The following is a 113820-nucleotide window of genomic DNA, read 5'->3' on the forward strand; positions in this document are numbered from 1 at the left end:
TCGAATGCGATGTTGACCAGAGGGTCGGCCCCGGCGGTGATGGCCAGATCCCCGGTGAGGGTCTGGGCCGCGCTCCAGTCGCTGTCCTCCACCAGGGTGAGGGAGACGGGGTCGACCTGGGGCAGCACGCCGTCGGTGATATGGATATTGAGGGTGCCAAGGTTGCTCTTGTCCCCGTCAAAGTCGGTTCCCTGTACTTGCAGCCCCAGGTTGACGCTGTTGGTGCTGACCGGCTGATCCAGCACGCCGTCGAGCGCCACCTGGTACTTGCCATCCAGCCCCAGGGTCACGGTCAGAATGGTCTTGCCGCCCGCATCCAGCAGGGTGATGACGTTGCCGTTGACCTGATAGTGGGTCGGCTGGCCGCCGCTGGTGAGGCCATTCAGGCCGGGCTGGTTCGCCTCGAAGTTGAGCGACACCAGGCGATCGCTGCCCACGCTCACCGGCAGCTGGCCATCCAGGGTCTGGCCCGAGGCCCCTTCCTGCAAGGTGACCCCGCTGTCGATGCCAAGGCGGGGATCCACACCGTCGCTGATGGAGACAACCAGGTCGGCGCGGGTCTCGTCGCCGTCGATCTCCTTGGCGGAAACGGTGAGCCCGAGGGAGAGCTGGTCGTTGCCCTCATGGTCCAGAGGCCCATTGAGGGAGACGGTGACATTGCCGTCGATATCACTGCCATGTTGGCTGGCAGTCAGCTCGGCCTTCAGCACCTCGACCCGCTTGCCATTGCCATCCAGGTAATAACCCGTCAGCAGGCGATCACCGGTGAATTCGAAGGTCAAGGCGTGGCCGTCGCTGCTGATACCGCTGCCGTTGAGACGGGCCAGGGTTGCACTCTGATCCGCGAAGACGGCACTTGTTGCCACCAAGGGATCGGACTGATGGCCCACCACGAACTGGCTCTGTCCCACCACCGCCGCCGGATTGGTGAAATCATCCTCCGTGAGGCTGATGGGGGCGATGGTGAAGTCCGGCGGTGTGCTGTCCACCAGGTTGACGGTGAGATTGGCGCTCACCCGATCCCCGTCGCTGTCGCGGTACTCCAGGGCAAAGGGCAGGCTCAGGCTATCCTGGCCGTGATCCAGGCTCTGGTTCCAGACGATGCGATAGCTGCCGTCGTTGGCCAGGGTCAGGGTGAAGACGGTCACGCCCCCCGCGCTGGCGGTGAGGGTCTGGCCGCTGACCTGGTAGGCGAGCGCCGTCCCGTGGCTGGTCAGGCCAAGCTGATTGAGGGCACCTTGATCGGCGGCAAAACTCACCTGCAGGTTGCCATCAAGCCCGGCTCCGGTGTGCAGGGATCCAGTGGCACTCACCGACCCCTTGGCGAGATCCGCCTCGGAGAGGGTCAGGGTATCGCTCTGACCGATGAGGGGAGCCCCGTCAATAACCCGGTTGCCCGCCAGATCCGTCACCTCGGCGCGTACCTCGTAGGGGCCCTGGATGCTGGAGAGATCCAGGCCTCCCAGTTGCCAGCGGCCGTCACTGCCCACCAGGGCACTGCCGTTGAAGAGGGTCTGGCCATTCTGGCCAATCAGGGTGATGGTCACCCGCTGCCCCGCCTCCACGTCCGTGGTACTGCCGCTCAGGGTGACCTTGTCATGGCCGAGGATGCTGTCGGTATCGAGATCGTCGATGTCGATGGCGGCACGGGTATCCACCGTCACCGTCAGGGTGTCGCTGGCCCGGTTGCCCGCGATGTCCACCGCATCGACGCGAAAATCATGGGGGCCATCGGCCAGGGTATCGGGGATCTGATATTGCCAGTTGCCGTTGCCATCCACGGTGAGCACGGCCATCACCTTGCCTTCCAGGGTCAGGGTAACGGTAGCGCCAGGCTCCCCCTTCCCTTGCAGTAGCGGTGTGGTGTCGCGGGTCAGATCATCGGTCTGGCTGGTGCCGGTGTCGCTCTCGTCCGCCAAATCCAGGGTAATGGTGGTGATGGTGTCGAGCAGGGTCTGGCCGGTGTCGCTGGCCCGGTTGCCAGCCGCGTCCTGGGTATCGGCCTGGATGGTCAGGGGGCCGTCCACCAGTTTGCCGGTGACGTCGCCGAAGTTTGCCTCCCAGACGAAGCCGGGCAGCACCACTGTGGTGGTGGTCAGGCGGTTGCCATCCTGATCTATCAGGGTGACGGTGACGGTCTGGCCGACTTCCACATCCTCGACAAAGCCGCGGATGATGACGCCGGTCGCCTCGTCGGCATTGATGATGTTGTCGTCGGTCTGGGGCTCTGTGATGGTGATGGCCGCCAGCAGATCCTGATCTTCGGCATAGAGCAGCTCGTCGCCCGGCTGACGCGCCTCATGGCCGGTGTCAAACCCCGCCTCGGCCAGGGTGTACTCACTGTTGAGATCCACCACCACGAAACCGCCGGCGCTGGAGCCGACCACACCGCCAGCGGTGCCCGCGCCCGGATTACCGGCGGCCGTCTCTGCAAACAGCTCGGTTGGGTCGGCCCCCTGGCGGATCGCCTCCTGGAGGCTCGCCAGCTCGGCATCGGCACCGGCGGGCAGTGCCGCCTCGGGCTGGGCGGGCTCGGGACGTTCGCTGCCCGCCTCCGCCAGCTCCACCTGTCCGTCGGATTCGGTGAGCAGGCGCATCCCGGGCTCCAGTTGCATGCCAGGGGTCGCACGGCGCAAAGAGCCGTCCGCATCCATCACAAACACAGCGCCCTCCACCTTGGCAATAAGAGTCGGTTTATCGATTCGCAGCTCGGCCATATATCCTCCAACGGGTAAACACAGACTTCCCAGCACATGAAGCGTAAAGGGAAAGTCTCCGTGACAGGCGGCTATTTTACCGTCAATCACCCCCTATAACCCTTCGTCATTTTCGAAAATATCGAAAGTAAATGCCGCCAACCGTCCTATTAAATTCAATAACACGCTACCATGCCGCAAATATGCTGGAATAAAGCCCTTAATTTCTCTTTTATAAAAATAGATGGCTCTCTTGGCACCCATTTCTACGACAGCTTCTGTCACAGAGCCCCTTGACAGGGGCCATGGGGATGGAAAACCGAAGCATCGCCCCTCCTTTTTCAAGCCAAAAATTGAATTTAAATTCAATAAAATCGGTTCACTCTCTCCCGTCATGCGCTGTATCTGCCCGCAGCCTCTTGCCCTGCTCCCCTCGCCAGCATGATGAACATCGTTTTTACCTATTTTCATCAAAAGAGAACGGGTGGAAATAACCCTCGGATGAGGTTCAATAATTCCACCTGGATCGCACTTTTAGCATCCCTCATCCCCCTCAATTGATCTAGCGCAACTCCCACGGGGATAAATGATTATCCATTTTACCCATTTGGTATTATTCCCCCGAGCAATTGCATAAACACCGATTTATATGCAGCCATAACAATGGATCGGCCTGCCATGCCCGTCGATGATGAGCACAGATGTCCACACCAAGATGGAACGGTCAGGCCCGACATGGACTTTTTATCTGGGAGTGATGACCGTGGGTTCATATGACAAGCTATTTCGACCAGGGCTGGCGGCCCTGCTGCTGACCGTCCTGCTGGGTGCAGGCAGTCTGGCACAGGCAGACGACAGTGCCCCCAAAGGGAAGATCGAGGCGCGCAGCGAGCTGTTCGCCAAGGATCACGCCGATCAGTTCAGCAGTTGGAAAGGCACCAGCGAGAGCCGCGAGCGCACCGACGCCCTGGCGGAAGATCCGCAGATGGTGGTGCTCTGGGCCGGCTACCCCTTCTCCAAGGATTACAACAAGCCACGCGGCCACTTCTATGCGCTGACCGACGTGCGGGAAACCCTGCGTACCGGCGCCCCCAAGACCGCCGAAGACGGTCCGCTGCCCATGGCCTGCTGGAGTTGCAAAGGCCCGGACGTGGCCCGCGTCATCGACGAGAAGGGTGAGGATGGCTACTTCAAGGGCATGTGGGCAAAAGGCGGCCCCGAGATCGTCAACACCATCGGCTGCGCCGACTGCCACGACACCGCCTCGAAAGAGTTCAAGGAGGGCAAACCCGCCCTGCACCTCTCCCGTCCCTATGCTGACCGGGCCATGACCTCCATCGGCAAGCCGTTCAAGGAGCAGGGGCGCTTCGATCAGCAGTCTCAGGTGTGCGGCCAGTGCCACGTGGAGTACTACTTCAGCGGCCCCACCAAGGCGGTGAAATTCCCCTGGGACAAGGGTACGACTGTTGAGCAGATGGAGCAGTATTACGATGAAATAGGCTTTGCCGACTGGACCCATGCCCTCTCCAAGACCCCCATGCTCAAAGCCCAGCACCCCGAGTACGAGACCTGGCGCGCCGGCATTCACGGCCAGAACAACGTCGCCTGCGTCGACTGCCACATGCCCAAGGTGCAAAACGAACAGGGCAAGGTCTACACCGATCACAAGGTAGGCAACCCCTTCGATCGCTTCGATCAGACCTGCCGCAACTGCCACACCCAGAGCAAGGAGATGCTGCAAGGGGTGGTCAAGCAACGCAAGGATGCCGTCACCGAGATCAAACTCAAAGTCGAGAAGCAGCTGGTGCACGCCCACTTTGAAGCCAAGGCCGCCTGGGATGCCGGCGCCACCGAGGCCGAGATGAAGGACATTCTGCAGGACATCCGTCACGCCCAATGGCGCTGGGACTTCTCCATCGCCTCCCACGGGGTGCAGATGCACGCCCCGGAAGTGGCGCTGCGCATGCTGGGAACCGCCCTGGACAAGGCCGCCGACGCCCGCACCAAGCTGACACGCCTGCTGGCCGCCAAGGGGATCAGCCACGAGATCGCCATTCCTGACATCTCCAGCAAGGAGAAGGCCCAGGCCGCTCTTGGCATGGACATGAAGCAGATGAACAGCGACAAGGCCCAGTTCCTCAAGACCACTGTCCCCGCCTGGGATGCCGAGGCCAAAGCGGCCGGACGGCTCGCACAATGACGAGGCATGCGGGCCCGCAGTGTCGGGCCTGCAGCCGGATGGAGGCTTCCTATGGGTGATTTAACAATGGATTTCTTACGACTGATGCTGATGGCAGCCATGCTGCTCACCAGCCTGCAGGGCCAGGCGGCCGATGCGGCAACCGCCCCGGCACCGACTACACATGAAGTGGAATTTCTGCGCAGTGCCGACAAGGCCTGCACCGACTGCCACAAGGAGCAGGTCGAAGGCATGCACGGCAAGCACGGCCAGGCGACCAACCCCAACAACCTGGCGCCGGTCACCTGCACCAACTGCCACGGTCAGCCCTCCCCCCAGCACCGGGAAGGGGTCAAGGACGTGATGCGCTTTAGCGACAGCTTCAAGGACAAACAGAGTACCGAGCGCTACCCCATCGCCGAGCAGAACGGGGTCTGCATGAGCTGCCACGAACCCAAGCCGCTGCGCGAGGCGCTCTGGGCCCACGACGTGCACGCCACCAAGCTCACCTGCACCAGCTGCCACCAGCTGCACCCGGCCAGGGAGCCCATGGTGGCGATTCCGGAGAAGTCCCGCATCAAGCTCTGCGTCGACTGCCACAGCAAGCAGCATCAAGCCAAGGCGGTCGGCCAGCAGGCCAGCGTGAGCAAGGAGGCACCATGAGCTGCTCTCGCCGTCACTTCATGGCGGGGATGAGCGCGGGGGCCCTCATCATGATGACAGGGCCGACTCGCTCCCTTGCCACCCCCCTCGCCCACAGCCAGACCATCGACGGGGTCCGCTTTGGCATGCTCCACGACGAGACGGCCTGTATCGGCTGTACCGCCTGCATGGATGCCTGCCGGGAGGTGAATCAGGTGCCAGAGGGGGTCTCGCGCCTCGAGATCATCCGCTCCGGCCCCATTGGCACCTTCCCCGATGCCGAGTACCACTTCTTTCGCAAGTCCTGCCAGCACTGCGACAACGCCCCCTGCGTGCACGTCTGCCCCACCGGTGCCTCCCATATCCGCAAGGAGGATGGCATCGTCGACGTCAACCCGGATCTCTGCGTCGGCTGCATGTACTGTCTGGCCGCCTGCCCCTATCAGGTGCGCTTTATCAACCCGGTCACCCGAGTGGCGGACAAATGCGACTTTTGCCGCAAGACCAACCTGGCGGCGGGCAAGGAGCCGGCCTGCGTGGAATCCTGCCCCACCAAGGCGCTGGTGTTCGGCAATCTGGATGACCCGGACAGCCCCATCGCCAAACGGCTGGTGAAGGAGACCACCTATCGCTACAAGCAGGCACTCGGCACCTCGCCCAAGATGTACCGCGTGCCCAAAGGGGAGATAAAGTCATGACGATGCAAGCGGCGTTTCACTTCCCTTCCCTCGTGTGGGGATTTGTCCGATCGCCATCTACCGCAGTAACAGAAGGAGGAATGGATCATGTTGCATGACGCATTTCACTTCTCCTCGCTGGTGTGGGACTGGCCCATCGCCATCTATCTCTTTCTGCTCGGCATCTCCGCCGGGGCCACCACCCTCTCGGTGCTGCTGCGCCGCAAGGGGGCCGGCAGCGAGAGCGGCATCATCAAGGCGACCGCCATTCTGGCGCCGGTGAGCGTGGTGCTGGGGTTACTGATCCTCATCTTCCACCTGGCCCGCCCCTGGACCTTCTGGAAGCTGATGTTCCACTACCAGTTCGACTCCGTGATGTCGATGGGGGTCATGCTGTTCCAGGTCTACATGGCGGTGCTGTTCGCCTGGCTGGCGGTGGTGTTTCGCTCCGAGATCGAGACCTTGCGCCGTCACCTGCTGCAAGGGAAGTTCGCCTTTGTGGATGGGCTGATCGCCCTGTTGGCACGCTTTGAGCGGCTGTTGGCGCCGCTCTTGCTGCTGCTCGCCGTGCTCTTGGGGGCCTACACCGGCTTTCTGCTGTCGGCGCTCAAGACCTATCCGCTGTTGAACAACCCGGTGCTGCCGGTGCTGTTCCTTATCTCCGGCGTCAGCTCTGGCATCGCTTCCACCATCTTGCTGGCGGTCACCCTGTTCAAGGAGAACCATCACAGCCAGGGGGTGAGCTTTGTCCACCGCTTCGAGCGGCCGGTGCTGGCGGTGGAGGTGTTGCTGCTGGTCTGCTTCTTTACCGGCCTCTACTTCGGTGGCGGCCAGAAGGAGGCAGCCATGTGGGCCGCCATCGGCAGCGGCTTCTGGGCTCAGGTGTTCTGGCTCGGGGTGGTGGGCATCGGCATGCTGCTGCCCCAGTTGCTGGCCCTGCTGGCCCCCGCGCCGCTGCGGGCCAAAAACGGCTATCTGGTACTGGTCTGCAGCCTGACCCTGGTGGGGATCCTGCTGCTGCGCTACTTCGTGCTCTATGCCGGCCAGATGACGGTAGTTTAACGGTATGCTCACCAGCGCCAGCCACCCTCGGGTGACTGGCGCTTATTTGTTGCGATGAATTGTTGCTAAGAATGTGGATGTTATCCCCCTGCGCCGGTACGGTGCTGACGCTGCGGCATAACATAGACGAATAATTGACTGGAGGTTGTGTGCTGGCGGAGCTCGGCTATCTCTCACTGTTGCTGGCGGTGGCACTCTCCTTGTTGCAGGGCTCCCTGCCCTGGCTGGGATTGCGGCTCGCCTCCCCGACTCTGCTGCGCTGCGCAACGCAGCTGGCGCTGATCAATGCCATCCTGCTGTTGGCCGCCCTGCTGCTGCTCGCCAGCTGCTTTGGCCAGGATGATTTCACCGTCAGCTATGTGGCCCAGCACGCCAACAGCGCCCTGCCGCTGGGCTTCAAACTGGCTGCGGTCTGGGGCGGCCACGAGGGCTCCATGCTGTTCTTCGTCTTTGCGTTGGGGCTGTGGGGCGCGCTGGTGGCCCTTTGCTCCAGGCGGGTCGATCCACTGATCACAGCCCGGGTACTGGCCATCATGGGGCTGATCGTCGGGCTGTTCGGCCTCTATACCCTGATCTTCTCCAGCCCGTTTGACCGCCAGTTCCCGGGACCGCTGGAGGGGCGCGATCTCAACCCCATGCTGCAGGATATCGGCCTCATCCTCCACCCGCCCCTGCTCTATCTCGGTTACGTCGGCTTTGCGGTCAACTTCGCCTTCGCCATGGCGGCGCTGCACTCGGGTCGGCTCGATGGCGCCGTGGCCCACTGGAGCCGCCCCTGGGCGCTCGGCTCCTGGGTCTTTCTCACCGCCGGCATCGTGCTGGGTTCCTGGTGGGCCTATTACGAGCTCGGCTGGGGCGGCTGGTGGTTCTGGGATCCGGTAGAAAACGCCTCCCTCTTGCCCTGGCTGCTCGGCACCGCCCTGCTGCACGCCCTGGTGGTGTGCGAGAAGCGCGGGGCTTACGGCCACGCCGTGCTGCTGCTCTCCATCTTTACCTTTTCGCTCAGCCTGCTCGGCACCTTCGTGGTGCGCTCCGGGGTGCTCACCTCGGTACACGCCTTTGCGGTGGACCCCAGCCGCGGCCTCACCCTCTTGTTGCTGCTCGGTTTGCTATTGACCTGCGCCCTCACCCTGTTTGCTCTGCGGGCGGACATTCGCGCTCCCTATGCCCGCTTTGGCTTGCTGTCAAAAGAGGGGCTGCTCGGCGCCACCATCCTGCTGCTTTGCGTGGCCTGCGCCAGCGTGCTGCTCGGCACCTTCTACCCCATGGTGTTCCAGTCGCTCCATCTGGGTTCACTCTCGGTGGGCGCCCCCTATTTCAATACCATCTTCGTGCCGCTGGCCCTCTGCCTGATGGCGCTGATGACCCAGCTGCCGCGCCTGCGCTGGCAGCATCTGGCAGCACAGCGCCGCATCAAGGTGCTGCTCCCATGCCTGTTTGGCCTGCTGGGAGGAGCCTTGCTGAGCCTCGCCTATCCCGAGCCGCTGCGGGGCGGCTGGCTGGGGCTCGCGGCCAACGTGCTGAGCCTCTGGCTGATGGCCAGCCTGCTGCTCCCGCTCTTGCAACCGACGTCGCTGCGCGAGCTCACCCTCAATCGGTTCGGTAGCCTGCTGGCCCATCTCGGGGTAGCGGTGTGTGCCCTCGGCATCGCGCAGGTGAGTCACCACAGTCAGGAGGGGGGCGCCGTACTCGCCGCAGGCCAGCCCTATCGGCTCGGCGCCTTCGAGTTTCGCTATGAGGGGAGCGAGCCCATCATCGGCCCCAACTACACCGCCGAGCGTATCACCTTGAGCGTGCACCGGGAGGGCCAGGAAGTCGCCAGACTCACCCCAGAGCGGCGTCACTACAGCGTGCGCACTATGAACATGAACGAACCGGGCATCGCGTGGGGAATGCTCGGCGATCTCTACGTGGTGCTGGGTGAGAAAATGGGGCCCGGCGCCTATGCCATGCGGCTGCACTACAAGCCGCTGGTGCGCTGGATCTGGCTCGGTGGCCTGTTGATGATGACGGGCGGCGCCCTGCGTCTGCTCGCCCGCCGGCCGCTGCTGGCTAACCATCCTGCGCCAGCGACCGCCCCCTCCCCTCGGCTTGAACAGGAGTCCTTATGAACGCCCGTTTGCGCCTGTTCGTGCCGCTCGTGCTCACCCTGGGGCTTGGTGCCCTGCTCTGGCTCGGCCTTGGCAACAACCCCTACAGCCAGGATGAGGCCGTCGCAGGGCGCACCCTGCCCGCCTGGCAGAGTGACGATCTGTTTGGTGGCGCCCCCATCCACACCGCGGCACTCAAGGGGGAGCCCTTCGTGCTCAACGTCTGGGCCAGCTGGTGCCCCAACTGCCGCGCCGAGCATCCGCTGCTGGGTGAGCTGGTCAGCGCCGTGCCCCTCTATGGCCTCAACTACCGGGACAAGGTAGATGCCGCCCGCGCCTGGCTTATCCAGGCGGGCAACCCCTATCGCGCCGTGCTGGCCGACCCCGACGGCCGACTCGCACTGGAGCTCGGCGTCTACGGCACACCGGAAACCTATCTCTTTGATGCCAATGGCGCCCTGCTGACCCGTCATACCGGCCTGCTCACCCGGGAGATCTGGCAACGCCAGTTTGCCCCCCTGCTTGCAAAGGCCCGCGGCAACACCGCCAGCCAGCCCGAAGTGGAAAGAGAAGTAGAGAGACAAGTGCGGGAGAGCAAGCCATGAGCCGTCTCTGCTACGCCCTGATCGCGCCACTCTTGCTGGCCTTGAGCCTCGGGGCCCTTGCCAGCGGGGTCGACACCTATGAGTTTCGCCACCCCGAGCAGCAGACCCGCGCTCAGGAGCTGGCCCGCGCCCTGCGCTGCCCCCAGTGTCAGAACCAGAACCTGGTGGAGTCCAACTCCCCCATCGCCCGGGATCTGCGGCTCGAGGTCTACCGCTGGGTGGACGAGGGGCAGTCTGATGAGCAGGTGATCGCCCGCATGACGGAGCGCTTCGGCGATTTCGTGCGCTACGATCCCCCCTTCAAGCGCAGCACGGCGCTGCTGTGGGGCGGCCCCGCCCTCTTGCTGTTGCTGGCCCTCAATCGCCTGCGCAGGAGCCTGCATCGCCGGCAACCGGCGTGGGTGCCGCTTGTCGGCGACAGAGCCGAGGGGGCGCTCGCCCACGACCCCAGGGCCGAGCTGAACCGGCTGATCACGGCCGAGCAGCAGGCGGGGCTTGCCCCCCACTGCCGCCTCTACCGGGAGCTGGAATTGGCCCGCCTCGCCAACGCCACCCCAACCGCCGAGCAGGCCCTGCGCGAGCGGCTGGCCAAGAACCGCACCGCCCGTCCGAAGCCCTGGCTGCGCACCTGGATACTGCTTGGGGCCCTGCTGCTGGCGCTGATGGCCGGCATTTATGCCGGCACCGGCCGCTATCAGGCGTGGCAGGCGTATCAGTCGCGCCCCGATCCGCTGGCAGGATTGAGCCCGCGGGATCTGCAGGACAAGGAGCTGGGCGCCCTGCACCAGCGTCTGCAAGCCAACCCCGCCGATCTCGACGGCTGGGCGGCGCTCGGCCAGCTCTATCTCTATCGGGACGAGTACGACAATGCCCTGCTCGCCTACCAGCGTCTTGCTCTGCTAGAGGGGGGCGCCAGCGCGGCGACCCAGGCCGCCCAGGCCACCGTGCTCTACTACCAGGCAGGCCAGCAGCTGACTCCCGAGGCAACCCGCCTGCTGGAGAGCGCCCTCAAGCAGGACAAAGGCGAGGTGAGCGCCCTGATGCTGCTCGCCTCCGATCACTTCCTGCACGGCCGCTACAGCCAGGCCATTGCGCTGTGGCAGCAACTGCTCGATGAAGAGCGACCCCGTATCAACCGGACCGCGCTGATCGAGGCCATTCAGACCGCGCGGATGATGGGAGGATGACGCGGGGCAAAACGGCGATAATGCAGCGGACCATCTTCCCTGCCGGGCACCGTTTTTATCGCCATGGTCGCCATTAACGACCCCCTTCATCATCCCAAGGCGCCGAAAGGTGCGAAAGGAGTCGTCATCCCGCCCCTCGCCAGCATATAGTGCGCCCCCGTGGTGGCGTGTCTGGCATGGCCTGGCAGGCCTCTATGACTCCCTTTTGCGGGCCCAATAGCCCCGATGCGGGGGATTTCAAGGTGCGCTGGCCCATAAAATGGAAATATCCGGCCACCAGACGTTGTGAAGCGTCAATTACCGTCATATAACTTAGCCAAATGTCCCTGTGAGTCGTAGTAGAGTCAAATCATGAACCTTCGTCCTTTTCTTCCCTTGCTGCTCGGCGCCTTCCTCCTTCCCGCCAGCATGGAAAGCGCCCATGCCAACCCGTTTTCTGCGACCTCTTCTTCCACCAACAGCCTGCTCGAACCCCGCAGCAACCTGCCGCTGAGATCCGATGCCTACGTGGTCGTCAACCCGAAAACCGGCGAGACCCTGGCAGAGCGCAACGCCAACCGGGTGATGTCCATCGCCTCCATCACCAAGCTAATGACAGCGCTGGTGGTACTGGATGGCAATCAGCGCCTCAACGAGACCCTCACCGTCACCATGGATGACGTGGACAGACTCAAGGGCACGGGGTCGCGCCTCGCGGTGGGCTCGCGCCTGAGTCGCGCCGACATGCTGCACATCGCACTGATGTCCTCTGAGAACCGCGCAGCCTCCGCCTTGGGACGGCACTACCCGGGTGGCCGCAAAGCCTTTATCGAGGCAATGAATGCCAAGGCCCGCATGCTCGGCATGTGGAGCACCCATTTCGCCGACAGCACCGGGCTCAACCCCCGCAACGTCTCCACCGCACACGATCTCGCCAAACTGGCTGCTGCCGCATCCACCTACCCGCTGATCCGCCAGTACACCGCCTCCGAGCAGCGTCTGGTACGCAACGGCAAGCGCCAGCTGCACTACCTCAACTCCAACCGCCTGGTACGGGAAGGAAGCTGGCCCATTCTGGTCTCCAAGACCGGTTATATCCGCGAGGCGGGGCGCTGCCTGGTGATGGGAACCCGGGTCAACAACGAGCCCGTGGTCATGGTGCTGCTTCACGCCAACACCACGGATGAACGGGTCGCCGATGCCAGAAAGATCAAGAGCTGGCTGGAAACCTCGGGCCGCATGACCCTGACGGCGCAGTCCACTCCCCAGCCCAGGCTCTTCAGCAGCCAGTAACCGCAACGAGAACAAGGGCCCCCGAACCGGCAGGTGCGGGGGCCTTTTTCATGAGTGGCAATCCCCCCCTATTGCCTCTTTCTGCTCTCCCAGTGATCCCGACCGTATGGTGCTTCGTTAAGGAGGCAGAGAGAAACCAAGGGCATCAACAGGGCCGCCACATGCACCTCAAACCCCATCTTCCCGAGAAGATCTGTCCCGTCTGCCAACGTCCTTTTGCCTGGCGGCGCAAGTGGGCCCGCTGCTGGCAGGAAGTGCGTTATTGCAGCGAACGCTGCCGTCGTCGGAAGGAGCACCCCTGATGGAGCTGCGCCTCATTCTCGGGGATCAACTGAACGCAGGTCACAGCTGGTTTCGCACGCAGGATCCCGCTGTCTGCTACCTGATGGCGGAGCTGCGCCAGGAGACGGACTACTGCCGCCACCATCGCCAGAAGGTGCTCGCCTTCTTTGCCGCCATGCGCGCCTTCGCCGCCGCCCTCACCCAGGCGGGCCACCGGGTCTGCTACCTGACTCTCGATGAGAGCGCCACCTGGCCCGATTTGCCGAGCTTGCTGGCGGCCCAGCTCGAAGCGCATCAGGCCGAGCGCTTCGCCTGGCAGAGCCCGGACGAGTGGCGCCTTGCAAGCCAGCTGACCCAGTGGGCCTCAGGCCTTGCCATCCCGACCGCTGAGGTGGACAGCGAACATTTTCTCACCCCCCGCGATGGCTGGCGACGCTACCCCCACAGCCGGATGGAGTTCTTCTACCGCGCCCTGCGAAAGCAGTACCGGGTGTTGCTCGATGAGCGCGGCCAACCCCTTGGGGGGCGCTGGAACTTCGATACCGAGAATCGCGCCAAATTGCCGGCGACCCGACCCATCCCGGCGCCCCTCACCTTTGCCAACGAGGTGAGCGACATCGATGCCATGCTGACCCGCCACGGCGTCGCCACCATTGGCAGTGCCGATGCCGACGCCCTGCCCTGGCCCGTCACCCGGCGCCAGGGCCGCGCACTGCTTGAACACTTCCTTGCACACTGTCTGCCCCACTTCGGTCGCTATCAGGACGCCCTGAGCGAGCGGGGCTGGAGCCTGTTCCACAGCCGCTTGTCGTTTTCCATGAACAGCAAGATGCTCCATCCCCTCGAGGTGATCCGCGCTGCGCAAGCTCACTGGCAGGCCAATCAGGCCACCATTTCCCTGGCGCAGGTGGAGGGGTTCATCCGCCAGATCCTCGGCTGGCGCGAGTTTGTCCGCGCCCTCTACTGGGAAAAGATGCCCGAGTATCGGCGCACCAACTTTCTCGGGGCCGAACGACCCCTGCCCGGTTTTTTCTGGAATGGAGAAACCAGCATGGCCTGCGTGCGTCACGCCATTCGACAATCTCTGGAGCACGCCTATGCCCACCATATCCAGCGGCTGATGGTGACCGGCAACTTCGCCTTGCTGGCGGGGCTCCACCCTGACGAGGTGGATGCCTGGTATCTGGGCATCTATGTGGACGCCATTGAGTGGGTGGAGCTGCCCAACACCCGCGGCATGAGCCAGTTTGCCGATGGCGGTCTGATGGGCAGCAAGCCCTACGCCAGCAGCGGCGCCTATCTCGAGCGGATGGGCCACTACTGCAAGGGGTGTCACTATCAGGTGAAGGCCCGCAGCGGGCCGGACAGCTGCCCCTTCAACAGCCTCTATTGGCACTTTCTCTGGCGCAACCGGGACAAACTTGGCAACAACCCTCGCCTCGCCCTGCCCTATGCCAACTGGGATGGCCAAACCACAGAACAGCAGCAAGCCATCCTGACAACGGCAGAGCATCATCTGCTCCATCTGGAGCGGCTCTGAATCGACCGGATTTCATGCCAGAAAGTGAGCAAATGACAACATTGAGAGCCAGTTAACAAAATGTGAATAGCGATAACCACCAATGACATCGACACCAGTTGAATATCCTGTGGCGGCTGATTAAGGTGGAGGCCCCAGTCAAGGAGAGACAAGATGGACATAGTGGTACTCGGTGGTGGCGTGGTCGGTGTGACCAGCGCCTGGTATCTGGCCAAGGCCGGTCACAAAGTGACCCTGCTGGAGCGGCGTGACGGGGTGGCCCTTGAAACCAGCCATGCCAACGCGGGTCAGATCTCCCCGGGTTATGCTTCCCCCTGGGCTGCCCCCGGCATTCCCCTCAAGGCCGCCAAATGGCTGCTGCAAAAGCACGCCCCCTTCACGGTGCGACCCACCTCGGACCCCTTCCAGCTGCGCTGGATGCTGAAGATGTTCGCCAACTGCACGCCGGCGGCCTATGCGGTCAACAAGGGGCGCATGGTGCGGCTGGCCGAGTACAGCCGCGACTGCATGAAGCAGTTGCGGGGCGAGCTGGCGCTGGACTACGAAGGGCGCCAGCTCGGCACCCTGCAACTGTTTCGCAGTCAGGCCCAGCTCGATGCCAGCCAGCGCGACATCGCCGTGCTCGAGGAGTACGGCGTCCCCTACCAGTCCCTCGATGCCGACGGCTGCGAGGAGGTCGAGCCCGCCCTGGCAAGGGTGCGTGGCAAGGTGGTGGGGGGCCTGCGCCTGCCGGGGGACGAGACGGGGGATTGCTTCCGCTTCACCCAAGCCCTGGCTGACGAGGCCCGCAAGCTCGGGGTGAGCTTCGTCTTCAACTGCGCCATCGACGAGGTCGAGATCGCGAAGGGACGCGCCGTAGCGGTCCGTGCCGGCGAGCAGCGCTTCCAGGCCGACGCCATCGTCTGTGCCCTCGGCAGTTATGGCACCGGCTTCCTGCGCCCCCTCGGAATTGAGCTCCCCGTCTACCCGGTCAAGGGGTACTCCCTCACCCTGCCGATGACGGATGCCGAGGGTGCCCCGCGCAGCACCGTGCTGGACGAAACCTACAAGGTCGCCATCACCCGCTTCGACGAACGGATCCGGGTGGGCGGCATGGCCGAACTCTCGGGCTTCAACCTGGCGCTCAACCCCAGACGCCACGATACCCTGGCCATGGTGGTGAGGGATCTCTTCCCCCAGGGGGGAAATCTGGAGCAGGCCACCTTCTGGACCGGGCTGCGCCCCATGACGCCGGACGGCACGCCCCTGGTGGGCCCAAGTCCCATTCCCGGGCTCTGGCTCAATACCGGCCACGGCACCCTGGGCTGGACCATGGCGGCAGGATCGGGCCAGTTGCTCAGCGATCTCATCTCGGGCAATCCCCCGGATATCAGCGACGAGGGGCTCACCCTGGCCCGCTACGGCTAGGCATTGGCCACCCGTCTGTGCAAGTCTGCGAAAGAAAGAGGGCGTGCCTGGCACGCCCTCTTTTTTCTTGCCCCCCTGGCTACGACGACACCGGGGTCGCCTCCTCGCTCGTCAGTCCGGGTTTCAGGGCCAGGGTGAAGAGCGCCGCCACCATGTCGGACTGGGTGATGATGCCCACCAGCTGCTCCCCCTCCACCACCGGCATGTGGTGCAGCCCCCCGTCGGAGAAGGCCTCCACCAGGTCGTAGAGAGGCTGGTAGCGCCGCGCCGTCTGTACCTCCCGGGTCATCAGATCCGCCACCTGCTGCTGCTCAAGGGTCTCCTTCGCCCTCGGCTGGCGACCCGCCCGGTCGATCATCAGGTCGTGCAGGGTGATGATGCCGACCAGCCTCTCCCCCTCATCCACCACCGGCAGCGCCTTGATCTGGTGGTGGGAGAGCAGATGCCACGCCTCCATGGCGAGCGCCTGTGGCGTCGTCACGACGAGATCCCGCGACATCACATCCTGGCACCGTACCGTCCCCACTCGCCCCCGCAGGGCGTGAAGCTGGGCCTCCTGCAGCAGCTCCTGCAGATCCTGGCGGCTGATGTCCAGCAGCTCCCCGTGTTTTTCCAGGGCAAAGTCGATGTCCTGGGTGGCGAGCCGGGCGCTCGGCTGGGGATCCGCCGTCTGGTGGCGATTGGGCGCCGCCTTGCCGCCATGGGGATAACGACGCCCCAGGGCGCGGTTGTAGAGCAAGCCCAGACTCAGCAGCAACAGGGAGTTGAGCAGCACCGGCAGCAGCACGTAGCCGACCCCGAGCGCCCGGATCCCCTCGCCGCCGATGACGGCGGTCAGGGCCACGGCGCCGCCGGGCGGGTGCAGGCTGCGGGTGAGGAACATGGCGGCGATGGCCAGCATCACCGCCAGGGCCGAGGCGATCGCCATGTCCGGCACCAGGCTCGCACTCAATACCCCCATCAGGGCCGACACCCCGTTGCCCACAAGGATGGACCAGGGCTGGGCCAGGGGGCTGGCCGGGGCGGCAAACAGCAGCACGGCGGAGGCCCCCATGGGGGCGATGAGCCAGTGCACCTCGAGCCCCAGCCCCCAGCGGCACAGCAAGGCGGTGCCGAGCAAGCCGACGAAGGCGCCAAGGGCGCCGTAACAACTCTCTTTGACGCTGGTATTGGTCGATACCGGCAAAAAATCCCTGAACTGCATGGTGCTCCCGCGGACGATAACATTTATTTCAAATGCGCAATTCTAGCCACTTTCCCCCGTCCCGCACCAGCACCCCGCTCCGCCATGGCCATCATCCGCACGCTTTTTCCCTTCTTAACATTGTCTTAAGAGTCCGCTGGCACCCTCTATGCCATCCCAACACTGGAGCCCAACGGTATGACTCACCTCAACGATGCCCTGCGCCGCTTCGACGGCCAACGCCGGGTCTGGACGGCGGGCCTGGAGCGAACCCTGCTCGGCTGGCTTGCCAGTCGCAGCGCATTGCCGCCCTCTTCGCAGGCACCCCGCCGGATCCTGGTCATTCGCAGCACCAGCCGCATCGGCAACAACCTCTTCCTGCTGCCCTTCCTGCACCAGCTTCATCGCGCCCATCCCCATGCCGAGCTGGAGCTGGTGTGCAGCCCCACCGCCCTGCTCCCCTTCCTGGCCGATCTGCCCCTGCGGCACATTCATCAGATCCGGTTGCAGGGCAGACACCTGCTGGGCGCCCTCTCGGCACTCTCGCGTCTGCGCCGCCAGCACTACGACAGGGTCTACGTCCCCTTCGCCTCCAGTACGGATCACTTCATCGCCGCCTGGGTACAGGCCCGTGAGAAATGCGGCTTCGACGATGGCCACGGGGATCTCATCTTCCCGCGTCCGCAGACTCCGGACAGTGAGTGCCACTACGCCCACCAGCCCCTGCAACTGCTCGGCATACCGGGCAATCCGGTCGACCCCATCCCCCTTGGCAGCCTGTTGCAGGGGCCAAGCCCGGCCTTGAGTGCGCTGCGACGAGCCCATCCTGGCCGTCCCCTGATCGGCTTTTTCACCGGCGCCCGCAAGGGCAAGGGGCTCTCCCAGCCCCAGTGGCAGCGGTTGCTTGGGGATCTGCGCCGTCACAGCCCGGATGCCCTGCTGATCCAGCTCGCGGATCCCGCCGCCCCCCAACACCTGCTCGGGGACGTGCACGTTTCCCTTGGCAACATGGGGGAGCTGGCCCGCTTCACGGGCGGCCTCTCCCTCTTCGTCAGCGCCGACACCGGTCCCCTGCACCTGGCTGCCGCCAGCGGTGTGCCCTGTCTTGGCCTCTTTACCCAGACCGACCCCGCCCGCTACGGGTGCCTGGGCGCCCAACACCTCAATCTGGTGATCGAGGATCGCAATGCCATCCCCCTCGACCGCCAGTGGCTGACCAAGGCGCTCGCAAGCGCCCCTCACCCGGTGACGATGTCGGTTTCCCCCACCCGCTACCTGCCCGCACCCCGGCCCGCCCTGATCCCCCTCTAGGGGGCGGCCATGCAAAAAAGAGGGAAGGCTGTCGCCTTCCCTCTCTCGTCTTGGTGACACTCACCGGGCGCTCGTCCGGGTGAATGGAAGCCCTCAGGCCAGCTCGGCGCGCAGCGCCCGGGTGGCATCGACCATCACCTTCAGGGCAGCGGTGGTCTCTTCCCAGCCGCGGGTTTTGAGGCCGCAGTCCGGGTTCACCCAGAGCCGGTCTGCCGGGATTTGTTGCGCAGCCTTGCGGATGAGGTCTTCAATCCAGCCCTGGCTCGGTACGTTCGGCGAGTGGATGTCGTAGACGCCCGGGCCGATCTCGTTGGGGTAGTTGAAGCGCTCGAACGCTTCGAGCAACTGCATCTGGCTGCGGCTCGTCTCGATGGTGATCACATCCGCGTCCAGCGCCGCCACCGCCTCGATGATGAGGTTGAAGTCGCTGTAACACATGTGGGTGTGGATCTGGGTGCTGTCCACCACCGGGCTTGCGCTCAGGCGGAAGGCGCGCACCGCCCAGTCCAGGTAAGCCTGGTGATCCTGCTTGCGCAGGGGCAGCCCTTCGCGGATCGCCGGCTCGTCGATCTGGATGATCTTGATGCCGGCGGCTTCCAAGTCAGCCACCTCGTCGCGAATGGCCAGGCCAATCTGCAGGGCGGACTGCTCGCGGCTCACGTCTTCCCGCGGGAAGGACCAGCAGAGAATGGTCACGGGGCCGGTCAGCATGCCCTTCACCGGCTTGTCGGTCAGGCTCTGGGCAAACTTCGTCCACTCAAGGGTCATGGGGGTCGGACGGTCGATGTCACGGGTGATCACCGGCGGCTTCACGCAGCGGGAGCCATAGCTCTGTACCCAGCCAAAGCGGGTGATGGCAAAGCCGTCCAGCAGCTCCCCGAAATACTCCACCATGTCGTTGCGCTCGGCCTCGCCGTGCACCAGCACGTCGAGCCCGATGGCCTCCTGGCGCTCAATCGCATCCTTGATCTGGGCCTGGATGCCCGCCTCGTAGGCCTGGTCATCGATGCGCCCGGCACGCCAATCTTGGCGCAGCACCCGGATTTCAGAGGTCTGCGGGAAGGAGCCGATGGTGGTGGTGGGCAGGAGCGGCAGTTTCAGATCCGAGCGCTGCGCGTCGGCACGCACCGGGTAGGCGCTCTGGCGATCGAAGTCACTGTTGGTCAGGCTGGCGAGTCGTGACTGCACCGCCTTCTTGTGAACCCGGCTGTCGGACTCCCGATCCACGATGGGCTGGCTGTAAGCCTCGATTTTGTCCAGGGCGCCACCGTCCAGGTAGTCGGACAGCAGCCCCAGCTCATAGCACTTTTGCAGGGCGAAGGCGAACCAGCTGCGAGTCTGGGGATCCAGCTCGTGCTCCAGGGTCAAATCCACCGGGCTGTGCAGCAAGGAGCAGGAGGAGGCCACCCAGAGGCGCTCGCCAAGCTTTTCTTTCAAAGCCTTGAGGGTCGGCGCCAGCTTGGCCAGGTTGGCACGCCAGACGTTGCGGCCGTTGATGACACCCGCCGAGAGTACCCACTGGGCCGGCAGGTGCGGGACCAGGGTCTCGAGCTGCTCGGGGGCCGCCACCAGATCCAGGTGCAGGCCGTCCACTTTCAGACTGGTGATGATGTCCCGCTGATGGGCCACGGACCCGAAGTAGGTGGTGAGCAGCAGCTTGCAGGGGCCGCTCAGGCGCTCATATGCCTTGAGGTAGGCCAGGCGCCACTCGTCCGGCAGGTCCAGCGCCAGGGCCGGTTCGTCGATTTGCACCCACTCCACCCCCTGGGCCGCCAGTTTGGCCAGGATCTCCTGGTAGACGATCAGCAGGCGATCCAGCAGTTCGAGACGGGAGAAGCCGCTCTCTTTCTCCTTGCCAAGCCAGAGGTAGGAGACGGGGCCCAGCAACACCGCCTTGACCGGCAGCCCCAGGGCCTTCGCCTCTTCCACCTCGTCAAAGAGCTGGCTCCAGCCCAGCTTGAAGCGCTGGTCACGGTAAAATTCCGGCACCAGGTAGTGGTAGTTGGTGTTGAACCACTTGGTCATCTCGGCAGCGGCCGCCGCCGGGCCGGTCGGCGCACGGCCACGGGCCACCCGGAACAGGGTGTCGAGGTCGGTGTCGCCGTGGCGGTGACGGGCAGGCACGGCGTCTACCAGCAGGCTAGTACCCAGCACCTGATCGTACCAGGCAAAATCCCCCACCGGCAGCAGGTTGACCCCGGCGGTACGCTGGGCCTGCCAGTGGCGCTCACGCAGGCTCTTGCCCACGGCGACCAGCTCGGCCTGGGTGGTTTCGCCACGCCAGTAGGATTCGAGGGCAAATTTCAGTTCGCGCTTGGCGCCGATACGGGGAAAGCCCAGGGTGTGTGCGAAGGTCATAGGTTCCATTCCTTATGCTCGTTTATCTGATGAGGATCTGGATTGTTTGGCCATCCAGATGTTTACACATCCAAAATGACAAGATAAGGTGACCTTGGCTATTGAATCCTCTTCAACTGGCTCTCAAGAATTTCTCAACTGACGCACAAAGGAGCAGTGCCATGGTCGCGCCCACCCCATCCAGCCCCCCTCAGAGCAGCAATCTGGGCATCGATCTCAAACACCTGAAGACCATCAGCGCCCTGGCCGAGCAAGGGTCCCTGGCCGGGGCCGCGCTCACCCTCAACCTCACCCAGTCCGCCCTCTCCCACCAGCTCAAGGAGCTGGAGACCCGCCTCAATCTGGAGCTGTTTCTTCGAAAAAGCCGCCCTCTGGTGCTGACGGCGGCAGGCCAGCATCTGCTGGCCCTGGCCCGTCAGGTGCTGCCCGCCCTGGCCCAGACCGAGCGCCAGCTGGTCGCCCTGCACAGCGGCGAGGCGGGCAGGCTGCATCTGGCCCTCGATTGCCACAGCTGCATCCAGTGGCTGCTCCCGCTGTTGCCGGACTTTCGCCGCCAGTGGCCCGGCGTGGATCTGGAGGTGGAGTCGGTGCCGGGTTTCGATGCCATCAGTGCCCTGCTTGGCGGCCAGCTCGACCTGCTGCTCACCTCGGATGTGCAGGCCCGCGGGGATCTTCACTTCGAGCCGCTGTTCGCCTTCGATCTCACCCTGGTGATGGCGCCGGATCACCCCCTCTGCCAGCAGCGGCGCATCGCACCGGACGATCTGCGGCCGGAGGTGCTGCTGGTCTACCCGGTGGAGCGGGCGCGCATGGACGTGTTCAGCCGTTTCCTGCAACCGGCCGGGGTGGAGCCCGCCCGCTGCAAGCCGGTGGACAACACCTCTGTCATGCTGCAGATGGCCGCCGCCGGGCTCGGACTCGCCGCCCTGCCCCGCTGGGCCAGCGAGGAGTTCGTGCGCCAGGGCCTGCTTGAGGCGCGCCCTCTCGGGGAGGGCATTCGCCGCCATATGTATGGCGCCGTGCGCGCCGCCGACAAAGATCAGGCCTGCCTGCAGAGCCTGTTCGAGCGCATTCGCACCCGGATGGCGGCCCAGTAAGCCGGACACAAAAAAGCCGCCAGGATCAGGCGGCTTTCATCACGGGTTGCCCGCGCCGACGAAGAGTCGGGTATCAGCACTCATCACCCCTCGCCCCACCCAGCCTTCGCGGGCAGTTGCCACACAGTTCCCCATCCCGGCGCTTGTAGTGCAGGCAGCAGCGCTGGCGCACATAGCCCGGGAAGGCTTCGTCCCGGGGCAGGCCCGCCTCGCGCCAGCCCGTCAGATGTGCCGACGGCAGGCCACAGGATTCAAGCCAGAGGGGGGCATGGGCCCTCACCTCCTCCCGACTCACCTCCCCGAAGAAATCGGGCACCCGCACCAGGGCCGCCAGCAGATCGTCCGCCAGGAGCGGGCGCACGAAACCGGGGCGCAGCCGCTGCGCCGTCCCAAGGAGGGTGAACAGCCCCTGCCAGTGCGCCTGGAGTCGCTCCCCGGCCGCCTTGATCAACACGCCGGCCTCCCCTCTGATCATGGGCTCGGCCGGCAGGGTAAAGCCCGACACCACGCCGGCCTCATGCCCCTGTCCCAGCCTGTCGAGGGCAGGCACGGCCTGATGGCGATAGACGGCCACCATGGCGAGATAGATGGATTGCCAGCAGAGCATGCCCCAGCTGCGGGTGAGCCAGTAGGCGGGCCCCGCCTCCGGGTGTGCCTGCTGCCAGTGAGCATGGAGGGCTGCGGCCACCTCGGCCGACGCCGCCCCGGTGACATCCGTCAGTGGCGGGCGCACGTCACCGATCGCCACCAGGTTCCCCTTGAGGGACGGGATCAGGCTGGCCGCCGCCGCGAACAGGGCCTGGTGATCCGAGACGAGGGCGCGTTCCGCGTCCGCTTTCTCCCGGCCAAGGCCGCGCGGCACACCGCGCCCCCTCTCCTCGCCCATTCGTTGAAAGGGCCCCGGGCGCGTGCCAGGGCGCAAGGTCAGAATGCGTATTTGAGTCGCGCCTCCACGCTTCGTTCGGCCCCGAACCAGCAGTTGTTCTGGTCGTAGCAGGAGTAGTAGGTCTTGTTGAACAGGTTGCTGGCGCCAAGCGATACACCTACCCCCTTCAGGCTTGCGCTGAGGGCGGCGAGATCGTAGGAGGCGGACATGTCCATCAGGAGGTAGTCCGGTACCTTGTCGGTGTTGGCGGCATCCATCTCGGCCTCCCCCACGTAGCGCAGGCCGGCGCCCACCCGCATCCCCTCGAGGTTGCCGCCGGGGTAGTAGTTGCTCCACAGCGACGCCATCTGTCTGGGGACCCAGACCGGCGTCTTGCCCTGCAGCGTGGTGGTGTCACGCGTGATCTCCATGTCCATCAGGGTGTAGTTGAGGGCCAGATCCAGCTGGCTGGTGAGATCGGCTCTCCCCTCAAGCTCGATGCCCCTGGAGACCGTCTCCCCGGTCTGCAGCTTGGGCCCGTAGACATTGTCCGGATCCGTCACCAGGGCGTTCTTCTTGGTGATGTGGAACGCCGACAGGGTCGCCGTCTTGCTCATGTCGTCGGAGAGGAACTTGACGCCCCCTTCCCACTGATGACCGGTCGCCGGTTTGAACGCCTGACCCTGCTTGTCCGCCCCCGGCACCGGCTCGAAACTCTCGGCATAGCTCGCATAGGGGGAGAAGCCGCCATCCAGCTCATAGAGGGCGCCGACGCGGAAGGAGAGGTTGTCCTGATCGATGCGGGCCAGGGACTGGCTGTCCGCCCCCTGATAGAGGGTCCGGCTGTCGGTGTCCATCCGGTAGCGGTCGTAGCGGGCGCCGCCGATGGCCACCAGCCGATCGAGGCGCACCTGATCCTGCAGATAGACGCCGGTCTGGGACTGACGGATCACCTTTTTATCCTGGTAGTTGAAAGTGAGTGCCTCTGGGACTATCTGGCTATGGTTCGGGTTGAAAATGTCGATGCTGGGCGCCGAGTAGTCGAGGGTATCCCGGTAGAGGACATGGGCATCCAGGTACTGGTAGTCGACCCCGAGCAGCAGGTTGTGCTGGGCAGAGCCCGTCTGTACCTTGCCCGCCAGCTGGTTGTCGATGACAACGCCCCGGGACTCTTCATCGGTGAGATAGGCGTTGCGGGCCAGGGTGCGGTTGTCCGCCGCCAGGGCCGCGTTGTAGGTGTTGCGCTGATAGGCAGACGCATCCATGTAGCGGGCATTTTGCAGCACCTGCCAGCGCTCGTTGAAGTCGTGGCTCAGCTTGTAGCCCAGCAGGGTCACATCCCGGTTGTACTCGTTCCAGTTCTCGTCGCCAAGGAAGGTGTCGCTGCCAAGCTGCCCCAGGGGGTTGGACTTGGCCGAGCCGCTGGCGGGCACAGTGGTGTAGATGCCAGCCTCGGGATCCTTCTGGTAGTAAAGGTTGAGGTTCAGCAGGGTGCGCTCGCCGAGCTGCCAGTCCAGGGACGGCGCAAAGACGTAGCGCTCCTCCTTCGAGGTCACCGCCTGGCCATCCTTCTCCCGGGCCAGTCCCACCAGCCGATAGGCGAGCTGCTCGTTGATGGCACCGGTGCTGTCGAGGGTCATCTCCTTGAGGGTGCCCGTGCCGGTCGCCACGCTCACGTTGTGCTTGCTCTCCCGCTGGGGGCGCTTGGCGATGAGGTTGACCATGCCGCCGGGGGGCATGCTGCCATAGAGCACCGATGTCGGCCCCTTGAACACCTCCAGCTGCTCGATGGCCACCGGATCTATCTGGGGTTGCAGGTTCCAGTCGTTGTACTGAAGCAGCAGGCCGTCATAGAAGTTCTGGTAGTTGTCAAAGCCACGGATGTTGAACAGATCCAGCCGGTTGACCGCCCCGCCCCGCAGCTCGGTGTTGACGCCGGGCACGTAGCGCAGCGCCTCGCTCACCGAGCTGACACCGCGCAGCGACAGGGTCTCCCCATCCACCACCGAGATGGCCTGGGGCGTCTCGATGGGGTCGAGCCGGGTCTTGGTCGCGGTGTTGCGATAGGTCTGGCCGAGCACGGTCAGGGTCTCGTCGGCGGTGGCCGTATCCTGGCTGTCGGACGCGGCGGCCTGTACAGAGCCTGCAAGCAGGGTGGAGATGGTCACGGCGACCAGGGTCAAAGGGGGGTGAACAAGCTGCATCTGATCCTCGATTACTTACTGCATGTGAATAGTAACAAATATCATTTGCATTTTATTGTTCTATTTTGCCCCGATATTAACAATTTGGGGCATGTTGGCGGGGAAGCGGGAAAAGCGAGGGTGGCAGGCACGCCATCTCCTATCAGAAGCAACATGGCAACGCCGTCGAAGCTCTCAGGGAGGGCTCATCATGGCCGCCTGATGAAGGTCACCGCCTTCACTTTCACAGCCAACTAGCAAGTAACCATCACATATTCAGAACATGGCGGCATTTTAACCCCCATATTCACACTCATCAGACAAGTATGGTCGCGTTCTCCCTCCCCTTGTTGATCCTGGTCAATCGCTATTGATAAAGGAGGCGATAGTATGCCCACCCTTTTATCAGCCCTGATTGAGACAATACCAAGCCATCAGCACACGCCTATGAATGAGACCGCCCACCAAAATCTGCACTGCGATACCCAGCTCAACTTCACCTTCGGAGTCATCATCCTGACCCTGCTTATCGCCCTGATGGCCGTCAGTGTCAGCATCCGGACCTCTGCCGAGCGCAAGTACCACAAGGTGGCGGCCATGTTCGTGCACAACATGGCGACCCAGTCCATCGAGCCACAGTTCAAGTCACTGGAGCATGTCCTCAACGAAACGGGCAGTGTCATCGATGAATCAGGCCTGGATGCCTTCCTCAATGAGGATCACACGCCCCTTGGCCTCTCCCTGATGCAAACGTTGGCGCTCACCCCCTATGTGAAGAGCATCCTGCTCGCCGATCCGCAGGGGCGGTTCAACTCAGTCCCTCATCTGCCGGTCGGGGAGCACTTTGATGCCAGGGAGCGCCCCTGGTTTCTCGCGGCCGCCGTACGAACCCTCTTCGTGCACTACACCGACCACTACACCAGCAAGTTCGATGACAAGAGCCGCAGCGTCTCCGTCTCCCGCCCCCTGCTCGACAGGGAGGGGTTCTTCCTCGGTACCCTGGCCATGAACGTGGATCTCGAGCAGATGAGCTATCCCCTGCGTCAGCTCATGAGCCCTCTCAAGGGGGAGTTCTACCTGGTCGATCGGGCGGGCGACATCCTGCTGCACTCGGATGTGGGGAACCTGTTTCGCCATCGCATGGACCGCCGTCTCATCGAGCAGATGACCAACGGCGCCGACCACCTCTTCGATGCAAAGCGCCAGACCCACCTCTACTACCACTCCTTCTCCAACCCGGACTGGTTCGTCATCTATGCCGTCAGCGATGCCAGGTTCAAGGAGGTAAGCAGCAGCGAGTCCCACCAGCTCCAGATCACCCTGGTGGGCTGCATGCTGATCTGCCTGCTCTGCTGGTGGTCCTTGCGTCATGTGCTCAGCAAGATGATTTTCGAGATCATCGCCCTGATGCGCACCGGACGCATCCACGCGGGCAAACCAGGGGATCAGTTGCACCAGGAGATCCAGAACAGCCATCGCCAGATGCTGGAAGCCGTGGAGGCGTCCAACACGGATGCCCTGACGGGTCTGTTCAATCGCCGCTGCTTTGACAAGGCACTCGACGACCAGCTGATCGCCGGCCGCCCTTTCTGCCTGGGGTTGATCGATCTGGACAACTTCAAATCCATCAATGACACCCACGGCCACCCGGTCGGTGACGACGTCCTGCGGGCGGTTGCCCGGGAAGGGCGGCAGATTGCAGGCCAGGAGGCCACCCTCTACCGCTACGGCGGCGAGGAGCTGGCCATCATCATTCCCGGGGATGACAGCACCAGAGCACTGACGATGCTCGAGCAGTGGCGCACCCAGGTGGCACAGCGACCATGGCGCGAACCGGACCTGGTGGTGACCTTCTCTGCCGGGCTGGGACTGTGGCGACAGGAGTCCGCCGAGCAACTGCTGGCGCGGGTCGATCAGGCGCTCTATCAGGCCAAGGATGCCGGCAAGAATCGGGTGCACCATGCCGACTGATCCCCTGGCACAGCGTCTGCGTCTGGCCATCGTGCTCGGGCTCCTCTTGCTGGTCGGCCTCACCGCCCTCAACCTCCTGCAGGCGGCCAGCGGCCTTCGCAAGGACAACGCGCGCAGCCTGAACCATGCCAGGGCCATGATAGAGAGTGCCATCAACGACAGTCAGTCCCTGGTCAAGGCCGCCCACCCCCTCGCCATGGGCCGCTGCCAGGATGAGCAACTGGCCCTGCGCGACCTCATCACCGCCTCCCCCTATGCGCGGGCACTCTATGTGCTGGAGGGCCAGCAACTGCGCTGTACCACCCTGCACAGGCCCATCCTCACCCGGGATATTCCTCGCGGCCCGGCGGGCAACCAGACACTGATCCTCGCCAGACACAGCCCCATCACCGGGCAGACCGCCATCCTCTACCGTCAGCCATCCGGCGATCGCACCCTGCTGGTGGAGCTGGACGGCTTCCACATCTTCGGCGCCTTGCAGGCCGTGATGGGAGAGGACAACCTCTTCTTCCTCCTCGGGGACCAGGCCCTCGATGGCCACGGCAGGACCCTGCCCGCAGCCCGCCTGCTGGAAGGGGGACAACGTCTGCAACAGAGCGAGCCCACCGCTCATCCCTATCGCCTGGTGGCGCTCAACGGTTACAAGGAAGTGCTGGCGTTTGCCTGGGCGTACAACCAGGAGAACCTGCTTGCCGCCCCTGTGCTGGCGCTGTTGCTGGGGCTGCTCACCTTCTATCTGAGGGGGCGCAGCGGCTCCCCCCGCAGCGAGCTTGCCAGAGCCATGGCGGCCCGGGAGTTCATCCCCCATCTGCAACCCGTGATGGACAAACAGGGGCGCCTGCGCGGTTGTGAAGTGCTGATGCGCTGGCGTCATCCCACACAAGGGATGATTGCCCCCAACCACTTCATTCCCCTCGCGGAGGAGAGCGGCTACATAGTGCCGATGACCCGCCAGTTGATGGCCCAGACCCGGGATTATCTGGTCGGGGTGGCCAACAGGCTGCCCCCCGGCTTTCACGTCGCCGTCAATGTCTGCGCCCAGCACTTCAAAAACCGGGACATCGTCGCCGAGTGCCGCGACTTTCTTCGCGCCTTCCCGGGCCAGGATCTGCGCCTGGTGCTCGAGGTGACGGAGCGGGAGATGGTGGATGCGGACGAGCAGACCCGCGCCATCTTCGATGCCCTGGACGAGCTGGGCGTGCTCATCGCCATCGATGACTTTGGCACCGGCCACTCCAGCCTCTGCTATCTGCAGATGTTCCATGTGGACATCATCAAAATCGATCGCAGCTTTATCAAGGGAATGAAAGAGGAAGGCCCCTCCCGCCATATCGTCGAAAACATCCTGGATCTCGCCCATCGCATGGGGCTGGCTCTGGTCGCCGAGGGGGTGGAGACACAGGAGCAGGTCGAGATGGCACGCCACTATGGCATCGATTACCTGCAGGGCTTCTACTTCGCCAAGCCGCTGCCACCGGCCCAGTTCACTGATCTCCTGACCAGCGCCACACGCCCGGAGCCATCCCGGCGCCATGCCGGGATGAGCCTTCTTCCCTAACGGGGGGCGACGGGCAGCCAGTACTCCATGGTGGCGTCGGGCTGCTGGCCGTCAAAGCCGGGGGCATAGCGCTCCAGTTCGAAACCGTCCAGCCCCCGGTATGCCGATTCCGGCAGCCAGTGCAGGATGAACCAGTGCAGGCTCTCCCCCAGCTGGGCAATGGGTCCTTTGTGGGTGAGCACGGCATACTCCTGGGCCGGCACGTTGAGACTCGACAGGCCGGGGGGCGTAGGCGCCGTCGTGGCCACTCCGGCCCAGTAAGGCAGCCGCTCCCCTGCCCCCGACACATCCACCACCCCCAGCCATTCCCTCGACAAGTCCAGCGCCCCCGTCTCGCGCAGCGCTCGCCAGATGGCGGGCACCGTCTGCTGAAAATCCGGTGAGGCATCGAACAACCCCCGGATCGTGCCCCTGACCCCCTGCAAGGTGAACACCGGCAGGCTCTCTATGCGCACCTGCACCAGATTGGGAGAGGCAGAGCGGGGGACCGCCGCCCGCACCAGGGGCGTGCGCAGCCCCAGCCGCAGGCCCCGCTTGCGATACGCCAGCGGCGAGCAGCCAAATTGCTGCTTGAAGGCGCGGCTGAAACTCACTTCCGAGCCAAACCCGTGATCCAGCGCCACATCCAGCACCCGCAGCCGGGTGGAGAGCAGCGCCTCCGCCGCCATGCTCAGCTTCAGCTCGCGCACATAGTGAGCCACCGTCTGGCCCGTCTCATGCAGGAATACCCGTTGCAACTGCCAGCGGGACCAGCAGCTCTGCCGGGCCAGCGCCTCCAGGGAGAGCGGCTGATCCAGATTGGCATGGATGTAGTCGAGCACTCGCTCGATGCGGGTGAGGTGGGCGCGCGCCTCGGGCGCCGGCTCACGGGATGGGAGGGGAGAAGTCGGTGTCATGATGCGCTTGAGACCACGCCAGCAGAGGGCGCTCTGGCCCGGGAGGGCCACATTAAACAGGGGTGTCGCGCCGACCGCAAGGCCGGCGCACCGCCTGGCTATTCATCCCGCCTCGCTCAAGGTAGACGGCTCTGGCCATGCTCGGCAAAGTGGCTGCGAAGGGCGCTGATCACCCGCCGCACCTTCTCCGGGATCTCCCGCTGGGGGGTGATGGCATGGATCTCCATGGGAGGGGCCAAAAAGCCCGGCAGCAGCACGAGCAACCGACCGATGGCGAGATCTTCTTCTATTTCACCTTCCGGTTGCAGCGAAATCCCCTGCCCTGCCAGGGTAAACTGGCGCAGGGGCAAGACGTTGTTGCACAGCACCCTGGGCTTGGGCTTGATCTTGTGGGCCTCCCCCTTTTCGTCCAGCAGCAGTATCCCGCCCCCCAGCATGTCCGAGGCCAGCCAGTCGTGGGCCAGCAGATCCGCCGGGCTGCGCGGCGTGCCCTTGCGTGCCAGATAGGCGGGCGAGGCACACAGCAGCATCCGGGTCTGACCCAGCCTGCGCGCCACCAGGGTGGAATCTTCAAGCGTGCCGACCCGCAGCGCCACGTCGATGCGATCCTTGATGAGATCCCGCTTCTCGTCGTCGGCAATGATCTGGATGCCCAGGCCCGGGTGCGCCTGCAGCAGCGGCGAAAACGCCCGCGCCAGGGGCTGGCCGGCCATCCCCACCGGCGCGGTGATCCGCACTTCTCCGAGCAGGCTGTCGCGCACCTCCGAGAGGCGCAGCTCGGTGTCGTTCAGGGTCTGCTGCAACGACTGGCAGCCCTGCCACACCACCTCCCCCGCTTCGGTCAGGCTGAGGCGGCGGGTGGAGCGGTGCAGCAGGGGCAGGCCGAGCTGGCTCTCCAGTTGACTGATATGCTGGCTGACGGCGGACGGGGTCATGCCGAGGGCCTTGGCGGCACCGGTCATGCTGCCCGCCTCCACCACGGCCGCGAAGATGGCGTAGCGTCTGAGCTGATCCATTATGAAGCCCTGCTTACAAGTGAATGCAATTTTAAGTGGATTATTAAATCACACTCGGGGGCGTAGGATAGCCCCATTCCCACAGTGAAGGAGAATTCCCATGAAGATTGCCCTCATCGGTGCCAGCGGTTTTGTCGGTTCAGCCATCCTCCAGGAGGCCGTCAGCCGCGGTCATCAGGTCACCGCCATCGTGCGTGACGTGAGCAAGGTCGCCGCTCACCCGCAAGTCACCGCCGTGGCGGTGGACGCCCAGGACAGCCAGGCACTGGCCAAGGTGCTCAAGGGGCACGATCGGGTGATCAGTACCTACAACCCGGGCTGGAGTGCCCCGAACATCTACGATCAGTACCTCAAGGGGGCCAGCGCCATCGTGGCCGCCGCCAACGACGCCGGGAGCTGGCTGCTGGTGGTCGGCGGTGCCGGCAGTCTGGAAATCGCCCCGGGCGTGCAGTTGGTGGACACCCCGGAGTTCCCGGCAGAGTGGAAGCAAGGGGCCCTCGCGGCCCGGGACGGTCTCATCGCCCTTCGCCGGGAAACCACCCTCGACTGGCGTTTCGTCTCCCCGCCCGTGTTCCTCGAACCCGGCGAGAAGCGCGGCGGTTACCGCCTTGGCACGGATCAAGTGCTGTTCAGCGGCGAGCAGCCCGCCGGGATCACGGTCGGCGATCTGGCGGACGGGGTGCTGAACGAGGCGCAAGCACCGGCTCACCTGCGCCAGCGTTTCACCCTGGGTTATTGAGGAAAGGCGCGCCAGCAACCCTTCCCATGACAGTCACACGGAGGGAGGCGGATGCCTCCCTCCGTCTATCCCGTCACGCCAATGTCGCTCTCACCCGGTACGGCAGATCGCCGCCTGAGCCGCCCGTTGCTCGTTCCATTCGCTCAAGTCCGAATTCCATTTCGAATTTTGTATATAACTAAGAATATTTTGTTGCTTCCACCTTATAACCTCGAACAGTAGCATCACCCTCAACCCAAACGGCGCCACTCAAGAAGAGTGCGCCCCGGTTTCGCAACACCCCGCACGCCGGGGCACGCAGACCCCGTTCACGGAAAGTGAGGAGATGCCCATGACCACCCCATCATTGCCGATCATCGATCTCGCCGCCCTCAAGGGCACCCCGGCTGCACGCAGCCAGATGCTGACGCAGCTTGGCCAGGCCGCCCGCGAAGTGGGCTTTTTCTATCTGGTGGGCCATGATCTGAGCGAATCGGCGCGCCAGGAGACCCTGGCGCTCGCCGCCCGCTTCTTCGCCCTGCCACTTGAAGAAAAACTGGCGGTGCAGATGGTCCACTCCCCCCACTTTCGCGGTTACAACCAGGTGGGGGCAGAGCTCACCCGGGCACGGCCGGATCTGCGGGAGCAGTTCGATATCATGAACGAGGCCCAGGCCCTGCCTGTGGCGCACATTCGTGAACCCTGGCAGCGCCTCATCGGCCCCAATCAGTGGCCCGCCGCCCTGCCCGAGATGAAGACACGTCTGCTGGCATGGCAGGATCGACTGAGCGACATCACCCTCACCCTGCTGGACGCCTTCGCAGAGGTGCTGGGGCAGCCCGCCTGCGTATTTGACGAGAGCATTCGCGGTGCCCCCTACCAGCACATGAAGCTCATTCACTACCCCGGACAACCGGAAGGCAGCAGTGGTCAGGGGGTAGGTGCCCACAAGGATCCCGGCTACCTGACGCTGGTGATGCAGGACGATCATTCCGGGCTCGAAGTGGAGACGGCGGATGGCTGGATCCCCGCGCCCCCCCTGCCGGGCGCCCTGGTGGTCAACATCGGCGAGCTGCTGGAGCTCGCGTCCGACGGCTACCTCAAGGCCACCCTGCACCGGGTGCAGAGCCCCCCTCCCGGGGTATCGCGCCTCTCCTGCGCCTTCTTCATGGCGGCCAGGCTGGATGCGACTGTGCCACTGCTTAGCCTCTCCCCCGAGCTGGCGGCGCTGGCAGAAGGGCCCCAGAGCGATCCCGCCAACCCGCTCTTTTATCAGGTGGGGGAGAACGTGCTAAAGGGGAGGCTGCGCTCCCACCCGGATGTGGCGGCCCGCCACTATGCAGGCGAGCCGCAGCGCGAGCCAGCGCTAGTCTGACAACCCGCCAATCGACATTAAAAAAGGGGCGCGACGGCGCCCCGGATAACACAAGCAGTCGGGCAACGACCTGACAATGACGGAGTAAAAAAATGAAATTCAAGACCATGAGCGTGCACAGCGGCCAGCGGATCGATCCCCAGACCGGCGCCCTCACCACCCCGCTCTACCAGAGCAGCACCTTCAGCTACTTCAACGCCCAGGCGGGCAAGGAGCGCTTCGCAGGTCAAGCCCCCGGCTTCATCTACAGCCGCTTTGGCAACCCTACCACCGCCGAACTGGAGCAGAAGCTGGCAGCCCTCGAAGGTGCAGATGAGGCACTGGTGGTGGCCAGCGGCATGGCGGCGGTGAGTGCCATCATGTATGCCCTGGCAGACAGCGGTGATGAAGTGGCCTATATCGGCCCCCTCTACGGCGGCACCGATGCCTTCCTCAAGCAGACCTTCAGCCGCGCCGGCATCAAGATCACCGCCTACGAGAGCGATCAGGCGCTGCTGGCCAACATCCGCCCCGCCACCAAGGTGGTACTCTTTGAAACCCTGACCAATCCCACCCTCAAGGTGGTGGATCCGCGGGTGGTGGTGGAGGCGGCCCGCAAGGTGGGTGCCATCACGGTGTGTGACAACACCTTCCTCACCCCCTATCTGCTGCGCCCGCTCGAGCTTGGCATCGACATCGTCATGCACAGCGGCACCAAGTACCTGGGCGGTCACGGCGACATCATCGCCGGGGTGGTGGCGGGCTCTCACGCGCTGATGAAGTCGATTCGCACCGTGGCCCTCAAGCACATCGGCTCTCCCATCGGCCCCCAGGAGGCCTACCTGCTGCAACGGGGGGTCAAGACCCTTCCCCTGCGCATGGATGCCCACCTGCACAACGCCCAGAAGGTGGCCGAGTTCCTGGATGCCCACCCGGCGGTGAAGAAGGTGATCTACCCGGGCCTTGCCAGCCATCCGGGCCACGATGCCCTCGGCGCCTTCGCCAGCGGCTTTGGCGGCATGGTGAGCATCGAGCTGGAAGGCGGGTTTGAGCGCTGCGCCACCCTGCTCGACAACCTGCAACTCTTCGTGCAGGCGGTGAGCCTCGGCGATCTCGAGAGCCTGGCCTGCCATCCGGCCAGCACCACCCACGCCGCCATGGACGAGGCAAGCCGCCTCGCCGCCGGAGTCAATGACGATCTCATCCGCTTCAGCATCGGGGTGGAAGACGCCGACGACCTGATTGCCGATCTGGCCGCCGCCCTGGCCCTCCTCTGATATCCAGTAGCGATCCGGGCGAGTGACGCAATAAAAAAGGGAAGGCAATGCCTTCCCTTTCTCTTTTCTGCCCGGCGCCCTCATCAGGCGTCGTGGTAATCCTGGCAGGCGCTCAGGGTGTTCTCCATCAGGCTGGCGACCGTCATGGGGCCCACGCCACCCGGTACCGGCGTGATGAAGGCGGCGTGATTGCGCGCGGTCTCATACTCCACATCTCCCACCAGGGAGCCGTCCGCAAGGCGGTTGATGCCCACGTCGATCACCAGGGCACCGGGTTTGACCCACTCCCCCGGAATGAAGTTGGGCTTGCCCACCGCCACCACCAGCAAGTCGGCCCGACGCACCTGGGTCTCCAGATCCTGGGTGAAGCGGTGACAGGTGGTGGTGGTGCAACCGGCCAGCAGCAGCTCCAGCGTCATGGGGCGCCCCACGATGTTGGAAGCCCCGACCACCACCGCATGCAGACCATGGGTCTTGACGCCGGTGGTCTCGATCAGGGTCATGATCCCCTTGGGGGTGCAGGGTCGCAGCGCCGGGATGCGCTGGGCCAGACGACCCACGTTGTAGGGATGGAAGCCATCAACGTCCTTGTCGGGACGAATGCGCTCCAGCACCTGGGTGGTATCGCAGTGGGCCGGCAAGGGCAACTGCACCAGGATGCCGTCTACTTCCGGATCCTCGTTGAGCTGGTCGATCAGGGACAGCAGCTCCGCTTGTGTCGCCGTGGCGCTGAGGTCATAGGAGCGGGAGACAAATCCCACCTCTTCACAAGCGCGACGTTTGCTGCCCACATAGACTTGGGAGGCCGGATCCAGCCCCACCAGGATCACAGCCAGACCCGGTGCCCGTTTCCCCTGCGCCAACCGCTGTTGGACTTGCGCGGCGACCTGATTGCGAATCGTTTGCGCAACCTGTTTTCCATCAATGATTTTGGCAGACATCGTTCTTCACTCACCATGTGTTCAACTGCGGCGCATTGTCGCATTTTTTTGGCGCGGGTGTTAGCGGCTCTCGCAGGGAGGGCAATAAGTAGGCACTTGAATTTACTGGTGGAAAAAGTCGTTGACGCTGACTTTGGCGCTTGGGTATGATGCCCGCCCGTTGCCCAGTGGTGCCGCCGAAGGTATGCTGGATGGCGAATTTTCGGTGATTAGCGCAGCCCGGTAGCGCATCTGGTTTGGGACCAGAGGGTCAAAGGTTCGAATCCTTTATCACCGACCAGGTTCATCGGGAAATCCCCGGATTTCTTGATACAACGCGCCCTTAGCTCAGTCGGATAGAGCAACGGCCTTCTAAGCCGTGGGTCGCAGGTTCGAATCCTGCAGGGCGCGCCATCGATACACATGAGTTTGATTACTGTATCGAAGGCAGATTTCAGTGGTGGCTGTAGCTCAGTTGGTAGAGTCCCGGATTGTGATTCCGGTTGTCGTGGGTTCGAGCCCCATCAGCCACCCCATTATTCCCCTCCAGGCTGGGATCAGCCTGATGAGACAGCAGCACGCTGTCTGTTTGGACCGGCCACTGGCCGGTCTTTTTGTTTCTGCGCCGCCCGCTTTTTGGCGCAACACCCCCACCCCATCCTCTGGCGCCGTCGCCCTGCTCAGGATGCAATCCGGACCGCCGTCACAAAAATGGGGTTTTCTACCCCGCTCAAGACAAGCCCTCCCCATGCCATGACCCAGCGCAAGTCCAGGTCTGATCCTTCGTGTTATGGATAAAAAGATTGATAACACGGCTGCCAGGGCGCTCCTTCCTTCTCTTATCCCATGTCAGGAGAGCCAAATTCGATGGCACCGATTCATCTTTTCGTAATACGGTCATCCCATCCTTAATCAATTAGCTGAAATATAAGGAGTTATTGATAACCCCCCGATGCCGGTCCAAGGCCCAACCTGTCACATGCCCCGCCGGTTGCAGGAAAAGTTCCCATACTGAGTTGTCTGCATTGCACATGACTGCCAAGGAGAGACAGAGATGAGTGAAGAAAGCAAATGCCCCTTCAACCACACCGCCGGCGTCGGCAGAACCAATCGAGATTGGTGGCCGAACCAGTTGCGGCTGGATCTGCTGCATCAGCATTCCCCCGGCGCCGATCCCATGGACAAGGACTTTGACTACGCCAAGGCCTTCGCCAGCCTGGATTACAAGGCACTCAAGAAAGATCTGGTCAAGCTGATGACGGATTCCCAGGAGTGGTGGCCGGCGGACTTCGGTCACTACGGCCCCCAGTTCATCCGCATGACCTGGCATGCTGCGGGTACCTATCGCACCACCGACGGTCGCGGTGGCGGCGGCCGTGGCCAACAGCGCTTCGCCCCCCTCAACAGCTGGCCTGACAACGTCAACATCGACAAGTCCCGTCGCCTGCTCTGGCCCATCAAGCAGAAATACGGCAACAAGATCTCCTGGGCCGATCTGCTGATCCTCGCCGGCAACGTCGCCCTGGAGACCATGGGTTTTCGCACCTTCGGCTTTGGCGGTGGGCGGCCCGACGTGTGGGAGCCGGATCAGGACGTCAACTGGGGGGATGAAATTGCCTGGCTCGGGGTCGATCCCGATCGGGTCAAGGGCGATCGCGAGCTTACGGCCCCCTTCGGTGCCACCCACATGGGCCTCATCTACGTCAACCCGGAAGGGCCCAACGCCAGCGGTGACTACATGGAGGCTGCCAAGGACATCCGTTCCACCTTCGGTCGCATGGCCATGAACGATGAAGAGACGGTCGCCCTTATCGCGGGCGGCCACACCTTCGGCAAGGCCCACGGCGCCGCGCCCGAATCCCACAAGGGGCCTGAGCCGGAAGCCGCGCCTCTGGAGGCCCAGGGCCTCGGCTGGATGAGCGACTACGGCAGCGGCCATGGCAAGGACACCGTCTCGAGCGGGCTCGAAGTGACCTGGACCAAGACACCGGCCCTGTGGAGCAACAACTTCTTTGAAAATCTGTTCAACTACGAGTGGGAGCTGACCAAGTCGCCTGCCGGCGCCAAGCAGTGGGTGGCCAAGGATGCACCGGAGATCATTCCCGATGCGCACATCCCGGGCAAGTTCCACAAGCCGACCATGCTCACTACCGACCTGACCCTGCGCTTTGACCCCGAGTTTGGCAAGATCTCCCGCCACTTCTACGAGGATCCGCAGGCCTTCGCCGATGCCTTCGCCCGCGCCTGGTTCAAGCTGACCCACCGTGACATGGGCCCCATCGCCCGCTACCTGGGGCCGGAGGTACCCAAAGAGGAGCTGATCTGGCAAGACCCCATCCCCGCCGTCAATCATCCCCTGATCGATGACAAGGACGTGGCCCTGCTCAAGGAGAAGATCCTGGCAGCCTCCCTGTCCGTGGCCGAGCTGGTGTCGACCGCCTGGGCCTCAGCGTCCACCTTCCGTGGCTCTGACAAACGCGGTGGCGCCAACGGTGCCCGCATCCGGCTCGCCCCGCAAAAGGATTGGGCCGTGAACCAGCCTGCCCAGCTTGCGAAAGTGCTTCAGGCCCTCGACGGGATACAGCAGACCTTCAACGCTTCCGCCACCGGCGGCAAGAAGATATCCCTGGCCGATCTCATCGTCCTAGCGGGCGGCGTGGGGGTCGAGCAGGCCGCGAAGAGAGCCGGTGTCGCCGTGACCGTGCCCTTCACTCCGGGCCGGATGGATGCCTCCCAGGCGCAGACGGACGTCGACTCCTTTGCCGTGCTCGAGCCCCTCGCAGACGGGTTCCGCAACTACGCGGGCGAGTGCGCGGGCTTCGCGGAGACCATGCTGATCGACAAGGCGCAGCTACTCACCCTGAGTGCCCCCGAGATGACGGTACTGGTGGGCGGCATGCGGGTGCTCGGCACCAACGCGGGCAACTGCCACGGGGTCTTTACCGCCACCCCGGGCACCCTCTCCAACGACTTCTTCGTCAACCTGCTCGACATGGGCACGGAGTGGAAGCCGGCGGCGGTCAGCCCGGGAGTCTATGAAGGCCGTGATCGCCAGAGCGGCAAGGTGAAGTGGACCGGAACCCGGGTCGATCTGGTGTTCGGTTCCAACTCCCAGCTTCGCGCCCTGGCAGAGGTCTACGCCAGTGCGGATGCCAAGGAGAAGTTCGTGAAGGACTTTGTGGCGGCCTGGACCAAGGTGATGAACCTGGATCGCTTCGACCTCGCCTGAGGACGCTGGCAGGCGCCCCGTTCCCAACGCCCCGGGAACGGGGCGTTTTTTATGGGCTGCTTCCAGCCCCCGGCCTCCCCCCGCTCTTCTCGCGGCGGCATCAGCCGGCGGTGATCACGGTGCAGCCCTCCCCTTCGAGCGTCTTGACCAGGACCGGATCCTGCCGGGTGCAGATCAGGTAGTCGAGATCCGCAGCGTGCAGGAAGGGGTAGGAGGCCAGGGACTCCAGCTTGTCGTCATTGCACAGCACCGCCAGCGAGCCGCAACGCTCCGCGACCCGGCGCTTGAACTCGCTGTCCTGGTAATGCACGGCGCTGAAGCCAAGATCCGAGGACCAGGCGCAGACCCCCAGAAAGCCGAGGTCGAAGCGGAACTTGTTGATGCCCTCTGCCGCCGTGATGTCGACGGCCCCGCCGACCAGCGGATCCTGCTCGCCACCGAGGAGGATGGTCCTGATGCCGGGTCTCTCCAGCAGCCGGCAGGCGATGGCCGGGCTGTTGGTCACCACCGTCAGGCTCTGGTGCTCCGGCATGAGGGAGGCCAGCAGCAGGTGGGTGCTGCTGGCATCCAGGAAGATCAGCTGGTTCGGTTTGACCAGGCTCAAGGCGGCCACGGCCAGGGCCTGCTTCTGCGCAACATGCTGGGTACTGCGCTCGGTCAGGGTCCCCGTCTGGGGCGACAGGGAGATGGCGCCACCGTGAATGCGCTTGCAGCGCCCCTCATCGGCCAGATAGCGCAGATCCCGCCTGATGGTCGCCTCCGTGGTGCCCAGCGGCTCCGCCAGCTCCGCCGCCATCACTTTGTGGTGCGCGGCCAGCAGATCCAGAATGAGGAGCCGTCGCTCCTCCGGTGAATACTTGTCCATGGTGTTCCCTTGTAATGGCCGGGCGATCATCGCCCGGCCCGCCTCACGCCCCCTGCCTCTGCCTCTGCAGTGCGAGCAGTTGCAAGATGGTATGCATGACGGCATCATCATCGTTCGAGCGGGTGATGAAATGGGCGGCGTCCTTGGTCCGTCGTGGCCATTGCGCATGGCGAAACTGAAGTCGGCGCACGCCATCAGCTCGATGTCATTGAGCCCGTCGCCAAAGACCAGGGTCTCATGACGACCGGCGCCGACCAGCTGCTGCAACCTGGCCACCGTTGTCCCCTTGTGCACGCCGGCATTGGCGATGTCTATCCACTGCTGGTCGGACGCCACTATGTAGGCCTCGTCATCACACTCGCCAAGCTGGCCCCGCAGATCCAGGCAGCGACCCTGCTCGTCATAGACGGTGATCTTCACAACGTCCGCGGTGATGTCACCAAAATCGGCGACCGTCTGCACCTGGGTGTAAGAGCGGCGCACCAGGGCTTTCAGATGATCCGGCACCTCCTCCCGGATCGCCGCGCAGGCCGCCGTGCAGGCGATGACGATATGCTCGCCCGGCAGACGCTCCAACCGACGGATGATGGCCAGGCCCAGGGCGCTACCCAGCAGCGCCTCGACCCGATCGACCTGTTTTCCCGTGCAGGGCGCAAAATGTATCCCCTGCTGCGCCATGGAGGCAACCACCTCGGCAAACAGGGCTCGGTTGTTATCCCCCCTGCTATATGAGGAAGGTGCCGTCCATCTCCGTGATGATGAGCGTGATCATGCTGTTACCTCGGATGTATGCATGCTGATCGCGGTCATCATATCGCCACAACGGACACATACAAACAAATACAAGATCATTTTTGTTCATATGAGCTCGAAATGATCATAGCATGACCTCCTCGCTCGGAGGATCCCAGGCACAGCCCCCTCCTTCGACTGTCATCCAAGGAGACCCCATGTTGTCCACACTCTCCAGTCGGCGGCCCCGGCACGAGCGGCTCGCCACCCGAGCCACCTTCTTCTGCTCGGGCTTTGCCACGGCGGCCTGGGCCTCCATCATCCCCTTAGCCAAACTGAACGCCCAGATAAGCGACGCCACCCTGGGCTATGTCGGGTTGCTCTCCAGCCCCTCCCTGGTCGGCTTTGTCGCCGACGCATTCGGTCTGCCGGCTGCCCTCCACGGCGTCGTTTTGCTGATGGTGCTGGCCCTGCTCCTCAGCAGAGGCGTGGGGCTGGCACCCCGGGCCACCCCTCTTTCTACAACCTGTCAGGAGCTGCCATGAGAAACCCTGTTTTCGGCGACGTGGTATTAAATACCGAGGACATTGCGCTCGGCGTCGAGGTCATCGCCAAACGGCTCAACGAGCGATTCACGGAGGCGGTGGTGATCACCGTGGTGCCGGGCGGCATGCTGTTTACCGCCGATGTCGTCAGGGCGCTGCGCTTTGACATCGCCATGGACTACATCTCCTGCCCCCACACTCCGGGGGAGCGCCACAATGCCTCTCCCATCGTCTTTCGCAACAATGTCGGCATCCAGGGCAGAGACGTCATCCTGATGGACGACGCCATCGAATCGGGGGGTACCATGAGGCGGCTGGTCGCGCACCTGCAGGCGTTTGCGCCACGTTCCCTGTCCATCGCGACCCTGTTTGTCAAACCAGGGCGCGTGGCTATCCCCGCCGAGCAGTTTTATGCCTACGAGATGACGAGCGATGATCTGCTGGTGGGCTACGGCCTGCCCTGGGAGCACAAGTACCGGAATATCCCCTATATCTCCAGGTTGAAGAGATAACGGGACGGGACAAGGTTAGGGAGCGATAAACCGATCAGGATAAACCTGACAGCAAGGGAGGCATTGACCAGACTACATCCCGGTGTCGCCCGGTGTACGGCCTATGCCACTCCAGCAGGGCTAGTCCACCCGCCTGTCGATACCGGGTAGAGACCAGATTGCCGGTTACCGGAAAAACAAAAGGCCCCGTCTTGCGACGGGGCCTTTTGTTTTATTTGGCGGTGAGGGAGGGATTCGAACCCTCGATACGTTGCCGTATACACACTTTCCAGGCGTGCTCCTTCAGCCACTCGGACACCTCACCAAATTTTTACTGTTTGAAGTGGCTTTCGGAGCGCGCTGCGCGTGCATCTTGCCGACTTCGTCGGTGGGCAGCCTCTCGGATACCGCACCAAATTTTGTCTGTGGTTTAACGTGTTCAGCCAACACGGTGTTCGCTGCGCCGTTGCGCTGGAACGGGGCGTAATTTAGGGGAAAGCCCCGCCGCCGTCAACGGCTTTTTAGCCGCAGCGAACCGTTCGCACATTAAACGCACAGTTCAGGTGCTGAGGTCAGTGAACGGATTCCGGTGCGACCTGGATTTCAGGCAGATTGAGGAAGCCAAGGCGTTCACATTCGGAAACCACTTCATGGGTGGCTGCCGTAGTGCTTTCAACGAACAGCAGGAACTGCTCGACGGTGAGACCCGCCTTGGTAAAGACGGTGTGACCCACAACGAGGCGTGGCAGGTTGTCATCGATGATGTCGAGGAACACCTTGAGGGACGGATATTGCATGTTGAGACGACCCAGTTCGGCCACCAGGGGCAGCAGCGATGAGGGGCGCACTTCCAGCTCGGATGAGAACAGCAGCCCTTCCTCTTCCACGAAGATCCGGCTCTCCTGGATGCCCTCGACGGACTGCAGGGAGACCATGTGGATGCCATGACACTGATCGCACACATAGTGCTCGATCCGGGCCTGTTGCAACCAACGCATTATCATTTCAGAGCTGGGGATATTCATCATTTTCACGACACGGTAGAGATCAAGGGGCGCAGTCTAAACCAATTTTCAGACAACCAAAAGCACACAGGCCGGATCCCCGTCGTCTCGCTTCTTTTTGACAGGCCCTGTGCCTATACTCAGCCATTCTCGTAGCGCACTCGCCTCCAAAGAGCCCGATGACCATCCAAGAAAAGTATCGCCTGCACCTCAAATCCCTCTCGGATGAACTGCTCGCCCTGCAAAAACCCATCCGCATCCTGGATGCCATCAAATGGCCCCGTCACCTGCAAAGCGACTTTCTGGCAAGTGGCGGCAAGGCACTGCCCGCCATCGACAGGCACTTCTATGAATCCCTCCCCCTGGGGTTCGATCCCCGCAACAAGTACCTTGAGCTCAAGGAGCTGAGGGACAGGATCCGCCGGCGCCTCGGCCCCCAGGACGATCTCGGCCGGATCCTGCAAGAGACGGTGGATCAGTACATGGTGGTCATCGAGATGCTGCGCCAGCGCGGGCAGCCGGACTTTCAGCGCTACAGCCAGCGCCTCTACGGCTCGGCAAGCGATCACCTGCGCGGGGATCGCAAGACCCTGAAGGAGCTGGGGGCCAGATTGTGCGATATCTTCTCCCTGCCCGGCGCCCGCCACCTGGTGCGCCCCTACCCCAAGGAGTTCGAGGGGGAAGCCGCGGTGGCGAGGTTGCAGGGCAAGCTGTCGAGCTACTTCAGCGACGGCACAGTCCAGGTCAAGCTCAGCGATGGCATCGTCTCCGATGCCGCCGCCGGGGGGGATTACATCAAGCTCAACTCTCATGCCCGTTTCTCGGAGCTCGATCTGCAGGTGCTGGAGGTACACGAAGGCTGGGTTCACGTCGGCACCACCCTCAACGGCCGCCAGCAATCTTACGCCACCTGGCTCGGCGCCGGCTCACCCCGCATCACCGCCTGTCAGGAGGGGCTGGCGGTACTCATCGAGACCCTCACGTTCAGCTCCTTCCCGGACAGGGCCAAGCGCATCTCGGATCGGGTCATGGCCATCGACATGGCGGAGCGTGGCGCCGATTTCATCGAGGTGTTCCGCCACTTCGTGGCCAAGGGGGCCAGCGAGCACGACGCCTACAAGATCACCCAGCGGGTGTTTCGCGGTGGCATGGTCGAGGGGGGCGCCTGCTTTACCAAGGATCTCTCCTATGTGAAGGGCTATGTGGAGACGGTTAACTTCATTCGCAGCGCCGTGCTGGAGGGGGTGCCGGAGATCCTGCCCATGCTGTTCGTCGGCAAGGTGACCCTGGACGACATTCCCGTGCTCTATCAGCACTATCTGGAGGGGCTCATCGACGCCCCCCGCTACCTCCCTCCCATGTTTCGCGACCTCACCGGGCTCTACGTCTGGTTCGGCTTCGCCTCCGGCATGTCCCTGGTGGACATAGGCCGGGTACAGCAGCATTTTCGCCAGCTCTTCCACCGCCTGCCGGCGGCCGACCCCATCATCGCCCCCGTCGACATCGAGATCGACTGACTCCCACAGACAAAGAGGGCGCCAGATGGGCGCCCTCTTTGGTGTCCAGGCTGCACGAGCCAGCCACGGGTTACTTGAAGGCCCGTCCTTCCAGATAGTGCTTGCGGCAGAGCGACACATAGCGATCGTTGCCGCCGATCTCCACCTGCTCACCGTCGCGCATCACCTGCCCCGCCTCGTTGACCCGCGAGTTCATGTGGGCCTTGTTGCCGCACCAGCAGATGCTTTTTAGCTCCTCGAACTTGTCCGCCAGACAGAGCAGGTGGTAGGAGCCGGGAAACAGTTCGCCGCGAAAATCGGTCTTGAGACCATAGGCGATCACCGGAATGTCCTGCTCGTCGACGATGCGGGCGAGCTGGTAGACCTGCTCACGGGTCAGGAACTGCGCCTCGTCAACGATGAAGACATCGATGTGCCGCTTTGCGTGACGCGCCTTGACCATCTCGAAGAGATCGCAGCTGTCGCTGAACACCTCCACTTTCAGCTCAAGGCCGACCCTGGCACTGATGACACCGGCACCGAAGCGATCGTCGATGGCGGGCGTCATGGCCAGCGGATACATGCCACGCTCCAGATAGTTGAAGTGGGCCTGGATGAGCTGGGTCGATTTGCCTGAGTTCATGGTGGCAAATTTGTAGTGCAGTGAAGCCATGATGGGGTTCCGAAACGGGAGTGATGGGGCGCATGCTAACCAAAGCCCCTGCCAAAACCAAGGGGCCCGCAGGCCCCTTGTTCTCTTATGCGACTGCCACGGCGTTATACGCCCGGGCTTTGCGCAAATGGTAACCGGAGAAGATCAGGAACCAGAGCCCGCTCACGGTGAAACCGGCCAGCGCGGAGTGCATCAGCCCCATCACCAGGTAGCCGAGCGCAGCGCCAAAGGCGATGGCCAGGGCATAGGGCAGCTGGGTCATCACGTGATCGATGTGATGGCAACCGGCCCCGGTGGCAGACAGGATGCTGGTGCTGGAGATGGGGGAGCTGTGATCTCCGAACACGGACCCTGCCAGTACGGCGGCCAGCATGGGCAGCATCAGACTGATGTCGCTGGCGGCCGCCATGTCGCCGGCCAGCGGCAGCATGATGCCGAAGGTACCCCAGCTGGTGCCGGTGGCAAACGCCATGGCACAGGAGAGCACGAAGACCACGGCGGGCAGCACTTCCACCGGCAGATTGCCATTGGCCAGGGAGGCCAGGTATTTACCGGTCTCCACATCGCGCACCACGGCGCCGATGGTCCAGGCGAACAGCAGGATGTTGATGGCGGGCAGCATGGCCATGATCCCCTGCGGAGCCGCCTTCATCCAGTTGCTTGCCCCGAGCTTGAGGCGCATGGCCAGACCGATGGAGACCACCAGGCTGCACAGGGCACCATAGACCAGGGAGGAGCCGACGTTGGTGTTCTCGAAGGAGCCGAGCACGCTGAACGGCAGCCCCTTGTCGGCCAGCACCGCAGCCCCGGAGTCAATCATGAAATAGACGGTGGCCAGGGTCAGGGTCAGGATGGGCAGCACCATGTCAATCATGCCGCCATTGCTCTCCTCCGGGCTCTCCATGTCGAGCCCGATAGGGCGCCCCTTGGACTCGTCCCACAGCTTGCCCTCCAGTGCCCACTGCTCATGCTGACGCATGGGGCCGATGTCGAGCTGGAAGGCGATCACCACCAGCACCATGATCAGGGTGAACACCGCATAGAGGTTCATGGGGATCATTTCGACGAAGGCGGAGATGGGACTCTGGTCGGTCAGACCATGAGCCGCCATGATGCCGCCGACGAGGGCGATGATGTAGGCCCCCCAGGAGGAGATCGGCATCAGCACGCAGACCGGCGCGGCGGTGGAGTCCAGCAGATAGGCCAGCTTGGCGCGGGAGATCTGGAAGCGATCGGTCACCGGACGGCAGATGGCCCCCACCGACAGACTATGGAAGAAGTCGTCGATGAAGAAGGCGAACACCATCAGACCGGTCAGGGACTTGGCACCCTTGCGGGTCTTGGCGCGGCGCTCCGCCCACTCGGCAAACGCCCGGGTCGCACCGGAGACGCTCATCAGGCTGATGAGGCCGCCCAGCAGCAACATGAAGAGGATCATGTTGACGTTGTCACGATTGAGCGCACCGTCGACCCAGAAGATCCTGAGCACGGTATCGAGCATGTAATGCAGGGACGCAAGGGGAGAGAACTGGTTGAGCAGCAGGCTGCCTGCGACTATGCCCACCCCCAGCGACACCAGGACGCGGCGAGTGATGATCGCCAGCGCAACGGCCAGCAGGGGGGGAACGACGGACCAACCGGAGTCGGCGTAATGAACGATGTCCATGATCTCTTTGCACCTAAAGACAACAGGTGGAGATCTACCGAGAGGATCAAAGAAACAAAACCCATGGGGAGGGTATACTCCTCAGCCCCTTCAGGTAGCGCTCCATAGTGGATGACTATGGCAGTCCTGCACCTATTAGATGCAGAACCAGCAACCCGGTATGATGGCCTGGTCACTTCGGCGCCGACTCCTTTCATCGAGCATCGCAGGCATCACCCTCCGCTCGGTTACTCATAGGCAGCGCGCCTCTACTTAAAGGTATTCGCGGCACATTTTATCGAGCCGCCGGGTGATAGCAAGTTTTTTGATTAAATTTCAAGGTTTCTGTGGCCCCCATATCTGTAAAGGTAGTCAAATGGTTCATCAAAGACTCCGCTGGCGATATTTTCATCTGACATGAACCCATTCGAAGATGTTGGCCCGTCAAACGGATAAAAATATCCTTCATACCTATTTCAAGACTTAATTTATCAGCCTAATTAATTATTTTGGCAGGCTTGACTTGGTGCCAAACACCCCTATAAATTATCGAAAAACCAGTTCTTCCCTTAATATTTTGCTCGCGTGGTAGCCAATATGAACGAATTTCTGAAAGTGCTGTTGAATATCCGTAGCCTGCGTGCAGTTTGCCGCGATTTGACGCTGGAACAACTGGAAGAAGGCTTGGAAAAGCTCTCCACCATCGTCGATGAACGTCGGCAAGATGAATCCGCCGAACGCCAGGCCCGTGAAGAACATCAAAAGAAAATTGCCGAATATGCCGAAATGCTGAAGGCCGCTGGGATCGATCCCGCCGAATTGGTCAACACCGTGGTTCCCGAGAATACCAAGGTCAGCAAACGTGCGCCCCGCCCCGCCAAATATCGTTATCTGGACAATGGTGTGGAAAAAACCTGGACCGGTCAGGGCCGCATGCCCTCGGTCATTGCCAAGGCCGTTGCTGAAGGCAAATCCGTGGAAGCCTTTGCTATCTGACAGCAATATCAGGCCCCTTTCCACAGCAATAAAAAAACCTCGCAAGGCGAGGTTTTTTTATTGCTGCTTCGTGCGGTGGTCAGCCTCTGTTAGCCGCCTTGACCCAGAGGATCTCCGGGGTGCCTGACGATACCAGCAAGTATCGGGCGATGGTGAAAAACCAGTCGCTCAGCCGGTTGAGATAGGGCAAAACGGCCGGATTCACCCGCTCTACGCGGCTCAACCCAAGCAGCAGGCGCTCGCAGCGACGGGTCAGGGTACGCACCACATGTGCCTGGGCCGCCGCCCGCGAACCGCTCGGCAAAATAAAATTGCGCAGCACCGGCAACCCGGCACTGTAGGCATCGATCTGTTGCTCGAGCCTGTTCGTCCAAGCCTCGTTCACCTGCCACAGCGTATCCGTTTGTGATTCACTGGAAAATGCCAGCTCCCCGCCCAGATCAAACAGCTCCTGCTGCAACAATATGAGATCGGCCAGGAGTGTCGTCTCCTCGGCGGGTATTTCAGCCATCAACAAGCCTATTTGGGAATTCAGCTCGTCGATGGCGCCATAGGTCTCGACACGTTTATCGTCTTTGGCCAGGGAAGTGCCATCGGCCAGTCGCGTGAGCCCTTTGTCCCCTTGCCTTGTATATATTCTCATTCTGACATCCTGTTAATAATGGGAATAATCATGGACTCGAGTCCATTGAGCTTTATCTCGTAGGCCAGTGCCAGAGACTGGCCCAGGGTACCGGCCGGAAAACCGCTTCGCGCCATCCATACCAGATAGGGCTCGGGAATATCGATGATGCGCCGCCCCTTGTATTTCCCGTAAGGCATCTTGCTGGCCAGCGTCAGCAAGATGCGCTCATCACTGAGTCCATCCATATCAATCGATATTCAGGTATTTATGGGTCTGGATGGAGAGTCGCCAGTTACGGGCGATGCAGGTCGCCATGGCCAGCTCCGTGGCCCTGGCTTTCTGGCTGATGGGTTGCAGCGCAATCATCACATCGGGGCGCAGCCGGGCGGTGGCCAGCAGGGCGTCCAGCTCCTCGATATGGTGCTCGGTAGCCACCGGGTGCTTGATCTCGTTGGCCCGCTCGAGGGCAGAGACCAGCACCGGCAACCCACCCTTCATGCCGATCTTGGGGGAAACGGTCACCCAGGTCTGCTCATGGGTCAGCACCTCGCTGGTCCCGCTGGTTTCGATCTGCACCTGATAACCCGATGCCACCAGGGCCGAAGAGAGCTCGCGCAAGTCGTAGAGGCAGGGCTCACCACCGGTCAACACCACGTGACGGGCCCGGTAACCGAGCCGGGTAAAGCTGGCCAGAATATCTTCCGTGCTCATCTTGCTCCAACCGTCGGACTCATTGGAACGATCGAGCACCTCGCCAGGGGCCACCTCACGCTCGGGGTCCACCACCCAGGTGTGGCGGGTATCGCACCAGGGGCAGCCCACCGGGCAGCCCTGAAGGCGAACGAAGATGGCGGGCAGGCCGGTAAATACCCCCTCCCCCTGGATGGTCTGGAAGATCTCGTTGATTGGGTAGTGCATCTTGGTCACGACTTGCTGCAAAAGGGGCGGATTATACCCCAAACCCGGGCTAGGCACAGGCTCAGGATCCGCTTTTCTCGCCCAGTCCGCTCTTCTCGTACAGTCTGGCACGGATGCCGGTCTTGTCAGCCAGATAGTGATCCAGGCCACGGCGACGCAGCTCGCAGGCCGGACAGGCTCCGCAACCATCTCCCTGGATTCCGTTGTAGCAAGTGAGCGTCTGGTAACGCACGGTATCGAGGTGACCGTAATGATCCGCCAGCGCCCAGGTTTCGGCCTTGTCGAGCCACATCAGGGGGGTTTCGAAGCGGATGGGGCGATCCAGCCCCAGGGAGACCGCCTGATTGAGCGCCTTGACGAAGTCGTCGCGGCAATCGGGATAACCCGAAAAGTCAGTCTCGCACACCCCGGTGATCACCGCTTCGGCGCCCACCTGATAGGCATAGATGGCCGCCAGGGTCAGGAACAGGATGTTGCGTCCCGGCACGAAGGTGTTGGGCAGGCCGTTCTCCTGGAGCTCGAAGCTCACCGGTATGTCGTCCCGGGTCAGCGCAGAGATGGCCAGCTCCCCGAGCATGGTCACATCCATTACCTTGTGGGCGGCGATCCCGAGCGCCGTCGCCAGATGGCGGGCGGTGTCAATCTCCGCCCGGTGGCGCTGGCCGTAATCGAAGGTGATGGCATGCACTTCGTCATAGCGGGCCTGCGCCTGCACCAGACAGGTGGTGCTGTCCTGCCCGCCACTGAAGACCACGACGGCTTTTTTCATGTTTTTCACTCCTCTGGGCAACTCAACGGCGGCGGCCTTGTGCAAAGTCATGCCACTGCCGGTTCAAATGGGTAAACAGGGTCATCAGCGGGGCGAAGCGCTCAGGCTCTCCTTCCCACCGGGACAACAGATGGTAGCCCGCTTCCAGGGTGGACAATGCCTCCTCAAAGGGCTTCTTGCGAATGGAATATTGCCCGGCAATGGCGCCGAGGGTGATCCGCGGCAACCCGAGCAGTGCAGGCGAGCTGTGCAACATGCGATAGGCTTTGCGCCAGGTACCATCGAGGAGGATGAAGTGGGCTCGCACGGTGCGCCCACGCCTCAGGAGATGCTCCCTTGCCTCTATCAGGGTCAGGGCCTCCTCATCGGGCCACAGCACATAGCACTGGACAGCGGGGTCGGCAAGCAGGGCATTGAGCCCTTCGTCGTCGGAAAAATCCTCTCCCACATGAATGCGTACATCGGTCAGGGACGCCGCCAGCAACGCAGCCGTCCCCTTGGGGTGACCTACTTCGGCAGGGTGTTGCAGGATATGGAGCGCAGCCAGGTTCGGCACCCGCTGAATATAATCGCACAGGCACGCTTTGAGGGCCCGGGTACAGCGTGTACAGTATCGGCTCTCTTTGTCGATGGGCTGCTTCATGTTGTCAGGAAAATCGGGTCTGCTCTGGGTCATCGCGCTTTCGCTCGTCACTGCCTTGCTCTTTTTCACCGTGCCAAATCATCAGCTCGCCTTCGATCGCGACCTGATCGCCCAGGGCGAAGGGTGGCGCATCATAACAGGCAATCTGGCACACACCAATGGATGGCATCTGCTGCTCAACCTGAGCGGTCTGGCCGTGCTCTACAGCCTGTTTCAGGAGTACCTGACGGGATGGCGCCTGCCCGTGCTGCTGCTGCTGCTGGGGACGGCGGTCGGACTCGGCATCTGGTGGGGCTGCCCGCAAACCCAGTGGTACATGGGACTCTCCGGCCTGCTGCACGGCTTGTTCGTATGGGGTGCCATGCAGGACATCCGCTTTCGCCGTCACTCCGGCTGGCTGATGCTGGCGGGCGTCGCCATCAAGCTCGGTGTGGACTTTTACAGTGCCGGCGAGAGCCCGGTCTCCGCCTTGATCGGTGCCCGGGTACACATCGAGTCACACTTCATCGGTGCACTCGCCGGCCTGCTCCTCGGCCTCTTCCCCATTCGTCTGGACGCCCAGGCCGTCCACTCCTGAGCTCCCCATAGGCAAGGCCAGCCCACGGCCAAAATGCAGCAGGCCGGATCTGGGATCCGGCCTGCGCTCATTCGCCCATGACGCCGTTACCGGCAAAGCTCGGCATTGATCGCCCCAAGCACGGCGGCGGGATCCGAGGACTGGGTGATGGGACGCCCGATCACCAGATAATCCGCACCCGCCTCCACCGCTGCCAGCGGCGTCATGACGCGGCGCTGATCACCGGCAGCCGATCCGCTCGGACGAATGCCCGGCGTCACCAGCTTGAATTCGGCCCCCAGCAGCCCCTTCAGCGCACTCGCCTCTTCCGCGGAGCAGACCACTCCATCCAGCCCGGCCGTCTTGGCAAGGGTGGCCAGGCGGATCACCTGTTCTGCCGGCGTCACATCCAGACCCAGGGGCGCCATGTCGGACTGCTCCATACTGGTCAGCACGGTTACCCCGATGAGCAGGGGCGCCTTGTCGCCGTATGGCAGCAACGCCTCTCTGGCGGCACGCATCATGCGTTCGCCACCGCTGGCATGGACATTCACCATCCAGACGCCCAGCTCCGCACTGGCCGCCACCGCCTTGGCGACGGTGTTGGGAATATCGTGAAATTTCAGATCCAGGAAGACGTCAAACCCCTTGGCCACCAGTTGGCGAACGAACTGGGGACCAAACAGGGTAAACATCTCCTTGCCTACCTTGAGGCGGCACTGGGCCGGTGAGATCTGCTCAATGAAGGCAAAGGCGTCGGCTTCGTGCTGATAATCCAGCGCGACCAGTACTTTGGGGTCTTGCATGTCACTTCCTATGGATTGTTATGCCACAGCCAGGCGCAGCAGAGCCGGGGCCCGGTTGCACGCTGGCATCTGAAATTCTTGGGTATCCGTGCTCGCCCGGGCGTGTTGGCCTCGCTGGCGTTTACTCCCCATCCAGCCCTCGGATCGGCTTGATGGTGCCCCACTGCCGGCAGGAAGGGCATTGCCAGAACAGCGAATGGGTGGCAAAGCCGCACTGACGGCACTTGTGGGTCGACTTGATCTTGATCTGCTCACCGACCAACTGTTGCAGCAGCTCCAGGCTCTCCTTGGCAGGCCCCTCCTCGGCACTGGCCAACTGGAAACCGACCAGCTGATAGAAGCCCTTCATGGAGGGGTGGCGACGCAGTTGGCGCAGCACCAGGGCCCGGGCCTGGCTCAACCCATCGCGGGCCTCCACCAGATTGGCCAGCGCCAGGGTCACGCTGACCCCCGCATGATCCTCTACCGCTTTTTCAAGCAGCGGGATCAGCTCCTGACTGCGACCAAGCTGGCGATAGCAATCAAGCAGTTTTGGCATGGCTTCGGAGGCAAAGTCGATGTCCTGCTCGAACACCCGCAGGAGCTCCTTGGCCGCATCCTCGAACCTGCCCTCCTCCATCGCCAGATCGGCCAGCCGCAAGCTGGCGCGGGCACAGGCCGGGTGGGCACCGAGCGCACGCTTGAGCTTGGCGATGCCCGCAGGCCTGTCACCATCGCGCAAGGCACTCTCCGCCTGTTCGCAATAGAAGTGGGATATGGGCTCGGCCAGCTTCTTGCCCTGGAATTTCTGCAGACGCACCGCCACGGCGATGGCATTGTCCCAGTCACGCAACTGCTGATGAATGATCAGGAGCTGTGCCAGAGCCGTCTCTTCGAAATCGCTGTCATCACACAGCTCTTTCCAGAGTGCTTCGGCCCGATCGAGCAAGCCGGCAGCCAGAAAATCACGGGCCAGCTCCTGCAAGGCAAGCTGACGCTGCTCACGGGTCAGCTGACGGGCAACCAGGTTCTGGTGGATCTTGATGGCGCGATCGACTTCGCCCCGTTGACGGAACAGGTTGCCGAGGGAGAGGTGGGTTTCGATGGTTTCGCTGTCGACTTCCAGCAGCTGGATAAAGAGATCCACCGCCTTATCCGACTCGTCAGAGAGCAAATAGTTGAGGCCCGCCACGTACTGGCGGGAAAACTGGTTACTCTGTTGCTGGGTGTCCTGGCGAACACTCCTGCGGCCCATGTACCAGCCATAACCGGCGGCGATGGGCAACAGCAGGAAAAGCAGTTCAAGCATCGAGGGACATTATTCCTTGGTTGTCGACCGGGCAAGCTCCAACTCGCGAGATTGACGACGCATGGTTCGGTTCAGGGTGCGATTTTGCAGTTTGAGACGCAGGAACAGCAGACCAAATACCAGCCAGCCCAGCAGAAAACCGCCGGCGAAGAAGAACCCCAGCAACATGGAGAGCGAGAACTCCCCCTGGGCAATCAGGTAGTTGAACTGCACCAGCTGACCATTTTGAGAACCAATGGCAAGGGTCAGGACAAACACCAGCACCAGTGGAATGAGGGCCAAGATACGCTTCATGGGAGCTCCCTGTCTGTAGCGAATGAGTGACTGATTATCCTTAAAATCACAGGCAGACTCTAGCGCGAATGGGAAAAGAGTGTGAGAAACCCGACAACGGGCAGACTCCAGGCCATAAAAATGAAAAAGGCATACTCAGGTATGCCGTTTTCTGCATTATTCGATGATGTTGACGCGTTCGCGCAACTCTTTGCCAGGTTTGAAGTGCGGGACATATTTCCCGGTCAGTTCAACCTTGTCCCCGGTCTTGGGGTTGCGACCCACGCGGGGCGCACGATAGTGCAGCGAGAAACTGCCAAATCCTCGGATTTCAATCCGGTCGCCGTTTTGCAAGGTCGATGCCATCTGCTCAAGGATCTCCTTGATTGCGGCTTCGACATCCTTGGCCGGCATATGCATGCGGCTGGCTGCCAGTTGTTCGATGAGATCTGATTTGGTCATAAGGTTAAATCTCCTTCCCCGATCACATGCAATAATCATTTTGCCAAGATAAAAAAGGGCGGCGCAATGCCGCCCTTTTCTTGCATCAAGGATTACTCACCCTTGGCGGCTTTGAACGCTTCCATCATGGCATTGCTGAACACAACTTCTTCTTGTTGGTTCAGGCTGTCGATGGCAACACGCTCGTCAGCCTCGTCCTTGGCACGGACAGACAGGCTCACGGTGCGGTTCTTGCGATCAACGCCCATGAATTTGGCTTCAACTTCGTCACCAACAGACAGCACCAGAGTGGCGTCTTCTACGCGGTCACGAGCAGCGTCGGAGGCACGCAGGTAGCCTTCTACGCCGTCAGCCAGTTCGATCACGGCACCCTTGGCATCAACCTCGGTAACCTTGCCCTTCACAATAGCACCTTTCTTGTTGTCAGACAGGTACTTATTGAACGGGTCTTCTTCGATCTGCTTGACGCCCAGGGAGATGCGCTCACGCTCCGGGTCCACTTGCAGAACAACGGCTTCGATTTCGTCGCCCTTCTTGAATTCACGCACGGCTTCTTCGCCCTGGTTGTTCCAGGAGATGTCAGACAGGTGAACCAGGCCGTCGATGCCGCCATCCAGACCGATGAAGATACCGAAGTCAGTGATGGACTTGATCTTGCCGGAAACACGGTCGCCCTTGGCGTGAGTTTCGGCAAACAGCTGCCACGGGTTGGATTTGCACTGCTTCAGACCCAGGGAGATACGACGACGCTCTTCGTCGATGTCCAGAACCATCACGTCAACCACGTCGCCAACGTTGACAACCTTGGACGGGTGGATGTTCTTGTTGGTCCAATCCATCTCGGATACGTGTACCAGGCCTTCAACGCCTTCTTCGATTTCAACGAAGCAGCCGTAGTCGGTCAGGTTGGTCACGCGGCCAGACAGACGGGTGGTCTCCGGGTAACGCTTGGCGATAGCAACCCAGGGATCTTCGCCCAGCTGCTTCAGGCCCAGGGATACACGGGTACGCTCGCGGTCGAACTTCAGAACCTTGACAGCGATCTCGTCGCCAACGTTGACGATTTCGGAAGGATGCTTAACGCGCTTCCACGCCATGTCAGTGATGTGCAGCAGGCCGTCAACACCGCCCAGATCTACGAATGCACCGTAGTCGGTCAGGTTCTTGACGATACCCTTAACTTCTTGACCTTCTTGCAGGTTGGCCAGCAGGCTTTCACGCTCGGAGGTGTTCTCGGTCTCGATCACGGCACGACGGGAAACCACAACGTTGTTGCGCTTCTGGTCCAGCTTGATGACTTTGAACTCGAGTTCTTTGTTTTCCAGGTGAGCGGTGTCACGGATCGGACGCACGTCAACCAGAGAACCCGGCAGGAAGGCACGGATGCCGTTCAGCTCAACGGTGAAACCACCCTTGACCTTGCCGTTGATGATACCGATAACGGTAGCTTGCTCTTCGTAAGCTTTTTCAAGCTGCAGCCAGGCTTCGTGGCGCTTGGCTTTTTCGCGGGACAGCTTGGTTTCGCCGAAACCATCTTCGATAGAGTCCAGAGCCACGTCAACGGAGTCACCTACGTTGATTTCCAGCTCGCCCATGGCGTTCTTGAATTCTTCAGCCGGGATAGCAGACTCGGATTTCAGACCGGCATCAACCAGTACGAAACCGTTCTCGATAGCAACGACAGTGCCCTTGACGATGGAACCTTGACGGGTTTCAACGGCGTTCAGGGACTCTTCAAAGAGTTGAGCAAAAGATTCGATCATTGTTTATGTCACAAATGAAACATCCACTTGCAATCCGGCACAAGCGGGGTTGTTTTAAATTATCTGCGCCATCCTTGGTGCAGACGACTGACATCAGCTTGCGCTGACATCACCAAGTTGTTGCTCTGCATAGGCAAGCACCGTTGCCAGCACTTCATCTATGGTCATGGACGTTGAGTCTACAACAAGAGCATCTTCCGCGGGTTTCAGGGGAGCGACGGCGCGATTTCTGTCGCGATCGTCACGTTCCCGAATCTCGGTTAAAAGACGCTCAAAGTTAACATCAAAGCCCTTATCTTGCAACTGCTTATAGCGGCGCTGGGCCCGCTCCTCGGCGCTGGCGTCGAGGAAAATCTTCACATCCGCCTCGGGGAAAACCACGGTGCCCATGTCACGACCGTCGGCGATGAGACCGGGGGCTTGGCGAAATGCTCGCTGACGGCGCAGCAGGGCTTCACGTACCCGGGGAAACGCCGCGATTTTGCTGGCCGCGTTGCCCACTTCTTCAGTACGAATGGTGCGGGAAACATCCTCCCCTTCGAGGATCACCTTGACCAGCGCCCCTTCTACCTGGAATTGCACATCCAGATTGGCGGCCAGGGGAACCAATGCGGCTTCGGAATCGAGCTCCACATCGTGATGCAGGGCTGCCAGGGAGAGCACCCGGTAGATGGCACCGGAATCGAGCAGGTGCCAGCCCAGTTTTTCAGCCAGCAACTGGCACAAGGTGCCTTTTCCTGCTCCACTTGGGCCATCAATAGTCATCACGGGGGCCATCTGAGCCATAACGTTTCTCCTGCGCACTCGGCATCTTGACTGGTTGCACACATCCCTGTCGGGATGGGTTAATGGGCGCCGATTATACCCGAATGCGCCGTCGCTGGCAGTTGTCAGGACACACAATTGCGCAAAAGTCGTCGTGATTGCACCTATTCTGACCAATCGGGTTAACCCACTTCTCACGCAAGGTTTTGTTCTTATGGTTGTTCCGGACAATGCGCGCTAAACTGGCCGCCCTTTTTTAAGCAGCTGTAGTCAGGAGCAACCATATGAGCAGCGTTACCCTCGTGGCCAAATCCAAGTTGCCGACCCCCTGGGGCACTTTCACGCTGGTTGGTTTTCAGGAAACCGGCACGGGCAAGGATCATGCCGCGCTGGTGATGGGCGATATCGCAGACGGCGAACCCGTGCTGGGACGCATTCATTCCGAGTGTCTGACCGGGGATGCCCTGTTCAGTCTGCGTTGTGACTGCGGCTTCCAATTGCAGGCCGCGCTGGAAAACATCGCCAAGGCGGGCCGCGGCGTCCTGCTGTATGTCCGTCAGGAAGGGCGAGGCATCGGCTTGCTCAACAAGATCCGGGCCTATCATCTGCAGGATCAGGGGGCCGATACCGTGGAGGCCAACGTGGCGCTTGGCTTTGCCGCCGACATGCGCGACTACACCATCTGCGCCGACATGCTCAAGGCGCTCGAGGTCAGGTCCCTGCGCCTGATGACCAACAACCCGCGCAAGTTGAAGGCGATGGAATCCTTTGGCATCCCGGTGGCGGAGCGCGTGCCCCTTCAGGAAGGTCGCAATCCCCACAACGAGTTTTATCTCTCCACCAAGGCAAACAAGCTGGATCACCTGTTCAAGAAATAAGGTTGCATCCACCTTGTCAGCATACGCCTCCAGATTGGAGGCGTTTTTATTGGTGATACCACTCAATCATTCAGTATCTGTAGCACAATTATGAGATGCATCCCCTTGCGCCAGCAAAAAATCCCGCAACGCCCGGTTCGCCATGGAGAGCGGATCCCCCCGTCGCCAGGCTACGCAGAGATCCAGGAAGATAGGGGGTGAAAAAGGGATGCCGGTGAGGGCCGGCTCCTCTTCCAGCGCCATGCGCAGGAAGGTGGTCACGGCGAATCCCTGACGCACCACCGCCTTGAGCAGCGGGATGAGATTGCTTTCGAACGCGATGTCAGGCTCTACCCCCAGCCCCTGCGCCAACACCTCCATGTGTTCCCTGTGGTAGAAGCCTCGCCGGAACATGGCGAGCTCCTGGCCGAAGAACTGTGGCAGCGAGACCGACTCAGCGCCGCGCAGCGGGTGCTCCTCCCCCACCACCATCAGCATCTCTTCCCGCAGCAGTTGCGCCCCCTCGAGGGCCGGTGGCAGATCGCTGGTGATGAGGATGGCGAGATCCAGACTGCCATCCACCATGCGGCTGAGCAGCTCCCGGGTGCCCGCCTCCTCCACCCGGATCTTCAAGCCGGGGTAGCGATGCTTGAACGCCATCAGGATTGGCGGGAAGTAATAGGATCCCATCATGTAGGGGATGCCGATGCGCACCTCCCCCCGCTCCAGCCCCTTGAGCTCGGCCATCTCGGCCTCGGCCTGGTGCATCTGGCGCAGCAGCCGTTCGGCGTGGCGACAGAGGACCTCTCCCTCCGGGGTGAGGCGCACGCTGCGGTCCTGCCGGTCAAACAGCCGCAGATCGAGCTGCTGCTCCAGCTTGGCGATGGCCATGCTGACGGCAGGCTGGGCCACGTTCAGCCCCTGGGCCGCCCTGGTGAAGGAGCCGGCATCGCGCACCGCCAGCAGGTATCCGAGCTGTTTCAGATCCATATCAATTTCATTTATCAGGGTGATAACTTAAATATATTATATTTATACGTTTCGTCGCACTACCCTGCACAAAAGTCGTCGGGACAACTCCATATGATCGAAGTAGGCAGTCGCGAATGGATACGCGCCACCCTGGCCCTCAGCCTGGGTTCCTTCCTGGTATTCCTCAATCTCTACCAGACCCATCCCCTGCTGCCGCTCCTGGCAGAGGTCTTCTCCGTCAGCGCCCTGTCCGCCAGCTGGACGCTGGCAGGCTGCACCGCAGGGCTTGCAGGCTCCCTGCTCGTCTGTGCCCGTCTGGCTGATCGGTTCGGACGGCGGCGGATCATGCTGTGGACCCTGGCGGCCGCCATCCTGCTCTCCCTGTGCATCCCCTGGGTCACCCACTTTGATGTGCTGGTGAGCCTGCGCATCCTGCAAGGCGTCCTGCTGGCAGGGTTGCCCGCCACCGCCATTGCCTACATGGGGGAAGAGTTCAGCAAACGTGCCCTGATCGTAGCCGTCGGCGTCTATATCGCGGCCAACTCCCTGGGGGGCATCGCGGGCCGGGTGGTCGGCGGTCTGCTGGCTGGCTGGTTTGGTGACTGGCAGCACACCTTCCTCGGTATCGGGATCATCAGCCTCGCCCTGCTGCCACTGGTCATCTGGCTGCTGCCCGCCCAGCGCTGCTTCGTGGCCGTGGAGGCAGTGCCTGGGCAACTGCGCCGCGCCATCCAGAGTCACCTTGGCAACCCCTTGCTGGTGGGGGCCTATCTCATCGGCGGCCTCAACTTCATGGTCTTCCTGAACCAGTACAGCTATCTCACCTTTCTGCTGGCCAAGGCCCCCTTCTCCCTGCCGACCCAGTGGCTCGGCATGCTGTTTCTGACCTACCTCACCGGTACCGTCGCCTCTTCACTGAGCGGCCGCGGGGCCCATCGCTGGGGAGCACAACGCCTGCTGCTGGCGGGAATAACCTTGATGGCACTCGGCAGCCTGGCCCTGTTGCAGGGGAGCCTTGTCGCCATCATCGGGGGATTGCTTGTCTCGAGCTTTGGCTTCTTCCTCGCCCACGCCTGTGCCAGCGCCTGGGTCGGCCAGCACGTGGAGCACAACCGGGCGCTCGCCTCGTCGCTCTATCTGGTGGGGTATTACCTGGGGGCCAGTCTGGGCGGGCTTTATCTGCACCCCTTCTGGGAGCAAGGGGGGCTCTGGGGTCTGGTACTCGGCATCGAGCTGGTGTTGATCATCACCGCGGGGTTGAGCCTCTGGCTCGGTCACTTGAAAGGACGTGTGGCGCCCGCTTGTACGTTGACGCCACAGGGTCAGGCTCCCGTCAACGGGCCCTCCCCTCACAGACCGTCATAATAGTCTGCCGGTACCGGCACCACGGCGCCGGTGCAGAGCTCTTCGTCTATCACCTCGTCAAGCGAGCGCAGATGAAACTTGATCTGCCCAGAGGGCAGCATCAATCCTATATCCGGGTTGCGTCCGTCATCGATGTTGCCGGTCTTGAAGGGGACATCGGGATGCGTCGCCACCAAGGCCGTGAGCGAGGGCACCACCAGCTCGATATGTTCGAGCCCGGCCTGATGGCTTCGGCCCGCCTTGGGGGCGGCCAGTTCGATGCAGGGGACAGTCACCTGCTCCCAGCAGACGGGCTGGTGCAGGCGATAGGTGGCGATGGGACGCCCGCCTATCATCCCCTCCACCAGCAAGACTCCGTGGGCGGCCAGCACCGCTTTCAACTCCAGATATTCCGGCAGGGTGGCGGCGCGGTAGCAGAGGTGATCCACCACGGGGGAGCCATTGACTCCCATGACGGCACGCATTTCCGTGAGCAGTTGGCAAACAAATGGGGCCATGGGCCCCAGTGTGGAATCCAGGGGATGTGACATGATCACCATTTCTTCTTGGGTTGGAACAGGACGTCCAGTTCGTCCGTCTCTTTGTCCTTGATGTTTTGCAGCTCCTTCTCGCTGTGCTGCTGCAGGTGTTCTTCCAGCTGGCGCATCCCCTGACGCATGTCCTCTTCCCGCGCCAGCAGGTAGGGATCCTTGTCGGTGACATTGGCCAGCGCCCCCAGCCCCTTGGTGTAGAGCTGCCGGCAGGTGCCGTACTGCCCCTGGATCTGGGCATCCATGGCCCGCTTGAGCAGGTTGGCGATGTTGATCTTGAGCTGCATCAGCTCGAGGCGGCGATCCTCCTGGGCAAAGCCTTGGGGATCTATCTTGCCCTTGTTGTGCTCGACCCGCAGCACGGCCCGCATCTTCTTGGCCAGTTGCAGCATCTGGATGGCCTGGCGGTCGGACTCCGGCGTCTTGAAATGCCCCTCGTCCTGGCTGCTGTAGTTCTCCTGCACGTTCTTGATCTGGAGCTGGACATCGGCGATGCGCTGCTTGACCTGCGCATTGGGCATCACCAGCGCGATGGCGCGGTAGGCATCCAGGATCCGGTGTTGCAACAGCAGCACCATGTTTTTGGAAAAGGGCACCAGGTTGACGTTCAGCAACACCTCTTCGGTCTCGTCTGCCACCGCCTTGTGACGGGCAATGGCCTGGCGCTTGTCCGATTCGGCCTTCTGCTTGTATTGCTGCACCACGTTATAGGCGATGACCAGAAACAGGAGTGCGCCGATTGACAGCAATATCAGGGTTAAAATCATAGGGTGTTCACACTCCAGTCCCAATCCAATTGCGAGATCCTACAACAGCTTAGCCTCATAGGGTAGCGCCCAGATCCCGTATTGCCTCACAAGAACGCTCGCAGGCGGTGACCGCATCCGGTGCGTCATGCTCCATATCGCCCGCCGCCCCCATTACTTGAGGCAAAAACCCTTCGACTGCAGGAATCCCAGCATGAAGGGCCTCGCCTCCTTGCCCAGGATCCCCCTGATCTGTCCGCTCCAGGTCTGATCCTTGTTGTTGCTGCTGCGGGCCTGGTAGTAGTCGTGGATCTGCCCGTCATACCGGGCCAGCAGGGCGCTATCCAGGGTGGCAGGATAGCGGTTCTCGTGCACCACCAGCGCCCGGGGCAGCCGCGGTTTTTGCTCCGGCCGCTGGGCGGGATGGCCCAGACAGAGGCCAAACAGCGGGATCACCTGATGGGGCAGACCCAGCACCTCGCTCACCTCGGCCGGATTGTTGCGAATGCCGCCGATATAGACCCCCCCCAGCCCAAGTGACTGGGCCGCCAGCAAGGCATTTTGCGCCATCAGGGCGCCGTCGATGGCCCCGATCATGAGCTGCTCCACAAAGCCGGTGCGGGCCTCCGGCACTATCTGGCTGTGACGATGGTAGTCGGCGCAAAACACCAGAAACTCCGCCGCCTCGACCACATAGGCCTGATGGCCGGCCAGCTCCGCCAGGGTGGCCCGCAGCCCCTTGTCGGTGACCCGGATGATGCTGTTGGCCTGGAGGAAGCTGGAGCTTGCGGCGCTCTGGGCGGCGCTCAGGATCTGATCCAGCTGCTCTGCGCTGACGGGCTCTGGGGTGAACTGGCGAATGGAGCGATGGGAAAGAATGAGATCGATGGTCGGGTTCATGGTACCTCCGGGATGAAGGCCACACTCTACCCAAAAAAAGCGGGGGGCCCAAGGCCCCCCGTCACCCTCAAGGGGCAGGATAGACATAGGGGGCCTGCAACCCAAGCGGGAACCCCAGCGCCCAGTAGAGCAGCAGGAAGCCCGTCCAGCTCACCAGGAAGGCCAGGGAGTAAGGCAGCATCATGGAGACCAGGGTGCCGATGCCTGTGCTCTTTACATACTGCTGGCAATAGACCACCACCAGGGGGAAGAAGACCATCAGCGGGGTGATGATATTGGAGGCGGAATCCCCCACTCGATACGCGGCCTGAGTCAGCTCGGGCGAGATCCCCACCGCCATCAGCATGGGCACCAGGATGGGGCTGATGAGGGCCCATTTGGCGGAGGCCGAGCCCACCACCAGGTTGACGGTGGCCGTCAGCAGTATGATGCCGACGATGGTCACCTCTCCCGGCAACGCCAGGGCGTGAAGCACCTCGGCACCGGAGAGCGCCAGCAGGGTACCGAGGTTGGAGTCCCCGAACGCCTTGATGAAGAGGGCGCAGAAGAAGGCCATCACCATGTAGGAGCCCATCTTGTTCATGGTGGCCGACATGGCGTCGATCACATCCTTGCCACTCTTGAAGCTGCCGGCGACAAATCCATAGACGATCCCGGGCAGGATGAAGAGCAGGAAGATGAGGGGCACGATGGACTTCATCACCGGTGCGGCGAAGGTGGTGAGGGAACCGTCCGGTGCCCGCATCGGCGAGTCGCCGGGGGCCAGCGCCAGCCCCAGCAGCACCACGGCCGCCAGCATGGCGAACCCGGCCCAGTTGAAGGCCCGGCTCTCCTGGGCGCTGTAACGACCCATCTCGTCGGCGCTCTCCAGATCCTCGTTGAGGGGCACTTGCTTGAGGCGCGGCTCGACAATCTTCTCGGTGACAAACCAGCCCACGCAGATGATCAGCAAGGAAGAAGCGCCGGTGAAGATGATATTGCACAAGGTGTTGACCATGTAGTCAGGGTCGAACAACTGGGCTGCAGACTGGGTGAACCCCTGAAGCAGCGCATCCCCGCCGGAGGGCAGGAAGTTGGCGGCAAACCCGCCGGAAACCCCGGCAAAGGCTGCGGCAATCCCCGCCAGCGGGTGGCGACCCGCCGCATGGAAGATGATGCCGCCAATGGGGATCACCAGCACATAGCCCGCATCGGCGGCGGTATGGCTGACGATGGCCACCAGGATCAGCATGGGGGTCAGAAAGCGCGCCGGCGTCACCTTGAGCAGCTTCTTGAGCCCGGTGTTGATGAAACCGGACTGTTCAGCCACCCCGACCCCCAGCATGGCCACCAGCACGATGCCAAGGGGAGCAAACCCGGTGAACGTGGTGACCATGCTGGCGAGAAAGTCCGCCAGCCCAGCCCCGGTCAACAGGTTGTTGATGACCACAGCCTCTCCGGTGCGGGGATTGACCAGATCGAAGGAGAACTGGGAGCCTATCCAGGAGCCGACCCAGACGATCAGCAAGGCATAGAGGAAGAGCATGGCGGGATCCGGCAGCTTGTTGCCCGCCTTCTCCACCCCGTTCAGAAAGCGGTTCAACCAGCCGTTGGGAGGGGCCGGACGCTCGTTCACTGCAGCTTGACTCATTATGGTGATACTCCATTACCAAGGAATGAGCGCGCATACTAGCGATAACGTCTAATGGATCCCATGATATGAGACAAAAATTCGATTAATTATGTTTAATTTGGCATCTCGCACTTCATAAATGGGAGATGCCGCACATTTATCGACAACTTGCTCAATGGTTTGCGAGGGGATAGCGGCCCAGCCGGCACTGTACTGCGAACCCCGCCGCCGCCACCTCTTCCGGGGTCATGGGACGGCTGAACAGGAATCCCTGGAAGACGTGGCAACCCTGGGTCTGCAGGGCCGCGAGCTCGTGCTCCTCCTCCACCCCTTCCGCCAGGATCCCGAGCCCCAGACTGGTGGCCATGGCCACCGTCGCCCGGATCACCGGCAGGTTGAGCCCCACCACGAAGGAGCGGTCCAGCTTGATGGTGTCGATCGGCAACCGGTTGAGGTAGGCAAGCGACGAGTAGCCCGTCCCGAAGTCGTCGATGGCGATCTTGATCCCCTGCTCGCTCAGGGCGTCGAGGATCTCGATGCACCCCTTCATGTCGAGCATCAGCACCGTCTCGGTCAGCTCCAGGGTCAGCAGCGCCGCCTCCACCGAGAATGCCTCGAGCAGTTGGGCCACCAGCTCCGGCAAACTGGCAGAGAGCTGGAAGCCCGAGAGATTGACCGACACCGGCACCCTCACCCCGTCCTGTCGCTGCCACTCCCCCATCTGGGCCAATGCGGTGGAAAGCACCCAGCTTCCGATTTCCCGGATGAGCCCCATCTCTTCGGCCAGCGGAATGAACTCCGCCGGCGACACATGGCCGAGCACGGGATTGTACCAGCGTACCAGGGCCTCGAAACCGATGACCCGACCTTGCGCCACATCCACCTGGGGCTGATAGCGCAGGCTGAGCTCTCCCCGACCGACGGCCTTGGCCAGGAACTGCTTGAGGGTCAGCTTGCGATGCAGGCTCTGCTGCATGCTGGGGGTGAAGCGCTGCCAGCGAAGCCGCCCCATCTGCTTGGCCTGGTACATGGCCATGTCGGCACGGGTGATGAGATTGTCGCCATCATCGGCGTCGTCCGGGTAGATGGCGATGCCGATGCTGCCGCCGATGGTGACCTCGGGGACACCGCTCAGCTGCAGTGGCTTGCTCATCTGGGAGAGCATGAGGTCCGCCACCTCCTGGGCCCGATCGCTCGCCTGGTTGAGGGGCACCAGGGCGGTGAACTCGTCCCCGCCAAGGCGCGCCAGCTCCACGTCCCGCGGGCAGATCTGCTTGAGCCGTCCGGCGACCCGCTCCAGCAGGCGATCCCCTGCCTTGTGGCCATAGTTGTCATTGACCAGCTTGAAGTTGTCCAGATCCATGAACACCAGGGCAAAGCGCCCCCCGAGGCCGCAATAGGCTTCCAGGGATTTCATCAGGCCGTAGCGGTTGAGCAGCCCGGTGAGGGAGTCGTGCCAGGCCAGGTGGCGATGCTCCAGCTCTTCGAGCTTGCGATCCGTGATGTCCCGCATGGTCAGCAGGATCCGTGCCCCCTGCTGGATATGGCGAAACTGGTACTGGAACCAGCGCATCCCCTTCTGGGTGCGGCACTCCCCTTCGGCCACCACTTCGTCCAGACGGGAGAGGCGACGATAGAAGGCCTCGTCCGCACCGGAGAAGATCTGGGGCAGCGTCAGAATGCCGGTGCCAAAGCACATGTCGAAGTGATGGTTGCCGCTCTCGAGGCGCCCCTCGTTGTCAAAGAGACAGGCCAGGGTGTCGCCGGTGGCGAGGGAGGACTCCTGATAGAGGGTGTCGGCATCGATGACCGCTTCCGCCATCATCATCTGCCGTCCAGCAAGCTGGATCCCGGAAAGACGCAGATAGACCTGCTTCTTGACCCCCTTGGGCGAGAGGGTCCACCACTCGTTGTAACTGCGCTCCTGCTGGAAATCGCCGAGATAGCGCTGCAGCAGCAGATCGATGGCGGCGGCCATGTCGGCGGAGAAATCCCGGGACTTCAGCTCGGCCAGGGAGCTCGCCTCCCAGAGCCCGAGGGCAGCATCGTTGGCCCAGTAAATATGATGACGCTGGATGTCATAGACCCAGACCGGCGTGTGGAGGACATCCATCACGGTGAGCAGGCGTTCGTCTAGCGTATTCATGTTGAGTGATGATTCATGCTGAAAGCTCATGGTCGAACCAGTCGCTTGCGCCCCCTGACAGGAGCATTCACGCTGGTACAAAATCCGTTCCGGCCCATAATCGGATAACAAACGGATGAAAAAAGGCCGAAATCATATGAAAACGCTACATGTGATCCCCATGGTACGAAGAAATGGACTCACACTGGTATTGTTGGGCATGGTGATAACCATTGCTATGATTTTTATACTTTTTTTTCTTCGTGAACAACTACTAATCCCCGCCATTTCCCTCCTCCTGGCGGGCCTGATGACAATTCTTGTCGGGGTCTGGAAACTGGGTGAGCCTCATTTTAGTCTCTCTTTGTGTCAGGACTGCCTGCAATACCATCACAAGTACGGCGGCTGGATCCTGAAATGGAGAAATATTCAGCGAATTGACCAACCACGTATCCATTTGGGGTGGGATCTGGTGGAGCTGCCCTACATCGGTTTGAAAATAAAGGATTACGACGCTTTTTTGACGCTGATCACACCCCGGCTCGCCGTCCGTCTGCTGACCGAGCAGCGCGCCGTGCTGATGCAGGCCATGCGAAGCGAGCGCTCCGACTGCCCGACCGGAGGGTGCGGCAGTGGGCTCCTGGGAGAGGGACTGCTGGAGGAGAGCCGCTTCTGCTCACCCGCCGGCCAGCGCTATGAGGGGGTGATCGCCATGCTCGGCAACCGCATGGCACGGCTGCGGGATCTGCTGGGGTACGATCTGCTGGTGCCCGACAATAGCCTGGACAGATCCCCGGAAGATTTCGTCCATCTGCTCCAGCGATACCAGCGCGAGTCGAATCTAATCCAGATCAATTAAACGCCGGATTGCGCTTGCCAAGCCCGGTGACTCTTCATAAGGTCACTGGCTTGTTACAGCCAGAACACCCCCTAAAACCGCTATGAAGTACATCGAAGAGTTCTATCTGTTCGTCAAGGTGGTGCAAGAGGGCGGTTTCTCCCACGCCGCCGCTGCGCTGGGCATGCCGACCGGCACCATCAGTCGACGTATCTCCCAACTGGAAGAGCAGCTCGGATGCAGCCTGCTGCACAGATCCACCCGCAAGCTGCGTCTCACCGACGAAGGGCTGCGCTATTACGAGCGCCTATGTACCCCCCTTGCGGAGATAGAGCAGGCCACCGGCGAAATCCGGGGTGAGGAGACGGACATCAGCGGCCTCATCCGCCTCGCGGCCCCCATCGCCCTCTCCAACACCATCCTGGTCGACATGCTGGCGGACTTCGGCCTGCGCTATCCCGGGGTACAGTTCGACATCCGCCAGTCCAACGATCATGCCCTCCAGGCGGATCAGGACAGGGACCTGGTCTTTTTCAACGGCGAGCTTCCCCAGACCCTGCCCAACGCCCTCTGTCTGGGTCACATCCAGTACGGTCTGTTCGCCTCCCCCCTCTATCTGGAGAAGATGGGTGTGCCCTCCCACCCGACCCAGTTGGAAGAGCACGATCTCATCTACTGCTGGCCCCACCAGCACTGGCAACTGAGCGGGCGGGACGAACAGACGGTCTGCATCAAGCGCACACCCCGCCTTTGCATCGACCAGACCCAGGCCGCCGTGCGAGCAGCCCAGCGCCACCTCGGTATCGTCAACGCCCCGCAGCACTATGTGCACCCCTTCCTGCAAGATGGTCAGCTCGTCCCCGTCCTGCCGGACTGGCAGTCGGGAAAACGTCCCTTCTACATGCTCCACTGCCAGCCCCGGTTCACCCCGTTGCGTGTTAAGATGTTCGCCGATTTCGTCGAGAAACATTCCGAGCGCTATCGTACCCGTCAGCAGAACGATCAATTTTCACCGGCGCAGCCGCTGCCCGTTGCATCTGACGGCTGATGACCCACACTTAGCGCAATCCTCGTTGCACTGGTCGGCTAACACTATGAATGTATTGATATGTGATGACTCCGGGTTCGCGCGCAAACAGCTGGTGCGCGCCCTGCCCGCCGATTGGGATGTCACCTTGCACCAGGCCGCGGACGGGCTGGAAGGGGTCGAGCAGATCCTGATGGGGCACGGGGACCTGATCTTTCTCGATCTCACCATGCCGGAGATGGACGGATATGGGGTTCTCGAGACCCTCAAGCGAGAAGGGGTGCGCAGCAAGGTGATCGTGGTTTCCGGCGACATCCAGCCGGAAGCCCATGAGCGTGTCATGGCTCTTGGCGCCCTCGATTTCATCAAGAAGCCGGCCTCCCCGGACACCCTCCTTGCCCTGCTCAAGCGCCACGGTCTGTGGCAATCGACCACCCAGGTGACGGCCATCCAGCCCCAGCCCGTCGCCAGCCACCAGGCTGCCCAGAGCAGCATCCAGTTCACCCCCGAGCTGCGGGATGTCTATCAGGAGCTGGCCAACGTCGCCATGGGCCAGGGGGCGGATCTGCTGGCTCGCCTGCTCGGCGCCTTCGTGCTGCTCCCCATCCCCAACGTCAACGTGCTGGAGGTCTCCGAGCTGCACATGGCGCTCTCGGCCGCCGCCGAGTCGGAGACGCTCTCTGCGGTCTGCCAGGGCTTCATCGGGGCCGGGATCGCCGGGGAGGCCCTGCTGCTGTTTCACGATGCCAGCTTCCAGGACCTGGCCCGCCTGATGAACCATCAGGGGGAGCTGGATCACGGCGCCGAGCTAGAACTGCTGATGGACACCGCCAACGTGCTGATTGGCGCCTTCTTGCGCGGCTACGCCAACCAGCTCGACACCCCTTTTAGCCAGGGTCACCCCGTGGTGCTTGGCCAACACAGGCCCATTCAGGATCTCATTCGGACCAACCAGAGCCGCTGGCGCCGCACTCTGGCCATCGAGATCAACTATCGGGTGCAGGGCTATGCGGTGCAGTGCGATCTCTTGCTGCTGTTTACCGAAGATTCCATCGCCACCATGAACAACAAGATCATGCACATGCTGTGACCGTCCCGCGGCAGCAACCACCAGGAGTGACCATGGACATTCGGGAATTTCATTGGCTGATGAACATCGTCCAGAATCTGGACGTGGGGCTGGTCGTGCTCGACAGGGAGTATCGGATCCAGGTGTGGAACGGCTTCATGGAGAGTCACAGCGGCCGGTTGGCAGGCGAGGTGCGCGATCAAGGGCTGTTCTCGCTCTTCCCCGATGTGGACAAGGCCTGGTTCGAGCGCAAGGCCAACATGGTGTTCAAGCTCAACAACCGTGCCTTCAGCACCTGGGAGCAGCGCCCCTACCTGTTGCGCTTCTCCAACTACCGCCCCATCACGGGATCGGCCCCCTACATGTACCAGAACCTGACCCTGGTGCCGCTGGCCGACTTCGCCGGAGAGGTCACCCACCTGGCCATCATGATCTATGACGCCACCGACGAGGCCATGCTGATCACCGGCCAGCGCCAGGGATGACCGACCCTGCCATGACAACAAGGGCGCCCGATGGCGCCCTTGTTGTTGCGATAGGAAATGGCGTCAGCCACTCAGGTACTCGGTGAAGGCGTCGATCACCTCGTCGATGTCATCGTCGGTGATTTGCAGGTGGGTCACCAACCTGAGCTCCCCGTAGCCGGAGAAGAGAATACCGCGCTCCTTCATGAAACCCAGCAAGGTGGCGGGATCCCCCTGAGTCAGGCGCAGGAATACCATGTTGGTCTGCACCTCACCCATGTTGAGTGTGATGCCTGGCAACGCGGCCAGCCCCTCTGCCAGACGCCTGGCGCGGCGATGATCATCCGCCAGCCGGGCAACATGCTGATCCAGCGCGAACAGGGCGGCCTGGGCCAGGATCCCTCCCTGGCGCATGCCGCCCCCCAGCATCTTGCGCAGCCGTCTGGCGCGGGCGATGAACGCAGCCGATCCCACCAGCAGGGAACCCACCGGTGCTCCCAGTCCCTTGGAGAGGCAGACGGAGATGCTGTCAAAAGGCGCCGCGATGGCGGCCACCGGTTCCCCGCTCGCCACCACCGCATTGAAGAGGCGAGCCCCGTCCAGGTGAAGCTTCAGCCCCTTCTCGTCGACGAATTCGCGCATGGCGCGCAGGTAGGTCAATGGCAACACCTTGCCGTTATGGGTATTTTCCAGGCAGACGAGGCGCGTCTGGACGAAATGGGGATCATCGGGAGCGATGGCCCCCCGCACATCCTCGATGGCCAGGGTGCCGTCCGCCTGCATGGGGACGGATTGCAGGGCTACCGAGCCCAGCACGGCAGAGCCCTGGGCCTCGTAGCGATAGATGTGGGAGGCTGCCCCCAGCACGGCCCCTTCCCCACGCTGGCAGTGACTCATCATGGCCAGCAGGTTGGACATGGTGCCGGAGGGCACGAACAGGGCCGCCTCCTTGCCCAGCATTTCGGCGCCGCGGCGCTCCAGCGCATTGATGCTGGGATCTTCCCCATAGACATCGTCTCCCACCTCGGCATGCAGCATGCTCTGGCGCATGGCTTCCGTGGGTTGGGTCACGGTATCACTTCGTAAATCGATATAGCGCATGTCATCCTCCTGATGCAGGACGATGACATTAACCAGCCGACACCCGGCTGGCAAGAAACGGCAAGCGGGAATGTGAGCCCGGCGGCTCACCAGGGCAGCGACTGACCCTGCAGATCCACGAAACGGCCCGAGTGCGCGGGCGTCAGTGTGGCCATCAGATCCAGCAGGCGGACGGCGACCTCGGCGGGATCCTGCAGCAGGGCGGGATCCATCTCCTGAAGAAAAGGTTGCTGCATGGGGGTATTCATGAGGCCGGGATGCACGGTGATGACACCGGCGCCTGGAAAACGTCCGGCCCACTCACCCGCCAGGATCCGGGATCCCATGTTGAGGGCGGCCTTGCTCATGCGGTAGCTGTAGTGGCACATGGCCTCCTGGCCCCCCTCCTCCAGGCTTCCCGCCCGATCCGAAAGGGTGCAGAGCCAGAGCGTGCTCTGGGGCATCATGCGCCGGCTCAGATTGGCACCAAGGGCCAGGTGGGGCCAGGCATTGGCCAGCAGACTCTCTTCGAGCCATTGGGGTGTCACCTCCTCCACCCGCCGCTCCGGCATGTGGGCAAGATCATGGAGCAGGCCTATGGTGTTGATCACCACCGTCGGCAGGGTGGTGCTGTCATAGAGGGTGAAGAGGGCCTCAAAAGAGAGCGAGTCCACCTCCTGCAGCGGAAAGTAGCAGGCGGGATCCAGTCCCCTGGGCAGTTGCCTGCCCGCCAGCAACCACTCTTCTCCCCGTCTGGCCAGCTCCCGTGCCAGCGCACTGCCCAACCCGCCACTGCCCAGGATCAGATAGCTCATCTGCGTGTCCTTGGATTTGATCACTGCTTAGAGGGTATCAGAAGAATGGCGGACTGCCGGGAGCCACCGTCAGGCTCAGGCCTCGGCCAGATGGCGCCCAAACTCCCGCGCCCGGGCCAGGTCCAGAAAACCGTCCGCCTGCTTGTGGCTGCGCAGGAACTGGTAATAGGCGAGCAGGGTCACCAGTTGCTCCTCGTCCGGCATGGGCTTTCCCGGACGGGTCTCCTGCACCAGCGCCCCCGCCGCCGCCAGCGCGTCCCTGTCCACCACCTCGGCCTGACGATAGAGATACCCGCAACCGGTGGCGAGCCACTCCAGCGAGCAGTTGGCCCCCATGGCAATCTGGTTCGCCTTGCCAAGGCCGGGCTCGGCCCCTTTCAGATACTTGCGGATCAGGGCTTCACTCAATCCCACCTTGCGGGCAAAAGCGCTCACGCTCCCCTCCCCGATCAGACTTTGCAGCCTGGCGGCAAATCCTTCCATCACCCCTTCTCCTCTCACTGACACCGGGATCTTGACCCGTCGGAGTCAGAACCATAGTTCGAATTCGCGAAGGGGGCATTATTGCCTTGTCCGCCGGAAGAGACCAAGATGCTGGCACATGATTTTGCCCCTTTCTTTTCACATTGTTATCTCCAGAGGAGTCACCATGTCCGTATCCCGTCTGGCCCTGCACGAGCAAGGCCCCACCTTCTCCCGCCTCATCATGGGCTACTGGCGCCTGATGGAGTGGCAGCTCTCCCCCGCCGCCCTGCTGGACCTGATGAAATATCACCTTGATCTCGGGGTCACCACCATCGATCACGCCGACATCTACGGTGGCTACCAGTGCGAGGAGGCCTTCGGCCATGCCCTGCGCCTGGAGCCCTCCCTGCGCGATCGCATGGAGATCGTCAGCAAGTGCGGCATCGCCCTCACCGCCAATCCGGCCCACGCCCTGAATCACTACAACACCGGCAAGGGACACATCGTCGCCAGTGCCGAAGCCTCCTTGCAAAAGCTCGGCACCGATTATCTGGATCTGTTGCTGATCCATCGCCCCGACCCCTTGATGAACGCCGACGAGGTGGCCGACGCCTTCATCACCCTCAAGCAGGCAGGCAAGATCAAGCACGCCGGGGTCTCCAACTTCACGCCCCACCAGTTCGCCCTGCTGCAATCCCGCCTGCCCTTCCCCCTGGTCACCAACCAGCTGGAGATCTCCCCGCTCCATCAGGAGGGGACGCTGGATGGTGCCCTGGATCAATGCCAGCAACTGCGCATCAAGCCCATGGCCTGGTCCTGCCTTGGCGGCGGGCGGCTGTTCCATGCCCCCGACTATGCCCCGCTGCGGGCGGAACTCGAGCAGATCCGCCAGGAGGTGGGCGCCGACTGTCTGGAGCAGGTGGTCTACGCCTGGGTGATGATGCTGCCGAGTCAGCCGTTGCCCCTCATCGGCTCCGGCAAACGGGAGCGGATCGCCGCCGCCGTGGCAGCCGAGTCCATTGAGCTCACTCGCCAGCAGTGGTTCCGCATCCGCAAGGCCGCTCTGGGTTATGACGTTCCCTGAGTCTGCACCAGACCCTGAAAACAAAAACGGCATGGAGGATTCCATGCCGTTTTCCGTTATCGAGACGATTCAACGATGGCGCTGGGGGCGACCACGGGGTGCATCCGTCTTCGGTTTGGCCTGATTGACCGTGATGGTGCGGCCGCCGACCTCGGTGCCGTGCAACTCGGCGATGGCCTTCTCAGCCTCACCATTGACCGGCATTTCAATGAAACCAAACCCCTTGGACTGACCGGTATCGCGGTCGATGATGATATCGACCTTGTCTACCTGCCCAAATTGGCTGAACACGGTTGTCAGTTCGTCGGCCGTCATCCGGTACGACAGATTACCTACGTAAATCTTCATGCCATCCACTCTCGATTCAAGGTGCCTTATCTATGCATCCACCGACCTGGGAGTAAGGGCACAACCCCCCTGCCGGACCAGCCACGGCATCATGCCATGGCACTTCCAGCTTCGTATCCCAAGTCCTTGATCTCTTGGGTTATCAGAGCAGGAAAGATCAAATCGAATCAGAGGCAGTATCTGAGCATTGGAATGAATTGTCGAGAAAATAGTCAGAGCGGGTGCAGTTCGGCCAGCAATGTGCCGAGGGCACGACGCCCATGCCAGGCACGTTTGAACCCGAATCGATAGACCCCGGGGGCCACTTCGTGAGTCCCTTCCCGGGACAACCCGAGCAGGCTGGTGGCCGTCGCCAGGGTCACCTCATCCAGCCCGAGATCCAGGCTGAAATCGAGCCACTGGCCATCGTGTCCCACCTTGCGATCCCGCTCCATGCCCACCAGCACGGCTCTGGGCAGCGCCAAGGCCCGGTCTTCGCCACCATTGAGCAGATAGAGATGGCGTTCATCCCAGGCAAGCTCCGCCAGACGCCAGCGCTGCCAGTTGCGCGGCAACACCATCATCACCAGCACGATGCCGCCAAAGACCACCCCGACCCAGGGCAGCAGGCCCATGTCGGGATATCCCAGCCAGAGGGCGGCCACCACAGTGGCGAGACTCGCCAGCAACAGGCAGATCATGACCCCGTAAAACCGCCGGGCCGGGGGCATCAGCCAGCGCACGTTCTCTTGCGCTGCCAGCTCACTGACTCTCATCTTCTCTTCTCCTTCTGTGATGCGAACGGCCTTGCCGTCGCTGCGTTGCCGCGCATTGTGCGCGAGCGACGCGCCGCGATGCAACCGCCACCGCGACACGGATGACGGCCAGCGGCCACTCTTGGTATGCTTGGGGCTGTCTGAGCCCGCACTGGGCGCCATCCCGGGAGTCCCATGTTCGCCACCGCCCTGCTCTTGTCCGCGAGCACACTCTATGCCGAGGCCATCGGCGGCTACTCCGCCGGCTGCCTGAAAAATGCCGTGGCCCTGCCCCTCGAAGGTCCTGGTTATCAGGTGATCCGCACCAAACGGCTGCGCTATTACGGTCACCCCGACCTCATCCATTACCTGCAGCATCTGGCCAACCAGACCAGACTGGCCGGCATGCCGGATCTCTATATCGCCGACCTCGCCATGATGCACGGGGGGCCCTTTACCTCAGGTCATCGCAGCCACCAGACCGGCCTGGATGCCGACATCTGGTTCAGGATGGCTGACAGACCCATCAGCCGCTGGGAACAGGATGCCCCCAGGGAGTGGGCGCTAATCGACGAACCCAGCTACCGGATGCTGCCCGGCCGATTCGGCCCCAGGCAGCTCAATCTGCTGCGCCTTGCGGCCGATCGCCCCGAGGTGGCGCGTATCTTCGTCAACCCCGTCATCAAGGCCGAGGTGTGCAAACAGGCACCCGGTGAAGCCTGGGTCGGCAAGCTGCGCCCCTGGGTCGGCCACTTCAGCCACTTTCACGTGCGCCTGCGCTGCCCGGCAAACAGTCCGGACTGCCAGCCCCAGGCTCCCATTCCCCCCGGCAATGGCTGTGGGGAGGAGCTGACCTCCTGGCTCAAGGACAAACCCCAGCTGCCCAAAGTGTCGATGAGCTACCGCGCCCCCCTGTTACCCAGGCGTTGTGAGGGCTGACCACAAGCTGTTATGGTGAACCTATTTCCGAGAGAAATATCAATGGAGAACAACAAGATGGCCACTTCACTCTGGCAGCGTGGTACCCGTGCCCTGCTGACCCTGACCCTGCTGCTGGGTTTGACCGGCTGCGGCATGAACACCATTCCGACCCTGGATGAGCAGGTCAAGGCGAGCTGGGGACAGGTCGAGAACCAGTACCAGCGCAGAGCCGATCTCATTCCCAACCTGGTGGCCACCGTCAAGGGGTACGCCAGCCACGAGCAGGAGACCCTCAAGGCGGTCACCGATGCCCGTGCCCGAGTCGGCAGCGTGCAGGTGAGTGACCCCTCCCAGCTCAAGGCGTTCGAGGCGGCTCAGGAGCAGCTCTCCAGCGCCCTCTCCCGGCTGATGGTAGTGGTCGAGCGCTACCCGGATCTGAAGGCCGATCAGCAGTTCCTGACCCTGCAGGCCCAGCTGGAAGGCACCGAGAATCGCATCGCGGTGGCCAGACGGGATTACATCGAGGCAGTACGCCAGTTCAATACCGAGATCCGTACCTTCCCCGGGGTCATCTGGTCCAAGCTGCTCTACTCCGATCTGGAAGCCAAACCCACCTTCAGCGCCAAACCCGGTGCCGATGAGGCGCCCAAGGTCAGCTTCCAATGAACGTGATGAGACGCTGGCTGGCGCTCTGTCTGCTGCTCTGTGCCACGGCGCTGCATGCCGCCCCCGATTTCCCGGCCCTGACCGGGCGGGTGGTGGACGAGGCCAATCTGATGTCCCGCAAGCAGGCCCACCAACTCGCACAGCAACTGGCCGTCTTCGAGAAGCGCAGCGGCGTCCAGCTGGTGGTGGTCTCCATCGACACGCTGGCGGGGGATACCATCGAAGAGTACGGCTACCAGCTCGGTCGCCACTGGGGCATCGGCCAAAAAGGCAAGAACAACGGCGTGCTGCTGATCATCGCCCAGGACGAGCGCAAGGTGCGCATCGAGGTGGGTTATGGCCTGGAAGGTGCCCTGCCCGACGCCATCGCCGCCAATATCATCCAGACCCGGATCCTGCCCGCCTTCAAGCGCGGTGACATGGTGGCCGGCATCCTCGCCGGCAGCCAGGGCATCATGCAGGCCCTGGCCGGGGAGTATCAGCCCGTGGACCACGCCAGCAAGGCCGACAAGCAGGGAGGTCCCTGGCTCTTCATCCTGGTGGTGATTGCGATGATCGTGCTGCACAACCTGCGCGGCGGCGGCGGTGGGCCGGGAGGACGTCGCCGGGTCGCCTACATGGCCGGTGGATTCGGTGCCGGCTCCTTTGGCGGCCGCACTGGCGGTGGTGGTGGCGGTTTCAGTGGTGGCGGCGGCAGCTTTGGCGGCGGCGGTGCATCTGGCGGTTGGTAATCAGGGAAAAAGAGACAACAAGATGATTTCGAAACAGTTTTTCCACACCTTGCAGGCCAGGGTTCGACAGGCCGAGCAGGCCACGGATGCCGAACTGGTCACCGTGCTGGCCCCGGCCAGCGATGGCTATCGCTATATTCCGACCCTGTGGGCCGCCCTGCTCGCCATGCTCACCCCCCTGCTGGTCTTCCAGCTCGGCTTCTGGCTTGGCTGGTACGAGATCCTGCTGGTGCAGTGGTCGGTCTGGTTGCTGCTGAGCCTGCTGTTCCACTGGACACCCATCAAGATGCGGCTCATCCCCCACAAGGTACGCCGTCACCGGGCCGCCCTGATGGCCCGCCTGCAGTTTGTCGAGCAGGGACTTCACCGCACCCGGGACCGGCTCGGGGTGCTCATCTTCGTCTCGGTGGCGGAGCACTATGTGGAAATCCTGGTAGACGACGGGATCGCCCAGCACATCGACAACACCCAGTGGCAGCAGATCATCGACGACTTCGTGGTTCGGGTACGCAACAAGGAGGTCGAGCAGGGGTTCCTGGAGTGCGTGGAGCGCACCAGCGCCATTCTGACCGACGCCTTCCCCGCCACCCGGGATCAGAACGAGCTGCCTGACAGCCTGATCATTCTCGACAAGCCTTGAACGGGATTAAAAAACCGGCATTCTGTTCAAGGGATAGGCACTCGATAAAGATTATGAAAAATAAGGGGAAAAGTGGTTGACCCAGGCAGCCCTTTCCCCTAAATTACGCCCCGTTCCAGCGCAACGGCGCAGCGAACACCGTGTTGGCTGAACACGTTAAATCACAGAGCAGAATTTGGTGAGGTATCCGAGAGGCTGCCCACCGACGAAGTCGGCAAGATGCACGCGCAGCGTGCTCCGAAAGCCACTTCAAGCAGTAAAAATTTGGTGAGGTGTCCGAGTGGCTGAAGGAGCACGCCTGGAAAGTGTGTATACGGCAACGTATCGAGGGTTCGAATCCCTCCCTCACCGCCAAATTGTAAAAACCGACCTCAGGGTCGGTTTTTTGCATCTGGTGACATGGCAACATCCGATGTCGATGGAGAGAAGGTGAGAAGCCTCGTCGGGTTCGAGCAGAGCAGCTTGCTGCGATGAACGGCCGCAGGCCGCCCCGAAGGGGTAAGCCATGCAGTGGTGAATCATCCCTCCCTCACCGCCAGATAAAGTAAAAGGCCCCGTCGCAAGACGGGGCCTTTTACTTTTTCCGATGATGGGCGGCTCGGTTCGACCCCTGTCGACAGGCGGGCAGGATAGCCCGACTGGACGGCCAGAGGCCGCCCGCAGGGCGAGCGCCAGGGATGGTGCGAGTCAATCCCGATCCAGCGTACAGCTTGAAGTACCGACCTCAGGGTCGGTTTTTTTGCTTCAAGGTGTCTGCCAACCCCCTGGCAGGAGAAACCCGTCATCGGCGGGGCCAGAAAAAACGGCTTGCCGCGATACCTGGCCAAGTGCCGCCCAGCCAATCCCACCCCTTCCGCCTCTCTGCTCTCTGCTCTCTGCCGACAAGGGATATGCCCCGAGGGCAGCCAGCCCTTTCTCGTTGACAGCGCATTACGCCAAGCGAACAGAAAGTGACGATATAAATAACCAATATCCTCTCACAGATAGCACAGTATATTGTGATATCACTTGGATAACCGCCTCGTCCTGCCATGCCGGCACCGTCAACCTGCTCTACAGATCAAGCGGTACAGGCCGATGCCACCGGACACTACCGGGTCTGCGCAACCTCTCGGATATTGCTCACCGATTGGATATCGTTTTGAAAAACTGATAGTTAAATGGCTACACTAGCCTCACACATCGCATAGGGATATGGACAAATGAGTCTTATTGGCTTGCTGCTGGCCCTGGCAGCCATTCTGGGTGGCAACATGATAGAAGGGGGGCACCCCAGCGCCCTGCTCGATCTGCCCGCCTTTCTCATCGTGATCGGCGGTACCGTCGGTGCCGCACTGACCCAGTTTCCTTTCTCCGTGGTTGGTAAAACCCTCAAGCGCTTCAAGTGGCTCATCACTCCCCTGCGCCTCGACATGCTGGAGCAGGCCCAACTGCTTGAAACCCTGGCGGGCAATGCACGGCGCAGTGGCATGCTGGCACTGGAGGGCATGATCGACGACATCAAGGATCCCTTCCTGCAAAAAGGGGTACAGATGATGGTCGATGGCTACGAGAAGACCAAAATCCACGAGGTACTGGAAAACGAGATCGAGTTCGAGCAGGAAGATATCGAACAGACCGTCAAATTCTACGAGGCCATGGGGGGCTACTGCCCGACCATGGGGATCGTCGGGGCCGTATTTGGCCTCATTCACGCCATGGGCCTGCTGGATGCCCCCGACAAGCTGGGGGGCGCCATCGCGGTGGCCTTTATCGCCACCATCTACGGGGTGTCGGCCGCCAACCTCATCTTCCTGCCCTTCGGCAACCGCTACAAGTCGTTTGCCCACCAGATCCGCCACTACAAGGAGATGACCCTCACCGGCATCCTCTGCATCGTGGACGGCGAGTCACAGCAACGGCTGCAAGTGACCCTTGAGCCTTACCTCGGAGGCCACAGTGGCGAAAAAGAAAAAGGCTGAGGCGCCGGAGAACCACGAACGCTGGCTGGTCTCCTACGCCGACTTCATGACACTGCTGTTCGCCCTGTTCGTGGTGCTCTACTCCTTCGCCATGGCCAAGCAGTCGGAGACTCGCGTCCTCATTCAGGGCTTTATCGAATCTCTTGGCAAGATAGGGCTGGTCTCCCTTCCCGCCGGCTCCCCCGTGATGCAGGGGGGCACAGGCATACTGGAACCCGAGTCCAAGACCACCCCCAATACCTCCCAGAAAGAGCAGGTGTTGGATACCCAGACGCCCGCAGCGGCGGCCGACCCTTTCAACGAGACCATCGGCTCCTCGGAGAAACCTACGGCCACGGAGTCCTGGCCCCACAAGACCAAGGAGCAGGATTGGGTCACGGTCACCAAACAGAAGTTGGATCAGCAGCTCAAGAGCCAAATCGAGTCCAAAGAGATCGAGGTGGAGCAGCTTGGCAGCCAACTGGTCATCCGCATCGGCGAAAAGACCTTGTTCCCCGCCGACTCCGCCTTCTTGCAGCCCCAGTTCATTCCCCTGGTCAACAAGGTCTCGGACGTGCTGGCAGACATCCCCGGCATGGTGGTGGTCACCGGTCACACCGACAACTCCCAGGCGCCGGTGGAGCTCTATCGCAACAACTGGGAGCTGTCGGTGCTGCGGGCGGCCACCATCACCCACACCCTGCTGACCAACCCCAAGCTGGATTCACGACGGCTGATCGCCCAGGGGGTGGCGGATACCCAACCCCGTTATCCAAACGATACCCCGGCTCACCGCCAGGCCAACCGCCGGGTGGAGATCGTGCTCTCCCAGGGCAAGGCGGCAGAGCAGAGCCTCCCCGTTCTCCAACCCTGAAACAGACCCCGCCATGCGGGGTCTTTTGTTTCCTGCCATCCACCGGATTTTCAAACTATCCGGTTTTTTTCTGCTAAATAAAAACGATTGAAAACAATTCTCAAACGAGAAAGTTGACCCCGCTAGCAAAACACAATTTTCATCCCGTTGATTAATAATTAATCCTTTGAAATGACATGTAAATCAGTACGAAAGTGGCATACTACGTAACGTCATTGTTAAGTCACATGATTAATTTGGTTAGGGAAAAACCTATATGTTTGCTGATATTGCCGTCCAGCACTGGGCTTTTGCTGTCTATGTCATTGGCGCCATCTGTATCTGCTTGACCATGATAGGCCTGGCGGCCTTGCTGGGGGGACGCGCCTATGGCCGTGCCAAGAACAAACCCTTCGAATCCGGGGTGGATTCCGTCGGCAACGCCCGCCTGCGCTTCTCCGCCAAGTTCTACCTGGTCGCCATGTTCTTCGTCATCTTCGATGTCGAAGCCCTCTATCTCTTTGCCTGGTCCGTCTCCGTTCGGGAGAGCGGCTGGGTCGGCTTCATCGAAGCCACCATCTTCATCACCCTGCTGCTGGTAGGCCTCCTCTACCTGTGGCGCATTGGTGCCCTCGACTGGGCCCCGAAAAAGCGTGTCCTGACTGACAAGAAACCAGACTGAACTACCGATTATCTCTTTGAGGTTGCACCATGAAGTACACCCTGACCCGGATTGACCCGGATGCGCCCGTTGAGCGCTACCCCCAGGAACAGCGCCAGACCGTCGATGATCCACTGGCGCAGCAAGCGACCCGCGGCATCATGATCGGGCGCCTCGAAGAGGTGCTGCAAGACACCGTCAACTGGGGCCGCAAGAACTCCCTCTGGCCCTACAACTTCGGCATCTCCTGCTGCTACGTGGAGATGTGTACCGCCTTCACCTCTCCCCACGACGTGGCTCGCTTCGGTGCTGAGGTCATACGAGCCTCCCCCCGTCAGGCCGACTTCATGGTGATTGCCGGCACCCCCTTCATCAAGATGGCCCCTGTCATCCAGCGGCTCTATGAGCAGTTGCTCGAGCCCAAGTGGGTCATCTCCATGGGGGCCTGCGCCAACTCCGGCGGTATGTATGACATCTACTCCGTGGTTCAGGGGGTGGACAAGTTCCTGCCGGTCGATGTCTACATTCCGGGCTGCCCGCCCCGCCCCGAGGCCTTCCTGCAAGCCCTGATGCTGCTGCAGGAGTCCATCGGCAAGGAACGCCGCCCCCTCTCCTGGGTGGTGGGGGATCAGGGGATCTACCGTCCCCAGATGCAATCCGAGAAGGAACGCAAGCGCGGCGAGCGGATCAACGTGACCAACCTGCGCACGCCGGATGAGATCTGATCATGAAACTGACTCGAGAATTCCCAAGCAATTACACCATGGCCCAGTGGCAAACCGCCGATCACGCCGATGCCCAGGTGGTCGGCGAGCTGTTCGCCCACTTCGGTGCCGAGCGCTTCACCGTGCAGAGCACCCGTACCGGCGTGCCGGTCATCTGGCTCTCCCGGGATCTGCTGCTAGACGTGATGGGCTTCTTGCAAAAGCTGCCCTCCCCCTTCGTGATGCTGTTCGATCTCAGCGCCACCGACGAACGGATGCGCAGCCATCGCCACGGCCTGCCACAGAGCGACTTTACCGTCTTCTATCACCTCATCTCCATCGACCGTAACGCCGACGTGATGCTGAAGGTGGCGCTCAAGGAGAGCGATCTCCATCTGCCCACCGTCAGCCGCCACTTCCCCAACGCCAACTGGTACGAGCGGGAAGTGTGGGATTTGATGGGGATCACCTTCGATGGCCACCCCCATCTGACCCGCATCATGATGCCCAAGAGCTGGCAAGGGCACCCCCTGCGCAAGGACTACCCGGCGCGCGCCACCGAGTTTGATCCCTTCATGCTCGATGCGGTCAAGCAGGATCAGGAGCAGGACAACCTGCTGTTCAAGCCGGAAGAGTGGGGCATGGCCCGCGGCAACGAGAACGAGGACTACATGTTCCTGAACCTCGGGCCGAACCACCCCTCCGCCCACGGCGCCTTCCGCCTGGTGCTGCAACTCGACGGGGAAGAGATCCGCGACTGCGTGCCCGACATCGGCTATCACCACCGCGGCGCCGAGAAGATGGGCGAGCGCCAGTCCTGGCACAGCTACATCCCCTACACCGACCGGGTCGAATACCTGGGCGGCGTGATGAACAACCTGCCCTATGTGCTGGCGGTCGAGAAACTGGCCGGCATCAAGGTGCCGGCGCGGGTCGACATGATCCGGGTGATGATGGCGGAGCTGTTCCGCATCCAGAGCCACCTGCTGTTCCTTGGCACCTACATTCAGGACGTGGGGGCCATGACCCCGGTCTTCTTCACCTTCACGGACCGCCAGAAGATCTACACCATCATCGAGGCCATCACCGGAGCCCGCATGCACCCGGCTTGGTTCCGTATCGGCGGCGTGGCCCACGATCTGCCTGCCGGCTGGACCCGCCTCATCCAGGACAACCTGTTGAGCTGGCTGCCCAAGCGGTTGATGGAGTATGAAAAGGCGGCCATGCGCAACAGCATACTGCGGGGCCGCACCATCGGCGTCGCCGCCTACAACACGGCCCAGGCCCTGGCCTGGGGCACCACGGGGGGCGGTCTGCGGGCCACGGGGCTCAACTTTGACGTGCGCAAATGGCGCCCCTATTCCGGTTACGATCAGTTCGAGTTCGAGGTACCGGTGGGCAGCAACGGGGACGCCTACGACCGCGCCACCGTGCGCATCGAGGAGATCCGCCAGAGCCTGTCCATTATCGAGCAGTGCATGAAAAACATGCCTGAGGGTCCCTTCAAGGCGGATCACCCGCTCACCACGCCACCGCCCAAAGAGCGCACCCTGCAGGACATCGAAACCCTGATCACCCACTTCCTGCAAGTCTCCTGGGGGCCTGTCATGCCGGCCGCCGAGTCCTTCCAGATGATAGAGGCGACCAAGGGGGTCAATAGCTATTACCTGACCAGCGACGGATCCACCATGAGCTACCGGACCCGGATCCGCACCCCGAGCTTTGCTCACCTGCAGCAGATCCCCTCGGTGATCCGCGGCCAGATGGTGTCGGATCTTATCGTCTACCTGGGCAGTATCGATTTCGTTATGTCAGATGTGGATCGTTGAGTCCTCTCGCCCCGGCAGCCGGGGCGAAGGGCAAGACGCGCAGTAAAGGGACAAGCCACAAAAGGTCAAGTCATGAGCCAATGTCAGTGTCACAATAACCAGACCCCACAAGGGCAAGGGGCATGCAGCAGCCAGCAGGGAGATTTCGTCCTGAGCCAGGCTGAGCGCGATGCCATCGAACACGAGAAACACCACTACGAAGATCCCCGTGCAGCCAGCATCGAAGCGCTCAAGATAGTGCAACAGGCCCGTGGCTGGGTGCCTGACGGCGCCATTCACGCCATCGGCGCCGAGCTCGGCATCCCCGCCAGCGACGTGGAAGGGGTCGCCACCTTCTACAGCCAGATCTTCCGCCAGCCGGTGGGTCGTCACATCATCCGCGTCTGCGACAGCATGGTCTGCTACATCAACGGCCACGAGCAGTTGCTTGCCGGTCTGAAAGAGGTCGTCAATCTGGCCCCCGGTCAGACTTCCCCGGATGGCCGCTTCACCCTGTTGCCCGTCTGCTGCCTCGGCAACTGCGACAAGGGGCCGGCCATCATGATCGATGACGATACCTATGGCGGACTCGATGCCGTCAGCCTGCTGAAAACCCTGGAGGCTTACCCATGAGCATTCAGCCAGGCAAGGCGCTTGCCTCCCTCGGCACCGCCAATCGCATCCCCCGCACCGCCGAGACTCACCCTCTCACCTGGCGCCTGCGGGACGACGGCCAGCCGGTGTGGCTCGAGGAGTACCAGGCAAAACAGGGCTATGAGGCCGCCCGCAAGGCGCTTGGCCAGATGAGCCCGGATGACATCGTCAGCACCGTCAAGGATGCCGGCCTCAAGGGACGCGGCGGCGCCGGTTTCTCCACTGGCGTGAAGTGGGGCCTGATGCCCAAAGACGAGAGCATGAACATCCGTTACCTGCTCTGCAACGCCGACGAGATGGAACCCAATACCTACAAAGACCGCATGCTGATGGAGCAGCTGCCTCACCTGCTGATCGAGGGGATGATCATCAGTGCCCGGGCTCTCAAGGCCTATCGCGGCTACATCTTCCTGCGCGGCGAGTACGTGGATGCCGCCATCCACCTGCGCCGCGCCGTGGAAGAGGCCAAGGCCGCGGGGTTCCTTGGCAAGAACATCCTGGGCTCGGGCTTTGACTTCGAGCTGTTCGTCCACACCGGCGCAGGTCGCTACATCTGCGGCGAAGAGACGGCCCTCATCAACTCCCTGGAAGGACGGCGCGCCAACCCGCGGGCCAAACCCCCCTTCCCCGCCGTCTCCGGCGTCTGGGGCAAGCCCACCTGCGTCAACAACGTCGAAACCCTGTGCAACGTCCCCGCCATCATCGGCAACGGTGTGGCCTGGTATCAGGGGCTGGCACTGCCGGGTTCGGAAGATCACGGCACCAAGCTGATGGGCTTTTCCGGCAAGGTCAACAATCCCGGCCTGTGGGAGCTGCCCTTTGGCATCACCGCCCGCGAGCTGTTCGAGGAGTACGCAGGCGGCATGAAGCCCGGCTATCGCCTGAAAACCTGGCAACCGGGCGGCGCCGGCACCGGCTTCCTGCTGCCCGAGCACCTGGATGCCCAGATGTATGCAGGCGGCATCGGCAAGGTGGGCACCCGCATGGGTACGGGCCTTGCCATGGCGGTGGATGACAGCATCAACATGGTCTCCCTGCTGCGCAACATGGAGGAGTTCTTTGCCCGCGAATCCTGCGGCTGGTGCACCCCCTGCCGCGACGGCCTGCCCTGGAGCGTCAAGATCCTGCGGGCGCTGGAGCGGGGCGAGGGCCAACCCGAGGATCTCGCGACCCTGGAACAGCTGGTCAGTTTCCTGGGCCCGGGCAAGACCTTCTGTGCCCATGCCCCCGGCGCCGTCGAGCCCCTTGGCAGTGCGATGAAGTATTTCCGGTCCGAGTTCGAGGCCGGGGTCAAGGCCCCCCATGACAATCACAAGTTGTTCAAGGGTATCCAGCCCAACCTGCTGGGCGAGCGCTGGTAAGCGCCAGGACGCATCGGGCAATAGCCGATTTCATAAAACAGGTTTCAGGGAAGTTGTATGGCAACCATTCATGTAGACGGTAAAGAGTACGAGGTAGACGGGGCAGACAACCTGCTGCAAGCCTGTCTGTCGCTGGGTCTGGACGTCCCCTATTTTTGCTGGCACCCGGCGCTGGGTAGCGTCGGTGCCTGCCGCCAGTGCGCGGTCAAACAGTATCAGAATGCCGACGACAAGCGCGGCCGCCTGGTCATGTCCTGCATGACCCCCTCCACCGATGGCACCTATATCTCCATCGAGGATGAAGAGGCGAAGGAGTTTCGCAAGACGGTGGTGGAGTGGCAGATGACCAACCATCCCCACGACTGCCCGGTGTGTGAAGAGGGTGGCGCCTGCCACCTGCAGGACATGACGGTGATGACGGGCCACAACAGCCGCCGCTACCGTTTCACCAAGCGCACCCACCAGAATCAGGATCTGGGCCCCTTCATCAACCACGAGATGAACCGCTGCATCGCCTGCTACCGCTGCGTGCGCTATTACAAGGATTACGCCGGTGGCGAGGATCTCGGGGTCTATGGCGCCCATGACAACGTCTACTTCGGCCGGGTCGAGGATGGCACCCTGGAGAGCGAATTCTCCGGCAACTTGGTGGAGGTCTGTCCCACCGGCGTCTTCACCGACAAGACCCACTCCGAGCGTTACAACCGCAAGTGGGACATGCAGTTCGCCCCCAGCATCTGCCAGGGGTGCTCGGTCGGCTGCAACATCAGCCCGGGTGAGCGCTACGGCGAGCTGCGCCGCATCGAGAACCGTTTCCACGGCGCCCTGAACCACTATTTCCTCTGCGATCGCGGCCGCTTCGGCTACGGTCACGTCAATCTGACCGACCGCCCGCGCCAGCCCCTGCTGCAGGATGGCAGTGACAAGCTGGCCATCACGGTGGATGGTGCCCTGAACCGGGCCGCGGATGCGCTGCGCACCGCCAGCGGCGTCATCGGCATCGGCTCACCCCGCGCCTCCTTGGAGAGCAACTTCGCCCTGCGCGAACTGGTGGGGGCCGCCAACTTCTACTCCGGGGTCGAGCAGAGCGAATGGGAATGCCTGCAGAAGATGCTGGACATTCTGGAGCACGGCGGCGTGCGCACTCCCAGCCTGCGCGACATGGAAGAGGCCGACGCCGTGCTGGTGCTCGGGGAAGACGTCACCCAGACCGCCGCCCGCATCGCCCTGGCCCTGCGCCAGGCGGTGAAAGGCAAGGGGCGCGAAATTGCCCGCAAGCTGAAGGTGGATCTCTGGCAGGTCGCCGCCGTGCAGACCCTGGCCCAGAACCAGCGCTACCCCTTGCTCATCACCAGTCTGGATGCCACCCGCCTGGATGACGTGGCGAGCAGCACCCTGCACGCCCCCCACGCGGATCAGGCGCGCCTCGGGTTTGCCATCGCCCACCTGCTGGATGCCAGTGCACCGGCACCAACGGATCTCTCCCCCGAACAGCAGGCCCTCGCCGCCCAATGGGCCGACCTGCTTGGCAACGCCAAAAAGCCCCTCATCATCGCAGGCAATGGTGCCCGCAGCCAGGCGCTGATCGAAGCGGCCAGCAACATCGCCCGCGCCCTCAAGGGCCGTGGCCAGGCCGCGGAGCTTGCCCTGGTGGCTCAGGAAGCCAACAGCCTGGGGCTGGCCATGCTGGCCCGGCATGCCGCCCCGCTGGAGGCAGCCCTCGAGCGCATGGAAGGGGAAGAGAGACTTGCCTTGGTCGTTCTTGAGAACGACCTCTACCGCCGAGCCCCCCGCAGCCGGGTGGACGCCGCCCTGGATCGCCTGCAACACCTGCTGGTCATCGACCATCAGGAGACGGCCACCGCAAAGAAGGCGGATTTGGTGCTGCCTGCCGCCAGTTTTGCCGAAGGCGATGGCACCCTGGTCAACATGGAAGGCCGCGCCCAGCGCTTCTTCCAGGTCTATGCTCCCGCCTTCTACAACGCCGATATCCAGGTGCGCGAGAGCTGGCGCTGGCTGGATGCCCTGCAAGGGAGCCAGCAACCGCGTTCGGTTCGCTGGAACACCTTCGACGATGTGAGTCGCGATTGCGCCGCCAGCGCCCCGCTGCTCACCACCATGGGGGAAGCTGCACCCAACGCCGGCCTGCGCATTCGCGGCATGAAGCTCGCCCGGGAGCCGCACCGCTACAGTGGTCGCACCTCCATGCTGGCGAACCAGAACGTGAGCGAGCCCAGAGTCGCCCAGGATCCCGATTCACCGTTCGCCTTCTCCATGGAAGGCTACGCCGGTGCCCGCCAGCCCCTCTCCCAGGTACCGTTTGCCTGGGCGCCGGGCTGGAACTCCCCCTCCGCCTGGAACAAGTTCCAGGACGAGGTGGGTGGCAACCTGCGTGCCGGGGATCCCGGTCGCCGCCTGCTGGAGCCGGGCGAAGGCAACCTGGGCTGGTTTGGCGCCATCCCGGCCCCCTTCCAGCCCGCCGCATCCCTGCAGGTGGTGAGCTATGACCAGCTGTTCGGTGGCGAGGAGCTCTCCGCCAGAAGCCCGGTCATCCAGGCTCGCATGGGTGAACCCACCCTGGTACTGAACCCGGCGGATGCCGCGCGCCTGGCACTGTCCCCTGACGCACTGGTGGCCTTCTCCTGGGGTGGCAACCACTGGCGCCTGCGTCTGCGCCTGAGCGATGCGCTGGCTCCGGGCCTGGCAGGGTTGCCACTCGGGGTGAACGGCCTGCCGACCGCCCTGCACCACGCCCTGATCGATAACCTGCAGGAGGTCATCGCATGAGCGACTCTCTGATGGATCTGCTGATCGAGGTCGGCAAGGCACTGGTCGTGCTCGTGGGGATCGTGGGGGCCGGCGCCTTCATGAGCTTCATCGAGCGCCGCCTGCTGGCACTGTGGCAGGACCGTTACGGCCCCAACCGGGTTGGCCCCTTCGGCCTGCTGCAACTGGCGGCCGACATGGTCAAGATGTTCTTCAAGGAGGACTGGATCCCGCCCTTTGCGGATCGCCGGATCTTCGTGCTGGCCCCCATCATCGCCTTCACCGCCTTCATCCTGGCGTTTGCGGTGGTGCCCATCACCCCCACCTGGGGCGTGGCGGATCTCAACGTGGGGCTGCTCTATATCCTGGCGATCGCCGGGCTGGCGGTCTATGCCGTGCTGTTCGCCGGCTGGTCGAGCAACAACAAGTACTCCCTGCTCGGCAGCCTGCGCGCCTCGGCCCAGACCCTCTCCTACGAGGTGTTCCTTGGCCTCTCGCTCATGGGCATCGTCATCCAGACCGGCAGCTTCAACCTGCGTGACATCGTCGAGGCCCAGGCCGGCATGTGGAACGTGATCCCCCAGATCCTGGGCTTCGTCACCTTCCTGTTTGCCGGGGTCGCCGTCACCCACCGCCACCCGTTTGACCAGCCGGAGGCCGAGCAGGAGCTCGCCGACGGCTATCACATCGAGTACGCGGGCATGAAGTGGGGTCTCTTCTTCGTGGGCGAGTACATCGGCATCGTGCTGATCTCTTCCCTCATCGTGACCCTCTTCTTCGGTGGCTGGCACGGCCCCTGGCTGCCGCCCTTCATCTGGTTCGCCCTGAAGACCGCCTGTTTCATGGTGTTCTTCATCCTGCTGCGGGCCTCCCTGCCCCGCCCGCGCTTCGACCAGGTGATGTCCTTTGGCTGGAAAGTGTGCCTGCCCCTGACCCTGCTCAACATGCTGGTCACCGCTGCCGTGGTGCTGATGAATGCGTGAGCAAAACGAGATGGACATGACGATGATTCGGCCGTCTGCGGCAAGGAAACGCCCAGACGCCAGTGCTGATAAATGTGCAGTGAGGCACCTATGAAAATTACGAGCATTATCAAGGGTGTTGGCACCCAGTTGCGCAGTCTTGGGATGGTCTTCTCCCATGCCTGGCGCCCCCGTGAAACCCTGAGCTACCCGGAGCAGCCGGTCTACGCCGCCCCCCGTTTTCGCGGTCGCATCGTACTGACCCGGGATCCTGACGGCGACGAGCGCTGCGTGGCTTGCAACCTGTGTGCGGTCGCCTGCCCGGTCGGTTGCATCTCCTTACAGAAGTCGGAGCGGGAAGATGGCCGCTGGTACCCGGAGTTCTTTCGCATCAACTTCTCCCGCTGCATTTTCTGCGGCCTGTGCGAGGAGGCCTGCCCCACCACCGCCATCCAGCTGACGCCGGATTTCGAGATGGGGGAGTATCGTCGCCAGGATCTGGTGTACGAGAAGGAAGATCTGCTGATAAGCGGCCCCGGCAAATACCCGGACTACAACTTCTACCGCATGAGCGGGATGGCCATCGACGGCAAACCCAAAGGGGATGCCGAGAACGAAGCCAAGCCCATCGATGTCAAGAGCCTGCTGCCCTAGGAGTCAATCATGGAACTGGCATTCTATGCCGCGGCCCTGGTCGCCGTTTACAGCACGCTGCGGGTGATCAGCACCAGCAACCCCATGCATGCGCTGCTCAATCTCATCATCTCCCTCATCGCCGTGGCCATGATCTTTTTCTGCCTGGGCGCCGCCTTTGCGGGGGCCCTGCAGGTGATCGTCTACGCCGGCGCCATCATGGTGCTGTTCGTGTTCGTGGTGATGATGCTGAACCTGGGGAGCGCCCAGGATCAGGAGAAGAAGTGGCTCACCCCCATGACCTGGGGTGGCCCGGCCCTGCTCTCCCTCATTTTGCTGGGCTTTCTGGCCCACGGCATTCTCGGCGTGACCGGCGGTGAACTGGGTCTGACCGAGGTCAGCGCCAAGGAAGTCGGTATCGCCCTGTTCGGCCCCTATGTGCTGGCGGTGGAGCTCGCCTCCATCCTGCTGCTGGCGGGTCTGGTCACCGCCTATCACCTGGGCCGCGAGGACAAGAGCGGGGAAGTGCTCTCCGTGCCTCGCACCACACAGGAAGGAGGTCAGCAATGAGCGACATCCCCGTGGTGAGGCATGGCCTGCTGCCGGCAGCCCGCCCCCTTTCCATCCAGCAAGCACAAGGAGCATGGCGATGAGTGGAATTCCCATGGAGCACGGCCTCCTGCTGGCGGCCATTTTGTTTGCCATCGGCCTGTGCGGCCTGCTGATACGCCGCAACCTGTTGTTTATCCTCATGAGTATCGAAATCATGATGAACGCGTCCGCCCTGGCATTCGTGGTGGCGGGTAGCCGCTGGGCCCAGGCCGACGGCCAGATCATGTACATACTGGTGATTTCTCTGGCGGCAGCGGAGGCCAGTATCGGCCTCGCCCTGTTACTGCTGCTCTATCGTCGTTACCACACCCTGAACGTGGACACTGTGAGCGAGATGCGCGGATGAGCCTCCTATATCTGACTTTCCTGTTCCCGCTGCTGGGATGGCTGCTGCTGGCCTTCTCCCTCGGCCGCCTCGGCGAGCGCACCTCGGCGCTCATCGGTGTCGGCAGCATCGGTCTCTCGGCCCTCACTACCCTGTGGGTCGGCATCGATTTTCTCAATACCATGCCGGAAGGCGGCGTCTATACCCAGACCCTGTGGCAGTGGATGACGGTGGGCGAGTTCCAGCCCGCCTTCCGTCTCTCCCTGGATGGGCTGTCGCTGACCATGCTGGGGGTCGTGACCGGGGTGGGCTTCTTCATCCACCTGTTCGCCTCCTGGTACATGCGCGGGGAAGAGGGGTATTCGCGCTTCTTCACCTACACCAACCTCTTCATCGCCAGCATGCTGTTCCTGGTGCTGGCCGATGACCTGCTGTTCGTCTATCTGGGCTGGGAAGGGGTGGGGCTGTGCAGCTACCTGCTGATCGGCTTCTACTACAAGGATCGCAACAACGGCGCCGCCGCCCTCAAGGCGTTCGTGGTGACCCGGGTCGGCGACGTCTTCCTCGCCATCGGGCTCTTCGTGCTCTATCGCGAGCTCGGCACCCTCAACATTCACGAGCTGCTGGTGCGCGCCCCCGCGATGTTCGCCGACGGCTCCCCTGCCCTGTCGTTTGCCTGCCTGATGCTGCTCGGCGGCGCGGTCGGCAAGTCAGCCCAGCTGCCGCTGCAGACCTGGCTGGCGGACGCCATGGCGGGTCCGACCCCGGTTTCGGCGCTGATCCACGCGGCCACCATGGTGACTGCCGGCGTCTACCTGATAGCCCGCACCCACGGCCTCTTCCTGCTGGCCCCGGAGATCCTCCATCTGGTGGCCCTGGTCGGTGCCATCACGCTAGTGCTGGCAGGCTTTGCGGCGCTGGTGCAGACCGACATCAAGCGGATCCTGGCTTACTCCACCATGAGCCAGATAGGCTACATGTTCCTGGCCCTGGGGGTCGGCGCCTGGGAAGGGGCCATCTTCCACTTGATGACCCACGCCTTCTTCAAGGCGCTCTTGTTCCTCTCCGCCGGGGCCGTCATCGTTGCGACCCACCACGAGCAGAACATCTTCAAGATGGGGGGCCTGCGCAAATCGCTGCCGCTGGTCTACGCCTGCTTCCTGGTGGGGGGCTCGGCGCTCGCCGCGCTGCCGCTGGTGACCGCCGGTTTCTACAGTAAGGACGCCATCCTCTGGCAGGTGCAGGCCAGCGGCCAGAGCGCCCTGCTGTGGGCCGGTCTGGGGGGGGCTTTCCTGACCTCCCTCTACACCTTCCGCCTCATCTTCATCGCCTTCCACGGCAAGGCGCAGACCGAGGCGCACAAAGGTCACGGCCTTGCCCACCATCTGCCACTGCTGGTGCTGCTGGTGCTCTCCACCGGCGTCGGCGCCCTCATCGTGCCGCCGCTCGCCGGAGTACTGCCGGCAGGCCCCGGTGATCACATCGAAGAGGGACGCCATGGCCTCGAGATCCTCTCCGGCGTCATCGCCGTGGCAGGCATTGCGCTGGCCGCCTTCCTCTTCCTCGGCGAACGTCGCCTGGCGAAGGGGATCGCACAGAGTGCACCGGGGCGGGCTCTGTCCACCCTCTGGTTCAATGCCTGGGGCTTTGACTGGCTTTATGACCTGATTTGGGTCAAGCCCTACCTGCTGGCGACTCGCCTGCTCGGCAAGGATCCGCTGGACAGGATGATGAACCTGCCCGCCGTGCTGGCCCAGGGGGGGCATCAGCTGCTGGCCTGGACCGTCTCCGGCAAGTTGCGCTGGTACGCAGCCTCCATGGGGATGGGCGCCGCCCTGATCCTGGCCCTGCTGCTGCTCGGCTGATCCATGAGCCCAATATTGTGTGGCAGGCTCAGCGCCTGCCCGACTAGAACCTAGATGAGAGCTGATATCGTGACCTTACTCTGGATCTTGCTAATTCCCTTCATCGGCGGCTTGCTCTGCTGGCAGATGGAGCGGCTCGGCGGACAGTTTGTCCGCTGGGTGGCCCTCGCCTCCATGAGCGCCTGTCTGGTGCTCTCCAGCGCCATCTGGCTCGGTGGTGACTTCACCCTCGCCAACCCCGGCCTCCCCGTCTGGGCAGCCGAGTGGCAACAACCCTGGATCCCCCGCTTCGGCATCTCCCTGCACCTCGCCGTGGACGGGCTGTCGCTCCTGATGGTGATCCTCACCAGCTTCATCGGCGTGCTGGCCATCCTCTGTTCCTGGAAGGAGATCGTCCAGCGCATCGGCTTCTTCCACCTCAACCTGCTGTGGATCCTGGGGGGCGTGCTCGGCGTCTTCATGGCGGTGGATCTGTTCCTCTTCTTCTTCTTCTGGGAGATGATGCTGGTGCCGATGTACTTCCTGATCGCGCTCTGGGGCCACTCGGTCACCGATGGCAAGTCGCGCATCAACGCCGCCACCAAGTTCTTCATCTACACCCAGGCGAGCGGCCTCATCATGCTGGTGGCCATCCTGGGCCTGGTACTGACCCACCACGCCGCCACCGGTGCCTTCACCTTCAACTATCAGGAACTGCTCAACACCCCCATGAGCAGCACGGTACAGTGGCTGCTGATGCTGGGCTTCTTCATCGCCTTCGCGGTCAAGATGCCCCTGGTGCCGCTCCATGGCTGGCTCCCTGATGCCCACAGCCAGGCGCCCACCGCGGGTTCTGTGGATCTCGCGGGCATCTTGCTGAAAACCGCGGCCTACGGCCTGCTGCGCTTCACTCTGCCGCTCTTCCCCGAGGCGTCCGCCGAGTTTGCCCCCTACGCCATGGTGCTCGGCCTCATCGGCATCGTCTATGGCGCCCTGCTGGCCTTTGCCCAGACCGACATCAAGCGGCTGGTTGCCTACACCAGCATCTCCCACATGGGCTTCGTGATGATCGCCATTTACTCCGGCAGCGAGCTCGCCCTGCAAGGGGCAGTGGTACAGATGATTGCCCACGGGCTCTCGGCCGCCGGCCTCTTCATCCTGTGCGGTCAGCTCTACGAGCGCCTGCACACCCGGGATCTGCGCCAGATGGGCGGTCTCTGGGGACGGCTGCGCTACCTGCCCGGCGTGATGCTGTTCTTCTCCGTCGCATCCCTCGGGATGCCAGGGACCGGCAACTTCGTCGGCGAGTTCCTGATCCTCATCGGCAGCTTCCAGGTGGCCCCCGTCATCACCGTCATCGCCACCTTCGGGCTGGTGCTGGCCTCGGTCTACTCCCTCATCATGCTGCAACGGGCCTGCTTCGGGACGCCCCGGGAGGAGAGCATGCTCAAGGGGCTGGATACCCGGGAACTGACCATGATGCTGACCATCGCCGGCCTCTTGGTGCTGCTCGGTCTCTATCCCCAGCCGGTGCTCGACACCGCCAGCAGCAGCCTCCTGAGCGTGCTGCACTGGTACGCGCTGCCGGGCACGGGGGCGCTGCAATGATGCTTTCTCTTTCGCCTTCCTTGTCCATGTCGGGAGCACTGTCATGACGTTTACTGTTTCTCAACTGCTGGCCCTGCTGCCCCTGTTGCTGACCACGGGGGCCATGGTGGCCCTGATGCTGGCCATCGCCTGGAAGCGCTGTGACGACACCGCCTTCGTGGTCACCATCATCGGCCTCAACCTCGCGCTCTTCTCCCTGCCCATCGTGATGGCCCAGGGGGATCAGGGGGTCACTCCCCTGCTGCAAGTGGACGCTTACGCGGTCTTCTACATGGGGCTGGTGCTCATCGGGGCCCTGGCCACCTGTACCTTCGGTCGCACCTGGCTCAAGGGCTATCCGGACAACCGGGAAGAGTTCTACCTGCTGCTGCTCATCGCCACCGCAGGTGGTCTGGTGCTGGCGGCCTCCCGTCACCTCGCCTCGCTCTTCATCGGGATCGAGATGCTGACCCTGCCCATGTTCGGTCTGGTGGGGTATGCCTATCGCGAGCGGCACTCGCTGGAAGCCAGCATCAAGTACATGGTGCTCTCCGCCAGTGCCACCGCCTTCCTGCTGTTCGGCATGGCACTGCTCTACGCCCAGGCCGGAAGCCTGAGCTTCAGCGATCTCGGTGTGACCCTGGCCCAGAGCCCGGCTCACCATCCGCTGCTGATGGGGGGCTTTGGCCTGATGCTGGTCGGTTTTGCGTTCAAGCTGTCCCTCGCCCCCTTCCACCTCTGGACCCCGGACGTCTATGAAGGGGCGCCGGCACCGGTGGCCACCTTCCTCGCCACCGTGAGCAAGATAGCCGTGTTCTGCGTGCTGCTGCGCTTCTACCTGGCGGTACCCGCCACCTCGGATCCCATGATCCACTGGCTGCTGGCGGCCATGGCAGTCATCTCCATCGTGGTCGGCAACCTCCTGGCGCTGATCCAGACCAACATCAAGCGGATGATGGGTTACTCCTCCATCTCCCACTTCGGCTATCTGCTGGCAGTGGTGGTGGCAAGCCGCCTCGGCGAGATGCCGGTGGAAGCGGCGGGTGTCTACCTGCTGATGTACCTGTTCACCAGCCTGGGGGCCTTCGGCGTCATCAGCATGATGTCCAGCCCCTATCGCGGCAAGGATGCGGACTCCCTGCACAGTTATCGCGGTCTGTTCTGGAAGCGCCCCTATCTGACGGCGGTGATGACGGTGATGATGCTCTCCCTCGCGGGTATCCCCATGACGCTGGGGTTCATCGGCAAGTTCTACCTCATCGGCGTCACCGTCGATGCCAAGCTGTGGTGGCTCAGTGGCGCCATCGTGCTCGGCAGTGCCCTGGGGCTCTACTACTACCTGCGGGTCATGGTCACCCTCTACCTGCGTGAACCCGGCATGCAACTGCGCGATGCCAGGGCCGACTGGGCCTTCTCCTCCGGGGGCCTGGTGGTGCTGCTCTCCGCCATTCTGGTGGTATTGCTCGGCATCTACCCCCAGCCCGTCATCAGCCTGGTGCAGGGCTTCCAGCACGTGGTGCTGCGCTAGCCTCAGGTTCAGCTCACACAGCAAAACCGGCCTCCATGGCCGGTTTTTTTATCTCCCGGGGTGCCGCTCCTTGTGGCATTCCGGTTCAGGATGCCAACCCCCTCCCCTCTCTACGCTGCTCTAACCGCTGCGTATCTGCAACCGGCCATCGACTCACAGGATTGAAGAACGCCTCAGAACGCCTCACTCGCCCTATGAAAAGACCGGCCACTGGGGCCTAAGCTGGTCAATCAAGGGGACTCACGTGGCGCAAGTGCTAAATAGGTTGCACCCTCCCCTTGTTCACTCCATGGGCATGAAGTGGCAATACAGGGTGACAACCCCTGTTTTGTGGAGCAGGAAGAGCATCTGCTCGGGAGGAGTGAGGCCAGAGAGTGAACCAAGCTGAACGGCATGGCTGGCGTGAAGGGGGGGCAAGAGCCTGAGCAATAAATATAAAAACCCGACACCCAAGCAACGGGGACGGGTTTTTATTTCTTCGAGAACGTCTTTTTTAATTAATAGTTGAAATCAGCGCAACTGCCACGGATCGTTTCTTTGGCAGACTCAACCGCTTCACGCGCCTGTACCACCTCGGCTGTTTTTTTGGGGCAACTGGCTTCCAGCAAGTTTGCATAGAACTCATAAAGTTTCGCCGCTGCTTTTGCATTGTCACAAATCCCTCGCCCCTCGTTGATAGTGGCAGAGTGTTTGTCCATCTCGATCCCCAAAGCATGGTCATCACAAGCCACTTTCGGCGCTTTGTACTTACCGATGCCATGACCGCCAGCAGCAGAAGTATTATTTCCATCATTCACTGATGGCTGCGCCGGAACACTCGAAGTAGAACGTGAAATGGGAGCAACATTCTGATCAGATGCGGCAATGACGGCTGTTAGGCCAGTGACGAGCGCGTTAGTCGTATCTTTCTGACCAGAAGCAGCCGTAATGGCGGTTAGTCCAGTGACAAGTTCATCAGTGACACCTGGCGTGTTAGCTTCTACGGCTGCCCGTTCATCACGCCACCGTTGTTTCTCGGCCCTGCGTTCATCGTCGACTTCCTGATTGATCCGTGCAATCTCGGCCTTAGCAATCGCATCATGGCGACGTTGCTCCTCAATGCCGCGCTTGTGTTGGGCAACCATCTCCGCGGAAGAGGTGTTAGCAAAACTTTTCTGTTCGTCGCTAATCGTGGCAAAATATGCGTCGTGAACAACCTTGCAATCGTCGATCGCCAGGCATTCTGCCTCGGTAAGTGGCAGCTCAAATCTATCATCTGAGCCGAGCCCCCTGAATGAGCTGATAAATTGCTTTGTATATTGAGCGTAGTCTTTTCCCTCAACAAAGTTCTTGCCATCATGAGTAATCAACTTAGACAACGTGATGAAATAGGGGCGTGGCTTTCCTGGTTTGAAAACTGAAAATTCTCTCCGCTTGAATTTCCCCATGCTGACGTCGAGATAACCCGGCCCTATCATATGCCCATCTTGGCAAGACCCAGACCATGCAGTGTATTTGTGTTCAATCGGGGGGATGCTCGTCTCTATGGAATAGACATATATAATAGCTTCAAACTCACATCCATTGACCTCGATACTTTTTTGCTTTGAGCTGAAATACGGATCACCCGATAGCCCGGAACAGGCAACTAGTGAGCACATACATAAAGCAAGAAGTGCGATTGGCATTATTTTCATTGCGCGCATATTAAGGTCCTGTGCTCGGGTTAATGGACATATCTGCCAGCGTTCTCCTTAACAATACATTGAAAAACAGTCTATTAAGGATCGTCAAAGATACTGTGCTCGTGATGAAGAGTAGCGCGTCGCAGCTCATTGTTCATCCCTATAAATGCACAAAACCTTAAGTGGCGATTCCATTTAAAGCTCCTTCCAAGGTCCTGTTATGTATCGATTTTCCCTGTGTAATTCGGAAGGGATACTTTACCAAGTAATTGGAGCCCCTTATTCCTGTCAGTGCTCTATGGGCCACAGTTCTTCGACGCTTTCAGCATCGACAACTCACTCGCCCATAAAAAAACCGGCCACGGGGGCCGGTTCTGATTCGGAGCTCAAGTACGCGCGGGATTAACCCAGGCGAACCCGAGCATTGCGGAACATGCGCATCCAGGCGCCATCCTCGCCCCAGTTGTCCGGGTGCCAGGAGTTGGCCACGGTGCGGAACACCCGCTCCGGGTGCGGCATCATGATGGTGGCGCGACCGTCCGCACTGGTCACCGCGGTGATACCGTCAGGGGAACCGTTGGGGTTGGCCGGGTATTGCACGGTGACGTTGCCGCGGTTGTCCACGAAACGCAGCCCCACCAGACCGCTCTGTTGCAGCGCAGCCAGGTGAGCGGCATCGCGCACTTCCACTCGCCCTTCCCCGTGGGAGACGGCAATCGGCATCACGGAACCCGCCATCCCGGCGAAGAAGGCGGACGGGGAGTCCTGCACTTCCACCAGGCTGAAGCGCGCCTCGAAGCGCTCGGAGCGGTTGCGCACGAAGCGCGGCCAGAGATCCGCCCCCGGGATGAGGTCGCGCAGGTTGGACATCATCTGGCAACCGTTGCACACCCCCAGGGAGAGGGTATCGCCGCGCTCGAAGAAGCGCTGGAACTGCTCACGGGCGTTGTCGTTGAACAGGATGGACTTGGCCCAGCCTTCCCCCGCCCCCAGCACGTCGCCGTAGGAGAAGCCGCCACAGGCCACCAGGGTCTGGAACTCCTCAAGCTTGATGCGCCCCTCGAGGATGTCGCTCATATGCACGTCCACCGCAGTAAAACCGGCGCGATCGAAGGCGGCCGCCATCTCCACGTGGGAGTTGACCCCCTGCTCGCGCAGCACCGCCAGACGGGGAGAAACCCCGCGAGCGATATAGGGCGCGGCCACGTCGTCGGACGGGTTATAGGTGAGCCTGGCCTGCAGACCCGGATCGGTGGCGTCCTGGCGGGCGGCATGCTCCTGATCGGCGCACTCCGGGTTGTCCCGCAGGCGCTGCATCTGCCAGCTGGTCTCGCCCCAGATGGTGCGAAGGGCGGTGCGGCTGGCGCGATAAACCTCGCTGCCGGCACGCTGGAACAGGATGAGGTCGTCTTCGCGCACCGTGCCCAGCACATGGGAGCAGGCTGCCAGACCGTGACCGGCCAGCAGGGTCAGCACCGCTTCCTTGTCTTCGCGACGAACCTGGATGACGGCACCCAGCTCCTCGTTGAACAGGGCCGGCAGCAGGTCGCCACCCACGCGATCGAGCTGGATGTCGAGGCCGCAGTGACCGGCAAACGCCATCTCGGTCAGGGTGACGAAGAGGCCGCCGTCGGAGCGGTCGTGGTAGGCAATCAGCTTGCGATCCGCCACCAGCGCCTGGATGGCGTTGAAGAAGCCCTTGAGCTGGACCGGGTTGTCCAGATCCGGAGCGCTTTGCCCAAGCTGGCGATAGACCTGGGCCAGGGCCGAGGCGCCGAGGCGCTGCTTGCCGTTGCCAAGGTCGATGAGGATAAGGTCGGTCTCACCGAGATCGGTGCGCAGTTGCGGGGTCACGGTATTGCGCACGTCCTCGACCCGGGCAAAGGCGGAGATGAGCAGGGAGAGCGGCGAGGTCACGCTGCGCTCTTCCCCGTCCTGCTGCCAGCGGGTCTTCATGGACATGGAGTCCTTGCCCACCGGGATGGTGATGCCAAGGGCCGGGCAGAGCTCTTCGCCCACCGCTTTCACGGCTTCGTAGAGACCCGCATCTTCCCCCGGGTGGCCGGCGGCGGACATCCAGTTGGCGGAGAGCTTGACCCGCTTGAGAGAGCCGATATTGGCCGGTGCCAGGTTGGTCAAGGCCTCGGCCACCGCCATGCGGGCGGAGGCGGCATGAGAGAGCAGCGCCACCGGGGTGCGCTCGCCCATGGACATGGCTTCACCGTGGTAGCTGTCGTAGGTCGCGGCGGTGACGGCGCAGTCAGCCACCGGGATCTGCCAGGGGCCGACCATCTGGTCGCGGTTGACGAGGCCTGTTACGGTGCGATCGCCGATGGTGATGAGGAAGGACTTCTCCGCCACGGTCGGCAGGCGCAGCACGCGCTCTGCGGCGTCGCTGAGGGTGATGCCGTCCAGTTGCAGCGCCTTGCCCTGGGCGGGCAGGCTCTGCACGTCGCGGTGCATCTTGGGCGCCTTGCCAAGCAGCACGTCCAGCGGCAGATCGATGGGCTGGTTGTCAAAGTGATCATCAGAGAGAGTGAGATGCTTCTCTTCGGTGGCGGTGCCGATGACGGCATAGGGGGCGCGTTCGCGCTCGCACAGGGCCTTGAACAGAGGCAGCTTGTCCTGGGCCACGGCCAGCACATAGCGCTCCTGGGATTCGTTGCACCAGACTTCCAGCGGGCTCATGCCCGGCTCGTCGTTCGGAATGGCACGCAGGTCGAAGCGACCACCGCGATCCCCGTCGCTCACCAGCTCCGGCATGGCGTTGGAGAGACCACCGGCACCCACGTCGTGGATGAAAACGATGGGGTTGTCGTCCCCCAGTTGCCAGCAGCGGTCGATCACTTCCTGGCAGCGACGCTCCATCTCGGGGTTGTCACGCTGCACGGAGGCGAAGTCGAGATCTTCGGCAGACTGACCGGACGCCATGGAGGAGGCTGCGCCGCCACCCAGGCCGATGTTCATGGCCGGACCACCCAGCACGATGAGGGCCGCCCCCACCGGGATCTCCCCTTTCTGGACGTGCTCGCTGCGAATGTTGCCGATGCCACCCGCCAGCATGATGGGCTTGTGGTAGCCGCGCACCTCGACGCCGTTGTGGCTCGGCACCTGCTCTTCGAAGGTACGGAAGTAACCCAGGATGGCAGGGCGACCGAATTCGTTGTTGAAGGCGGCGCCGCCAAGGGGCCCTTCCTGCATGATGTCAAAGGCGCTGACGATGCGGCTCGGCTTGCCGAAGTCCTGCTCCCAGGGCTGCTCGAAACCGGGGATGCGCAGGTTCGAGACGGAGAAGCCCACCAGGCCCGCCTTGGGTTTGGCGCCACGGCCTGTCGCACCCTCGTCGCGGATTTCGCCGCCGGAGCCGGTGGCGGCACCCGGGAAGGGAGAGATGGCGGTCGGGTGGTTGTGGGTCTCCACCTTCATCAGGATGTCGACGCGCTCCTGGTGATACTGGTACTCACCGTTGGCGGGGCTCGGGAAGAAGCGGCCACCCTGGCTGCCTTCCATCACCGCGGCGTTGTCTTTGTAGGCAGACAGGACATGATCCGGCGTCTGCTCGAAGGTGTTCTTGATCATCTTGAACAGCGACTTGGGCTGCTGCTCGCCGTCGATGGTCCAGTCGGCGTTGAAGATCTTGTGACGGCAGTGCTCGGAGTTCGCCTGGGCAAACATGTAGAGCTCGATGTCGTTGGGATTGCGACCCAGCCGGGTGAAGTTGGTCACCAGGTAATCTATTTCGTCATCGGCCAGGGCCAGACCCAGGGTCACGTTGGCCTCTTCCAGGGCGGCGCGACCACCACCCAGCACATCTACCTGGGTAAAGGGGCGCGGCTCGTGGTGAGCAAACAGGGCCGCGGCCTCGTTCATCTCGGCAAAGACCACTTCCATCATGCGATCGTGCAGCAGGGCCGCGATCTCGCTACGCTGGGCCACGCTCAGCTCACCCTTGGCCTGCACGTAATAGGCAATGCCGCGCTCCAGCCGCTTGACCTGTTTCAGGCCGCAGTTGTGGGCGATGTCGGTTGCTTTGGAAGACCAGGGGGAGATAGTGCCGGGGCGGGGGGTAACGAGGAACAGCTGACCGCTGGGGGTGTGTTCCGGGATGGTCGGGCCGTAGCGCAGAAGCTGGCCCAAGGTCGCTCGCTCGGGGGGCGACAGCGGGCTCGTCAGCTCGGCAAAATGCACGTATTCCGCATAGACGCTTGCTATCTCTACTCCTCTCTGTGCGCAGCTCTGCAGCAGCTTGTGGACACGAAACTCAGACAGTGCTGGGGCACCACGCAAGATTTCCATATACCTTTCTCACCAAGTTTTAGAGTGTGGGGGGATTTGAGACGCGCGTATTATAGGGATCAGGCCCATCCTGAACAAACGTTTTTCTCATCTCGCGCGGTGTGACTCCCTTCATACTCTCTGGTATAAAGGTGCCTCTTTTTTGACAAATGCCGATTTTTTCAACAAGGGTACTCACCTACTTGCGCTGCATTTTTCGACTGTTCATCGGGATGATGTTGACGCTGGCCCTGGCCGGTTGCGACTTCTACCACCCCTCCAGCCAGCTGGAGCAGATCCGCCAGCGAGGCGAGATCCGGGTTGGCACCCTCTATGGCCCCACTTCCTATTACCAGCGTGACGACACCGCTCTGGGGTTCGACTACGAGCTGGCGCAGCTTTACGCCGACTGGCTGGGGGTCAAGCTGACCATAGTACCGGCCTACAGCACCGCCGAGCTGGTCGAGCAACTGCAAAAGGGCAAGCTGGATCTCGCCGCCGCTGCCATCGTCGTGACCCCGGAGCGGCGCAAGCTGTTCCGCTTCGGCCCAGGCTTCTACCAGGTCTCCCCCAAGCTGGTCTATCGCAACGGCTCCCCCAGGCCCAAGAACCTTGGTGACATCAAAGGCAGCATAGTGGTGCCGGCGGGCTCCACCGGCGAGGACCTGATGAAGGAGCTGGCCAAGCAGTACCCCAACCTGAAGTGGAGCACCAATCGGGATGCGGACGTGGAGGAGCTGCTCAAGCAGGTGGCCGACGGCAAGGTGGACTACACGGTGGTGCAGGACACCATACTGGCCCGTACCCAGCGCTACTACCCCGAACTCACCGAAGGCTTGACCCTCGCCAGCAAGCAGACCGTGGCCTGGGCCATGACCAAGCTGCCCGACGACAGCCTCTACGCCAGCATCATCGACTTCTTCGGTCAGCGCTTCATGGATGGCGCCATCGCCAAGCTCGACGAGAAGTACTTCGGCCACGTACAGAACTTCGACTTCGTCGACACCCGTACCTTCCTGCAACGGGCCAAGAGCCTGCTGCCCAAGTACCAGGCGCTGTTCCAGACCCACGCCAAGGATATCGACTGGCGGCTGCTGGCCGCCATCAGCTACCAGGAATCCCACTGGGATCCCCAGGCACGGTCCTACACCGGGGTGCGTGGCATGATGATGCTCACCGGCCCGACCGCCAAGGCGATGGGGGTAAACGATCGCACCCACCCGGAAGAGAGCATCAAGGGGGGCGCCCGCTACCTGCAGGAGATGATGGCGAAGGTGCCCGACTCGGTCCCGGCGGACGAGAAAGTGTGGTTTGCCCTCACCGCCTACAACATCGGCTACGGCCACATGATGGATGCCCGCCGCCTGACCAAGGAGCTGGGCAAGAACCCGGACGCCTGGAGCGACGTGAAAGAGGTGCTGCCCCTGTTGCAGCAGTCACGCTGGCATCGCAAGGTACGCTATGGCTATGCCCGTGGCGGCGAGGCGCGCAACTATGTCAACAACGTGCGCCAGTACTACCAGAGCCTGCTCTGGCTCGACAACGAACAGCAGAAGGCCCATCGTCGCGAAGAGCTGGACGAGGACGACAGCAGCGAGCCGGACGTGCCGGCGCAGCGTCCGGCCATCATCGCCGAAGTGGTCAAACAGATCATCACCCCCTAGCCTCGCCGGGGGTGTGTTTTCCTGCCCTGTTCTCTGTTACCATCCTTGGGTATACGAGGGGCGCTGGAGCGAACTTATTGCAATGTATTCATTGCGTTGCAGTTCCTGCCAAGGGCCCTTTCGGCCCCACGCAAGACCAGGGAGGAGAACAGGATGCGAGCACGCAGAAGAGCCATGTTGGCCCGAAAAACCAAATGTGCCTGGAGCCCGAGACGCAAGCTCAAGCTGGCCGACATGAAACGCAAGATCTGGCACAGAAACCGCTCCTTCACGCTGCTGATAGCGGAGCACACAGTATAAACCCGGCATCAGCCGGGTTTTTTTATGCCTTGTCAGGCTGCGCCTCAAACAGAACGGTGCGTTTGGAGACCAGGGTGTTGCAGTGGTTGCAAAAATAATCCACCGCGCCGCAAGCCCGAAGCCGCTCCAGCTCCTGCCCGCAGGCAGGACACAGGGCCCGGATGCGATAACGGGCCTGACACTGGCCACACGTCGTCTCGCGGCTGCGGCTGTCCAGTTCGCCCTGACAGGCAGGGCAGGTCAGCGTGTTCATTCTCTTCTCCTCTTTACGTCACTGTGCACCGGCATTACCCGCAGCCCCTCCCCCGGTTTGTCTGCCCTGAGGAGGGCCACCAAGAAAAACGGCTGCCGGTAAGGGCAGCCGCAGGGCTTTATTTCTTCGCTTTGGCCTTGAGCAGGCGCTTGCGCTGGCGCTCCTGGCTCAGGGTCAGGGTGTTCTTCTTGCCCTCGAACGGGTTGACCGACTCCTGGAACTCCACCCGGATCGGGGTACCCATGATCTTCAACGACTTGCGGAAGTAGTTGATGAGGTAGCGCTTGTAGGAGTCCGGCAGGTCGTTCAGCTGGTTGCCGTGGATCACGATGCGCGGCGGGTTGTAACCACCGGCGTGGGCATACTTCAGCTTGACCCGGCGACCATTCACCATGGGCGGCTGGTGATCTTCCTGGGCCATCTGCATGATGCGGGTCAGCATGGCGGTGCTGGTACGGCGGGTCGCGGACTCGTAAGCCTCGTTGATGGATTCGAACAGGTGACCGACGCCGCTGCCGTGCAGGGCGGAGATGAAGTGCACCCGGGCGAAGTCGATGAAGCCCAGACGTCTGTCCAGCTCGTTCTTGACGTCCTCTTTCACCTTCTGATCCAGGCCGTCCCACTTGTTGACCACCAGTACCACGGAGCGGCCGCTGTTGAGCACGAAGCCGAGGATGCTCAAGTCCTGATCCGTGATGGTCTCCCGGGCGTCAATGACCAGCAGGCAGACGTTGGCATCTTCAATCGCCTTGAGCGTCTTGATGACGGAGAACTTCTCCACCGTCTCGTGCACCTTGCCACGGCGACGCACGCCGGCGGTGTCGATGACCACGTATTTCTGATCGTCGCGCTCCATGGGGATGTAGACGGAGTCGCGGGTGGTACCCGGCATGTCGTAGACGATGACCCGATCTTCACCCAGCATACGGTTGGTCAGGGTGGACTTGCCGACGTTGGGACGACCGACGATAGCAAATTTGATGGGCAGGTCGGCGAACGGCGTCTCCTTGGTGTCTTCCCGGGTGTCGAGCTCACCGGCGGCCACCATGCGCAGCAGGGCCTCTTCGTCGAACTCCTCCAGCTCCTCTTCCTCTTGTGCCTCGGTGGCAGAGCCGACCAGGGTCTCGAGGTGGGGGGCCAGGGCCAGCTCCAGCAGGCTCAGTACGCCACGGCCGTGGGCGGCCGCCATCTGGTAGACCTCGCCCAGGGCCAGACCGTAGAACTCGGACACCGCGGAGTCACCGTCGATGCCGTCGGTCTTGTTGGCCACCAGAAACACCTTCTTGTGGGTCTTGCGCAGGTGCTCGGCGATGGCCTGATCCGCCGCGGTGAGACCGGCACGGGCATCCACCATGAAGAGCACCACATCGGCCTCTTCGATGGCCAGCAGGGACTGCTCGGCCATCTTCAGCTCGATCCCCTCCTCGGTGCCATCGATACCGCCGGTATCGACCACGATAAATTCCAGCTCGCCCAGCTTCGCCTGGCCATATTTGCGGTCCCGGGTCAGGCCGGGGAAGTCGGCAACCAGGGCATCCCGGGTACGGGTCAGGCGGTTAAACAGGGTGGATTTCCCCACGTTGGGGCGGCCCACCAGGGCAACTACAGGAGTCATAAAAGCCTCATTCTCAAGACGACAAAGGCTCCGGGTCCGAAGACCAGGAGCCGGATATTCACATTATCGGACGATCAAGGACGCTTGAGGGCGTACAACTTGCCGTCACGGCTCTGCACATACAGGGTGTCCCCCTCCACCAGCGGAGCGGCATAGAGACCACTGCTGTCGAGCTGCTGCATGGCCTTGATGGTCCCGTCGGTACGGTCCAGCCAATACAGGTAACCTTCCACATCGCCGACCACCACATAGTCACCCAGGATGACGGGGGCGGTCACAGTGCGGTTTTCCAGCTGGGTGTTGGACCACAGCTCGAGACCGTTGCGACGATCGACCGCAAACAGATGGCTGCGGCTGTCGGTCAGCACGATGGCATTGCCGGTCACCGCCATGTCGCGATAACCGGAATACTTGCGCTTCCACACTTCGTCACCGCTCATCAGCTTGCGCGCCATCAACTGGCCGTTGTAGGCGATGGCGTAGAGCTCATCACCGGCAATCAGCGGGCTGGCATCGACGTCCACCATCCGATCCAGTTCGGTGGCGCCGCGCGGGTCAGCCACCTTGGATTGACGCACCGGCTGGCCGTTGCTCAGCAGGGCGATGCCCACCTTGCCATCGGCGCGGCCATAGATGACGGCACCGTTGGTGATGATGGGGGCGCCGGCACTGCGCAGGGTCAGGGGCGGCTGCTCTTCGGACAGGGTCCACTGCAGCTTGCCCTCGTCGGTATCGAGCGCCACCAGGCGACCGGAGGTGGTCAGCACCACCACGCGGCCATCCTCGACGGCGGGGCTCGCCACCACTTCCCCCGGCACCGTGGTCTGCCACAGCACTTCGCCGTTGGCCTCGTTCAGGGCGTAGACCACCCCGTTTTCGGACCCGAGGAACAGCTTGCCGTAGCGGGAAACCAGGCCGCCGGAGAGACGGGCACTGCGCTTGTCGGCGTTGATGGGCAGATCTGCCAGATCCACGCTCCACAGCTCCTTGCCGCTCTCGCGCTCGAAGGCGGTCACATCGCCATCGCGGGCCGCTGCATAGATGCGGTCCTCTTCCACCACCGGCTTGAGCTGGGAGTAGAAGTTGCCGATGCCATCCCCAACCGAGGAGGACCATGCCGTATCGGCAGTGAACGCGGACTCGACCTTGGGCAGGGGTGCCATGGGGTTGAGATCTTCTTCCGAACTGAACAGGGAGCAGCCCTGCAAGGCGAAGGAGACAGCCACCCCCAGCGCCATTCGCTTGTACAGATTACGCATCCGGAGCCTCGCCCGCAGTGACGGCTGGCAGCGCCAGATCATCCATTTTCAGCTTGAGTTCGGCGCTGCTCTGCAGGCCGCCGGCATCCGCCGCCGCCTGATAGGCATCGCGCGCTTCTTCAGCCTTGCCCTGCTTTTGCAGGATATCGCCGCGCACTTCCGCCACCTGGGCCTTGAAGGCGTCGTTGTTGATCTTGCCAAGCTGGGCCAGGGCCTCGTCTGCCTTGCCCTGATCGCTCAGGACCCGGGCCAGACGCAGGGCGGCGATGGGCTTGATGCTGTCGTCGCCACTGGCGGCCACCTGGGTCAGCTGCTCGGCAGCCAAATCCAGCTTGCCCGCCTTGACGGCGGCCGCGGCCAGTTGCAAGGCGGCCAGCTCGGCATAGGCGTCACCCTTGTGAGCGGTAATGAAGCTCTTTGCCTGCTCCAGGGCGGCGTCGTCCCCCTTGGCAAGCTGGGCGGTCATCTCGTTGTAAGCCTGGGAGGCGGCTTCCTGGTTGTTCTGCTGCATCTCGTTGTAGTAGCGCCAGCCAAAGAGGCCGACCAGACCGATAACAGTTCCTGCGATCACCGAGGTGCCGTTCTCTTTCCACCAGCTCTTGATGACCTCAACCTGTTGTTCTTCAGTGGTATACACTTCCACAGCTTACTCTCCTTTCGCTGCCAGCAGGGCAATGGCGGCATCGACCGAGACGGTCTGTTGCTCGGCCTGGCCACGCAGATATTTAATGGTGATCTCCCCGCTTTGCACCTCGGTCTCCCCAAGGATCAGGGCAATGGCCGCGCCGCTCTTGTCGGCACGCTTGAGTTGTTTCTTGAAATTGCCGCCGCCGCAGTGGCTCATGAGGCGCAAGTCCGGCAAGGCATCGCGCAGGCGCTCTGCCAGGGCAAAGCCAGCCTGCTCGGTCCCCTCACCCACCATGCAGAGATAGACATCCACCGCCGGGCGGATGTCAGCATTGAGCTCGAGGGTTTCAAGCATCAGCACCAGACGCTCCATGCCCATGGCGAAACCCACCGCCGGGGTCGGCTGGCCACCGAGCTGCTCCACCAGGCCGTCGTAGCGACCACCGGCACAGACGGTGCCCTGGGCCCCCAGGCTGTTGGTCACCCACTCAAACACGGTCAGGTTGTAGTAGTCGAGGCCGCGCACCAGACGCTCGTTCACCTCGAACTGGATGCCGGCCGCCGTGAGCAGGCGCTTGAGCCCTTCGAAGTGAGCCAGGCTCTCTTCGCCCAGGTGGTCGAACAAACGGGGGGCACCTGCCAGGATGGCCTGTACTTTCTCGTCTTTGGAGTCGAGCACCCGCAGGGGGTTGCTGTACATGCGGCGCTGGCTCTCTTCGTCCAGCTCGCTCTTGTACTGTTCCAGATAGGCGACCAGGGCATCGCGATAGGCGGCACGTTCGCTGCTCTGGCCGAGGGTATTGAGCTGCAGAGTCACGTGATCGCTGATGCCGAACAGGCGCCACAGGCGGTGAGTCAGCATGATGAGCTCGGCATCGATGTCCGGCCCGTTGATGCCGAACAGCTCGACCCCGAACTGGTGGAACTGGCGATAACGACCTTTCTGGGGACGCTCGTGACGGAACATGGGGCCCATGTACCACATCCGGCGTTCCTGGTTGTAAAGCAGACCGTGCTCGATGCCGGCACGCACGCAACTGGCGGTCCCTTCCGGACGCAGGCTCAGGCTGTCGCCGTTGCGGTCTTCAAAGGTGTACATCTCTTTTTCGACCACGTCGGTCACTTCACCGATGGCACGCTTGAACAGATGGGTCTGCTCGACGATGGGCATGCGCACTTCGCTGTAGCCATAGCTGGCCACGACCTGGCGCAGGATCTGTTCTACTTTCTGCCATACCGGGCTCTGCTCCGGCAGGCAATCATTCATACCGCGAATAGCTTGGATCTGTTTTGCCACGTTGATACTCGAGAAAAAGAGGTAAAATTTGGCCGCATTATAGGGATTTTCGACCCCGAGGTAAAATCGGGTGCCCGGATGCGGGATGTAAAATCAACAACCTAAAGCCGGGGCCACCCCAGGTGGCCCCGTCATGGTTCAACCTTTGTCCACCTGGATCTGGTTGGCCGGATCCAGCATGGCGGCCCGGGCACGGATGCGACGCTCCAGGGTCGGGATCAAATCCTTGTTGTCGAGCCGGTCGACCCGCTGGCCCCCCTCGTAGAAGGCACTCTTGTTGGCGGCGCCCGCAAGGCCGAGATCGGAAACCAGCGCCTCCCCCGGACCGTTCACCACACAGCCGATGATGGAGACATCCATCGGGGTGATGATGTCTTCGAGCCGCTCTTCCAGGGCGTTGACAGTGCCGATGACGTCGAACTCCTGACGGGAGCAGGAGGGACAGGCGATGAAGTTGATGCCGCGGGAACGGATGCGCAGGGATTTGAGGATGTCAAAGCCCACCTTCACCTCTTCCACCGGATCGGCGGCCAGGGAGATGCGCAGGGTGTCGCCAATCCCTTCGCTCAGCAACATGCCAAGGCCAATGGCGGACTTGACCGCGCCGGCGCGAAAACCGCCCGCTTCCGTGATGCCCAGATGCAGGGGTTGATCGATCTGCTTGGCCAGCAGGCGATAGGCACCGACCGCCAGGAAGACATCGGACGCCTTGACGCTCACCTTGAAGTTCTGGAAGTCGAGGCGATCCAGGTAATCCACGTGGCGCATGGCGGACTCCAGCAGCGCCTCCGGGGTCGGCTCGCCGTATTTCTCCTGGAGATCACGCTCAAGGGAACCGCCGTTGACGCCGATGCGGATGGGGATGTTGTAGTGACGGGCACAATCCACCACCGCACGCACCCGCTCTTCGTTGCCGATGTTGCCCGGGTTGATGCGCAGGCAGTCGGCCCCGTATTCGGCCACTTTGAGGGCGATGCGGTAGTCGAAGTGGATGTCGGCCACGATGGGGATGCGGGTCTGCTGCTTGATGAGCTTGAACGCTTCCGCCGCCTCCATGGTGGGGACGGAGACCCGGACGATGTCGGCGCCGACCCGCTCGATCCGCTGGATCTGCTCGACGGTAGCGGCCACGTCCGTGGTCTTGGTGTTGGTCATGGTCTGTACCGTGATGGGGGCATCGCCCCCAACCGGCACGTTGCCGACCATGATCTGTCTGGATTTGCGACGAACGATGGGTGATTCGTGTGCGGGCTTTTCGTGAACAGACATGGCGGACTGATTACTCCTGCGGCAGTGAGAAGCGGGCAGTCCGGCCGTTGTTGTAACGGCTCATGTCGAAGGACTTGCCCTGATATTCGAGATTGACCGCCATGGGCGCGCCAATGATGAATCTGAGTGGCTCGGGTCCTTCCAGTACCAGTTCGTCGTTCGCCTTCTTCAGACCGCTGAACAGGGTCTTGCCGTTGGCATCCTTGACGTCCAGCCAGCAATCGGCGGTGAAGCTCATCTTGAGCTGGGGCGCCTTGGCGGGCTCTGTGGTCGTGCTCTCGGCAGTCGAGACCGCACCGGAAACGTTCGTCGGGACGGCAGCGCTGGCATCCGTAGCGACCACAGGCAGGGTCGCGGTGGCACCGCTCACCACAACCTGGGTGGACACGGCATCGGACGCTGCGGGCAGCACGGGCTCGGCGACCTCCACGGCGGGGGCAACATTCGCTTCCGGCGTATTGACGGTCGCGCTCATCTCGGTCGCCGCCAGGGCGTCGTCACCGGCAGAGCGGCGCGCCGTGCTCTGCCACCACCAGGCGACGGAGAGCCCGATCAGCACCAGGATCACAAGCCAGGTCACCACCTTGAGCCGGCTGTCATTGGCCTGCTGGCGGGAGCGACGGGAGAAGCTCTGCATGTCGATGTTGTCGGGGGGAGTCAGTCCCAGCTTCTCGTAGGCGGCGAGGATGGTCTCCTCGGGGATGCCCACGAGCTTGGCATATGCTCGCAGATAGCCACGAATGAAGGTATGGGACGTGTGCTTGTCATAGGTATCCGCTTCGATGGCGGCGATCAGGGTCAGACGAAGGTGAATGCGGGACGCAACCTGTTCCCGGGTCCAGCCGAGCTGTTCACGGGCGTTGCGCAGCAGCTGGCCTGGGCCCGCTGCCTGGGAGTCGTCTTGGAAATCGTGTGGCTGTTCAGTAGTCATTGGCTAAGTAACGCTTGGCTTGTTGCGAAGTGGGATATTGCCTTACCAGCTCAGTCCCGAATTGGTGAAGTAATGCCGGTTTGTCCATGGCCTGGGCCAGCCGCAGCCGGAGCCAGAGGCTCTCCTCGTTCTCCTCTGCCACGTCGGCAAAGCGCGCGAGGTAAGACTGGACATCAGGAAGCTTGCCATCTTTCATGGAAAGCTCGGCCATGTCCAGCAATAACCTAGGATTGCGGGGATTATACCCCAAGGCCAGACGATAATACTCGCCAGCCTTGTCATTTCTGTGATTTTGCATCGAGCAGAGCGCCGCATTCTCGTAGGTATCGGCGATCTTCACGTAATCGGGCTGGCTGACGGCCTGCAAGAACGCCTTTTCCGCTTCGTCGAAGCGGCCACGGTTGCAGAGGAAGGCGCCATAGTTGTTCATCGCGTCAGCATTGGACGGATCCATGGCCAGCGCTTTCTTGTAGCTCGCCTCGGCGGCCTTGAAATCCGACACCTGCTGGTAGAAATAGGCAAAACCGATGTAGACCTGAGGATTGTTGGGATCGTACTGAAGGGCGCGGTCGAGATTGAATTTGGCCTGCTCGGCATTGCCCTGGCGCAGATACTGGATACCCAGATCGAGACGAGTCTGGGCGGCGGCCTTGAGGTCGGGGCCCACTTCACGCTGGGTCGAATTCTGGCCAGCGTAAGTGGTCTCTGTGACACAGCCTGGCAGCGCACAGAGCGCTGCCACTACGATCAATGTACGGATATCCATTTCCTGTCTATACAATGGCTTAGGAGTTAAACCATTTTGACGGAAATCCCATCCTGTTGCATCCGATTTTTCATGGTGCGCTTGGTGCGGTCGATCACCTCCCCCACCAGCTGGCCGCAGGCGGCGTCGATGTCGTCACCACGGGTCTTGCGCACGATGACGGTCAAGCCGTATTCCATCAACACCTTGGAGAAACGGTCGATACGGCTGTTGCTCGGCTTGCCAAACGGGTTGCCCGGGAAGGGGTTGAACGGGATCAGGTTGATCTTGCAAGGGGTTTCCTTGAGGACCTTGGCCAGCTCATGGGCATGCTGCATGTCGTCGTTGATGTGATCGAGCAGCACATACTCCACGGTCACCCGGCCGCCGTTGGCGTTGGACTTGGCCAGATAGCGGCGTACCCCGGCAAGGAAGGACTCGATGTTGTACTTGTCGTTGATCGGCATGATCTCGGAGCGAAGCGCATCGTTCGGCGCATGCAGGGAGATGGCCAGGGCAACGTCGATCTGGTCCCCCAGCATGTCCAGCGCCGGCACCACACCGGAGGTGGAGAGAGTGACGCGGCGCTTGGAGATGCTGAAGCCGAAGTCATCCATCATCAGCTTCATGGCCGGTACCACGTTGGCGAGGTTGAGCAGCGGCTCACCCATGCCCATCATCACCACGTTGGTGATGGGGCGCTTGCCACCCACCACTTTGGCGGCACGCCACACCTGGCCGATGATCTCGGAGACTTTCAGGTTGCGGTTGAACCCTTGCTGGGCGGTTGAGCAGAAGGTGCACGCCAGGGCGCAGCCCACCTGGGAGGAGACGCACAGGGTAGCGCGGTCCGCTTCCGGAATGTAGACGGTCTCCACCTCCTGATCGCCCACCTGCAGCGCCCATTTGATGGTGCCATCGGCGGAGCGCTGTTCACGGCTGATCTCGGGGGCTCGGATCTCGGCAATGGCCTTGAGCCGCTCGCGCAGCGCCTTGTTGACGTTGCTCATCTGATCGAAATCATCACAACCGAAGTGATAGATCCACTTCATTATCTGGTCTGCCCGGAACGGCTTCTCGCCCAACTCGACGAAGAAGGCACGCATGGCATCCCGGTCGAGATCCAGCAGGTTGGTTTTTGTTTCGCTCATCAGGGGCCTCAGCTCACACACTTCATAAATTATCGGCTGACCTACGTCAGGGGGCGGCATTGTACAAATAATGGGTCTGGCTTTCCACCTGGAGAATAAGTGGATATTGGCAGGATGACCAAAAAACAAAAGGGAGCCGAAGCTCCCTTGGTCACCAGCAGACAACATCAGCCGCGCGGGCAGATCTCGTCGTCGGAGAAGAAGTAGGCGATTTCACGGGCGGCAGAGGCCGGGGCATCGGAGCCGTGGACGGCGTTGCGATCGATGCTCTCGGCGTAACAGGCGCGCAGGGTGCCGGCCAGCGCCTCTTTCGGGTTGGTGGCGCCCATGATTTCACGGTGACGGCGGATGGCGTCTTCACCTTCCAGCACCTGTACCATGACGGGGCCAGAGGTCATGAAACCGACCAGAGCATCATAAAACGGCTTGCCCTGGTGCTCGGCGTAGAAACCGGCGGCCTGTTCGCTGGTCAGGTGCAGCATCTTGGCGGCAACCACTTTCAGACCGGCGCTTTCGAAGCGGCTGTAAATGGCACCAATCAGGTTCTTGCTGACCGCATCCGGCTTGACGATGGAGAAGGTACGTTCGATAGCCATTGAGTTCTTTCCTTAACTACAGAGTTTTATTGTAGGAATCCATGTTCGGCGGCGATTATACGTAAACAAAAAACGAAATAACACACAAAAAATCAACTTTTTGTTAAACAAAAGAATCCTTGAAACAACATGGTGACTCATCTTGTGCCAGGGCAGAGAGAAAAAATGTGCGCTTGCGCACGATCGGCATGCTAATGCCTCAAAACCGTATCAATTGCTCAGCAAAGCAGCACTGGAAAGGGCACCCTGAGGTGCCCTTGTGATGCCGCTCACTGACTCAGCGCGTCTCCGCCATCAGGGTATGGGCGATGGTGCGCATCCCCAGGGTATTGGCCCCGGGCGCCCACAGACTATCGCCGTTTTCGCTGAAGCAGGCGGCGAGATCGACATGCAGCCACCCTCTTCCCTCATCAGGGACAAAGCGGGAGAGGAAGCCCGCCGCGTTGGAGGCGCCCCCCGGTCCGCCGCCCGGCACGGGGCGGCTGTTGGCGGTGTCGGCATAGTGGGACGGGCACTGCTGGCGATGCCAGGGCTCCAGCGGCAGCGGCCATGCTGGCTCCTGTTCCGCATCCGAATAGGCCATGGCGCGGCTCACCAGCCCCTTGTCGAGGCCAAACAGGGCGTTGTAACGCCCCCCCAGCGCCATCACGGCCGCCCCGGTGAGGGTGGCGGCGTCGATGATGAGCGGCGCACCAGACTCGCCGGCCAGTTGCAAGCCGTCGGCCAGGATCAGACGCCCTTCGGCGTCGGTATTGACCACCTCCACCGTGGTGCCGTTCTTGTAGGTGAGGATGTCACCCAGCTTGTAGGCATGGCCGGATACCAGGTTCTCGGCGCAGCAGAGGATGAGCTTCACCCGCTTGTCGAGGCCACGCAGAATGGCCAGCGCCAGCGCGCCGGTGACGATGGCTGCGCCGCCCATGTCGTGTTTCATGGTCAGCATGCCCTGGGAGGTCTTCATGGAGTAGCCGCCGGAATCGAAGGTGATCCCCTTGCCCACCAGGGCGGCCGCTACCGGCGCCTTGGGATCCTTGCCCGGATTGAAATCCAGCTCCAGCATCACGGGCTCGCGGTCACTGCCACGCCCCACTTGATAGAGACCGACCCAGCCCGCCTGTTGCAGCGCCTCTCCCTTGAGGATGCGATGGCTGATCCGGTCCGGTGCCAGCTCGGTGAGGAAGGCGGCGGCTTCGACCGCCAACTCCAGCGGCCCCAGCTGCTCCGGGGTGGCGTTGGTCATCTCCCGCACCCAGCGCCCGCACAGCCAGCGCGCCTCCAGCTCCTCCCTGTCCTCCTCGGACGAAGTGGCCCACTGCAACCCCACTTCCGCCTTGGGCGTCTGCAGCCCCTGGGCAAAGGCCCACTGCTGCTCCCGCTCCCAGTGGCCAGCCAGGACCACCTGCTGGATCCCCTGGCTGCACAGGCGCCGCGCCGCCTGCTGGATATCCAGCAAGGGAGTGGCGCTCACCAGATGGATCACCATGCCGTCGGCACGGTGGGAGAGCAGTGCCCCCTCCCCCCACTCGGCCGGTGCAAACTCTCGGCTCAACCAGACGTTCATGCGCACACCTCCTGCAACCAGCGGGCAATCGTGCGAAGACCATGGCCCTTGGCACCGGTCGCCCAGAGATCATTGCCCGACTTCTGATAGGAAGCGGCCAGATCCAGGTGCACCCAGCCCTTGCCTTCGTCACGGACAAAGCGCGACAGGAAAGCCGCTGCGGTGGTGGCACCGGCAGTGCCTTCGGCGGACGCCACGTTGCCCAGCTCGGCAAAGGCCGAGGTGAGCTGGCCTGCGTGCCAGGGTTCGAGCGGCAGCGGCCAGGCCTTCTCGTTTTCGGCGTTGGCGGCAGCCAGCGCGCGCACCTGCTCCGGCTCATCGAGGGCAAACACGGCATTGTAGTCGCGGCCCAGCGCGGTCTTGGCGGCGCCGGTCAGGGTGGCAGCGTCGAGGATGTAGGCAGCCCCGCTTTCGCTCGCAGCCAGCAGGCCGTCTGCCAGCACCAGGCGACCTTCCGCGTCGGTATTCTGGATCTCGACCGAGATGCCGTTGCGATAGGTGAGGATGTCGCCGAGCTTGAAGGCGTGGCCGGAGACCAGGTTCTCGGCGCAGCAGAGGATGAGCTTGACCCGCTTGTTCAGGCCACGGCTGATGGCCAGCGCCAGGGCGCCGGTCACCATGGCGGCGCCGCCCATGTCGGACTTCATCGGCAGCATGTTGTCGGAGGACTTCATGGAGTAGCCGCCGGAATCGAAGGTGATCCCCTTGCCCACCAGCGCCGCGACCACGGGGGCGTTGGCATCCCCGGTCGGGTTGTAGTCGAGCTCCAGCAGCACCGGCTCGCGCTCGCTGCCACGGCCCACCGACCAGATCCCGATATGACCCGATTCACGCAAGGCTTCGCCAGCGGTGATGCGGGCGGTCACCTTGTCACCGCCGAGGCTGCGAATGAGCAGCAGAGCGGACTCCGCCAGGCTCATGGGGTAGATGGCTTCCGGGCAGCCGTTGGTCACCTCGCGCACCCAGTGGGTCGCCTTGAGCAAGGCGGCGAGTTCGGCCGCTTCCTGCTCGCTCTGTTCACCAAGATCGAGCTCGCGAACCCCCTTGGCGGCATAGAAGCCCTGGGCAAAGGCGTAACGACGCTCCCCATTCCACCCCTCGCCCACCAGCTTGATGCGCTTGATGCCGCTCGACTCGAGGCGTCTGGCCCCGCGCTGGATGGCGCGCAGCGCCTCCTTCTCCTGGCCAGCGGCCAGATGGAGATGGGCCTCGTCCCCGTTGAAACTGAGCAGGGCACCCTCGCCCCACTGGGCGGCGGCAGCCTGGGACGACAACCTTACGTTCATCATGTCAGCCATGTTCTCTTGCTTCCTTTTTATTGGCACTTTCATCAACGAATAGGGAAATCACGGGCACAAAAAAGGCCGCTCCCTCAAGGGTCACGGCCTTCACCATATCATTACTGCACCATGAGATGCTGCACGCGCAATTCACTCATGTGTAATTAAGGGGTCATCAGTGGCGCTCGGACGCCAGATTCAGGGTGTACTTGGGCA

General features: G+C 62.3%; 101 protein-coding genes, 5 tRNA genes, 1 other RNA gene and 1 riboswitch (1 of these 108 only partly in view). Of the genes, 56 read left to right on the top strand and 51 right to left on the bottom strand.

Annotation, left to right across the window (positions count from 1 at the left end; translation table 11 throughout):
- Window positions 1–2717, bottom strand: a 2717-nt coding sequence (locus tag AB5Y68_RS15015; RefSeq protein WP_368207307.1) for a retention module-containing protein, incomplete at its 3' end; no start/stop codon positions are given.
- 93 nt (window positions 2718–2810) lie between these two features.
- Window positions 2811–3167: a hypothetical protein gene (locus AB5Y68_RS15020; protein WP_152610214.1), complete on the bottom strand. Its 357-nt coding sequence runs from the start codon at window positions 3165–3167 to the stop codon at window positions 2811–2813.
- 286 nt (window positions 3168–3453) lie between these two features.
- Here AB5Y68_RS15020 and nrfA point away from each other — a divergent pair, with 286 nt between their 5' ends.
- The 11 genes from nrfA (at window position 3454) to AB5Y68_RS15075 (ending at window position 15639) form a co-directional block, all read left to right on the top strand.
- Window positions 3454–4896 (top strand): ammonia-forming nitrite reductase cytochrome c552 subunit, encoded by a 1443-nt coding sequence (gene nrfA / locus AB5Y68_RS15025; RefSeq protein WP_039041288.1) that lies wholly within the window; start codon window positions 3454–3456, stop codon window positions 4894–4896.
- Between the two features lie 51 nt (window positions 4897–4947).
- A complete protein-coding gene (nrfB, locus tag AB5Y68_RS15030) occupies window positions 4948–5538 on the top strand; it encodes a cytochrome c nitrite reductase pentaheme subunit (protein ID WP_039041284.1) in 591 nt (196 codons plus the stop codon).
- The gene (locus AB5Y68_RS15035; protein WP_124244200.1) at window positions 5535–6215 is read left to right on the top strand and encodes a 4Fe-4S dicluster domain-containing protein; all 681 of its coding nucleotides are present in this window, start codon (window positions 5535–5537) and stop codon (window positions 6213–6215) included. Before nrfB ends, AB5Y68_RS15035 begins: the two co-directional genes overlap by 4 nt.
- Before the next feature lie 87 nt (window positions 6216–6302).
- On the top strand, window positions 6303–7256 hold the full coding sequence (gene nrfD, locus AB5Y68_RS15040) for a cytochrome c nitrite reductase subunit NrfD (protein ID WP_266142018.1): 954 nt from the start codon (window positions 6303–6305) through the stop codon (window positions 7254–7256).
- Window positions 7257–7405: 149 nt separating this feature from the next.
- Window positions 7406–9367, top strand: coding sequence for a heme lyase NrfEFG subunit NrfE (gene nrfE / locus AB5Y68_RS15045; protein WP_266142027.1), 1962 nt, complete (start codon window positions 7406–7408; stop codon window positions 9365–9367).
- Window positions 9364–9951 (top strand): DsbE family thiol:disulfide interchange protein, encoded by a 588-nt coding sequence (locus AB5Y68_RS15050; protein WP_266142017.1) that lies wholly within the window; start codon window positions 9364–9366, stop codon window positions 9949–9951. The genes nrfE and AB5Y68_RS15050 overlap by 4 nt, the downstream gene beginning before the upstream one ends.
- Entirely contained in the window at window positions 9948–11138 is a 1191-nt protein-coding gene (gene nrfF / locus AB5Y68_RS15055; RefSeq protein WP_266142016.1) for a heme lyase NrfEFG subunit NrfF, read from the top strand. The genes AB5Y68_RS15050 and nrfF overlap by 4 nt, the downstream gene beginning before the upstream one ends.
- 351 nt (window positions 11139–11489) lie before the next feature.
- Complete coding sequence (locus AB5Y68_RS15060) at window positions 11490–12410, top strand: serine hydrolase (protein WP_029314613.1); 921 nt, start codon at window positions 11490–11492, stop codon at window positions 12408–12410.
- 161 nt (window positions 12411–12571) lie between these two features.
- Window positions 12572–12712 carry a DUF2256 domain-containing protein gene (locus AB5Y68_RS15065; RefSeq protein WP_080944260.1) on the top strand — a complete coding sequence of 47 codons (141 nt, stop codon included), beginning with the start codon at window positions 12572–12574 and terminating at the stop codon, window positions 12710–12712.
- Entirely contained in the window at window positions 12712–14232 is a 1521-nt protein-coding gene (locus tag AB5Y68_RS15070) for a cryptochrome/photolyase family protein (RefSeq protein WP_368207311.1), read from the top strand. The genes AB5Y68_RS15065 and AB5Y68_RS15070 overlap by 1 nt, the downstream gene beginning before the upstream one ends.
- A gap of 153 nt (window positions 14233–14385) precedes the next feature.
- Window positions 14386–15639, top strand: coding sequence for a D-amino acid dehydrogenase (locus AB5Y68_RS15075; RefSeq protein ID WP_039041277.1), 1254 nt, complete (start codon window positions 14386–14388; stop codon window positions 15637–15639).
- A 79-nt stretch (window positions 15640–15718) separates the two neighbouring features.
- Here the strand turns inward: AB5Y68_RS15075 and AB5Y68_RS15080 are convergent, their stop codons facing one another.
- On the bottom strand, window positions 15719–16843 hold the full coding sequence (locus tag AB5Y68_RS15080) for an HPP family protein (protein WP_039041276.1): 1125 nt from the start codon (window positions 16841–16843) through the stop codon (window positions 15719–15721).
- Window positions 16844–17020: 177 nt separating this feature from the next.
- Here AB5Y68_RS15080 and AB5Y68_RS15085 point away from each other — a divergent pair, with 177 nt between their 5' ends.
- A complete protein-coding gene (locus AB5Y68_RS15085) occupies window positions 17021–18133 on the top strand; it encodes a glycosyltransferase family 9 protein (RefSeq protein ID WP_039041275.1) in 1113 nt (370 codons plus the stop codon).
- 93 nt (window positions 18134–18226) lie between these two features.
- Here the strand turns inward: AB5Y68_RS15085 and metE are convergent, their stop codons facing one another.
- On the bottom strand, window positions 18227–20491 hold the full coding sequence (gene metE, locus AB5Y68_RS15090) for a 5-methyltetrahydropteroyltriglutamate--homocysteine S-methyltransferase (protein WP_039041274.1): 2265 nt from the start codon (window positions 20489–20491) through the stop codon (window positions 18227–18229).
- A 161-nt stretch (window positions 20492–20652) separates the two neighbouring features.
- Here metE and AB5Y68_RS15095 point away from each other — a divergent pair, with 161 nt between their 5' ends.
- Window positions 20653–21588 (top strand): LysR substrate-binding domain-containing protein, encoded by a 936-nt coding sequence (locus AB5Y68_RS15095; protein ID WP_039041273.1) that lies wholly within the window; start codon window positions 20653–20655, stop codon window positions 21586–21588.
- A gap of 73 nt (window positions 21589–21661) precedes the next feature.
- On the opposite strand, the gene AB5Y68_RS15100 is transcribed toward AB5Y68_RS15095, so the two are convergent.
- Together AB5Y68_RS15100 and AB5Y68_RS15105 are read right to left on the bottom strand one after the other, a co-directional pair.
- Window positions 21662–22474, bottom strand: a complete 813-nt coding sequence (locus tag AB5Y68_RS15100) for a siderophore ferric iron reductase (RefSeq protein WP_052258937.1) — start codon at window positions 22472–22474, stop codon at window positions 21662–21664.
- 38 nt (window positions 22475–22512) lie between these two features.
- Complete coding sequence (locus AB5Y68_RS15105) at window positions 22513–24657, bottom strand: TonB-dependent siderophore receptor (protein WP_039041271.1); 2145 nt, start codon at window positions 24655–24657, stop codon at window positions 22513–22515.
- A gap of 426 nt (window positions 24658–25083) precedes the next feature.
- Between AB5Y68_RS15105 and AB5Y68_RS15110 the strand changes: the two genes are divergently transcribed.
- Both AB5Y68_RS15110 and AB5Y68_RS15115 read left to right on the top strand, forming a co-directional pair.
- Entirely contained in the window at window positions 25084–26607 is a 1524-nt protein-coding gene (locus tag AB5Y68_RS15110) for a sensor domain-containing diguanylate cyclase (protein WP_039041270.1), read from the top strand.
- Complete coding sequence (locus AB5Y68_RS15115; protein WP_052258935.1) at window positions 26597–28165, top strand: EAL domain-containing protein; 1569 nt, start codon at window positions 26597–26599, stop codon at window positions 28163–28165. Before AB5Y68_RS15110 ends, AB5Y68_RS15115 begins: the two co-directional genes overlap by 11 nt.
- Here AB5Y68_RS15115 and AB5Y68_RS15120 read toward each other — a convergent pair.
- Both AB5Y68_RS15120 and AB5Y68_RS15125 read right to left on the bottom strand, forming a co-directional pair.
- Window positions 28162–29061, bottom strand: coding sequence for an AraC family transcriptional regulator (locus tag AB5Y68_RS15120; protein ID WP_039041286.1), 900 nt, complete (start codon window positions 29059–29061; stop codon window positions 28162–28164). The two genes, AB5Y68_RS15115 and AB5Y68_RS15120, sit on opposite strands and share 4 nt — an antisense overlap.
- Window positions 29062–29177: 116 nt before the next feature.
- Entirely contained in the window at window positions 29178–30077 is a 900-nt protein-coding gene (locus AB5Y68_RS15125; protein WP_039041269.1) for a LysR family transcriptional regulator, read from the bottom strand.
- 100 nt (window positions 30078–30177) lie between these two features.
- Here AB5Y68_RS15125 and AB5Y68_RS15130 point away from each other — a divergent pair, with 100 nt between their 5' ends.
- From AB5Y68_RS15130 to AB5Y68_RS15140, 3 genes are all read left to right on the top strand, one after another.
- Complete coding sequence (locus tag AB5Y68_RS15130) at window positions 30178–30816, top strand: NAD(P)-dependent oxidoreductase (protein WP_039041268.1); 639 nt, start codon at window positions 30178–30180, stop codon at window positions 30814–30816.
- A 331-nt stretch (window positions 30817–31147) separates the two neighbouring features.
- Window positions 31148–32170, top strand: coding sequence for an isopenicillin N synthase family oxygenase (locus AB5Y68_RS15135; protein WP_052258933.1), 1023 nt, complete (start codon window positions 31148–31150; stop codon window positions 32168–32170).
- Between the two features lie 92 nt (window positions 32171–32262).
- Window positions 32263–33426 carry a PLP-dependent aspartate aminotransferase family protein gene (locus AB5Y68_RS15140; RefSeq protein ID WP_039041267.1) on the top strand — a complete coding sequence of 388 codons (1164 nt, stop codon included), beginning with the start codon at window positions 32263–32265 and terminating at the stop codon, window positions 33424–33426.
- Between the two features lie 83 nt (window positions 33427–33509).
- Here the strand turns inward: AB5Y68_RS15140 and folD are convergent, their stop codons facing one another.
- On the bottom strand, window positions 33510–34367 hold the full coding sequence (folD, locus tag AB5Y68_RS15145) for a bifunctional methylenetetrahydrofolate dehydrogenase/methenyltetrahydrofolate cyclohydrolase FolD (RefSeq protein ID WP_010674955.1): 858 nt from the start codon (window positions 34365–34367) through the stop codon (window positions 33510–33512).
- Window positions 34368–34570: 203 nt separating this feature from the next.
- Here folD and AB5Y68_RS15150 point away from each other — a divergent pair.
- The 4 genes from AB5Y68_RS15150 (at window position 34571) to katG (ending at window position 37575) form a co-directional block, all read left to right on the top strand.
- A tRNA-Pro gene (locus AB5Y68_RS15150) sits at window positions 34571–34647 on the top strand.
- Window positions 34648–34683: 36 nt separating this feature from the next.
- A tRNA-Arg gene (locus AB5Y68_RS15155) sits at window positions 34684–34760 on the top strand.
- A gap of 46 nt (window positions 34761–34806) precedes the next feature.
- A tRNA-His gene (locus AB5Y68_RS15160) sits at window positions 34807–34882 on the top strand.
- Window positions 34883–35400: 518 nt separating this feature from the next.
- Entirely contained in the window at window positions 35401–37575 is a 2175-nt protein-coding gene (gene katG, locus AB5Y68_RS15165) for a catalase/peroxidase HPI (protein WP_039041266.1), read from the top strand.
- 100 nt (window positions 37576–37675) lie between these two features.
- Here katG and AB5Y68_RS15170 read toward each other — a convergent pair whose 3' ends face one another.
- Window positions 37676–39118: an HAD hydrolase family protein gene (locus tag AB5Y68_RS15170; RefSeq protein ID WP_200886041.1), complete on the bottom strand. Its 1443-nt coding sequence runs from the start codon at window positions 39116–39118 to the stop codon at window positions 37676–37678.
- 272 nt (window positions 39119–39390) lie between these two features.
- On the opposite strand from AB5Y68_RS15170, the gene AB5Y68_RS15175 reads away from it, so the two are divergent.
- Both AB5Y68_RS15175 and AB5Y68_RS15180 read left to right on the top strand, forming a co-directional pair.
- The gene (locus AB5Y68_RS15175) at window positions 39391–39717 is read left to right on the top strand and encodes a hypothetical protein (protein WP_039041263.1); all 327 of its coding nucleotides are present in this window, start codon (window positions 39391–39393) and stop codon (window positions 39715–39717) included.
- Window positions 39714–40229 (top strand): phosphoribosyltransferase, encoded by a 516-nt coding sequence (locus AB5Y68_RS15180; protein ID WP_039041262.1) that lies wholly within the window; start codon window positions 39714–39716, stop codon window positions 40227–40229. Before AB5Y68_RS15175 ends, AB5Y68_RS15180 begins: the two co-directional genes overlap by 4 nt.
- A 216-nt stretch (window positions 40230–40445) precedes the next feature.
- On the opposite strand, the gene AB5Y68_RS15185 is transcribed toward AB5Y68_RS15180, so the two are convergent.
- A tRNA-Ser gene (locus AB5Y68_RS15185) sits at window positions 40446–40533 on the bottom strand.
- Between the two features lie 247 nt (window positions 40534–40780).
- Window positions 40781–41236, bottom strand: coding sequence for a YbjN domain-containing protein (locus tag AB5Y68_RS15190; protein WP_160839247.1), 456 nt, complete (start codon window positions 41234–41236; stop codon window positions 40781–40783).
- A gap of 155 nt (window positions 41237–41391) precedes the next feature.
- On the opposite strand from AB5Y68_RS15190, the gene AB5Y68_RS15195 reads away from it, so the two are divergent.
- Window positions 41392–42729, top strand: coding sequence for a flavohemoglobin expression-modulating QEGLA motif protein (locus AB5Y68_RS15195; RefSeq protein ID WP_010674988.1), 1338 nt, complete (start codon window positions 41392–41394; stop codon window positions 42727–42729).
- Window positions 42730–42799: 70 nt separating this feature from the next.
- On the opposite strand, the gene AB5Y68_RS15200 is transcribed toward AB5Y68_RS15195, so the two are convergent.
- Together AB5Y68_RS15200 and AB5Y68_RS15205 are read right to left on the bottom strand one after the other, a co-directional pair.
- A complete protein-coding gene (locus AB5Y68_RS15200) occupies window positions 42800–43381 on the bottom strand; it encodes a thymidine kinase (protein ID WP_010674989.1) in 582 nt (193 codons plus the stop codon).
- An 85-nt stretch (window positions 43382–43466) separates the two neighbouring features.
- Window positions 43467–45047: a Na+/H+ antiporter NhaC family protein gene (locus AB5Y68_RS15205; protein ID WP_039041260.1), complete on the bottom strand. Its 1581-nt coding sequence runs from the start codon at window positions 45045–45047 to the stop codon at window positions 43467–43469.
- A gap of 87 nt (window positions 45048–45134) precedes the next feature.
- A riboswitch (Lysine riboswitch) is annotated at window positions 45135–45306 on the bottom strand.
- A gap of 317 nt (window positions 45307–45623) precedes the next feature.
- Here AB5Y68_RS15205 and AB5Y68_RS15210 point away from each other — a divergent pair.
- A complete protein-coding gene (locus AB5Y68_RS15210; protein WP_039041259.1) occupies window positions 45624–46022 on the top strand; it encodes an H-NS family nucleoid-associated regulatory protein in 399 nt (132 codons plus the stop codon).
- A 79-nt stretch (window positions 46023–46101) separates the two neighbouring features.
- Here AB5Y68_RS15210 and AB5Y68_RS15215 read toward each other — a convergent pair whose 3' ends face one another.
- The 5 genes from AB5Y68_RS15215 to AB5Y68_RS15235 all read right to left on the bottom strand — a co-directional run bounded on the left by AB5Y68_RS15215 (window position 46102) and on the right by AB5Y68_RS15235 (window position 49010).
- Window positions 46102–46665 (bottom strand): cob(I)yrinic acid a,c-diamide adenosyltransferase, encoded by a 564-nt coding sequence (locus AB5Y68_RS15215; protein WP_039038686.1) that lies wholly within the window; start codon window positions 46663–46665, stop codon window positions 46102–46104.
- Complete coding sequence (locus tag AB5Y68_RS15220) at window positions 46662–46892, bottom strand: DUF3820 family protein (protein WP_039038687.1); 231 nt, start codon at window positions 46890–46892, stop codon at window positions 46662–46664. Before AB5Y68_RS15220 ends, AB5Y68_RS15215 begins: the two co-directional genes overlap by 4 nt.
- A 1-nt stretch (window position 46893) precedes the next feature.
- The gene (gene queE, locus AB5Y68_RS15225; protein WP_010674994.1) at window positions 46894–47565 is read right to left on the bottom strand and encodes a 7-carboxy-7-deazaguanine synthase QueE; all 672 of its coding nucleotides are present in this window, start codon (window positions 47563–47565) and stop codon (window positions 46894–46896) included.
- Between the two features lie 61 nt (window positions 47566–47626).
- Window positions 47627–48334: a 7-cyano-7-deazaguanine synthase QueC gene (gene queC / locus AB5Y68_RS15230; protein WP_368207318.1), complete on the bottom strand. Its 708-nt coding sequence runs from the start codon at window positions 48332–48334 to the stop codon at window positions 47627–47629.
- A gap of 22 nt (window positions 48335–48356) precedes the next feature.
- A complete protein-coding gene (locus AB5Y68_RS15235) occupies window positions 48357–49010 on the bottom strand; it encodes a tRNA-uridine aminocarboxypropyltransferase (protein WP_200886001.1) in 654 nt (217 codons plus the stop codon).
- Here AB5Y68_RS15235 and rrtA point away from each other — a divergent pair.
- Window positions 48976–49554: a rhombosortase gene (gene rrtA / locus AB5Y68_RS15240; RefSeq protein WP_223915160.1), complete on the top strand. Its 579-nt coding sequence runs from the start codon at window positions 48976–48978 to the stop codon at window positions 49552–49554. The two genes, AB5Y68_RS15235 and rrtA, sit on opposite strands and share 35 nt — an antisense overlap.
- A gap of 86 nt (window positions 49555–49640) precedes the next feature.
- On the opposite strand, the gene pyrF is transcribed toward rrtA, so the two are convergent.
- The 6 genes from pyrF to cmk form a co-directional block, all read right to left on the bottom strand.
- On the bottom strand, window positions 49641–50339 hold the full coding sequence (gene pyrF, locus AB5Y68_RS15245; protein ID WP_039038689.1) for an orotidine-5'-phosphate decarboxylase: 699 nt from the start codon (window positions 50337–50339) through the stop codon (window positions 49641–49643).
- Window positions 50340–50460: 121 nt separating this feature from the next.
- Window positions 50461–51627 (bottom strand): lipopolysaccharide assembly protein LapB, encoded by a 1167-nt coding sequence (gene lapB / locus AB5Y68_RS15250; RefSeq protein ID WP_039038690.1) that lies wholly within the window; start codon window positions 51625–51627, stop codon window positions 50461–50463.
- A gap of 9 nt (window positions 51628–51636) precedes the next feature.
- Window positions 51637–51921 carry a LapA family protein gene (locus tag AB5Y68_RS15255; protein WP_010675000.1) on the bottom strand — a complete coding sequence of 95 codons (285 nt, stop codon included), beginning with the start codon at window positions 51919–51921 and terminating at the stop codon, window positions 51637–51639.
- A 156-nt stretch (window positions 51922–52077) separates the two neighbouring features.
- Window positions 52078–52362 (bottom strand): integration host factor subunit beta, encoded by a 285-nt coding sequence (gene ihfB, locus AB5Y68_RS15260; RefSeq protein ID WP_005299934.1) that lies wholly within the window; start codon window positions 52360–52362, stop codon window positions 52078–52080.
- Window positions 52363–52454: 92 nt separating this feature from the next.
- A complete protein-coding gene (gene rpsA, locus AB5Y68_RS15265) occupies window positions 52455–54125 on the bottom strand; it encodes a 30S ribosomal protein S1 (RefSeq protein WP_010675001.1) in 1671 nt (556 codons plus the stop codon).
- A gap of 93 nt (window positions 54126–54218) precedes the next feature.
- Window positions 54219–54911: a (d)CMP kinase gene (gene cmk, locus AB5Y68_RS15270; protein WP_039038691.1), complete on the bottom strand. Its 693-nt coding sequence runs from the start codon at window positions 54909–54911 to the stop codon at window positions 54219–54221.
- 263 nt (window positions 54912–55174) lie between these two features.
- Between cmk and ribA the strand changes: the two genes are divergently transcribed.
- Complete coding sequence (gene ribA, locus AB5Y68_RS15275; RefSeq protein WP_039038692.1) at window positions 55175–55768, top strand: GTP cyclohydrolase II; 594 nt, start codon at window positions 55175–55177, stop codon at window positions 55766–55768.
- Window positions 55769–55834: 66 nt separating this feature from the next.
- Here ribA and AB5Y68_RS15280 read toward each other — a convergent pair whose 3' ends face one another.
- Complete coding sequence (locus tag AB5Y68_RS15280; RefSeq protein ID WP_039038693.1) at window positions 55835–56737, bottom strand: LysR family transcriptional regulator; 903 nt, start codon at window positions 56735–56737, stop codon at window positions 55835–55837.
- Between the two features lie 93 nt (window positions 56738–56830).
- On the opposite strand from AB5Y68_RS15280, the gene AB5Y68_RS15285 reads away from it, so the two are divergent.
- Window positions 56831–58084: an MFS transporter gene (locus tag AB5Y68_RS15285; protein WP_039038694.1), complete on the top strand. Its 1254-nt coding sequence runs from the start codon at window positions 56831–56833 to the stop codon at window positions 58082–58084.
- Here AB5Y68_RS15285 and AB5Y68_RS15290 read toward each other — a convergent pair.
- The 5 genes from AB5Y68_RS15290 to AB5Y68_RS15310 form a co-directional block, all read right to left on the bottom strand.
- Window positions 58069–58623 (bottom strand): VOC family protein, encoded by a 555-nt coding sequence (locus tag AB5Y68_RS15290; RefSeq protein ID WP_039038695.1) that lies wholly within the window; start codon window positions 58621–58623, stop codon window positions 58069–58071. The genes AB5Y68_RS15285 and AB5Y68_RS15290 overlap by 16 nt on opposite strands.
- A complete protein-coding gene (locus AB5Y68_RS15295) occupies window positions 58617–59381 on the bottom strand; it encodes a hypothetical protein (RefSeq protein WP_010675007.1) in 765 nt (254 codons plus the stop codon). Before AB5Y68_RS15295 ends, AB5Y68_RS15290 begins: the two co-directional genes overlap by 7 nt.
- A 153-nt stretch (window positions 59382–59534) precedes the next feature.
- Window positions 59535–60260, bottom strand: a complete 726-nt coding sequence (nfsA, locus tag AB5Y68_RS15300) for an oxygen-insensitive NADPH nitroreductase (protein ID WP_039038696.1) — start codon at window positions 60258–60260, stop codon at window positions 59535–59537.
- Window positions 60261–60327: 67 nt separating this feature from the next.
- Window positions 60328–61890: an AbgT family transporter gene (locus AB5Y68_RS15305; protein ID WP_010675009.1), complete on the bottom strand. Its 1563-nt coding sequence runs from the start codon at window positions 61888–61890 to the stop codon at window positions 60328–60330.
- 154 nt (window positions 61891–62044) lie between these two features.
- Window positions 62045–63985, bottom strand: coding sequence for a bifunctional diguanylate cyclase/phosphodiesterase (locus AB5Y68_RS15310; RefSeq protein ID WP_039038812.1), 1941 nt, complete (start codon window positions 63983–63985; stop codon window positions 62045–62047).
- A gap of 322 nt (window positions 63986–64307) precedes the next feature.
- On the opposite strand from AB5Y68_RS15310, the gene AB5Y68_RS15315 reads away from it, so the two are divergent.
- The 4 genes from AB5Y68_RS15315 (at window position 64308) to AB5Y68_RS15330 (ending at window position 67416) form a co-directional block, all read left to right on the top strand.
- Complete coding sequence (locus AB5Y68_RS15315) at window positions 64308–64856, top strand: DUF2982 domain-containing protein (protein WP_234703996.1); 549 nt, start codon at window positions 64308–64310, stop codon at window positions 64854–64856.
- 82 nt (window positions 64857–64938) lie between these two features.
- A complete protein-coding gene (locus AB5Y68_RS15320; protein ID WP_039038698.1) occupies window positions 64939–65883 on the top strand; it encodes a LysR family transcriptional regulator in 945 nt (314 codons plus the stop codon).
- Window positions 65884–65929: 46 nt separating this feature from the next.
- Complete coding sequence (locus tag AB5Y68_RS15325) at window positions 65930–66952, top strand: response regulator (protein ID WP_039038699.1); 1023 nt, start codon at window positions 65930–65932, stop codon at window positions 66950–66952.
- A gap of 32 nt (window positions 66953–66984) precedes the next feature.
- Entirely contained in the window at window positions 66985–67416 is a 432-nt protein-coding gene (locus tag AB5Y68_RS15330) for a PAS domain-containing protein (protein ID WP_039038700.1), read from the top strand.
- Window positions 67417–67479: 63 nt separating this feature from the next.
- Here AB5Y68_RS15330 and ltaE read toward each other — a convergent pair whose 3' ends face one another.
- The 3 genes from ltaE to AB5Y68_RS15345 all read right to left on the bottom strand — a co-directional run bounded on the left by ltaE (window position 67480) and on the right by AB5Y68_RS15345 (window position 69773).
- Window positions 67480–68496: a low-specificity L-threonine aldolase gene (gene ltaE, locus AB5Y68_RS15335; RefSeq protein WP_039038701.1), complete on the bottom strand. Its 1017-nt coding sequence runs from the start codon at window positions 68494–68496 to the stop codon at window positions 67480–67482.
- Window positions 68497–68582: 86 nt separating this feature from the next.
- The gene (locus AB5Y68_RS15340; protein ID WP_039038702.1) at window positions 68583–69290 is read right to left on the bottom strand and encodes a short-chain dehydrogenase; all 708 of its coding nucleotides are present in this window, start codon (window positions 69288–69290) and stop codon (window positions 68583–68585) included.
- Between the two features lie 75 nt (window positions 69291–69365).
- Window positions 69366–69773 carry a transcriptional regulator gene (locus AB5Y68_RS15345; protein ID WP_039038703.1) on the bottom strand — a complete coding sequence of 136 codons (408 nt, stop codon included), beginning with the start codon at window positions 69771–69773 and terminating at the stop codon, window positions 69366–69368.
- Between the two features lie 166 nt (window positions 69774–69939).
- Here AB5Y68_RS15345 and AB5Y68_RS15350 point away from each other — a divergent pair, with 166 nt between their 5' ends.
- The gene (locus AB5Y68_RS15350; RefSeq protein WP_039038704.1) at window positions 69940–70839 is read left to right on the top strand and encodes an aldo/keto reductase family oxidoreductase; all 900 of its coding nucleotides are present in this window, start codon (window positions 69940–69942) and stop codon (window positions 70837–70839) included.
- A 69-nt stretch (window positions 70840–70908) separates the two neighbouring features.
- Here AB5Y68_RS15350 and AB5Y68_RS15355 read toward each other — a convergent pair whose 3' ends face one another.
- Window positions 70909–71187 carry an RNA-binding protein gene (locus AB5Y68_RS15355; protein WP_029314670.1) on the bottom strand — a complete coding sequence of 93 codons (279 nt, stop codon included), beginning with the start codon at window positions 71185–71187 and terminating at the stop codon, window positions 70909–70911.
- A 212-nt stretch (window positions 71188–71399) separates the two neighbouring features.
- Window positions 71400–71942, bottom strand: coding sequence for a hypothetical protein (locus AB5Y68_RS15360; RefSeq protein WP_039038705.1), 543 nt, complete (start codon window positions 71940–71942; stop codon window positions 71400–71402).
- Window positions 71943–72116: 174 nt separating this feature from the next.
- On the opposite strand from AB5Y68_RS15360, the gene mepA reads away from it, so the two are divergent.
- The 21 genes from mepA (at window position 72117) to nuoN (ending at window position 93117) form a co-directional block, all read left to right on the top strand.
- Complete coding sequence (gene mepA / locus AB5Y68_RS15365) at window positions 72117–72860, top strand: penicillin-insensitive murein endopeptidase (RefSeq protein WP_039038706.1); 744 nt, start codon at window positions 72117–72119, stop codon at window positions 72858–72860.
- Window positions 72861–72902: 42 nt separating this feature from the next.
- Window positions 72903–73508 (top strand): LemA family protein, encoded by a 606-nt coding sequence (locus AB5Y68_RS15370; RefSeq protein ID WP_010675022.1) that lies wholly within the window; start codon window positions 72903–72905, stop codon window positions 73506–73508.
- Window positions 73505–74239, top strand: coding sequence for a YgcG family protein (locus AB5Y68_RS15375; protein ID WP_039038707.1), 735 nt, complete (start codon window positions 73505–73507; stop codon window positions 74237–74239). The genes AB5Y68_RS15370 and AB5Y68_RS15375 overlap by 4 nt, the downstream gene beginning before the upstream one ends.
- A 22-nt stretch (window positions 74240–74261) precedes the next feature.
- Window positions 74262–74879 (top strand): TPM domain-containing protein, encoded by a 618-nt coding sequence (locus AB5Y68_RS15380; RefSeq protein ID WP_039038708.1) that lies wholly within the window; start codon window positions 74262–74264, stop codon window positions 74877–74879.
- A 266-nt stretch (window positions 74880–75145) separates the two neighbouring features.
- Window positions 75146–75233 (top strand) — tRNA-Ser (locus tag AB5Y68_RS15385).
- A 55-nt stretch (window positions 75234–75288) separates the two neighbouring features.
- A non-coding RNA gene (locus AB5Y68_RS15390) (RtT sRNA) lies at window positions 75289–75417 on the top strand.
- A gap of 664 nt (window positions 75418–76081) precedes the next feature.
- Window positions 76082–76840 (top strand): flagellar motor protein, encoded by a 759-nt coding sequence (locus tag AB5Y68_RS15395; RefSeq protein WP_039038709.1) that lies wholly within the window; start codon window positions 76082–76084, stop codon window positions 76838–76840.
- Window positions 76818–77693, top strand: a complete 876-nt coding sequence (locus tag AB5Y68_RS15400; RefSeq protein WP_010675026.1) for a flagellar motor protein MotB — start codon at window positions 76818–76820, stop codon at window positions 77691–77693. The genes AB5Y68_RS15395 and AB5Y68_RS15400 overlap by 23 nt, the downstream gene beginning before the upstream one ends.
- Window positions 77694–77949: 256 nt before the next feature.
- Window positions 77950–78354 carry an NADH-quinone oxidoreductase subunit A gene (locus tag AB5Y68_RS15405; protein ID WP_039038710.1) on the top strand — a complete coding sequence of 135 codons (405 nt, stop codon included), beginning with the start codon at window positions 77950–77952 and terminating at the stop codon, window positions 78352–78354.
- Between the two features lie 29 nt (window positions 78355–78383).
- On the top strand, window positions 78384–79058 hold the full coding sequence (locus tag AB5Y68_RS15410) for an NADH-quinone oxidoreductase subunit B family protein (RefSeq protein ID WP_010675028.1): 675 nt from the start codon (window positions 78384–78386) through the stop codon (window positions 79056–79058).
- A 38-nt stretch (window positions 79059–79096) separates the two neighbouring features.
- On the top strand, window positions 79097–80866 hold the full coding sequence (gene nuoC, locus AB5Y68_RS15415) for an NADH-quinone oxidoreductase subunit C/D (RefSeq protein WP_197970325.1): 1770 nt from the start codon (window positions 79097–79099) through the stop codon (window positions 80864–80866).
- A gap of 72 nt (window positions 80867–80938) precedes the next feature.
- Window positions 80939–81478: an NADH-quinone oxidoreductase subunit NuoE gene (nuoE, locus tag AB5Y68_RS15420; protein ID WP_010675030.1), complete on the top strand. Its 540-nt coding sequence runs from the start codon at window positions 80939–80941 to the stop codon at window positions 81476–81478.
- The gene (nuoF, locus tag AB5Y68_RS15425; protein ID WP_039038712.1) at window positions 81475–82860 is read left to right on the top strand and encodes an NADH-quinone oxidoreductase subunit NuoF; all 1386 of its coding nucleotides are present in this window, start codon (window positions 81475–81477) and stop codon (window positions 82858–82860) included. The genes nuoE and nuoF overlap by 4 nt, the downstream gene beginning before the upstream one ends.
- Before the next feature lie 57 nt (window positions 82861–82917).
- Window positions 82918–85647 carry an NADH-quinone oxidoreductase subunit NuoG gene (nuoG, locus tag AB5Y68_RS15430; protein WP_039038713.1) on the top strand — a complete coding sequence of 910 codons (2730 nt, stop codon included), beginning with the start codon at window positions 82918–82920 and terminating at the stop codon, window positions 85645–85647.
- Window positions 85644–86609 carry an NADH-quinone oxidoreductase subunit NuoH gene (gene nuoH / locus AB5Y68_RS15435; RefSeq protein WP_010675033.1) on the top strand — a complete coding sequence of 322 codons (966 nt, stop codon included), beginning with the start codon at window positions 85644–85646 and terminating at the stop codon, window positions 86607–86609. The genes nuoG and nuoH overlap by 4 nt, the downstream gene beginning before the upstream one ends.
- Window positions 86610–86699: 90 nt before the next feature.
- A complete protein-coding gene (gene nuoI, locus AB5Y68_RS15440) occupies window positions 86700–87242 on the top strand; it encodes an NADH-quinone oxidoreductase subunit NuoI (protein ID WP_010675034.1) in 543 nt (180 codons plus the stop codon).
- Between the two features lie 9 nt (window positions 87243–87251).
- Window positions 87252–87791, top strand: coding sequence for an NADH-quinone oxidoreductase subunit J (gene nuoJ, locus AB5Y68_RS15445; RefSeq protein WP_010675035.1), 540 nt, complete (start codon window positions 87252–87254; stop codon window positions 87789–87791).
- Window positions 87792–87870: 79 nt separating this feature from the next.
- The gene (nuoK, locus tag AB5Y68_RS15450) at window positions 87871–88179 is read left to right on the top strand and encodes an NADH-quinone oxidoreductase subunit NuoK (protein ID WP_010675036.1); all 309 of its coding nucleotides are present in this window, start codon (window positions 87871–87873) and stop codon (window positions 88177–88179) included.
- Entirely contained in the window at window positions 88176–90023 is a 1848-nt protein-coding gene (nuoL, locus tag AB5Y68_RS15455; RefSeq protein ID WP_039038714.1) for an NADH-quinone oxidoreductase subunit L, read from the top strand. Before nuoK ends, nuoL begins: the two co-directional genes overlap by 4 nt.
- 69 nt (window positions 90024–90092) lie before the next feature.
- The gene (nuoM, locus tag AB5Y68_RS15460; protein WP_039038814.1) at window positions 90093–91610 is read left to right on the top strand and encodes an NADH-quinone oxidoreductase subunit M; all 1518 of its coding nucleotides are present in this window, start codon (window positions 90093–90095) and stop codon (window positions 91608–91610) included.
- 43 nt (window positions 91611–91653) lie between these two features.
- Window positions 91654–93117, top strand: a complete 1464-nt coding sequence (gene nuoN / locus AB5Y68_RS15465) for an NADH-quinone oxidoreductase subunit NuoN (RefSeq protein WP_039038715.1) — start codon at window positions 91654–91656, stop codon at window positions 93115–93117.
- Between the two features lie 497 nt (window positions 93118–93614).
- Here the strand turns inward: nuoN and AB5Y68_RS15470 are convergent, their stop codons facing one another.
- Together AB5Y68_RS15470 and purL are read right to left on the bottom strand one after the other, a co-directional pair.
- On the bottom strand, window positions 93615–94802 hold the full coding sequence (locus tag AB5Y68_RS15470) for a hypothetical protein (RefSeq protein ID WP_200886002.1): 1188 nt from the start codon (window positions 94800–94802) through the stop codon (window positions 93615–93617).
- Window positions 94803–95183: 381 nt separating this feature from the next.
- Entirely contained in the window at window positions 95184–99077 is a 3894-nt protein-coding gene (gene purL / locus AB5Y68_RS15475; protein ID WP_039038717.1) for a phosphoribosylformylglycinamidine synthase, read from the bottom strand.
- 149 nt (window positions 99078–99226) lie between these two features.
- Here purL and mltF point away from each other — a divergent pair, with 149 nt between their 5' ends.
- Window positions 99227–100720 carry a membrane-bound lytic murein transglycosylase MltF gene (gene mltF / locus AB5Y68_RS15480; protein WP_029314683.1) on the top strand — a complete coding sequence of 498 codons (1494 nt, stop codon included), beginning with the start codon at window positions 99227–99229 and terminating at the stop codon, window positions 100718–100720.
- A 322-nt stretch (window positions 100721–101042) separates the two neighbouring features.
- On the opposite strand, the gene AB5Y68_RS15485 is transcribed toward mltF, so the two are convergent.
- From AB5Y68_RS15485 to fdx, 13 genes are all read right to left on the bottom strand, one after another.
- Entirely contained in the window at window positions 101043–101273 is a 231-nt protein-coding gene (locus tag AB5Y68_RS15485) for a zinc ribbon domain-containing protein (protein ID WP_039038718.1), read from the bottom strand.
- A 118-nt stretch (window positions 101274–101391) separates the two neighbouring features.
- A complete protein-coding gene (gene der, locus AB5Y68_RS15490) occupies window positions 101392–102888 on the bottom strand; it encodes a ribosome biogenesis GTPase Der (RefSeq protein WP_010675045.1) in 1497 nt (498 codons plus the stop codon).
- Between the two features lie 74 nt (window positions 102889–102962).
- Window positions 102963–104147, bottom strand: a complete 1185-nt coding sequence (gene bamB / locus AB5Y68_RS15495; RefSeq protein WP_039038719.1) for an outer membrane protein assembly factor BamB — start codon at window positions 104145–104147, stop codon at window positions 102963–102965.
- Entirely contained in the window at window positions 104140–104790 is a 651-nt protein-coding gene (locus tag AB5Y68_RS15500) for a tetratricopeptide repeat protein (protein ID WP_039038720.1), read from the bottom strand. The genes bamB and AB5Y68_RS15500 overlap by 8 nt, the downstream gene beginning before the upstream one ends.
- Before the next feature lie 3 nt (window positions 104791–104793).
- Window positions 104794–106071 carry a histidine--tRNA ligase gene (gene hisS / locus AB5Y68_RS15505; RefSeq protein WP_039038721.1) on the bottom strand — a complete coding sequence of 426 codons (1278 nt, stop codon included), beginning with the start codon at window positions 106069–106071 and terminating at the stop codon, window positions 104794–104796.
- Window positions 106072–106209: 138 nt separating this feature from the next.
- Window positions 106210–107340: a flavodoxin-dependent (E)-4-hydroxy-3-methylbut-2-enyl-diphosphate synthase gene (ispG, locus tag AB5Y68_RS15510; RefSeq protein WP_010675049.1), complete on the bottom strand. Its 1131-nt coding sequence runs from the start codon at window positions 107338–107340 to the stop codon at window positions 106210–106212.
- 10 nt (window positions 107341–107350) lie between these two features.
- Entirely contained in the window at window positions 107351–108271 is a 921-nt protein-coding gene (locus AB5Y68_RS15515; protein ID WP_039038722.1) for a RodZ domain-containing protein, read from the bottom strand.
- Window positions 108261–109052, bottom strand: coding sequence for a PilW family type IVa pilus biogenesis/stability lipoprotein TapF (gene tapF, locus AB5Y68_RS15520; RefSeq protein ID WP_080768047.1), 792 nt, complete (start codon window positions 109050–109052; stop codon window positions 108261–108263). Before tapF ends, AB5Y68_RS15515 begins: the two co-directional genes overlap by 11 nt.
- Before the next feature lie 11 nt (window positions 109053–109063).
- Complete coding sequence (locus tag AB5Y68_RS15525; protein ID WP_039038724.1) at window positions 109064–110167, bottom strand: bifunctional tRNA (adenosine(37)-C2)-methyltransferase TrmG/ribosomal RNA large subunit methyltransferase RlmN; 1104 nt, start codon at window positions 110165–110167, stop codon at window positions 109064–109066.
- Between the two features lie 167 nt (window positions 110168–110334).
- Window positions 110335–110763: a nucleoside-diphosphate kinase gene (gene ndk, locus AB5Y68_RS15530; protein WP_039038725.1), complete on the bottom strand. Its 429-nt coding sequence runs from the start codon at window positions 110761–110763 to the stop codon at window positions 110335–110337.
- A gap of 277 nt (window positions 110764–111040) precedes the next feature.
- Window positions 111041–112324, bottom strand: coding sequence for an aminopeptidase PepB (gene pepB, locus AB5Y68_RS15535; RefSeq protein WP_039038726.1), 1284 nt, complete (start codon window positions 112322–112324; stop codon window positions 111041–111043).
- Window positions 112321–113622 carry an aminopeptidase PepB gene (gene pepB, locus AB5Y68_RS15540; RefSeq protein WP_039038727.1) on the bottom strand — a complete coding sequence of 434 codons (1302 nt, stop codon included), beginning with the start codon at window positions 113620–113622 and terminating at the stop codon, window positions 112321–112323. The genes pepB (AB5Y68_RS15535) and pepB (AB5Y68_RS15540) overlap by 4 nt, the downstream gene beginning before the upstream one ends.
- Window positions 113623–113779: 157 nt before the next feature.
- Window positions 113780–113820, bottom strand: partial view of an ISC system 2Fe-2S type ferredoxin gene (fdx, locus tag AB5Y68_RS15545; RefSeq protein ID WP_005299781.1) — the final stretch only. The gene runs 298 nt beyond the window's last position; 41 of the gene's 339 nt are visible here — the last part of the coding sequence; the start codon falls outside the window, past its right edge; the stop codon is at window positions 113780–113782.

Source organism: Aeromonas sp. R6-1, from assembly GCF_040908165.1.
Lineage (GTDB): Bacteria > Pseudomonadota > Gammaproteobacteria > Enterobacterales > Aeromonadaceae > Aeromonas > Aeromonas caviae.

Excerpts from the sequence above, each read along its gene's own strand:
- AB5Y68_RS15020 (WP_152610214.1), bottom strand. The coding sequence starts at position 3,167 with ATGAAAATAGGTAAAAACGATGTTCATCATGCTGGCGAGGGGAGCAGG.
- nrfA (WP_039041288.1), top strand. The coding sequence starts at position 3,454 with ATGACCGTGGGTTCATATGACAAGCTATTTCGACCAGGGCTGGCGGCC.
- nrfB (WP_039041284.1), top strand. The coding sequence starts at position 4,948 with ATGGGTGATTTAACAATGGATTTCTTACGACTGATGCTGATGGCAGCC.
- AB5Y68_RS15035 (WP_124244200.1), top strand. The coding sequence starts at position 5,535 with ATGAGCTGCTCTCGCCGTCACTTCATGGCGGGGATGAGCGCGGGGGCC.
- nrfD (WP_266142018.1), top strand. The coding sequence starts at position 6,303 with ATGTTGCATGACGCATTTCACTTCTCCTCGCTGGTGTGGGACTGGCCC.
- AB5Y68_RS15050 (WP_266142017.1), top strand. The coding sequence starts at position 9,364 with ATGAACGCCCGTTTGCGCCTGTTCGTGCCGCTCGTGCTCACCCTGGGG.
- nrfF (WP_266142016.1), top strand. The coding sequence starts at position 9,948 with ATGAGCCGTCTCTGCTACGCCCTGATCGCGCCACTCTTGCTGGCCTTG.
- AB5Y68_RS15060 (WP_029314613.1), top strand. The coding sequence starts at position 11,490 with ATGAACCTTCGTCCTTTTCTTCCCTTGCTGCTCGGCGCCTTCCTCCTT.
- AB5Y68_RS15065 (WP_080944260.1), top strand. The coding sequence starts at position 12,572 with ATGCACCTCAAACCCCATCTTCCCGAGAAGATCTGTCCCGTCTGCCAA.
- AB5Y68_RS15070 (WP_368207311.1), top strand. The coding sequence starts at position 12,712 with ATGGAGCTGCGCCTCATTCTCGGGGATCAACTGAACGCAGGTCACAGC.
- AB5Y68_RS15075 (WP_039041277.1), top strand. The coding sequence starts at position 14,386 with ATGGACATAGTGGTACTCGGTGGTGGCGTGGTCGGTGTGACCAGCGCC.
- AB5Y68_RS15080 (WP_039041276.1), bottom strand. The coding sequence starts at position 16,843 with ATGCAGTTCAGGGATTTTTTGCCGGTATCGACCAATACCAGCGTCAAA.
- AB5Y68_RS15085 (WP_039041275.1), top strand. The coding sequence starts at position 17,021 with ATGACTCACCTCAACGATGCCCTGCGCCGCTTCGACGGCCAACGCCGG.
- metE (WP_039041274.1), bottom strand. The coding sequence starts at position 20,491 with ATGACCTTCGCACACACCCTGGGCTTTCCCCGTATCGGCGCCAAGCGC.
- AB5Y68_RS15095 (WP_039041273.1), top strand. The coding sequence starts at position 20,653 with ATGGTCGCGCCCACCCCATCCAGCCCCCCTCAGAGCAGCAATCTGGGC.
- AB5Y68_RS15100 (WP_052258937.1), bottom strand. The coding sequence starts at position 22,474 with ATGGGCGAGGAGAGGGGGCGCGGTGTGCCGCGCGGCCTTGGCCGGGAG.
- AB5Y68_RS15105 (WP_039041271.1), bottom strand. The coding sequence starts at position 24,657 with ATGCAGCTTGTTCACCCCCCTTTGACCCTGGTCGCCGTGACCATCTCC.
- AB5Y68_RS15110 (WP_039041270.1), top strand. The coding sequence starts at position 25,084 with ATGAATGAGACCGCCCACCAAAATCTGCACTGCGATACCCAGCTCAAC.
- AB5Y68_RS15115 (WP_052258935.1), top strand. The coding sequence starts at position 26,597 with ATGCCGACTGATCCCCTGGCACAGCGTCTGCGTCTGGCCATCGTGCTC.
- AB5Y68_RS15120 (WP_039041286.1), bottom strand. The coding sequence starts at position 29,061 with ATGACACCGACTTCTCCCCTCCCATCCCGTGAGCCGGCGCCCGAGGCG.
- AB5Y68_RS15125 (WP_039041269.1), bottom strand. The coding sequence starts at position 30,077 with ATGGATCAGCTCAGACGCTACGCCATCTTCGCGGCCGTGGTGGAGGCG.
- AB5Y68_RS15130 (WP_039041268.1), top strand. The coding sequence starts at position 30,178 with ATGAAGATTGCCCTCATCGGTGCCAGCGGTTTTGTCGGTTCAGCCATC.
- AB5Y68_RS15135 (WP_052258933.1), top strand. The coding sequence starts at position 31,148 with ATGACCACCCCATCATTGCCGATCATCGATCTCGCCGCCCTCAAGGGC.
- AB5Y68_RS15140 (WP_039041267.1), top strand. The coding sequence starts at position 32,263 with ATGAAATTCAAGACCATGAGCGTGCACAGCGGCCAGCGGATCGATCCC.
- folD (WP_010674955.1), bottom strand. The coding sequence starts at position 34,367 with ATGTCTGCCAAAATCATTGATGGAAAACAGGTTGCGCAAACGATTCGC.
- katG (WP_039041266.1), top strand. The coding sequence starts at position 35,401 with ATGAGTGAAGAAAGCAAATGCCCCTTCAACCACACCGCCGGCGTCGGC.
- AB5Y68_RS15170 (WP_200886041.1), bottom strand. The coding sequence starts at position 39,118 with ATGGCGCAGCAGGGGATACATTTTGCGCCCTGCACGGGAAAACAGGTC.
- AB5Y68_RS15175 (WP_039041263.1), top strand. The coding sequence starts at position 39,391 with ATGTTGTCCACACTCTCCAGTCGGCGGCCCCGGCACGAGCGGCTCGCC.
- AB5Y68_RS15180 (WP_039041262.1), top strand. The coding sequence starts at position 39,714 with ATGAGAAACCCTGTTTTCGGCGACGTGGTATTAAATACCGAGGACATT.
- AB5Y68_RS15190 (WP_160839247.1), bottom strand. The coding sequence starts at position 41,236 with ATGATGAATATCCCCAGCTCTGAAATGATAATGCGTTGGTTGCAACAG.
- AB5Y68_RS15195 (WP_010674988.1), top strand. The coding sequence starts at position 41,392 with ATGACCATCCAAGAAAAGTATCGCCTGCACCTCAAATCCCTCTCGGAT.
- AB5Y68_RS15200 (WP_010674989.1), bottom strand. The coding sequence starts at position 43,381 with ATGGCTTCACTGCACTACAAATTTGCCACCATGAACTCAGGCAAATCG.
- AB5Y68_RS15205 (WP_039041260.1), bottom strand. The coding sequence starts at position 45,047 with ATGGACATCGTTCATTACGCCGACTCCGGTTGGTCCGTCGTTCCCCCC.
- AB5Y68_RS15210 (WP_039041259.1), top strand. The coding sequence starts at position 45,624 with ATGAACGAATTTCTGAAAGTGCTGTTGAATATCCGTAGCCTGCGTGCA.
- AB5Y68_RS15215 (WP_039038686.1), bottom strand. The coding sequence starts at position 46,665 with ATGAGAATATATACAAGGCAAGGGGACAAAGGGCTCACGCGACTGGCC.
- AB5Y68_RS15220 (WP_039038687.1), bottom strand. The coding sequence starts at position 46,892 with ATGGATGGACTCAGTGATGAGCGCATCTTGCTGACGCTGGCCAGCAAG.
- queE (WP_010674994.1), bottom strand. The coding sequence starts at position 47,565 with ATGCACTACCCAATCAACGAGATCTTCCAGACCATCCAGGGGGAGGGG.
- queC (WP_368207318.1), bottom strand. The coding sequence starts at position 48,334 with ATGAAAAAAGCCGTCGTGGTCTTCAGTGGCGGGCAGGACAGCACCACC.
- rrtA (WP_223915160.1), top strand. The coding sequence starts at position 48,976 with ATGTTGTCAGGAAAATCGGGTCTGCTCTGGGTCATCGCGCTTTCGCTC.
- AB5Y68_RS15235 (WP_200886001.1), bottom strand. The coding sequence starts at position 49,010 with ATGACCCAGAGCAGACCCGATTTTCCTGACAACATGAAGCAGCCCATC.
- pyrF (WP_039038689.1), bottom strand. The coding sequence starts at position 50,339 with ATGCAAGACCCCAAAGTACTGGTCGCGCTGGATTATCAGCACGAAGCC.
- lapB (WP_039038690.1), bottom strand. The coding sequence starts at position 51,627 with ATGCTTGAACTGCTTTTCCTGCTGTTGCCCATCGCCGCCGGTTATGGC.
- AB5Y68_RS15255 (WP_010675000.1), bottom strand. The coding sequence starts at position 51,921 with ATGAAGCGTATCTTGGCCCTCATTCCACTGGTGCTGGTGTTTGTCCTG.
- ihfB (WP_005299934.1), bottom strand. The coding sequence starts at position 52,362 with ATGACCAAATCAGATCTCATCGAACAACTGGCAGCCAGCCGCATGCAT.
- rpsA (WP_010675001.1), bottom strand. The coding sequence starts at position 54,125 with ATGATCGAATCTTTTGCTCAACTCTTTGAAGAGTCCCTGAACGCCGTT.
- cmk (WP_039038691.1), bottom strand. The coding sequence starts at position 54,911 with ATGGCTCAGATGGCCCCCGTGATGACTATTGATGGCCCAAGTGGAGCA.
- ribA (WP_039038692.1), top strand. The coding sequence starts at position 55,175 with ATGAGCAGCGTTACCCTCGTGGCCAAATCCAAGTTGCCGACCCCCTGG.
- AB5Y68_RS15280 (WP_039038693.1), bottom strand. The coding sequence starts at position 56,737 with ATGGATCTGAAACAGCTCGGATACCTGCTGGCGGTGCGCGATGCCGGC.
- AB5Y68_RS15285 (WP_039038694.1), top strand. The coding sequence starts at position 56,831 with ATGATCGAAGTAGGCAGTCGCGAATGGATACGCGCCACCCTGGCCCTC.
- AB5Y68_RS15290 (WP_039038695.1), bottom strand. The coding sequence starts at position 58,623 with ATGGTGATCATGTCACATCCCCTGGATTCCACACTGGGGCCCATGGCC.
- AB5Y68_RS15295 (WP_010675007.1), bottom strand. The coding sequence starts at position 59,381 with ATGATTTTAACCCTGATATTGCTGTCAATCGGCGCACTCCTGTTTCTG.
- nfsA (WP_039038696.1), bottom strand. The coding sequence starts at position 60,260 with ATGAACCCGACCATCGATCTCATTCTTTCCCATCGCTCCATTCGCCAG.
- AB5Y68_RS15305 (WP_010675009.1), bottom strand. The coding sequence starts at position 61,890 with ATGAGTCAAGCTGCAGTGAACGAGCGTCCGGCCCCTCCCAACGGCTGG.
- AB5Y68_RS15310 (WP_039038812.1), bottom strand. The coding sequence starts at position 63,985 with ATGGATGTCCTCCACACGCCGGTCTGGGTCTATGACATCCAGCGTCAT.
- AB5Y68_RS15315 (WP_234703996.1), top strand. The coding sequence starts at position 64,308 with ATGACAATTCTTGTCGGGGTCTGGAAACTGGGTGAGCCTCATTTTAGT.
- AB5Y68_RS15320 (WP_039038698.1), top strand. The coding sequence starts at position 64,939 with ATGAAGTACATCGAAGAGTTCTATCTGTTCGTCAAGGTGGTGCAAGAG.
- AB5Y68_RS15325 (WP_039038699.1), top strand. The coding sequence starts at position 65,930 with ATGAATGTATTGATATGTGATGACTCCGGGTTCGCGCGCAAACAGCTG.
- AB5Y68_RS15330 (WP_039038700.1), top strand. The coding sequence starts at position 66,985 with ATGGACATTCGGGAATTTCATTGGCTGATGAACATCGTCCAGAATCTG.
- ltaE (WP_039038701.1), bottom strand. The coding sequence starts at position 68,496 with ATGCGCTATATCGATTTACGAAGTGATACCGTGACCCAACCCACGGAA.
- AB5Y68_RS15340 (WP_039038702.1), bottom strand. The coding sequence starts at position 69,290 with ATGAGCTATCTGATCCTGGGCAGTGGCGGGTTGGGCAGTGCGCTGGCA.
- AB5Y68_RS15345 (WP_039038703.1), bottom strand. The coding sequence starts at position 69,773 with ATGGAAGGATTTGCCGCCAGGCTGCAAAGTCTGATCGGGGAGGGGAGC.
- AB5Y68_RS15350 (WP_039038704.1), top strand. The coding sequence starts at position 69,940 with ATGTCCGTATCCCGTCTGGCCCTGCACGAGCAAGGCCCCACCTTCTCC.
- AB5Y68_RS15355 (WP_029314670.1), bottom strand. The coding sequence starts at position 71,187 with ATGAAGATTTACGTAGGTAATCTGTCGTACCGGATGACGGCCGACGAA.
- AB5Y68_RS15360 (WP_039038705.1), bottom strand. The coding sequence starts at position 71,942 with ATGAGAGTCAGTGAGCTGGCAGCGCAAGAGAACGTGCGCTGGCTGATG.
- mepA (WP_039038706.1), top strand. The coding sequence starts at position 72,117 with ATGTTCGCCACCGCCCTGCTCTTGTCCGCGAGCACACTCTATGCCGAG.
- AB5Y68_RS15370 (WP_010675022.1), top strand. The coding sequence starts at position 72,903 with ATGGAGAACAACAAGATGGCCACTTCACTCTGGCAGCGTGGTACCCGT.
- AB5Y68_RS15375 (WP_039038707.1), top strand. The coding sequence starts at position 73,505 with ATGAACGTGATGAGACGCTGGCTGGCGCTCTGTCTGCTGCTCTGTGCC.
- AB5Y68_RS15380 (WP_039038708.1), top strand. The coding sequence starts at position 74,262 with ATGATTTCGAAACAGTTTTTCCACACCTTGCAGGCCAGGGTTCGACAG.
- AB5Y68_RS15395 (WP_039038709.1), top strand. The coding sequence starts at position 76,082 with ATGAGTCTTATTGGCTTGCTGCTGGCCCTGGCAGCCATTCTGGGTGGC.
- AB5Y68_RS15405 (WP_039038710.1), top strand. The coding sequence starts at position 77,950 with ATGTTTGCTGATATTGCCGTCCAGCACTGGGCTTTTGCTGTCTATGTC.
- AB5Y68_RS15410 (WP_010675028.1), top strand. The coding sequence starts at position 78,384 with ATGAAGTACACCCTGACCCGGATTGACCCGGATGCGCCCGTTGAGCGC.
- nuoC (WP_197970325.1), top strand. The coding sequence starts at position 79,097 with ATGGCCCAGTGGCAAACCGCCGATCACGCCGATGCCCAGGTGGTCGGC.
- nuoE (WP_010675030.1), top strand. The coding sequence starts at position 80,939 with ATGAGCCAATGTCAGTGTCACAATAACCAGACCCCACAAGGGCAAGGG.
- nuoF (WP_039038712.1), top strand. The coding sequence starts at position 81,475 with ATGAGCATTCAGCCAGGCAAGGCGCTTGCCTCCCTCGGCACCGCCAAT.
- nuoG (WP_039038713.1), top strand. The coding sequence starts at position 82,918 with ATGGCAACCATTCATGTAGACGGTAAAGAGTACGAGGTAGACGGGGCA.
- nuoH (WP_010675033.1), top strand. The coding sequence starts at position 85,644 with ATGAGCGACTCTCTGATGGATCTGCTGATCGAGGTCGGCAAGGCACTG.
- nuoI (WP_010675034.1), top strand. The coding sequence starts at position 86,700 with ATGAAAATTACGAGCATTATCAAGGGTGTTGGCACCCAGTTGCGCAGT.
- nuoJ (WP_010675035.1), top strand. The coding sequence starts at position 87,252 with ATGGAACTGGCATTCTATGCCGCGGCCCTGGTCGCCGTTTACAGCACG.
- nuoK (WP_010675036.1), top strand. The coding sequence starts at position 87,871 with ATGAGTGGAATTCCCATGGAGCACGGCCTCCTGCTGGCGGCCATTTTG.
- nuoL (WP_039038714.1), top strand. The coding sequence starts at position 88,176 with ATGAGCCTCCTATATCTGACTTTCCTGTTCCCGCTGCTGGGATGGCTG.
- nuoN (WP_039038715.1), top strand. The coding sequence starts at position 91,654 with ATGACGTTTACTGTTTCTCAACTGCTGGCCCTGCTGCCCCTGTTGCTG.
- AB5Y68_RS15470 (WP_200886002.1), bottom strand. The coding sequence starts at position 94,802 with ATGCGCGCAATGAAAATAATGCCAATCGCACTTCTTGCTTTATGTATG.
- purL (WP_039038717.1), bottom strand. The coding sequence starts at position 99,077 with ATGGAAATCTTGCGTGGTGCCCCAGCACTGTCTGAGTTTCGTGTCCAC.
- mltF (WP_029314683.1), top strand. The coding sequence starts at position 99,227 with ATGCCGATTTTTTCAACAAGGGTACTCACCTACTTGCGCTGCATTTTT.
- AB5Y68_RS15485 (WP_039038718.1), bottom strand. The coding sequence starts at position 101,273 with ATGAACACGCTGACCTGCCCTGCCTGTCAGGGCGAACTGGACAGCCGC.
- der (WP_010675045.1), bottom strand. The coding sequence starts at position 102,888 with ATGACTCCTGTAGTTGCCCTGGTGGGCCGCCCCAACGTGGGGAAATCC.
- bamB (WP_039038719.1), bottom strand. The coding sequence starts at position 104,147 with ATGCGTAATCTGTACAAGCGAATGGCGCTGGGGGTGGCTGTCTCCTTC.
- ispG (WP_010675049.1), bottom strand. The coding sequence starts at position 107,340 with ATGTCTGTTCACGAAAAGCCCGCACACGAATCACCCATCGTTCGTCGC.
- AB5Y68_RS15515 (WP_039038722.1), bottom strand. The coding sequence starts at position 108,271 with ATGACTACTGAACAGCCACACGATTTCCAAGACGACTCCCAGGCAGCG.
- AB5Y68_RS15525 (WP_039038724.1), bottom strand. The coding sequence starts at position 110,167 with ATGAGCGAAACAAAAACCAACCTGCTGGATCTCGACCGGGATGCCATG.
- ndk (WP_039038725.1), bottom strand. The coding sequence starts at position 110,763 with ATGGCTATCGAACGTACCTTCTCCATCGTCAAGCCGGATGCGGTCAGC.
- pepB (WP_039038726.1), bottom strand. The coding sequence starts at position 112,324 with ATGAACGTCTGGTTGAGCCGAGAGTTTGCACCGGCCGAGTGGGGGGAG.
- pepB (WP_039038727.1), bottom strand. The coding sequence starts at position 113,622 with ATGGCTGACATGATGAACGTAAGGTTGTCGTCCCAGGCTGCCGCCGCC.